This is a genomic window from Agromyces cerinus subsp. cerinus (assembly GCF_900142065.1).
Taxonomy (GTDB): domain Bacteria; phylum Actinomycetota; class Actinomycetes; order Actinomycetales; family Microbacteriaceae; genus Agromyces; species Agromyces cerinus.
Map to the genome: position 1 here is coordinate 1 of NZ_FSRJ01000006.1, position 114,601 is coordinate 114,601.

At 69.1% G+C, this 114,601-nt stretch carries 108 protein-coding genes and 3 pseudogenes (1 of these 111 cut by a window edge); 52 read left to right on the plus strand and 59 right to left on the minus strand.

The window, feature by feature from the left end:
* The 3 genes and pseudogenes from BUR99_RS18670 to BUR99_RS18680 all read left to right on the plus strand — a co-directional run.
* Positions 1-180: pseudogene (locus BUR99_RS18670) on the plus strand (hypothetical protein); the annotation flags it as partial.
* Positions 181-298: 118 nt separating this feature from the next.
* Positions 299-670 (plus strand): hypothetical protein, encoded by a 372-nt coding sequence (locus BUR99_RS18675; protein ID WP_074261921.1) that lies wholly within the window; start codon positions 299-301, stop codon positions 668-670.
* A 99-nt stretch (positions 671-769) separates the two neighbouring features.
* Entirely contained in the window at positions 770-1,627 is an 858-nt protein-coding gene (locus BUR99_RS18680) for a CPBP family intramembrane glutamic endopeptidase (RefSeq protein ID WP_074261922.1), read from the plus strand.
* A gap of 23 nt (positions 1,628-1,650) precedes the next feature.
* Here BUR99_RS18680 and BUR99_RS18685 read toward each other — a convergent pair whose 3' ends face one another.
* From BUR99_RS18685 to BUR99_RS18695, 3 genes are read right to left on the minus strand one after another with little or no spacing between them, the layout of a single operon-like run.
* Positions 1,651-2,448 (minus strand): SDR family NAD(P)-dependent oxidoreductase, encoded by a 798-nt coding sequence (locus BUR99_RS18685; protein WP_234980919.1) that lies wholly within the window; start codon positions 2,446-2,448, stop codon positions 1,651-1,653.
* The gene (locus tag BUR99_RS18690) at positions 2,445-2,879 is read right to left on the minus strand and encodes an SRPBCC family protein (protein ID WP_074261923.1); all 435 of its coding nucleotides are present in this window, start codon (positions 2,877-2,879) and stop codon (positions 2,445-2,447) included. Before BUR99_RS18690 ends, BUR99_RS18685 begins: the two co-directional genes overlap by 4 nt.
* Entirely contained in the window at positions 2,876-3,256 is a 381-nt protein-coding gene (locus BUR99_RS18695) for an ArsR/SmtB family transcription factor (protein ID WP_074261924.1), read from the minus strand. Before BUR99_RS18695 ends, BUR99_RS18690 begins: the two co-directional genes overlap by 4 nt.
* Positions 3,257-3,431: 175 nt before the next feature.
* On the opposite strand from BUR99_RS18695, the gene BUR99_RS18700 reads away from it, so the two are divergent.
* From BUR99_RS18700 to BUR99_RS18710, 3 genes are read left to right on the plus strand one after another with little or no spacing between them, the layout of a single operon-like run.
* Positions 3,432-4,100 carry a hypothetical protein gene (locus BUR99_RS18700; protein ID WP_074261925.1) on the plus strand — a complete coding sequence of 223 codons (669 nt, stop codon included), beginning with the start codon at positions 3,432-3,434 and terminating at the stop codon, positions 4,098-4,100.
* Positions 4,090-4,365 carry a helix-turn-helix domain-containing protein gene (locus BUR99_RS18705; RefSeq protein ID WP_394327851.1) on the plus strand — a complete coding sequence of 92 codons (276 nt, stop codon included), beginning with the start codon at positions 4,090-4,092 and terminating at the stop codon, positions 4,363-4,365. Before BUR99_RS18700 ends, BUR99_RS18705 begins: the two co-directional genes overlap by 11 nt.
* A 58-nt stretch (positions 4,366-4,423) precedes the next feature.
* Positions 4,424-4,999: a GNAT family N-acetyltransferase gene (locus BUR99_RS18710; protein WP_074261926.1), complete on the plus strand. Its 576-nt coding sequence runs from the start codon at positions 4,424-4,426 to the stop codon at positions 4,997-4,999.
* Here the strand turns inward: BUR99_RS18710 and BUR99_RS18715 are convergent.
* On the minus strand, positions 4,977-7,619 hold the full coding sequence (locus BUR99_RS18715) for an MMPL family transporter (protein ID WP_074261927.1): 2,643 nt from the start codon (positions 7,617-7,619) through the stop codon (positions 4,977-4,979). The two genes, BUR99_RS18710 and BUR99_RS18715, sit on opposite strands and share 23 nt — an antisense overlap.
* A gap of 119 nt (positions 7,620-7,738) precedes the next feature.
* Here BUR99_RS18715 and BUR99_RS18720 point away from each other — a divergent pair, with 119 nt between their 5' ends.
* The 7 genes from BUR99_RS18720 (at position 7,739) to BUR99_RS18745 (ending at position 13,721) form a co-directional block, all read left to right on the plus strand.
* Complete coding sequence (locus BUR99_RS18720) at positions 7,739-8,296, plus strand: TetR/AcrR family transcriptional regulator (RefSeq protein WP_074261928.1); 558 nt, start codon at positions 7,739-7,741, stop codon at positions 8,294-8,296.
* A 46-nt stretch (positions 8,297-8,342) separates the two neighbouring features.
* Positions 8,343-9,698, plus strand: a complete 1,356-nt coding sequence (locus BUR99_RS18725; protein WP_074261929.1) for an FAD-binding oxidoreductase — start codon at positions 8,343-8,345, stop codon at positions 9,696-9,698.
* Positions 9,699-9,732: 34 nt separating this feature from the next.
* Positions 9,733-10,830, plus strand: coding sequence for a DNA glycosylase AlkZ-like family protein (locus BUR99_RS18730; RefSeq protein WP_074261930.1), 1,098 nt, complete (start codon positions 9,733-9,735; stop codon positions 10,828-10,830).
* A gap of 72 nt (positions 10,831-10,902) precedes the next feature.
* Complete coding sequence (locus BUR99_RS18735; protein ID WP_074261931.1) at positions 10,903-11,199, plus strand: Dabb family protein; 297 nt, start codon at positions 10,903-10,905, stop codon at positions 11,197-11,199.
* Positions 11,200-11,285: 86 nt separating this feature from the next.
* Positions 11,286-12,242 carry a prenyltransferase/squalene oxidase repeat-containing protein gene (locus tag BUR99_RS18740; protein ID WP_074261932.1) on the plus strand — a complete coding sequence of 319 codons (957 nt, stop codon included), beginning with the start codon at positions 11,286-11,288 and terminating at the stop codon, positions 12,240-12,242.
* A 78-nt stretch (positions 12,243-12,320) separates the two neighbouring features.
* A complete protein-coding gene (locus BUR99_RS20335; protein ID WP_159441014.1) occupies positions 12,321-12,497 on the plus strand; it encodes a hypothetical protein in 177 nt (58 codons plus the stop codon).
* 30 nt (positions 12,498-12,527) lie between these two features.
* On the plus strand, positions 12,528-13,721 hold the full coding sequence (locus BUR99_RS18745; RefSeq protein WP_074261933.1) for a M23 family metallopeptidase: 1,194 nt from the start codon (positions 12,528-12,530) through the stop codon (positions 13,719-13,721).
* Positions 13,722-13,760: 39 nt separating this feature from the next.
* Here the strand turns inward: BUR99_RS18745 and BUR99_RS18750 are convergent, their stop codons facing one another.
* A complete protein-coding gene (locus BUR99_RS18750) occupies positions 13,761-14,027 on the minus strand; it encodes a hypothetical protein (RefSeq protein WP_143231722.1) in 267 nt (88 codons plus the stop codon).
* Between BUR99_RS18750 and BUR99_RS18755 the strand changes: the two genes are divergently transcribed.
* The 7 genes from BUR99_RS18755 (at position 14,020) to BUR99_RS18785 (ending at position 21,860) form a co-directional block, all read left to right on the plus strand.
* Complete coding sequence (locus BUR99_RS18755) at positions 14,020-15,276, plus strand: ABC transporter substrate-binding protein (protein ID WP_074261935.1); 1,257 nt, start codon at positions 14,020-14,022, stop codon at positions 15,274-15,276. The two genes, BUR99_RS18750 and BUR99_RS18755, sit on opposite strands and share 8 nt — an antisense overlap.
* A gap of 104 nt (positions 15,277-15,380) precedes the next feature.
* Entirely contained in the window at positions 15,381-16,328 is a 948-nt protein-coding gene (locus tag BUR99_RS18760; protein ID WP_074261936.1) for a carbohydrate ABC transporter permease, read from the plus strand.
* Positions 16,328-17,293 (plus strand): carbohydrate ABC transporter permease, encoded by a 966-nt coding sequence (locus BUR99_RS18765; RefSeq protein WP_084184156.1) that lies wholly within the window; start codon positions 16,328-16,330, stop codon positions 17,291-17,293. Before BUR99_RS18760 ends, BUR99_RS18765 begins: the two co-directional genes overlap by 1 nt.
* Positions 17,294-17,301: 8 nt before the next feature.
* Positions 17,302-19,266 (plus strand): DUF8034 domain-containing protein, encoded by a 1,965-nt coding sequence (locus BUR99_RS18770; RefSeq protein ID WP_234980920.1) that lies wholly within the window; start codon positions 17,302-17,304, stop codon positions 19,264-19,266.
* 22 nt (positions 19,267-19,288) lie between these two features.
* Entirely contained in the window at positions 19,289-20,080 is a 792-nt protein-coding gene (locus BUR99_RS18775) for an RraA family protein (RefSeq protein ID WP_074261938.1), read from the plus strand.
* Entirely contained in the window at positions 20,050-21,012 is a 963-nt protein-coding gene (locus tag BUR99_RS18780) for an aldo/keto reductase (RefSeq protein WP_074261939.1), read from the plus strand. The genes BUR99_RS18775 and BUR99_RS18780 overlap by 31 nt, the downstream gene beginning before the upstream one ends.
* Positions 21,009-21,860: an amidohydrolase family protein gene (locus BUR99_RS18785; RefSeq protein ID WP_074261940.1), complete on the plus strand. Its 852-nt coding sequence runs from the start codon at positions 21,009-21,011 to the stop codon at positions 21,858-21,860. Before BUR99_RS18780 ends, BUR99_RS18785 begins: the two co-directional genes overlap by 4 nt.
* Before the next feature lie 30 nt (positions 21,861-21,890).
* Here the strand turns inward: BUR99_RS18785 and BUR99_RS18790 are convergent, their stop codons facing one another.
* The 8 genes from BUR99_RS18790 to BUR99_RS18825 form a co-directional block, all read right to left on the minus strand.
* Positions 21,891-22,580 carry a GntR family transcriptional regulator gene (locus BUR99_RS18790; RefSeq protein ID WP_074261941.1) on the minus strand — a complete coding sequence of 230 codons (690 nt, stop codon included), beginning with the start codon at positions 22,578-22,580 and terminating at the stop codon, positions 21,891-21,893.
* Positions 22,577-23,203, minus strand: coding sequence for an SGNH/GDSL hydrolase family protein (locus BUR99_RS18795; protein ID WP_084184157.1), 627 nt, complete (start codon positions 23,201-23,203; stop codon positions 22,577-22,579). The genes BUR99_RS18790 and BUR99_RS18795 overlap by 4 nt, the downstream gene beginning before the upstream one ends.
* A complete protein-coding gene (locus BUR99_RS18800) occupies positions 23,200-24,486 on the minus strand; it encodes an alpha-L-fucosidase (RefSeq protein ID WP_074261943.1) in 1,287 nt (428 codons plus the stop codon). The genes BUR99_RS18795 and BUR99_RS18800 overlap by 4 nt, the downstream gene beginning before the upstream one ends.
* Entirely contained in the window at positions 24,483-28,859 is a 4,377-nt protein-coding gene (locus tag BUR99_RS18805; RefSeq protein ID WP_084184158.1) for an Ig-like domain-containing protein, read from the minus strand. Before BUR99_RS18805 ends, BUR99_RS18800 begins: the two co-directional genes overlap by 4 nt.
* A gap of 231 nt (positions 28,860-29,090) precedes the next feature.
* Positions 29,091-30,110, minus strand: a complete 1,020-nt coding sequence (locus tag BUR99_RS18810; RefSeq protein ID WP_234980921.1) for a CPBP family intramembrane glutamic endopeptidase — start codon at positions 30,108-30,110, stop codon at positions 29,091-29,093.
* 53 nt (positions 30,111-30,163) lie between these two features.
* On the minus strand, positions 30,164-31,870 hold the full coding sequence (locus BUR99_RS18815) for a 3-ketosteroid-delta-1-dehydrogenase (protein WP_200802775.1): 1,707 nt from the start codon (positions 31,868-31,870) through the stop codon (positions 30,164-30,166).
* 92 nt (positions 31,871-31,962) lie between these two features.
* Positions 31,963-32,451, minus strand: a complete 489-nt coding sequence (locus BUR99_RS18820; protein WP_074261946.1) for a GNAT family N-acetyltransferase — start codon at positions 32,449-32,451, stop codon at positions 31,963-31,965.
* Positions 32,452-32,505: 54 nt separating this feature from the next.
* Positions 32,506-33,009: a MarR family winged helix-turn-helix transcriptional regulator gene (locus BUR99_RS18825; protein ID WP_234980922.1), complete on the minus strand. Its 504-nt coding sequence runs from the start codon at positions 33,007-33,009 to the stop codon at positions 32,506-32,508.
* A 156-nt stretch (positions 33,010-33,165) separates the two neighbouring features.
* Between BUR99_RS18825 and BUR99_RS18830 the strand changes: the two genes are divergently transcribed.
* From BUR99_RS18830 to BUR99_RS18845, 4 genes are all read left to right on the plus strand, one after another.
* Positions 33,166-34,461, plus strand: a complete 1,296-nt coding sequence (locus BUR99_RS18830) for a SufS family cysteine desulfurase (RefSeq protein WP_074261948.1) — start codon at positions 33,166-33,168, stop codon at positions 34,459-34,461.
* Positions 34,458-34,916 carry a Fe-S cluster assembly sulfur transfer protein SufU gene (sufU, locus tag BUR99_RS18835; RefSeq protein ID WP_074261949.1) on the plus strand — a complete coding sequence of 153 codons (459 nt, stop codon included), beginning with the start codon at positions 34,458-34,460 and terminating at the stop codon, positions 34,914-34,916. The genes BUR99_RS18830 and sufU overlap by 4 nt, the downstream gene beginning before the upstream one ends.
* 300 nt (positions 34,917-35,216) lie before the next feature.
* On the plus strand, positions 35,217-36,680 hold the full coding sequence (locus tag BUR99_RS18840; protein WP_084184160.1) for a Gfo/Idh/MocA family protein: 1,464 nt from the start codon (positions 35,217-35,219) through the stop codon (positions 36,678-36,680).
* Between the two features lie 25 nt (positions 36,681-36,705).
* Positions 36,706-37,884 carry an NEW3 domain-containing protein gene (locus BUR99_RS18845; RefSeq protein WP_200802776.1) on the plus strand — a complete coding sequence of 393 codons (1,179 nt, stop codon included), beginning with the start codon at positions 36,706-36,708 and terminating at the stop codon, positions 37,882-37,884.
* A gap of 92 nt (positions 37,885-37,976) precedes the next feature.
* Here BUR99_RS18845 and BUR99_RS18850 read toward each other — a convergent pair whose 3' ends face one another.
* Both BUR99_RS18850 and BUR99_RS18855 read right to left on the minus strand, forming a co-directional pair.
* Positions 37,977-39,323 (minus strand): class I SAM-dependent methyltransferase, encoded by a 1,347-nt coding sequence (locus BUR99_RS18850; RefSeq protein ID WP_084184161.1) that lies wholly within the window; start codon positions 39,321-39,323, stop codon positions 37,977-37,979.
* Complete coding sequence (locus tag BUR99_RS18855) at positions 39,320-40,699, minus strand: FAD-binding oxidoreductase (protein WP_074261950.1); 1,380 nt, start codon at positions 40,697-40,699, stop codon at positions 39,320-39,322. Before BUR99_RS18855 ends, BUR99_RS18850 begins: the two co-directional genes overlap by 4 nt.
* A 101-nt stretch (positions 40,700-40,800) precedes the next feature.
* Here BUR99_RS18855 and BUR99_RS18860 point away from each other — a divergent pair, with 101 nt between their 5' ends.
* Positions 40,801-41,481, plus strand: coding sequence for a YdeI/OmpD-associated family protein (locus BUR99_RS18860; RefSeq protein WP_074261951.1), 681 nt, complete (start codon positions 40,801-40,803; stop codon positions 41,479-41,481).
* A gap of 10 nt (positions 41,482-41,491) precedes the next feature.
* On the opposite strand, the gene BUR99_RS18865 is transcribed toward BUR99_RS18860, so the two are convergent.
* Positions 41,492-42,286 (minus strand): alpha/beta fold hydrolase, encoded by a 795-nt coding sequence (locus BUR99_RS18865; RefSeq protein WP_074261952.1) that lies wholly within the window; start codon positions 42,284-42,286, stop codon positions 41,492-41,494.
* A 122-nt stretch (positions 42,287-42,408) separates the two neighbouring features.
* Between BUR99_RS18865 and BUR99_RS18870 the strand changes: the two genes are divergently transcribed.
* From BUR99_RS18870 to BUR99_RS18880, 3 genes are read left to right on the plus strand one after another with little or no spacing between them, the layout of a single operon-like run.
* Positions 42,409-43,116: a DUF2306 domain-containing protein gene (locus tag BUR99_RS18870; RefSeq protein WP_074261953.1), complete on the plus strand. Its 708-nt coding sequence runs from the start codon at positions 42,409-42,411 to the stop codon at positions 43,114-43,116.
* Between the two features lie 4 nt (positions 43,117-43,120).
* Positions 43,121-44,275: a sensor histidine kinase gene (locus BUR99_RS18875; protein ID WP_074262045.1), complete on the plus strand. Its 1,155-nt coding sequence runs from the start codon at positions 43,121-43,123 to the stop codon at positions 44,273-44,275.
* Positions 44,272-44,946, plus strand: coding sequence for a response regulator (locus tag BUR99_RS18880; RefSeq protein ID WP_074262046.1), 675 nt, complete (start codon positions 44,272-44,274; stop codon positions 44,944-44,946). The genes BUR99_RS18875 and BUR99_RS18880 overlap by 4 nt, the downstream gene beginning before the upstream one ends.
* Positions 44,947-44,969: 23 nt before the next feature.
* On the opposite strand, the gene BUR99_RS18885 is transcribed toward BUR99_RS18880, so the two are convergent.
* Complete coding sequence (locus BUR99_RS18885) at positions 44,970-45,419, minus strand: bifunctional nuclease family protein (protein WP_234980923.1); 450 nt, start codon at positions 45,417-45,419, stop codon at positions 44,970-44,972.
* A gap of 217 nt (positions 45,420-45,636) precedes the next feature.
* Here BUR99_RS18885 and BUR99_RS18890 point away from each other — a divergent pair, with 217 nt between their 5' ends.
* Positions 45,637-46,776, plus strand: coding sequence for an acyl-CoA dehydrogenase family protein (locus tag BUR99_RS18890; RefSeq protein WP_074261955.1), 1,140 nt, complete (start codon positions 45,637-45,639; stop codon positions 46,774-46,776).
* A gap of 59 nt (positions 46,777-46,835) precedes the next feature.
* On the opposite strand, the gene BUR99_RS18895 is transcribed toward BUR99_RS18890, so the two are convergent.
* The 4 genes from BUR99_RS18895 to BUR99_RS18910 are packed head-to-tail and all read right to left on the minus strand — an operon-like array spanning position 46,836 to position 50,782.
* Positions 46,836-47,426, minus strand: a complete 591-nt coding sequence (locus BUR99_RS18895; protein WP_074261956.1) for a TetR/AcrR family transcriptional regulator — start codon at positions 47,424-47,426, stop codon at positions 46,836-46,838.
* A gap of 1 nt (position 47,427) precedes the next feature.
* Positions 47,428-49,002: a cytochrome b/b6 domain-containing protein gene (locus BUR99_RS18900; protein ID WP_074261957.1), complete on the minus strand. Its 1,575-nt coding sequence runs from the start codon at positions 49,000-49,002 to the stop codon at positions 47,428-47,430.
* 6 nt (positions 49,003-49,008) lie between these two features.
* Complete coding sequence (locus tag BUR99_RS18905) at positions 49,009-49,995, minus strand: electron transfer flavoprotein subunit alpha/FixB family protein (protein WP_074261958.1); 987 nt, start codon at positions 49,993-49,995, stop codon at positions 49,009-49,011.
* 10 nt (positions 49,996-50,005) lie between these two features.
* Positions 50,006-50,782, minus strand: coding sequence for an electron transfer flavoprotein subunit beta/FixA family protein (locus BUR99_RS18910; RefSeq protein ID WP_074261959.1), 777 nt, complete (start codon positions 50,780-50,782; stop codon positions 50,006-50,008).
* Between the two features lie 164 nt (positions 50,783-50,946).
* On the opposite strand from BUR99_RS18910, the pseudogene BUR99_RS18915 reads away from it, so the two are divergent.
* Together BUR99_RS18915 and BUR99_RS20705 are read left to right on the plus strand one after the other, a co-directional pair.
* Positions 50,947-52,272, plus strand: a pseudogene (locus BUR99_RS18915) (acyl-CoA dehydrogenase family protein); the annotation flags it as partial.
* Positions 52,273-52,391: 119 nt separating this feature from the next.
* Complete coding sequence (locus BUR99_RS20705; protein WP_394327852.1) at positions 52,392-52,742, plus strand: acyl-CoA dehydrogenase C-terminal domain-containing protein; 351 nt, start codon at positions 52,392-52,394, stop codon at positions 52,740-52,742.
* A 168-nt stretch (positions 52,743-52,910) separates the two neighbouring features.
* Here the strand turns inward: BUR99_RS20705 and BUR99_RS18920 are convergent, their stop codons facing one another.
* The 6 genes from BUR99_RS18920 to BUR99_RS18945 form a co-directional block, all read right to left on the minus strand.
* The gene (locus BUR99_RS18920; protein WP_234980924.1) at positions 52,911-53,729 is read right to left on the minus strand and encodes a lytic transglycosylase domain-containing protein; all 819 of its coding nucleotides are present in this window, start codon (positions 53,727-53,729) and stop codon (positions 52,911-52,913) included.
* 232 nt (positions 53,730-53,961) lie between these two features.
* On the minus strand, positions 53,962-54,735 hold the full coding sequence (locus BUR99_RS18925) for a PspA/IM30 family protein (protein WP_074261960.1): 774 nt from the start codon (positions 54,733-54,735) through the stop codon (positions 53,962-53,964).
* Entirely contained in the window at positions 54,732-55,367 is a 636-nt protein-coding gene (locus BUR99_RS18930; RefSeq protein ID WP_143231723.1) for a hypothetical protein, read from the minus strand. Before BUR99_RS18930 ends, BUR99_RS18925 begins: the two co-directional genes overlap by 4 nt.
* 144 nt (positions 55,368-55,511) lie before the next feature.
* The gene (gene arr, locus BUR99_RS18935; RefSeq protein ID WP_074261962.1) at positions 55,512-55,922 is read right to left on the minus strand and encodes an NAD(+)--rifampin ADP-ribosyltransferase; all 411 of its coding nucleotides are present in this window, start codon (positions 55,920-55,922) and stop codon (positions 55,512-55,514) included.
* A gap of 110 nt (positions 55,923-56,032) precedes the next feature.
* A complete protein-coding gene (locus BUR99_RS18940; protein ID WP_074261963.1) occupies positions 56,033-58,777 on the minus strand; it encodes a glycoside hydrolase family 3 protein in 2,745 nt (914 codons plus the stop codon).
* A 3-nt stretch (positions 58,778-58,780) separates the two neighbouring features.
* Positions 58,781-61,210: a glycoside hydrolase family 3 C-terminal domain-containing protein gene (locus tag BUR99_RS18945; RefSeq protein WP_200802778.1), complete on the minus strand. Its 2,430-nt coding sequence runs from the start codon at positions 61,208-61,210 to the stop codon at positions 58,781-58,783.
* Between the two features lie 94 nt (positions 61,211-61,304).
* On the opposite strand from BUR99_RS18945, the gene BUR99_RS19750 reads away from it, so the two are divergent.
* Positions 61,305-61,916: a TetR/AcrR family transcriptional regulator gene (locus BUR99_RS19750; RefSeq protein WP_074261965.1), complete on the plus strand. Its 612-nt coding sequence runs from the start codon at positions 61,305-61,307 to the stop codon at positions 61,914-61,916.
* 24 nt (positions 61,917-61,940) lie between these two features.
* On the opposite strand, the gene BUR99_RS18955 is transcribed toward BUR99_RS19750, so the two are convergent.
* Positions 61,941-62,906: a LysR family transcriptional regulator gene (locus tag BUR99_RS18955; protein ID WP_074261966.1), complete on the minus strand. Its 966-nt coding sequence runs from the start codon at positions 62,904-62,906 to the stop codon at positions 61,941-61,943.
* A gap of 128 nt (positions 62,907-63,034) precedes the next feature.
* On the opposite strand from BUR99_RS18955, the gene BUR99_RS18960 reads away from it, so the two are divergent.
* The 4 genes from BUR99_RS18960 to BUR99_RS18975 all read left to right on the plus strand — a co-directional run bounded on the left by BUR99_RS18960 (position 63,035) and on the right by BUR99_RS18975 (position 66,807).
* Positions 63,035-63,484, plus strand: a complete 450-nt coding sequence (locus BUR99_RS18960; protein ID WP_084184164.1) for a winged helix-turn-helix transcriptional regulator — start codon at positions 63,035-63,037, stop codon at positions 63,482-63,484.
* Between the two features lie 69 nt (positions 63,485-63,553).
* A complete protein-coding gene (locus tag BUR99_RS18965; protein ID WP_143231725.1) occupies positions 63,554-65,323 on the plus strand; it encodes an L-aspartate oxidase in 1,770 nt (589 codons plus the stop codon).
* A gap of 124 nt (positions 65,324-65,447) precedes the next feature.
* The gene (locus BUR99_RS18970) at positions 65,448-66,005 is read left to right on the plus strand and encodes an HdeD family acid-resistance protein (protein WP_074261967.1); all 558 of its coding nucleotides are present in this window, start codon (positions 65,448-65,450) and stop codon (positions 66,003-66,005) included.
* Positions 65,998-66,807: a tyrosine-protein phosphatase gene (locus BUR99_RS18975; protein WP_084184165.1), complete on the plus strand. Its 810-nt coding sequence runs from the start codon at positions 65,998-66,000 to the stop codon at positions 66,805-66,807. Before BUR99_RS18970 ends, BUR99_RS18975 begins: the two co-directional genes overlap by 8 nt.
* Before the next feature lie 23 nt (positions 66,808-66,830).
* Here the strand turns inward: BUR99_RS18975 and BUR99_RS18980 are convergent, their stop codons facing one another.
* From BUR99_RS18980 to BUR99_RS19025, 10 genes are all read right to left on the minus strand, one after another.
* Complete coding sequence (locus BUR99_RS18980) at positions 66,831-68,804, minus strand: FUSC family protein (protein WP_159441015.1); 1,974 nt, start codon at positions 68,802-68,804, stop codon at positions 66,831-66,833.
* Positions 68,805-68,952: 148 nt separating this feature from the next.
* A complete protein-coding gene (locus tag BUR99_RS18985) occupies positions 68,953-69,870 on the minus strand; it encodes a DMT family protein (protein ID WP_074261969.1) in 918 nt (305 codons plus the stop codon).
* Between the two features lie 2 nt (positions 69,871-69,872).
* Positions 69,873-71,606 carry a cation:proton antiporter gene (locus tag BUR99_RS18990; RefSeq protein WP_074261970.1) on the minus strand — a complete coding sequence of 578 codons (1,734 nt, stop codon included), beginning with the start codon at positions 71,604-71,606 and terminating at the stop codon, positions 69,873-69,875.
* A 75-nt stretch (positions 71,607-71,681) separates the two neighbouring features.
* Positions 71,682-72,353 carry a GAP family protein gene (locus BUR99_RS20340; protein ID WP_074261971.1) on the minus strand — a complete coding sequence of 224 codons (672 nt, stop codon included), beginning with the start codon at positions 72,351-72,353 and terminating at the stop codon, positions 71,682-71,684.
* On the minus strand, positions 72,353-73,465 hold the full coding sequence (locus BUR99_RS20345) for a hypothetical protein (RefSeq protein WP_159441016.1): 1,113 nt from the start codon (positions 73,463-73,465) through the stop codon (positions 72,353-72,355). The genes BUR99_RS20340 and BUR99_RS20345 overlap by 1 nt, the downstream gene beginning before the upstream one ends.
* Before the next feature lie 42 nt (positions 73,466-73,507).
* On the minus strand, positions 73,508-74,218 hold the full coding sequence (locus BUR99_RS19005) for a hypothetical protein (protein ID WP_074262052.1): 711 nt from the start codon (positions 74,216-74,218) through the stop codon (positions 73,508-73,510).
* Between the two features lie 93 nt (positions 74,219-74,311).
* Positions 74,312-75,715: a glutamate decarboxylase gene (locus tag BUR99_RS19010; RefSeq protein ID WP_200802782.1), complete on the minus strand. Its 1,404-nt coding sequence runs from the start codon at positions 75,713-75,715 to the stop codon at positions 74,312-74,314.
* A 75-nt stretch (positions 75,716-75,790) separates the two neighbouring features.
* A complete protein-coding gene (locus BUR99_RS19015; protein WP_074261973.1) occupies positions 75,791-77,746 on the minus strand; it encodes a YhgE/Pip domain-containing protein in 1,956 nt (651 codons plus the stop codon).
* Positions 77,743-78,516: an ATP-binding cassette domain-containing protein gene (locus tag BUR99_RS19020; protein WP_074261974.1), complete on the minus strand. Its 774-nt coding sequence runs from the start codon at positions 78,514-78,516 to the stop codon at positions 77,743-77,745. Before BUR99_RS19020 ends, BUR99_RS19015 begins: the two co-directional genes overlap by 4 nt.
* Positions 78,517-78,580: 64 nt before the next feature.
* A complete protein-coding gene (locus BUR99_RS19025) occupies positions 78,581-79,834 on the minus strand; it encodes a metal-dependent hydrolase family protein (protein WP_200802779.1) in 1,254 nt (417 codons plus the stop codon).
* Positions 79,835-80,161: 327 nt separating this feature from the next.
* Between BUR99_RS19025 and BUR99_RS19030 the strand changes: the two genes are divergently transcribed.
* Genes BUR99_RS19030 through BUR99_RS19050 form a run of 5 tightly spaced genes read left to right on the plus strand, consistent with a single transcriptional unit; the run spans position 80,162 to position 85,425 of the window.
* A complete protein-coding gene (locus BUR99_RS19030) occupies positions 80,162-80,323 on the plus strand; it encodes a LapA family protein (protein WP_143231727.1) in 162 nt (53 codons plus the stop codon).
* A complete protein-coding gene (locus tag BUR99_RS19035) occupies positions 80,248-81,348 on the plus strand; it encodes a linear amide C-N hydrolase (protein WP_234980925.1) in 1,101 nt (366 codons plus the stop codon). Before BUR99_RS19030 ends, BUR99_RS19035 begins: the two co-directional genes overlap by 76 nt.
* A 49-nt stretch (positions 81,349-81,397) precedes the next feature.
* Positions 81,398-83,005 (plus strand): helix-turn-helix transcriptional regulator, encoded by a 1,608-nt coding sequence (locus BUR99_RS19040; RefSeq protein WP_074261978.1) that lies wholly within the window; start codon positions 81,398-81,400, stop codon positions 83,003-83,005.
* Positions 82,989-84,317 carry a threonine/serine exporter family protein gene (locus BUR99_RS19045; protein ID WP_074261979.1) on the plus strand — a complete coding sequence of 443 codons (1,329 nt, stop codon included), beginning with the start codon at positions 82,989-82,991 and terminating at the stop codon, positions 84,315-84,317. Before BUR99_RS19040 ends, BUR99_RS19045 begins: the two co-directional genes overlap by 17 nt.
* Complete coding sequence (locus BUR99_RS19050; RefSeq protein ID WP_234980926.1) at positions 84,310-85,425, plus strand: AI-2E family transporter; 1,116 nt, start codon at positions 84,310-84,312, stop codon at positions 85,423-85,425. Before BUR99_RS19045 ends, BUR99_RS19050 begins: the two co-directional genes overlap by 8 nt.
* 68 nt (positions 85,426-85,493) lie before the next feature.
* On the opposite strand, the gene BUR99_RS19055 is transcribed toward BUR99_RS19050, so the two are convergent.
* The 3 genes from BUR99_RS19055 to BUR99_RS19065 all read right to left on the minus strand — a co-directional run bounded on the left by BUR99_RS19055 (position 85,494) and on the right by BUR99_RS19065 (position 88,372).
* A complete protein-coding gene (locus BUR99_RS19055) occupies positions 85,494-86,360 on the minus strand; it encodes an AraC family transcriptional regulator (protein ID WP_074262053.1) in 867 nt (288 codons plus the stop codon).
* Between the two features lie 158 nt (positions 86,361-86,518).
* On the minus strand, positions 86,519-86,962 hold the full coding sequence (locus BUR99_RS19060; protein ID WP_074261981.1) for a peptidoglycan-binding domain-containing protein: 444 nt from the start codon (positions 86,960-86,962) through the stop codon (positions 86,519-86,521).
* Positions 86,963-87,139: 177 nt separating this feature from the next.
* Positions 87,140-88,372, minus strand: coding sequence for a glycosyltransferase (locus tag BUR99_RS19065; RefSeq protein ID WP_074261982.1), 1,233 nt, complete (start codon positions 88,370-88,372; stop codon positions 87,140-87,142).
* A gap of 149 nt (positions 88,373-88,521) precedes the next feature.
* On the opposite strand from BUR99_RS19065, the gene BUR99_RS19070 reads away from it, so the two are divergent.
* The 4 genes from BUR99_RS19070 (at position 88,522) to BUR99_RS19085 (ending at position 90,587) form a co-directional block, all read left to right on the plus strand.
* Entirely contained in the window at positions 88,522-88,908 is a 387-nt protein-coding gene (locus BUR99_RS19070; protein ID WP_084184169.1) for a PPOX class F420-dependent oxidoreductase, read from the plus strand.
* 83 nt (positions 88,909-88,991) lie between these two features.
* On the plus strand, positions 88,992-89,333 hold the full coding sequence (locus tag BUR99_RS19075; protein WP_074261984.1) for a RidA family protein: 342 nt from the start codon (positions 88,992-88,994) through the stop codon (positions 89,331-89,333).
* Positions 89,334-89,485: 152 nt separating this feature from the next.
* A complete protein-coding gene (locus BUR99_RS19080) occupies positions 89,486-89,893 on the plus strand; it encodes an ArsR/SmtB family transcription factor (protein WP_074261985.1) in 408 nt (135 codons plus the stop codon).
* Positions 89,894-89,909: 16 nt separating this feature from the next.
* Positions 89,910-90,587 (plus strand): SRPBCC domain-containing protein, encoded by a 678-nt coding sequence (locus BUR99_RS19085; protein ID WP_074261986.1) that lies wholly within the window; start codon positions 89,910-89,912, stop codon positions 90,585-90,587.
* Positions 90,588-90,655: 68 nt separating this feature from the next.
* Here BUR99_RS19085 and BUR99_RS19090 read toward each other — a convergent pair whose 3' ends face one another.
* Positions 90,656-91,522, minus strand: coding sequence for an AraC family transcriptional regulator (locus BUR99_RS19090; protein WP_074262054.1), 867 nt, complete (start codon positions 91,520-91,522; stop codon positions 90,656-90,658).
* A 476-nt stretch (positions 91,523-91,998) separates the two neighbouring features.
* On the opposite strand from BUR99_RS19090, the pseudogene BUR99_RS19100 reads away from it, so the two are divergent.
* Positions 91,999-92,292: pseudogene (locus BUR99_RS19100) on the plus strand (CPBP family intramembrane glutamic endopeptidase); the annotation flags it as partial.
* A gap of 5 nt (positions 92,293-92,297) precedes the next feature.
* A complete protein-coding gene (locus BUR99_RS19105) occupies positions 92,298-92,528 on the plus strand; it encodes a hypothetical protein (RefSeq protein WP_074261989.1) in 231 nt (76 codons plus the stop codon).
* A gap of 56 nt (positions 92,529-92,584) precedes the next feature.
* On the opposite strand, the gene BUR99_RS19110 is transcribed toward BUR99_RS19105, so the two are convergent.
* The 5 genes from BUR99_RS19110 to BUR99_RS19130 all read right to left on the minus strand — a co-directional run bounded on the left by BUR99_RS19110 (position 92,585) and on the right by BUR99_RS19130 (position 96,199).
* On the minus strand, positions 92,585-93,037 hold the full coding sequence (locus BUR99_RS19110; protein WP_074261990.1) for a hypothetical protein: 453 nt from the start codon (positions 93,035-93,037) through the stop codon (positions 92,585-92,587).
* A 43-nt stretch (positions 93,038-93,080) separates the two neighbouring features.
* Entirely contained in the window at positions 93,081-93,563 is a 483-nt protein-coding gene (locus BUR99_RS19115; RefSeq protein ID WP_074261991.1) for a hypothetical protein, read from the minus strand.
* Between the two features lie 129 nt (positions 93,564-93,692).
* Positions 93,693-94,436, minus strand: coding sequence for a formylglycine-generating enzyme family protein (locus tag BUR99_RS19120; RefSeq protein WP_200802780.1), 744 nt, complete (start codon positions 94,434-94,436; stop codon positions 93,693-93,695).
* A gap of 91 nt (positions 94,437-94,527) precedes the next feature.
* Entirely contained in the window at positions 94,528-95,664 is a 1,137-nt protein-coding gene (locus BUR99_RS19125) for a peptidoglycan-binding domain-containing protein (RefSeq protein WP_234980927.1), read from the minus strand.
* A gap of 76 nt (positions 95,665-95,740) precedes the next feature.
* Positions 95,741-96,199 carry a DNA alkylation repair protein gene (locus BUR99_RS19130; protein WP_234980928.1) on the minus strand — a complete coding sequence of 153 codons (459 nt, stop codon included), beginning with the start codon at positions 96,197-96,199 and terminating at the stop codon, positions 95,741-95,743.
* A 29-nt stretch (positions 96,200-96,228) separates the two neighbouring features.
* Between BUR99_RS19130 and BUR99_RS19135 the strand changes: the two genes are divergently transcribed.
* Positions 96,229-96,636, plus strand: a complete 408-nt coding sequence (locus BUR99_RS19135) for a VOC family protein (RefSeq protein ID WP_074261994.1) — start codon at positions 96,229-96,231, stop codon at positions 96,634-96,636.
* A gap of 56 nt (positions 96,637-96,692) precedes the next feature.
* Positions 96,693-97,058: a hypothetical protein gene (locus BUR99_RS19140; protein ID WP_074261995.1), complete on the plus strand. Its 366-nt coding sequence runs from the start codon at positions 96,693-96,695 to the stop codon at positions 97,056-97,058.
* A gap of 130 nt (positions 97,059-97,188) precedes the next feature.
* On the opposite strand, the gene BUR99_RS19145 is transcribed toward BUR99_RS19140, so the two are convergent.
* Positions 97,189-97,458 (minus strand): hypothetical protein, encoded by a 270-nt coding sequence (locus tag BUR99_RS19145; protein WP_074261996.1) that lies wholly within the window; start codon positions 97,456-97,458, stop codon positions 97,189-97,191.
* A 29-nt stretch (positions 97,459-97,487) separates the two neighbouring features.
* Between BUR99_RS19145 and BUR99_RS19150 the strand changes: the two genes are divergently transcribed.
* Positions 97,488-97,730 (plus strand): VOC family protein, encoded by a 243-nt coding sequence (locus BUR99_RS19150; protein WP_074261997.1) that lies wholly within the window; start codon positions 97,488-97,490, stop codon positions 97,728-97,730.
* Positions 97,731-97,749: 19 nt separating this feature from the next.
* Here the strand turns inward: BUR99_RS19150 and BUR99_RS19155 are convergent, their stop codons facing one another.
* The 8 genes from BUR99_RS19155 to BUR99_RS19195 form a co-directional block, all read right to left on the minus strand.
* Positions 97,750-99,552: a class I mannose-6-phosphate isomerase gene (locus BUR99_RS19155; protein WP_074261998.1), complete on the minus strand. Its 1,803-nt coding sequence runs from the start codon at positions 99,550-99,552 to the stop codon at positions 97,750-97,752.
* On the minus strand, positions 99,549-100,478 hold the full coding sequence (locus BUR99_RS19160) for an ROK family protein (RefSeq protein WP_074261999.1): 930 nt from the start codon (positions 100,476-100,478) through the stop codon (positions 99,549-99,551). The genes BUR99_RS19155 and BUR99_RS19160 overlap by 4 nt, the downstream gene beginning before the upstream one ends.
* An 86-nt stretch (positions 100,479-100,564) precedes the next feature.
* Positions 100,565-101,629 (minus strand): LacI family DNA-binding transcriptional regulator, encoded by a 1,065-nt coding sequence (locus tag BUR99_RS19165; protein ID WP_327077918.1) that lies wholly within the window; start codon positions 101,627-101,629, stop codon positions 100,565-100,567.
* Between the two features lie 62 nt (positions 101,630-101,691).
* Positions 101,692-102,714, minus strand: coding sequence for a class 1b ribonucleoside-diphosphate reductase subunit beta (nrdF, locus tag BUR99_RS19170; protein WP_074262001.1), 1,023 nt, complete (start codon positions 102,712-102,714; stop codon positions 101,692-101,694).
* 445 nt (positions 102,715-103,159) lie between these two features.
* On the minus strand, positions 103,160-105,265 hold the full coding sequence (nrdE, locus tag BUR99_RS19180) for a class 1b ribonucleoside-diphosphate reductase subunit alpha (protein WP_074262003.1): 2,106 nt from the start codon (positions 105,263-105,265) through the stop codon (positions 103,160-103,162).
* Positions 105,266-105,297: 32 nt separating this feature from the next.
* A complete protein-coding gene (gene nrdI, locus BUR99_RS19185) occupies positions 105,298-105,714 on the minus strand; it encodes a class Ib ribonucleoside-diphosphate reductase assembly flavoprotein NrdI (RefSeq protein WP_074262004.1) in 417 nt (138 codons plus the stop codon).
* A gap of 74 nt (positions 105,715-105,788) precedes the next feature.
* Positions 105,789-106,022: a glutaredoxin-like protein NrdH gene (nrdH, locus tag BUR99_RS19190; RefSeq protein ID WP_074262005.1), complete on the minus strand. Its 234-nt coding sequence runs from the start codon at positions 106,020-106,022 to the stop codon at positions 105,789-105,791.
* 552 nt (positions 106,023-106,574) lie between these two features.
* Positions 106,575-110,993 (minus strand): endo-alpha-N-acetylgalactosaminidase family protein, encoded by a 4,419-nt coding sequence (locus BUR99_RS19195; protein ID WP_234980929.1) that lies wholly within the window; start codon positions 110,991-110,993, stop codon positions 106,575-106,577.
* A 201-nt stretch (positions 110,994-111,194) separates the two neighbouring features.
* On the opposite strand from BUR99_RS19195, the gene BUR99_RS19200 reads away from it, so the two are divergent.
* A complete protein-coding gene (locus tag BUR99_RS19200) occupies positions 111,195-111,992 on the plus strand; it encodes an alpha/beta fold hydrolase (RefSeq protein WP_074262007.1) in 798 nt (265 codons plus the stop codon).
* A gap of 175 nt (positions 111,993-112,167) precedes the next feature.
* Here the strand turns inward: BUR99_RS19200 and BUR99_RS19205 are convergent, their stop codons facing one another.
* Positions 112,168-112,746 (minus strand): HhH-GPD-type base excision DNA repair protein, encoded by a 579-nt coding sequence (locus tag BUR99_RS19205; protein ID WP_074262008.1) that lies wholly within the window; start codon positions 112,744-112,746, stop codon positions 112,168-112,170.
* Positions 112,747-112,882: 136 nt separating this feature from the next.
* On the opposite strand from BUR99_RS19205, the gene BUR99_RS19210 reads away from it, so the two are divergent.
* The gene (locus BUR99_RS19210) at positions 112,883-113,266 is read left to right on the plus strand and encodes a glyoxalase superfamily protein (RefSeq protein ID WP_074262009.1); all 384 of its coding nucleotides are present in this window, start codon (positions 112,883-112,885) and stop codon (positions 113,264-113,266) included.
* 98 nt (positions 113,267-113,364) lie between these two features.
* On the opposite strand, the gene BUR99_RS19215 is transcribed toward BUR99_RS19210, so the two are convergent.
* Both BUR99_RS19215 and mmsB read right to left on the minus strand, forming a co-directional pair.
* Positions 113,365-114,486 (minus strand): substrate-binding domain-containing protein, encoded by a 1,122-nt coding sequence (locus tag BUR99_RS19215; RefSeq protein ID WP_074262010.1) that lies wholly within the window; start codon positions 114,484-114,486, stop codon positions 113,365-113,367.
* Positions 114,487-114,572: 86 nt separating this feature from the next.
* A protein-coding gene (gene mmsB / locus BUR99_RS19220) for a multiple monosaccharide ABC transporter permease (protein ID WP_074262011.1) crosses the window boundary here: on the minus strand, positions 114,573-114,601 show its 3' portion. The gene runs 1,330 nt beyond the window's last position; the window shows 29 of its 1,359 coding nt (coding positions 1,331-1,359); its start codon lies beyond the right edge, outside the window; it ends in the stop codon at positions 114,573-114,575.

A 114,601-nucleotide genomic window follows, 5' to 3' on the forward strand; every position in this document is an offset into this window, starting at 1 on the left:
GACACCGGCGCCGACAACGTCGGCCTCGTCGACCAGGAACTGCTCGCCATGGCCGACGACTCCGCCGAGATCGCCACCGAAGGATCATGGACCGCAACCGCGGACCTCTTCCTCCGCACCCCCGCCACCGTCGCCGCCGGCGACTACACCGCCCGCATGACCCTCTCCCTCTTCGAATAAGCGCCAGAGGCGGAGATCACGACGCCGGTCGTCGATCGGCGACAGCGCGACCAGGGCCCGGTGTTCCACGCACCGGGCCTCGGTCGTACCCGCACCCGTCACTCGATAGGCTCACGGCATGCTCGCCGCCGTCACACTCTGCGTGATCCTCGGCGTGCTCGCCGTCTTCCAGCTCGCGCTCACCCTCGGAGCGCCGATCGGGCGATTCGCGTGGGGCGGGCAGCATCGCGTGCTGCCCGCACGGCTGCGCATCGGCAGCGCCGTCGCGATCGTGATCTACGCCGTGATCGCGGTGATCGCACTCGATCGCGCGGGCGCCATCGACGTCGTCTCCGACGTGGTCTCGACCGTCGGCATGTGGGTCGTGTTCGGGTACTTCGTGCTCGGCATCCCGATGAACGCCGTCTCGCGAAGCAGGGCCGAGCGGTACACGATGACGCCGATCGTCGTGGTGCTCGCCGTGCTCAGCCTCCTCATCGCCCTCGGCTAGGCGATGCGCCGCGTCGACACGGCGCCCACTACGGCCCTCGGCCACACCGCGACGGTAGCGTTGACGAGCGCGCAGACGCCCCGTTCGAGAAGAGGCACCATGACCGACCACGCATCAGAATCCCGCTGGCAGGCCTTCTGGAACCGCGGCGGCTGGTGGAAGGCCTTCGGCCTCGCCGCCGTCTACCTGGCGCTCTACCTCGGCACCGGGTGGGTCGTCGACACGCTCGGCGCCGACGTGATCGACTTCGAGAACCTGTTCGGAGACCCGCTCAGCGTCTTCCTCGCGATCGGCATGCCGGTCATCGTCGGCTCGATCATCCTGCTCGTGTTCTCGTGGTCGCTCGGCTGGATCCCGAAGCCGCTCTTCACCAAGCAGCCGGTGCGCGGCAGCTGGTGGATGTGGATCGCGCCGGCACTCGTGCTCATCCCGGTGCTGCTCCGGCTCTTCGGCACCGATTACAGCCAGTACAGCGGCGGCGTCATCGCCGTCACCTTCTTCGTCGGCATCTTCGTCGGCGTCTCCGAGGAGCTCCTCACGCGCGGTCTCGCCGTGACCCTGCTGCGCAAGCACGGCTACAACGAGTGGGTGGTCGCGGTGCTCTCCTCGCTCATCTTCGCGATGCTGCACTCGAGCAACGTGCTCTCGGGCCAGCCGATCCTCACGGTGCTGGCGACCATGGGCTACACCTTCGTGTTCGGCATCATGATGTACCTGACGCTCCGCGTCACGGGCAACCTGATCTGGCCGATCCTCCTGCACGCGATCACCGACCCGACGACGTTCCTCGCCACCGGCGGAATCGACGTCGCCGCCGCCGGCGCCCAGAGCCCGCTCCTCGCCCTCGTGACCCCCGCGACGCTCCTGATGGCGGTCTTCGCCCTCATCGCGCTCATCTTCATCCGCGGTCGCGCGAAGCAGGACGTGCCGGGCCTCGAGACGGCACCGCTCGTCTGACGGCAGCCGCGCCGGGGGTCGGCTCAGTCGACGAGCGCCCCGGCCGTGAGGTTCGAGATCACGCCGGTCATCGAGCGCGCCCGGTCGGATGCCGCGAACGCGAGGTACTCCGCGACCTCCGCGAGTGACGGCAACCGGCCGAGCAGCGTCGTGCCCGCGAGACCGGCGAGCCACTCGTCGCGTCCGATGCCGCCCGCAGCGGCGATGCGGCCGAACATCTCGCCCGTGTACGAGGTGTCGTAGGCGTCGGCCATCGCGTGCGGCCGCACGCACACGACCCGCACTCCGCTCGGCCCGAGCTCGCCGGCGAGCGCCCGCGAGAAGCCCTCGAGCCCGGCGCTCTGCGCCGCGTTGCCGATGAGTCCGCTGCCGGTGAGCCGCGCCCCCGGCGTCGAGATCGTGAGGATCACGCCGCCGCCCTGCGCGAGCATCGGCCGGGAGACCGCCTTGGCCGTGACGAAGTTCGTCTGCAGGTAGCCGGTGACGGGGTGCAGGTAGTCGGCGAGCGAGGTCTCGGCGATCGGCAGGCCCTGCACGTGGTCGAAGCCCACGGCGTTCAGGGCGATGTCGATGCGGCCCGCGGCATCCGTCACCTCGTCGACGTGCCGGTCGACGGCCGCCTGGTCCATCGCGTCGACCACGGCGATGTCGACGGATGCCCCGAGCTCGCGCGCTGCGGAGGCCGCGGCCTCGAGTCGCGGCAGGCTGCGACCGGCGAGGAAGAGTCGCGCACCTTCGCGCGCGAACACGCGGGCGGCGGCGCCGCCGATCGATCCCCCGCCGCCGTGGATCACTGCCACCTTGTCTTCGAGGAGCATCATGCCCTTCCTTCCTCTGCGAGCGTTCTGGCGTACCGGTCGATGATCTCGGTCCAGCCTTCGGTGTGCCGCTGCACGGCCTCCGCGTCGGGCAGGAGCTCGTGGCGCACCTCGACGACGGTGGCGTCGCCGTCGGGACGGAACGTCACCCGCACCACCGAGTCGGTCTGGTGCGTGGCGGCCGAGCGCCACGTGAACTCGAGCGTGTGCGGCCGGTCGATGACGGTGTAGTTGCCCGCGTGCACGAACGAACCGTTCGGGTCGTGCATCGTGATCGCGAAGGCGCCCCCGACCCGTCGATCGGCCACCGCGCCCGACGGGGCGCTGCCGTCGCGGCGCATCCACACGGCGAGGCTCTTCGGGTCGAGCCACGCGTCGAAGAGACGCTCGGCGGATGCCGCGATGCGCCGGCTGACCGTCACGACCGCGGTCATCGCTCTGCTCCACTCGTGGTGCCGGCGACGGCATCGGTATCACCGTCGACGTCGGAGTCGGCGTCGGCGAGCACGAACGCCTCGAGCGCGGCGAGGCGCTGCTCCCAGAACTCGCGGTACTGCGTCATCCAGGCGACCGCCTCGCCGAGCGCCTCGGCGCGGAGCGAGAGCACGTGGTCGCGCCCGCGCACGTGCCGCTCCACGAGCTGGGCCCGCTCGAGCACTTTGATGTGCTTGCTCGTGGAGTTCAGCGAGATCGGGAACTCGCGCGCGAGTTCGGTGACCCGAGCGTCGGAGACGCGGAGGCGGTCGAGGATCGCGCGTCGCGTGGGATCGGCGACGGCGCTGAGCACGGTGTCGAGTTGATATTCACCCATGGGGGTGAATATATGCCCGAGTCGAGCCCGCGTCAAGGGTTCGACGACGGGTGGACCGATTCCGGTGCGCCGCTGCCGGCGTCTCGCGAGGCCGCAGAACGGCGACGCCTTGACTCGCGCCGATCCATGTGTTTATTGTTCTTCGATAAGATCGAAAAACGATAAGGAGTAGGTCATGACCGTGACCGAGGCATCCGCTGCCCGACCGAACGCACGCGCGCGCCGACGCGGCACCTCGATCGGCATCGGACTGATCTGGGTCATCGCGACCTTCGCGATGATCTTCGACGCGCTCGGGCTGTTCTCGATCACGACGGGACTGTTCCTCGTGAACGCACTGCAGGGCGATGTCGAGGCGCATCAGTCGCTCACCGCGCTCCCGCAGTTCACCCAGGCCGAGCTTCGCGAGGGTGCGAGCCCCGCCGACCTCACCGACGTCTCGATCTGGGTCCGCCTCCTCTGCGCGCTCCCCACGCTCGTGCACCTCGTGACGGTGCTCGTCTCGACGGTCCTCGTGACCCGCGCGATCCGGGTGATCGAATCGGGCCGCCCGTTCACCGGTGCGGGCGTTCGCGCGTGGGCGCTGCTCGGCATCGTGCTCATCGTCGGCGGCGGCATCCAGGGGCTCCTCGACACGGTCGCCATCGCGGTGGTCACCACCCTCGGCCGCACGATCGGCTACCCCGACGGCCCGTGGCCGCTCGGCGGCGACTACCAGGCCCTCGGCACGGACTTCCCCGACTGGCCATGGATCTTCTTCGTACTCGGCATCATCGCGGCCGCGGTCGCCGCCGCGTTCCGCGAGGGCTCGCGTCTGGAGGCGGAGGTCGAGGGTGTCGTCTGACCGCGGCGAACGGATCGAGCACGGCGCGCCGCGGACCTCCGACGACGGCGACCATCGCATCGTCGTGCACCTCGCCGAGGTGCTCGAGCGGCGCGGCATGACCCTCACCGAGCTCTCAGAGCGCATCGGCGTCACGCTCGCCAACCTGTCGATCCTGAAGACCGGCAAGGCCCGTGCCGTTCGCTTCACGACCCTCACCGCGATCTGCGAGGCGCTCGACACGACGCCCGCCGAACTCTTCAGCTACGAGCCCCGCGACGACTGATCCTCGAAGCCGCGGGACTTCCTTCCCGCGTGTCGGTCGGCGGTGCCATGCTGACGGCATGGCGATCGAGGTGCGCGCAGCGACCGAGTTCGACGACGTTGCGGCGGTCGTCGGCCCGAAGAACCCCGCGTCCAACGTGTGCTTCTGCCTGAGCTACCGGCTGCTCTCCTCGAAAGAGAACGTCGAGCTCCGCGGGCCCGCGCGCGCCGAGCGCGTGCGCGAGCTCTGCGCGCTCGACCCGCCGCCCGGCGTGCTCGCCTACGAGGGCGACGAGGCGGTCGGCTGGGCGGGGGTGCATCCGCGTGCCGACACGAGTTTCGCGAAGAACCGCAAGATCCCGCACATCGACGACCTCGACGTCTGGTCGGTGTGGTGCATCCGGGTGCGGCCCGGGCACCGCAAGGCCGGCATCAGTCACCACCTGCTCGCCGGCGCCGTCGACTTCGCCCGCGAGCACGGCGCACCGGCGATCGAGGGCTACCCCGTCGACAACCGGGGCGAGAAGGTCGACCTGACCATGGCCTACGTCGGCACCCGCTCGTTGTTCGAACGGGCCGGCTTCACGAAGGCGGCCGACACCGAGTCGGTCGTCGGCGGGTTCCCCCGCGTGCTCATGCGCCTCGATCTGCGCTGAGCCCGGTCGCTTCGGCCGCCGTCGACGTCGCATCCTCCGACTCGTCGGTCGAGGCATCCGCCGTCGCCCCGGCACCATCCGTCGTCGACTCGGCCCCCGCCGCTCCGTGCACCGGGTGGCTCCGCTCGAGCGCGGCGCCCTCGACATCGACATCGGGCAGCAGCCGGTCGAGCCACTTCGGCAGCCACCAGGCGGCCGGGCCGAGCAGGTGCATGATCGCGGGCGTCAGCAGCATGCGCACGATGAAGGCGTCGAAGAGCACGCCGATCGCGAGGCCGAAGCCGAGCGGCCGCACCATCGTGAGGTGCGAGAAGACGAAGCCGCCGAACACCGCCGCCATGATGATGGCCGCCGCGGTGACGACCGCACGTCCGCCGCGCAGGCCGGCGACCACCGCGAGGCGCGCCGGAGTGCCGTGCACGTAGGCCTCGCGCATGCCCGAGACGAGGAACAACTGGTAGTCCATCGCGAGGCCGAAGAGCACGCCCATCACGATGATCGGCGCGAAGTTCAGCACCGGCCCTGGGTTGTGCACGCCGAAGACCTCGCCGAACCACCCCCACTGGAAGATCGCCACCGTGGCGCCGAACGCCGCGAACAGCGAGAGCACGAACCCGGCCGTCGCGATGAGCGGCACCAGGATCGAGCGGAACACGAGGATCAGGATGATGAGCGAGAGCCCCACGACGACCGCGAGATAGAGCGGCAGCACCCCGGCGAGCTTGGCCGAGATGTCGATGTTGCCGCTCGCCCCGCCCGCGACGCCGAGCTCGACGCCGTCGAGGCCTTCAGCGGATGCCCCGTCGCCGTCGATCGGCGACTGGCCCCGCAACTCGTGCACGAGCGCCTCGGTCGTCTCGCTCGACGGCCCGTCGCTCGGCACGACCTGGAAGGCGAAGAAGTCGCGCTCGTCGGAGACGCCGACCGGCGCGACTGCGACGACGTCATCGACGCCCATGAGCCACTCGGCGAGATCGGCCTGCGTCGCGACGACCTCGTCTGCAGCGACCCCGTCGGGCAGCGTCGCGGTCACGAGCAGCGGCCCGTTCTGGCCGGCGCCGAAGGCATCGGAGACCGCGGTGTAGGCCTGGTAGGTCGTGGCCTCCGGCGATTCGGATGCCCCGTCGGGCAGGCCGAGCCGCATGGAGAGCGCCGGGATCGCGATGACGAGGAGCACCACGATCGACACGACCGCGGTGACGACGGCCCGCCAGGTCGGCATGGCGACGAGCTTGGGGGCGGCGTGCGACTCGTGGCCGATCTCGGCCCGGGCGCGCTTCGAGAGCACGCGCACGCCGATCAGTCCGAGGAGCGCCGGTGTGAGCGTGACCGCGATGAGCACGGCGACGAGCACGCAGACCGCGCCGACGGTGCCCATGATGCCGAGGAACGGGATGCCGGTGACGTTCAGCGCGAGCAGTGCCACGAGCACGGTCGAGCCGGCGAAGACGACGGCGTTGCCCGCGGTGCCGTTGGCGAGTGAGATCGACTCGTGCAGCTCCATGCCGGCGAGCACCTGGCGCCGATGCCGGTTGATGATGAAGAGCGCGTAGTCGATGCCCACCGCGAGGCCGAGCATGACGCCGAGCACCGGGGTCACCGACGACATGTCGACGACGCCCGAGAAAGCGAGCGACCCGGCGACCCCGATGCCGACGCCGATGAACGAGGAGATGATCGGCAGGGTCGCGGGCAGGAGCGCGCGGAACACGATGATGAGCACGAGAGCGGCGATCAGCACGCCGACGATCTCGCCGACGCCGATGAGCCCCTCGATCGACGCGGCGATCTCCGACGAGTAGTCGACGTTCACGCCCTCGATGTCAGCGCCGTCGAGCGCGTCGGCGACCTCGGCCTTCAGCTCGCTCGACAGCGAGAAGAGGTCGTCCTCGAACATGACGGCGCCGATCGCGGTGGTCTCGTCGGTGGAGACCGTGCGGATCTCGGCGGCGGCGTCCATGAGGCGCTCGCCGTCTTCGAGTTCAGCGGCCGAGGCGTCGAGCTCCGCTGCGCCGGCGTCGAGCTGTGCCTGCTGCGCATCGAGCTCCGCGGCACCTGCGTCGAGCTGGGCCTGCTGCGCCTCGAATTGGGCGGCCGACTGCTCGTACGCGCCCGCGGCCTTGGCCTGCGCGATCGCCGCGTCGAGCTGCGCCTGCCCCGCGTCGAGCTGGGCACGCGCGGCATCGAGCTGGGTCTGGCCCGCCTCGAGCTCGGTGCGGCCGGCTTCGATCTTCGCGGCACCGTCGGCGAGCTGCGCCGCCTGATCCTCACGAGCGGATGCCGCGGCGAACGGATCGACGACGCCAGAGACGCCGTCGATCTCGCCGATGTCGGCGAGGAGGGCGGAGATCTCCTCGCGCTGGGCGTCGCTCAGCGCCTCGCCGTCGTCGGTCTGGAAGACGACGGTGCCGGTGGCGCCGCCGAGCCCGTCGAGCCGGGCGTCGAGCTGCTCGGTGACGCGCTCGGTCTCGGTGCCGGGGATACTCATGCTCTGTGTCAGCGTGCCGCCGAAGGCGAGGAAGGCGCCGCCGGCGAGCGCGAGCACGCCGAGCCATCCGACGAGCACGAGCCATCCGCGGCGTACGGAGAATCGACCGATGCGGTACAGGAGTTCAGCCATGAGCCGAGGCGCCCTTCATGAGGTGACAGGTCGGCGCTTCATCGAGCCTTCTCGAGGATAACCGACATCTGTCGGAGATCTTGCCGCTTCGGGACATCCGGAGCTGGCAGAATCCCCCTATGGACGTCAGGGTGGAGCGAACGCGCCGGAGCCTGCAGGACGCCCTGCTGGAGCTCGCACGGGAGCGCCCCCTCGACGAGGTGACGATCGCGGAGATCGCGGCGCGCGCCGGCGTCAACCGCAGCAGCTTCTACCAGCACTACTCCGACAAGGAGACCCTGCTCGCCGATGCCCTCGATGCCGCGGCCGAGGCGGCCGCCGCGATGCTGCCCGATCGCTACGAGCCGCCGAGCGGTCCGCCCCAGGCGCTCGTCGTCTTCCTGCAGCACGTCGACGAGCACGCCGAGCTCTACCGCTCCGTGTTCGGGCCCTCGGGCTCGGCCACCGTGCTCGCCCGGCTCCGCGCACGCATCGACGCGATCGTGCGAGCCGGCTTCGTCTCAGCGGCCTCCAAGGCCTACGACGGGCTGCCCCTCGACATCATCGCCGCCGGCATCACCGGCTCGGCCCTCGGTGTCGTCGAGGCATGGCTCATGCGCGATCCGCGCCCGTCGGTCGACGTCGGCGCGGCCTGGGTCTGGCGCGCGCTGCTCGGACCGGGAGCCGACTGGGCGTGACGCCGTCGGTCGTCTCCGCTAGGTTGACCCCGACGAAAGGAATGCGATGACCTCCGCATCCGAACTCCTCGCGCTTCGCTCCGAACTCGGCGGTTCGCTCGTCCTTCCCGACGACGCCGACTACGAGACCGCGCGCCAGCCGTGGAACCTCAGCGTCGACCAACGTCCGGCGGCGATCGCCGAGCCGGCGGATGTCGCGGACCTGCAGGCGATCCTCCGCACGGCGGCGGCCACCGGTCTCGGCGTGACGGTGCAGCCCAACGGGCACGGCGCCTCGGGCGACCTGCACGACGTCGTGCTCGTGCGTCCCACGCGATTCGACACCCTCATCGTCGACGAACAGGCGCGAGTCCTGCGCGCCGGCGCCGGCGTCAACTGGGGCCGCGCGCTCGAACGGCTCGACGGCACCGGGCTCGTCGCCCTCGCGGGGTCGAACCCCGAGGTCAACGTCGTGGCCCTCGCGATCGCCGGCGGTCACTCGATGTTCAGCCGCCGCTACGGCATCACGGCCCGTTCGATCATCTCCGTCGAGTTCGTCGACGCGGCGGGCACGCTGCATCGGGTCACCGATGCCGACGACGCCGAGCTCATGTGGGCGCTGCGCGGCGGCGGCGGCCTGTTCGGCATCGTCACCGAGGTCGAGCTCGTGCTCTATCCCGGCGAGGCGATCTTCGGCGGCAGCCTGATGTTCCCGGCCGAGGCTGCCGAGGCCGTCGTCACCGCCGCTCTCGAGCTCGCTCGCGACGAGCCCGAACTCGGGCTCGACATCGGCATGATGCGCTTCCCCGAGGCCCCCCAGGCGCCGCCGCACCTGCGGGGCCGCACGGTGGCGAGCGTCGGCCTCGTGCACGTCGGCGACGAGGCGTCCGGCCGCGCCTTCGCCGATCGCATCGTCGCGGTCGCCGAGCCCATCGCCGACACGCTCACGAGCTTCACGATCGGGTCGCTCGCCGCCGTCGCGGCGGAGCCCGTCGATCCGATGCCGTCCGCCGACTTCGGCGCCGCGCTCGACGGCTTCGACGCCGCGTTCGCCCACGACTTCGTCGACGCGTTCCTCCGCGGTGCCGACCTGGGTCTCATGCGGTGCAGCGTACGCGCGATGGGCGGCGCGATCGCCGACGAGCTCGGCGCCGAGTTCGCCGCGGTCGGTGCGACCCAGGCCGATGGCCTCATGAGCTGCAGCGTGCTGCTCTTCGACCCGTCGCTCGATGCCGATGCCGCGTTCGGGCCGATGCGCGACCTCGCGGCGAAGTACCCAGGCGGCACGGTGCTGCCCACGTTCCTCAGCTCCGGGGCGACCCTCGCCGACGCCTACGATCAAGAGGTGCTCGACCGCCTCGCAGCAGTGAAGCAGCGCGTCGACCCGGGCGGGGTCATCCGCAGCAACCGGCCGCTCGACTGATGCGACCCGTCGTGCAGCGAGCACTGTGAGCGGCATGGAGCCGCATCGTCTCGATCGCGCCGAGGCGCGGCGCATCGCGATTCGCGCGCAGCTGCTCGACGGCGACCGGCCGACCGGGCTGCTCGACGTCGTGCGACAGCTCACCCTGCTGCAGGTCGACCCGACCGCGGCGATCGCGCCGAACGCCGACCTCGTCGCCTGGAGCCGACTCGGCGCGATATATCGGCCGAGCGACCTCTCGCACGCACTCGAACACGATCGCTCGCTCTACGAGATCGACGCGCTCATCCGCCCGATCGAAGACCTCCCGCTGCAGCGTGCCGACATGGCGGCATGGCCGACGTGGCAGCGGTCGCGAGACTGGCTCGACCAGAACGAGTCGTTCCGCCGTGACATCCTGAGCCGCCTCTCCGGATCCCCCGAACCGCTGCTCTCCCGACAGATCCCCGACACGAGCGTGGTGGCGTGGCAGTCCAGCGGGTGGACGCACAATCAGAACGTCGGCCGGATGCTCGAGCTCCTCACGCTGCGCGGCGAGGTTGCGATCGCCGCCAGACTGGGGCGCGAGCGGCTCTGGGCGCCTGCCGATCGGGTCTACCCTGCCGAGCTGCTCGCGGCCCCCGTCATCCCGGCCGACGAGGCGCTGCTGGCGCGCAACGAACGCCGACTCGCGGCGCTCGGCATCGCCCGTGAGAAGTCGACGAAGATGCCGCTCGAACCCGTCGACGTCGGCCTGGCGGGCGAACCCGCGGTCGTCGAGGGTGTGCCCGGCGTCTGGCGTGTCGACCCGGCCGCGCTCGGCCGGCCGTTCACCGGGCGAACCGCCCTGCTCTCCCCGTTCGACCGCCTCACCTACGACCGCGTGCGAGCACAGCAGCTCTTCGACTTCGAATACGTGCTCGAGATGTACAAGCCGGCCGCGAAACGTCGCTGGGGCTACTTCGCGCTGCCGATCCTGCACGGCGACCGGCTCGTCGGCAAGCTCGACGCGAAGGCCGACCGCAAGGCGGGCACGCTCACCGTGCACGCGGTGCACGAAGACGTGCCGTTCGACCGAGACCTCCGCCGCGCCGTCGACGACGAGGTCGCGAACCTCGCCGAGTGGCTGACGCTCGAGGTGGTCGCGGCCTGACCCGGATCAGCCGGCGACGACTGGGCGAGCCCACCTGCCGCGCGTCAGGATGCGTGGCCCTAGGGTGAGCACATGATCCGACACACCGTCGCCTTCCGCTTGCGGCATCCCTCCGGCTCCACGGCGGAGCGATCCTTCCTCACCGACGCCGAGTCGCTCGCCGCGATCCCCGGCGTCGAGCGCTTCGAGCAGCTCGACCAGGTCAGCTCGAAGAACCCCTACGCGTTCGGGTTCTCGATGGAGTTCGCCGACCAGGACGCATACGAGGCGTACAACGCGCACCCGGTCCACGTCGCGTTCGTGCGCGATCGATGGGTGCCCGAGGTCGAGGACTTCCTCGAGCTCGACTACGTGCCGCTCGCGGGCTGACTCCGAGGGCTCGCGCCGGTTCCGAGGGCGTCTGCGAATTCGGACCACCTCTGGTCACCGCGGTGGAAACCCGCGAACATGGGCGCATGGATGTCACAGAGTGGCTGCTCGACTCCGATCCGGCGATCCGCTGGCAGGTCATGCACGACCTGCTCGACGCGCCGCCGAGCGAGACGGCCGGCGAGCGCGCACACGTCGCCACGGAAGGCTGGGGAGCCCGGCTGCTCGCCCTGCAGCCCGACGACGGCCGCTGGGGCGGCGACGAATACGGCGTCGCCGGCGATCGCCGGAGCGTGACGTGGACCCTGCACCTGCTGCGGCGCCTCGGCATCGATCCGGATGCCCCGTCGACCCGCGCCGCGATCGCCCGGGTGCGCGACGGGGTCGTCTGGCGGGAGTGGGGCGACCTGCCCTACTTCCACGGCGAGGTCGAGGAGTGCGTGAACGGCGGCGTGCTCGCACTCGCGGCGTACTTCGGCGAACTCGGCGACGGCAGCGACCGGATCATCGAGCGCCTGCTGCAGGAACAGCTCGCCGACGGCGGTTGGAACTGCGACCCGATCGAGGAGTCCGTGCGTTCCTCGTTCGACTCGACGCTCTGCGTGATCGAGGGGCTGCTCGCCTACGAGCGAGCCGTGCCCGACGCACCGCCCGAGATCGCGGCATCCCGACGTCTGGGCGAGGAGTACCTGCTCGAACGCGCCCTGTTCCGCCGGCGCTCGACCGGCGAGATCGTGCTCCCCCGCTACGCCGATCTCAAATTCCCGCCGTACTGGACCTACGACGTGCTCCGGGCGCTCGACTACTTCCGCACGGCTCACGAGCGACCCGACCCGCGCGTCGCCGACGCGGTCGAGCTCGTGATCGCGCAGCGCGCCGACGACGGCCGCTGGCTCGCGGGTACGCCGTGGCGCGGCGAGGTGTTCTTCGCCGTCGATGCGCCGGCGGGCGAGCCGAGCCGGTGGAACACGCTGCGGGCGTTGCGCGTGCTGCGCTGGTTCGACGGCTCGGCGAACCGGGCGGCGAACACGAATCCGGCCTGAGCTGCGACCACGACACTGATCCGCCCGAGGCCGACCTGCTTACGCCGAAAATGCGATCCGATCCGCAAGGATTGGCACATGGACGTTCCAGAGGCGACTTCCAGCGGAGCATCCGATGCTGTCCCGCGCCGTTCATTCCTCACGGCGACGGTGGCCGGTGCGGTCTTGACGGGCTTCGCGCTCATCGAGGCGACGGATGCCGCGGAGGCGACGGAGTGGGTTCCGATCGCAGACCGACCGCCGTGCCTCGCCTGATCACAGCAACGAAGGACGAGGCCGGCGACCATGGCGGACATCTACAACAATTTCAGCTATCCGGTCATCCTCGACGACCAACGCGACCCTGACATCTCTTGGGCGAACCACGTCTCGCGCGGTTCGCTCGGCGGAGTGGACCTCGCGTACCCGTTCGGTCGCCCGGTGCTCGCCAACGCGGCAGGCACCGTCACGAACTTTCCCTGGAACGGCACGGGCGGGCACACCGCGAGACTGACGATGGATGACGGCCGCTACATCGAGTACATGCACCTCTCCGCCTTCTCGCTGAGCAACGGCGCTTCCGCGAGCATCGGCACGCAGCTCGGTCTGTCCGGGTCCTCGGGCAACGGGAACCCGAACTTCTACGCGCCGCACCTCCACGTGCACATGTACATCGGGTCGACCCGGGTCAACCTGTTCCACTACTTCAGTTCGCCGTCCGGAACGCTTCGGCAGGTCGCAGGGTTCCCGACCGGATGGCGGGACCTCAGCACCGGCCTGACCGTCCACCCCGACGTGATGTCCTCGCTGAACATGGGCGGAACGTGGCCGCAGACGATGCTGAGTCAGGGCGGCTTCCTGCATCAGGTCGCGGCTGATTCGAGCGGATGGCGCGTCACCTCGACGGAGGTGCCGCTCGCCGCTTCGTCGCTCTCCGCGGTCAGGCAGAACGCAACGCAGCCGACGGTGATGGCGATCGAAGCAGGCAAGCTGATCCAGATCGTCTGGGCAGCCGACCGCTGGCAGAAGCTGTGGACCGGGTTGTACCTGATCGGCAAGATCTCCGCGGTGTACATCTCCGGGAATTGGCCCGTGGTGATGCTCTCCCAGGGAGGCAAGCTGTACCACGTGTACGGCGACGCCACGGGGTGGCACGTCGCGAGCACCGGCATCGCCGCGGGGTCGGAGATCTCGGCGGTCCACATGGGCGGGGCCTTCCCGCAGGTCTTGTCCGCGGAGGGCGGACGCCTGTTCCAGATCTGGTGCGACGGCAGCAGGTGGTACAAGGCCGACACCGGTATCGCCGCGACGGGGAGGATCTCCGCGGTGAACATGGGCGGGGTGTGGCCGCAAGTGCTGATGAGCGAAGGCGACGCGCTCTTCCAGGTCTCGGGGACCCGCTCGGGCTGGAAGAAGATGGGTCTCGGCATTCGCGGCAGTTCCCGGATCTCCGCCGTGAACATGGGCGGGGTGTGGCCGCAGGTGCTGAAGGTCGGTTGAGACGGCGACCCCGCTCGCGAATCCCCCGTGCGACGGAGTTCAGCGCTCCGCGTCGACCGACCGGGCTGCCATCGCGTGACTCGCGACGATGTGCCCGTAGACGAGCCCCTGGCCGATCGTCGCACCGGCGCCGGGGTAGCTCTCGCCGAACACGTTGGCCGCGGACTCGATCGATCGCGACCGTGGAGCGCGATCCTCGGCGTGCCCGATTCGTCGGAAATAGGTGCACAACCGATTATCGATTAGTGTATGGTTCCAGATGCCCCAACCATGGTCGTGCACCACGAGAGGATCGATGATGATCAAGAAACGTACTTTGGGCACCGTGACCGCAGCAGCGGCATCCGTGCTCGCACTGGCCGCATGCTCGTCTCCCGGCGCCGATGGCGGCGACGGGAAGACCGAGCTCAGCGTGCTCGTCAACGTCACCCCCAACCTCACCGAGGAGTGGTGGAACGAGCTGGTCGCCCCGTTCGAGGAGGCGAACCCCGACGTCGACGTGAAGATCCAGAACCCCGGCGCCGAGGGCGTCGCCGCCGCGGTGCCGCGCCTACTCGCCGCGGGTGATGCGCCCGATATCGTGCAATCGCTCCCGCCGTCGCTCGAGTTGGCCCCCGAACTCGTCGACCTGTCGGAGTACGAGTGGGCCACCGATGGCCCGCTCGCCGACCAGTACTCGATCGACGGCACGACCTACATGGCCGGTATCGGCGTGCAGCTGCAGAGCCTGTGGTTCTACAACGTGCAGGCCTTCGCCGACGCCGGCATCACCGAACCGCCCACGACGGTCGAGGAGCTCGACGCCGACCTCGCCGACCTCAAGGCGGCCGGCTGGACCCCGATCCAGACGGGCGGCGACTGGATGTCGAGCCACGCACTGCAGACGCTCGGCCTGCCCTCCATCATCGGCGAGCACCCCGACTGGTTCACCGAGATGGGCGATGGCGAGCTGACGTTCAGCAAGACGTATGGCGACACGGTCGAGCGCTACTCCGACTGGATCGCGAAGGAATACCTCAATGGCGACGCGCTCGGCGTCAAGTACCCCGACGCGGAGCAGAACTTCCTCGCCGGCAACACCGCGCTGTACCCGATGGGCAGCTGGTTCGCCGGCACCGAGGCCAAAACCGATGACGCACCCGAGATCGGCGTGTTCCGCGGGCCGGCCGTCGAGGGCGTCGACAACCCGGCGATGGGCGCCAACATCGCGAGCCCCTACGTCATCATGAAGTCCTCGGAGCACCAGGACGCCGCGGCGAAGCTGCTCGAGTACCTCGTCACCGACGAAGACGCGGTCGTGAACCAGTTGCAGGTCGACGGCAACTTCCGCGACGGCTACGAGTACGAGGTCAACGAGCTCGGAAAGCAGCTCTTCGACATCGTGGCAGCGACGCCCGCGAGCGACTACACCCCCACCGGCCAGGGCTACGGCGAGCGCGTGCTCCCCGTCGGCTACTCCGATGAGCTCAATGTGCAGACGCAGGCGCTGCTCACCGGTGTCGACCCCGCCGAGGTGCTGACGGCCATGGACGCCTGGTTCGACAGCGCCCGCTGATCCGCGCGATCCCGGCGGTTCACCGCAGAATCCCGGGCACGGCACCCGCCATTCCGTGCCGTGCCCGGCCCACCCACTCGATCACCGACGGAGGTTCACCCACGATGGCTGACACCGTGACCACCGCGCCCGGCGCTGCACTGCGTGCGTCGAGTGCGCCACGCTCGAAGTCGAGCCTCGCCTGGCGAGCGCGGCTGCCCGGCCTCATCATGGGCGCTCCGGCTGTGCTCGTCTTCCTGGCGATGTTCATCGTGCCGATGATCCTCGCCTTCGTGCTGAGCTTCACGGATTGGAACGGCTACAGCCTGAACCTGAACTTCATCGGGTTCGAGAACTACCTGCACGCGTTCACCAACCCGCGCACCGTCGATGCTGCGATCTTCACCGTGGTGCTCGCGTTCTTCGGCACGATCTTCTGCAACCTCGTCGGCCTCGCCCTCGCCGTGCTCATCTCCGGCCCGGGGCGGTCGAACACGGTCATGCGCACGGTGTTCTTCTACCCGTACATCATCAGCGCGCTCATCATCGGCTTTCTCTGGTCGGCCATGCTCGCGCCGAACGGCGTGGTGAACAGCCTGCTCGGACAGGTCGGCGTCCCTGTGCTGCCCTTCCTCACCGATGTGACGTTCGCCAAGGCCAGCGTGATCCTCACGATCGTCTGGTCGCACTTCGGGTTCAACATGGTTCTCTTCCTGGCGGGCATCAAGTCCGTGCCCGCGGAGTACTACGAGGCGGCCACCGTCGACGGAGCCACCCCATGGCAGCAGTTCCGCAACGTCACGTTCCCGCTCATCGCCCCGGTGCTCACGGTGAACCTCGTGCTCACCCTCGTCGGATTGCTGAAGGCATACGACGTCGTGCTCGCGCTCACCGACGGCGGCCCGGCCGGGTCGACGCAGACGATCGTCTACCAGGTGCTGAAGAGTTCGTTCGCGAACGCCGATCTCGGCTTCGGCGCAGCGCAATCCGTGATCCTGCTCATCGCGACGGCCGTGCTCGGTCTCACGGTGACGCTCGCCCGACGCGGCGCTGAGAAGAAGGTGACCGACTGATGTCCCTGACCACGCAGACCACGGTGAACCCCGCAGCCGAGCTGCTGCTGGCCGACCCTACTGCCCTCGGCGGGCGACGCCGGTTCGGGCGACGCCGCACCCCGCGGCCGCCGGCATCGACGAAGATCCGCAGCTCGGTCGCCGGCCGCATCGTGAAGTGGGTCGTGCTGAGCGCTGTCGCGATCGTCATGCTCGTGCCTTTCTACATCATGGTGATCAGCGCGTTCAAGCCGCAGGAGGAGATCATCCGGCATCCGCTGTCGATCTCCCCCGACACGTTCACGCTCGAGTACCTGCTCGACGCGATCACGAGCGAGAAGTTCAACGTCATCGGCGCGTACGGCATCACGCTGCTCTTCGTGGCACTCGTGAACCTCTTCTGCATCGCCCTCTCGGCACCGGTCGCCCACGTCATCGCACGCGGCCGTTCGAAGTGGCACCTCGGCCTGCTGCTGCTCTTCGTCTCAGGCCTCTTCATCCCCGGTCAGGTCACCCTGATCCCCGTGGTGTTCGTGCTGCGACTGCTCGGACTCATCAACACGATCCCCGGCTTCATCCTGTTCGAGACGGCCGCGACACTGCCCGTCACGATCTTCCTGTTCGCCGCGTACCTGCGCACCGTGCCGCGCGACATCGACGAAGCGGCGTCGCTCGACGGGGCAGGGCGCATCCGCGCATTCTGGTCGTGCATCTTCCCGATCATGCGCCCCGTCGTGGCGACCGTCGTAGTACTCAATTCGATCGGCGTCTGGAACGACTTCGTGAGCCCGCAGATCATCCTCGGGCCGAGTTCGGGCATCTACACCGTGACGACGGGGGTCTACGCCGCCGTCGGCGAGTTCTCGACCGACTACACGACGGTCTTCCCGACGCTGCTGCTCGCGATCGCGCCTGCGATCGTCTTCTTCATCATCATGCAGCGCCACATCATCGGCGGTCTCGTGGCGGGGGCGACCAAGGGATGAGCGAGCGGATGACCCCATCGCCGACCGCGACGGCGGCCGAAGCAACGAAGACCCCAGAGGTCCTGACAACGCCGATGCGCGAGATCCCCGCGTGGGCGGTGCTCGAGCGGCGACTGTTCGACGAGATCGAGACCGCCTGGCGGCGATTCGCCGAGCTCTACTGCGAACCCGACGGGCGCATCCGGTACACCGGCGGATTCGAGGACCGCGACGGGGTCGACGACTTCTATGAGCCGTTCTTCAACTGGCCGGCCTTCTACGCCCTCGGCGGCAGCGACGAGATCCTCGAGGCAGCGAAGCACCATTGGCGCGGCGTCACGGCACAGCTGACCGAGGCGGGCATGCTCACCGACGAGTACGAGAACGGCTACGACTGGTTCCATCAGGGCGAATCCCTCATCTTCTTCTATGCCCTCTGCGCCGCCGACCCCGCCGACGAGGCGTTCGCCGATCGGGCTCGCCGGTTCGCCGAGCTCTACACCGACCCGGCCCACGGCAACTACGACCCGGCCGGCAACATCATCACCGCCCCGCACACCGGCGCGCTCGGCCCGCGCGAGGGGATCGACCCCGAGTGGCGGCCGTACTCGTCCTCGCGTCGCGAAATGCGTGCATACGGACTGCCGCTCGAATACCTCCCCGGCATCGAGGCCTGGGACGATCTGGAGGATCCAGGCAATGCCGAGGCGATGGGCCGGGCCATGCAGGACCTCGCCCGCGGCGACGTCGCGGTCAACCTCGCCGCCACGAGCCTCGTCACGAACCGATGGCTCTACGACGACGACGAGGCCTCCCGCGAGTGGGTCGTGCGCTACGTCCGCGGTTGGCTCGACCGTGCAGCCCAGAACGACGGGCTCATCCCCGACAACGTTGGGCCCGACGGCACGGTCGGCGGGCTGCACGACGGCCGTTGGCACGGCGGACACTACGGCTGGACGTGGCCGCACGGACTGCCGTCAGTCGGCATGGGGGCGCTGATCGGCGCGCTCAACCTCGCACTCGTGAGCGGCGACGAGTCGGCGCTCGATCTCGCCAGGGTGGCGCTCGACACCGTGCTCGAGCACTCGATCACGGCATCGGTCGAGCAGACGCCGATGAGCCTGCGCAACGGGTGGCTGAGCCGCCTCGGCGCGGATGCCGCGAACCCAGCGCTGCTCGTGCCGCACCGCTTCGGCCGCCACGGCTGGTTCGACTTCGGCCCCATGCCGCTCGAACTGCCGACCTGGCTGTGGTGGTGGTCGCGCGACCCCGACGACTGGCAGCGGCTCCGCCGCGTGATGAGCGGCTACCCCGAGGCGTCCGACGTCGTGAAGCCCTTCCGCGACAAGGCCGAGGCGGGGCATGAGTTGCCGTGGCTCGCCTTCCTCGCCGGCGAGAACCACCACTACCCGACGCGCGCGCTCTCGATGGCACTCGGTCAGCTCGCGCGGCGCGCGGCGCTCATGGAGACCGAGCATCCCGACCCGGCCACCGTGCACATCCACTTCTGGCAGCGCGTGAACCCCGTCGTCACCGAGGTGCTCGGCCAGCTCATCACCGGCACGCCGCAGGTGCTCTACAACGGCGGCCTGCCGTTCGCGGCAGTTGCCTACGACGACCCCGATCGCGGCCGACCGGGCCTGGCGCCGGATGTCGCGGCCCTCGTCACGCGACTCGAGGGCGACGAGATCGAGCTCACCCTCGTGAATCTCTCTCCGACCGAGGCTCGACGGGTGCTCGTGCGGCCGTCGCGGTTCGGCGAGCAGCGCATCGTCTCGGTGAGATCGCTCGGCGAGATCGACGGCGTGCACCCCGACTCATCCGTCGCGTACACCTCCCGTCCGGGGCGACCCGTCGTCGTCACCGAAGCCGTCGACGCTCCGCAGCTGCTCGTCGAACTGCCGCCGGCGCATCGCGCCGACCTCGTGCTCACGACGGCCCCCGACTCCGAGCCGCCGCGACATCACCGCGCGCCACCCCGCGCCGACGCCTGAAGCCACAGAAAGAGGAACCACCATGTCGAATCCCGTCACCCAGTTGTCCCAGCCGTCGATCAGCCTGCCCGTGCGTGGCGGTGAGTTCACCCGACCGGGCGCCGAGGAGCTCGAGCGGCTGCAGCGCGTCTCGTCGGCGACCGCGTGCGCCAAACTCCACGGGCTCGGCATCACCCACTCCTTCGTCGAGGGTCCGCGACCATTGACGCCGGGCCAGCGCGTCGTCGGGTCGGCGCTCACGCTGCAGTTCATGCCGCAGCGCGAAGACCTTGCCTCCGGCCTCGGCCAGGAGTACGTCGAACGCCACACCGCGCTCTGGGCCGTGCTCGAGACCGTGCAGCCGGGCGACGTGCTCGTGATCCAGGCCTATGGCAGCCGGTTCTCGGGATGCATCGGCGATATCCTCGCCCGGTACTTCAAGCGCAAGGGGGGTGCCGGCATCGTCGTCGACGGGCGCATCCGCGACGCCGACCGCATCCGCGACCTCGGCATCCCCGTGTGGTCGACGGGCACCACCCCGCACTACGCCTCGCAGTCGGAGCTGTTCCCGTGGGCCTACGATGTGCCCGTCGCCGTGGGCGGCGCGCTCTGCCTGCCCGGCGACATCGTGGTGGCCGACGACGACGGCCCGGTCGTCGTGCCGCAGGGCATGGCCGACGACGTCATCACCGCCGCGCAGGACCACGAGGAGTGGGAGGTCTTCAGCCGCGAACGCCTCGACCAGGGTGCGCGGCTCAGCGACTACTACCCCCTGACCCCCGACACGCGAGAGGAGTACGAGGCGTGGCGTTCCACCCGAGTCGCCGGCCTCTGACGCCCCAGGCGGGCTCGCTCACGTCCGTCGGGCTCGGCTGCGCGCCGATCGGCAACCTCTACACGCCAGTGCACGAGGCCGACGCCGACGCCACGGTCGATGCAGCGCTCGATCGAGGCATCCGCTTCTTCGACACCGCACCGCACTACGGTGCCGGCGTCAGCGAGCTGCGCCTCGGGCGGGCGATCGCGGGTGTCGATCGCGACCGGCTCGTCATCGCGACGAAGGTCGGCCGGCAGATCGTCGATGCCGACGGCGTCGCCGTCGGCTCGGGCGGCACCGGGGCGGACACCATCGGCGACCTGAGCCGCGACGGAGTGCTCAGGAGCCTTGAGGGCAGTCTCGCCAGACTCGGCACCGATCGCATCGACCTGCTCTACCTGCACGATCCGGTCGACGTCGACGAGGCGCTCCGCGGTGCCTGGCCGGCTCTCGAAGAGCTGCGAGCGGCCGGCGTGGTGCGCTCGATCGGAGTGGGCATGGTGCGCAATGCACCGCTCACCCGCTTCGTGCTCGAGGCCTCCCCCGACGTCGTCATGGTCGCCGGCAGGCTGACGTTGCTCGATCGCACCGCCGAGCAGGAATTGCTGCCCGCCGCCCGCGAGCAGGGCGTCGACATCATCGCGGCCGGCGTCTACAACTCGGGCATCCTCGCGAATCCCATGGCCGCCCCGTACTTCGACTATCACGCGGCGTCGCCCGAGCTCATCGCACGGGCGACGGCGATCGAGGCCGTCTGCGACTCGTTCGGGGTCGCGCTCCCCCACGTGGCCGCCCGCTTCCCGCTTCGTCGGCACGCGGTCGAGGCCGTCGTCGTCGGCGCTCGAACGTCGGCGGAGGTGCATGATCTCGTCGCCGGCGCCGCCGCCGTCATCCCTGATGAGCTGTGGTCCGCGATCGACGCCATCGACACGGTAGACACGGTCGAATGACCGCGATGCGCATGGTCGACGCGCACGTGCACCTCTGGGACGTCGAGCGTGTGCACCTGTCATGGTTCCACGCCGCTCTCGGACTCGAAGCACAGGCCACAGCCACACGCTTCGAGCACGGTGCGGCGGAGCTCGTCGCCGACGACGTCGAGCTCCGAGCGGCGATCGCGGTGCAGGCGGGCGACACGGTAGGCGAGGCGGAGTGGCTCGTGCAGCACGCGGCCGCGAGCGGAGCGGTGCCGGCCGTCGTGCTCCAGTACGAACCGGGCGAGCCATGGGCCGGTGCGGTGCAGCCCGTGATCGACGCCGGTCCCGCCGCACCGGCGCCGCACGTCGCGGGGATCCGTGTGGCGACGCCGCAGGGCGCCGCGGACTTCTCCGATGTGACGGGGCTCGACCGCCTCGCCGAGGGTCTCGCGGCGTCCGACCGGGTGCTCGAGCTCCTGATCCGCCCGGAGCAGCTCGGCTCGGTGCGATCGCTCGCCGCGCGGCATCCGGGGCTCGTGATCGTGGTCTGCCATCTCGGGCTCGGCGGCGGCGAGCCCGATGGCGCATGGCGGGAGGCGCTCCGGTCGCTCACCCCCCACGACTCGGTCCTGGCCAAGGTCTCGGGCATCCACCGCGGCGACGCGGCTCCCGACCTGGCGCGAACGCGAATGATCGCATCGACCGCGCTCGACGCGCTCGGCGCCGAGCGACTCATGTTCGGCAGCGACTGGCCGATGTCGGCGAGGGTGGCGCCCTATCGGGAGATCGTCGCGCGAACGGCATCGGCGCTGCCGCCGCTCGACTCCGGGGCCGCCGATGCCTTCTGGAGCGGAACGGCGTCGCGCGCGTACGCGCTCTGAACGATCGCCTGCCTGCGTGCCGTGTGCCGGTCAGGGGGCGGCAACTGCGGCGATGCCCTCGCCGTCTTCGCCCAGCAGCAACCCGGCGGCGTGCGCACTGAAGAGCTCGGCCGCGTGCTCGGGGTCGTCGCCCTCGAGCGCGTCGAGGAGGCTCCGGTGCCAGTCGGCGACGATGTGCCAATCGCCGGCGAACTGCGGGTCCCCCAGCACGTGCATCGACCGTAGGCTCGGCTCCACGATGTCCCACATGCGCGGGAGGTAGGTGTTGCCGCTCGCCTCGATCACCGATCGGTGGAAGGCGAAGTCGAGCTCGCGGAACTCGGTCAGATTGCGATCGTCGGCCGCGCGGTGCATCGCCTCGATCGTCGCCGACAGGCGAGCGGATGCCTCGGCGTCGAGCCGCCCGCAGGCGAGACGCCCGGCCAGCCCCTCGAGGGCGGTGCGGGCGACCTTGGCCTGCTCGGCGTCTTCATCGGTGTACTCGGCGACGAAATTGCCCTGGTGCCGCACATGGGTGACGAGGCCCTCGTGCGCCAGCCGCTTGAGCGCGTCGCGCACGGGAGCCTGGCTGACCTGGAGCTTGCGCGCAAGCTGCGACTCGACGAGTTGCTCCCCCGGGGCGAGGGCCGCGTCCTTGATCATCGTCTTGATGAGGTCGTAGATCTGGTCGGACAGGAGGCCTCTGTCGAGTCCCTTGATCGTGCTCAGCGCATCCGTCACAGTGCCAGCGTACTCGACAATCGACTATCGAGAGCGGAGAGCCACGCGTCGGCGATCAGTCGGTGCCCGGCCATCGTGGGATGCACGCCGTCGGGCACGATCTCCCCCGACGCCGCGGCGGACGCCGCGTCCGTCATGAGCTCGTGCAACGGCACGACATCGGCACCGAACTCGCTGCCGAGCCGCGCGACGACCTCGCGCTTGGGCCCGAGGTCGTCGAGCCACGCCCGCTGATCGCCGCGCACCGGCACGAAGAACGGATCCATCAGCAAGAGGCGTGGATTCGACGCTGAGACCGCGTCGGCGAGGATGGTTCGGTAGCTGCGCTCAAAGGCCTCGGCGCTCGTCGGGTCGTCGGCGTCGAACCGCCGCCACATGTCGTTCACGCCGACGAAGACCGTGAGCACGTCGGGTCTCGAGGGAGTGACCTCCGCGCCCCATCGCCGCTCGAGGTCGACCGCGCGATCGCCGGAGATGCCGAGATTCACGACCGCGCTCGACCCGGACCGCGCGAGCAGCTCGGCTGCGAGCAGGCTCACGTAGCCGTCGCCGAGCGACGACGGGTCGTCGCGAACGCGGCCGCAGTCGGTGATGGAATCGCCGATGAAGACGTATCGGCTCATCGGGTCGCCTCCTTCGGAACGGAGAGGATGACGGGGCATTCGGCAACGGTGTCGATCACGACCGACAGGGTAGCGCCGTTCGGTAGCCGGATGTCGTGAGCGCCGGGATCGCCGACGAACACGATGACGGCCTCGGCTGTGTTCCAGAAGCGCAGCCACGGACCGCCGCCCGGTCCGAACGCATCGGCGGGATCCGCCCACGCGATGACCTCGGCAGGCGCATCGCCGAGCGCCGCACGCCACGCACCGAACCCCTCGAGCGCCTCCCGCTGCTCATCGGGGATCCGGCCAGAGGCGGTCGGGCCGACGTTGATGAGCAACCGGCCGCCTCTGGCCACGACATCTACCCAGTGCCGCGCCAACCCGCCGGCCGAGAGCATGCTCGCCGGATCCTCCGCCCGGTTATGCCCGAAGGACAGGCCGAGCCCGCGCGTGTGCTCCCACGGCTTGCCGGCCGTCTCGCGGTCCCGGAGCGATTCGTACTCACTCGTGAGGAAATCGGCATGCCGCACGCCCCAGCGATCGTTCACGACGCCGTCGGGAACCTGCTCGTAATAGTGCCGGAACAGCCCGTCGACCCCGTCGGGCCCCGGCGTCTTCCCGGCATCGGGCCAGTCGATGTCGTTCCAGAGGACATCGGGACGGAACCGCCGGATCAGGTCCCGGACGTGTGCGGTCGCGTAGCGGTGGTAGGCCGCGTCCATCGGGCGCGACGCGTACAGCTCGGGGTGCGTCAGGATCGGCCGCGGCGGCAGCACGTGCCAGTCGATGCCGCCGGAGTAGTAGACGCCGAAGCGCATGCCCGCATGCCGGACCGCACCGGCGAGATCGCCGACGAGGTCGCGCTGGGGGCCCCGCGCGACGGTGTTGCGCCCTCCCGTGCCCGGTGCGTTCCACAGGGTGATCCCGTCATGGTGCTTTGCCGTCGGGATCACGTAGTCGGCACCGGCACGCGCGAACAGCGCGGCCCATTCCTCCGGATCGAACTCCTCGGCACGCCATGCGTCGAGAAAGTCGTCGTAGGGCGCCCCGCCGTGCTCCTTCCGGTGCCACTCGGCGGCGGGGCTGCCCTCGATGCTCATCGTGTTCCAGTACCACTCGGCGTAGGGGTTGTGCGGAAAGTAGGCTTCATCGGACACGGTGCCGTTCTCGACGACCGATTCCGCCCACGCCGGCACGGAGTAGGCGCCCCAGTGGATGAAGACGCCGAGCTTCGCCCTGGCGAACCACTCCGGCAACTCCCGAACGAACTCGCCCGCGGTCTCTGCGACAGAGGCGCTCACCCGGCCACCCTCACCTTCACGGGCGCCGACACGGTCTCGCCGTTCGGATTCGTGAATACGGCGACGAGGACGTGGTCGCCGGGCGTGACGTTGGAGAGGGACGCCTTCGCCCGCTGGGCGGCGGGAGTCTTCGCCGAGAGCTCGCCCGAGGCGACGACGACTCCGTCGAGCTCGAGGCGGTACGCCGTCGCATTCGTGCCCCACCACAGGTCGGCCGTCGCCGTGAATACCCCGTCGACGTCCCAGTTGTCGTGGCTCACCACCGGCGCACCGGGCGCAGCATGCACGACGGTGACGGTCGTCGACGACGTCTCGGTTTCGCCCGTCGCGTTGGTGAGCACCCCGGTGTAGACATACGTTCCGTTCGGCTTGCCCGCGAATCCCGCCCGTGTCGTCTGACCCACGTCTCTCGTCGCCGTGGGCTTCGCGATGCTCACGAGCCTGCCGTTCTCGTAGAGCCGGAACGAAGTGCCGGGGGTACCGGACCACAGGTTCATCACGACCTCGTAGTTGCCGTCGTGCAGGCCGTAGGCCCACCCGCTGGTGTTCGACAGCGTCGCGCGGCCCGGCGCCTCGGTCGAGCCGTCGTCGCCCCCGACGGGTCGCAGTGCCAGGACGTTGGCCTCACCGTAGTGGTAGACGTTGAGGTATCCCGCGTCGGCGATCGGGTTCTCGGCTCGGGTGTCGAGGCCACTCCACACCGTGACTCCGTCGACTCGCAGCACCAGGCGCGTGCCGCCCTCGACGGCGACGGCGCCGAACTCGATCTCGTGCTCGGTGTTCGGCTCGATCGCCGTGTTCGGAATGACGTCCATCATCGTCTGCGCGGGCGTCCAACTCTGGAACTCGATCTGGTCCTCCTTGATGACGACGAGATAGCCCTTGTTGCCGTTCACCCAGGCGGGGTCGCCCGGCCGGTCGGAACGCGCCGAGAATCCGTACCAACCGCCCTCGAACTCGCCGAACGTCGCCTGGAACCGCAGGAGTCCGTCGCCGAAGGTCTCGCCGTCGTAGCCGTAGACGCCCTCGCCCGAGATGCGGATGCTGCCCTCGTCGAAGTCGACGGCCTCGCTCGCGGGCCAGTGAGCGGCATCCGCGAGCTGGTCGCCGAGGTCGATGACCGGATGCACCGTCTCCTGCACCTCGACCGCGACTGTCGCCGTGATGCCGGGGTGCGCTCGAGACGTCGCCGTGATCGTTGCAGTGCCGGATGCGACCGCGCGGATCTTGCCGGACTCGTCGACGGTGGCGACGTCGGCCGCGTCGGAGCTCCAGTCGAGTTGCGCGTTCGTGGCATCCGACGGGGTCACCGTGACGCCGAGCTGCCGGCTCTCACCGGGCTCGAGCGTGAGTTCGTTCGAGTCGAGGGCGATGTCGGTGACCGGCACGGCGACGATCGAGAACTTCACGTCGTCGAAGTCGAGGCTCGCGAACTTCTCGACGTAGAACCCGACCTTGCCCGATGCGCTCGGGTTGGGGTTGGCTCCCTCGATCATGAGCTCGCCATCGACGAAGACCTGGATCGAGGTGCTCTGCACCGCCATGCGCACGTCGTAGCTCGTGCCGGGTGCGAGGCCGGCGCCGGCGGGCAACGTGATCTCCTTCACGGTGCCCCAGTGCGCGTTGTAGATGGTCCAGTTCGAGCCGGCCTCCGAGTGCCGGTACCGCACGTAGCCGCCGGGGTTCGCACCGGTGCGGTCGTACACGAGCATGACGGCGCCCTCGGGCACGACCGCCGGGGTCGTCACCTCGTACTCCAGCACGTAGTCCGAGAACTCACGCGACAGTTGCGAGTTCGCACCGTTCACGATGCGGTAGACGCGGTCGCCCGAGGCATCCTCGACGATGCTGCGGTTCGGGTCGGTGAGCCAGCCGTTGCCGCCCGACTCGAAGTCGGTGAAGTGCATGACGCCGTCGCCGTCGGCGACGACGACGAGCGCTTCGTCGGTGATCGCCGGGTTCTCGGCCGAGACGACCGTGACCGTGGTCTCCCCCGGCGCGAGGGCGGTGATCAGGCCGGCCGCGTCGATGGTGGCGACCGCCGGGTCGCTGCTCGCGTAGCTCACCTCGCGGTTCGTCGCGTTCCACGGCACTGCTGCTGCGACGAACGACGCGGTCTTGCCGAGGTCGATCGTGAACTGCTCGCCCGGCAGGTGCAGCGCCTCGAGGGCGATCGAATCGGGTGAGACGGGGTGGCCGACCTTGCCCTGCGTGCCGATCTCCTCGAACGGGATCGCCGTGAAGCCGGGGATGTGGTCGAACACGGCGGCGTCCTCGGTCAGTCGGAAGTCGCCGGCCGCCCAGTCCACGAAGCCGGGGTCCTCGGTCGTCACCCAGTTGTCGGCGTAGTTCATGAGGTTTTTCACGTCACGGGCACCGTGCTCGTTCACCTGCGACGACCGTGCGATCGTGGGGTTCCAGCTGAGGTTCTGCTCGAAGACGTTGTTCGCCGGGAAGTAGTGGTTCTCTTCGAAGAAGGTCAGCAGCTCGGGGTACTTCTCGCCGTAGGGGGTGTCGACGAAGCCGTTGTTCGCCTCGAACAGATCCAGCCAACCGGGCATGTACGCCGTGTCGACCTTGTTGCCGGGCTCGTCGCCCATCCACATCTCGTAGTTGTCGTACGGCACGTGCGCGTCGACGAAGATGTTGTTGCGCGCGGTGATGTGGTCGCCCGAACCGCTCTTGATGGCGGCGTTGCCCATGCGCACGAAGATGTTGTCTTCGATCGTCAGCCCCATCGTGAGGTTGTCGGGGTAGATGCCCTCGACACCGAGCCTGCCGACGCCCGTGTCGTGGAAGTAGTTGCCGCGGATCACCGTGCCGCGTTGCTGCGGCGTCGCGCCGGCGTTCATGTAGATGGCACCGAGGTCCTGGAACGTCTTGCAGATGTCGTAGATCTCGTTGCCCTCGATGAGATGGTCGTTGCCGTGCACGATGATGCCCGGGTGCGGTGCATCGTGGATCTCATTGCCCCGCGCCACGTTGCCGACGCCGTCGAACATCACACCCGGGTTGTAGGCCTTGTGGTAGTACGCGAAGTCGTGGATGTGGGAGTTCTCGACGCGGTTGCGACCGGGTGCGAGAGTCGTCTTGTCGCCGCCCTGCAGCACGACGGGCACGCCGCCGATGTGGCGCAGGTGCGAGTCGAGCACTGCATGGTCGACGCCGCCGCGGTTCACGGGGATGCCGTCGTAGGTGTAGCGCCCGGGCGAGTTGATGAGCACGCCGCCGTCGGCGAAGTTCTGGACGTCGGAGTTCGCGACGGTCACGTTGCTGCCGCCGAGGATCACGGCGGCGTTGGCCCGGCCGTACTCCATCACCAGCTCGTCGAACGTGATGTGCGAGGCATCCGTCGTGCGGATCATCGGCTCCTTCAGCATCGTCGCCGTCACGTCGGCGTCGGTCGTCGCGAAGGCGGCGTTCGGCATGAAGTAGAGCACGCCGGTCGCGCGGTCGATGTAGTACTCGCCGGGTGCGTCGAGCTCTTCGAGGAGGTTCTGCGCGAAGTGGAAGTCCTCGAACCAGGTCTTCATGAGGCCCGACATCTCGCCGTATCGCAGGGTGATCGTCTTCGCCTCGGTGTCGATCGACTCGATCTTGTTGTACGACCACTCCCAGCTGTACCCGAAGATGCCGTCGAGCCAGACATCGTCGGCAGCGCCCCAGTACTGCGGCCGGTCGTAGGTGTAGCTGAACGTGCCGCCGCGTTCCTGCAGATCGGGATCCTTCTCGGTGGGGCCGACGTCGAGGATCTCGTCCATGCGCACTGTTCCAGCGTTGGGCCACCGCGCAAGGGTCATGCCCTCGCCGGCGACGTAGAGCTCCATCGGCGGCACGGTGCTGACGTCGTTGGCCTTCCAATATCCGTGGCGGCTCAGCTCGCCGAAGTCGGTGATGCCCTGCGCCTCGAGGTCGAACTGCAGCACCTTGCCGCGCGCTGATTCATCGACGATGCGGCCGAGTACGGCGTCGTCGGTCACGGGTGCGAAGCCATCGCGGTCGAGTTCGAGGCCACCGCTGAGTCGCGCCGTCTCGCCCGGGTACGAGCGGTAGGTGATCGGCGCCTCGGCGGAGCCGGAGTCCTGCTCCCCCAGTTCGAACGAGGCGGTGCGGGCATAGGTGCCCTCGCGGAGGAGCACGCTCACCCCGCCGGACGGCAGACCCTCCTGCTCCTTCAGTTCGCGGATCGCGTCGCGCGCACCCTCGAGGGTGGCGAGCGGATGAGCCTCGGTGCCATCGTTCGCATCGTCGCCGTCGGGAGCGATGAACACGGTGGCGCCCGGCTCCTCGGCGGTCGGTGCCGCATGCGCCGCGGTCTGCACGCCCATCGCGAGCAGGCACACCAGCACGACTGTTGACAGAAATCGCTTCATTGCGAGTGCTCCGGTCCTTGTTTGGCGGCCGCGAGGAGCGGCGCTCGATCGTCGTCGATCCATCGGACACGGCGTCGCGATGGCGGGAACGTTCGCGACGTTACACTAATCGATAATCGGTGACAACCAATCGATAGGAGATTAATCTGAAGCGTCCCGCCGCCGCACGACGTCGGGCGCGGAAGGTCGCCGCAACCCAGCGGGAGGCGGTCGAGGGCGGATCGAGTCCCGTCAGCCCAGGCGGGCGTCGAGGCGGTCGCGGCGGAACTGCCCGGCCGCGACGAGCACCGCGATGGTCACCGCGAAGATCGCGCACGTGACGAGGCCGAGCGGGCCTGCGACCCACGCCGGCGGCACCGTGGAGTCCGCCGCCACGACCAGCGCGCCGAGGCCTGCCGCCGCATTGAAGGCGCCGTGCCCGAACACCGCCGGCCACACCGATCCGGTGCGGAGCCGGGTCCAGCCGAGCAGCACGCCGAGCACCATGCAGGCGAGGATCATGAGCAGTACCCCGGTGATGTCGGTGAGCCCGAAGTTGTAGCCGAGCAGGATCAGCGGCGAGTGCCAGAATCCCCAGAACGCTCCGGAGACGAGGAGCGCCGGCCAGGTGCCGAGCGGCCGCAGCGCGGGCAGCAGCCAGCCGCGCCATCCGATCTCCTCGCCGAAAGCGAACGGCGCGTTGATGATCGCCCCGACCGGGATCATCACGAGCTGCATGGTGACGAGCAGCACGATCGGCGGGGCCGGCGTGCCGGGAGGCAGCAGGGTCTCGAGCTGCTCGGCGAAGCCCGAGAAGCCGACGAGGTCGAAGCGAGCGAGGCCGAGCAGGCCCACGACGACGAGCCCCGCCGCGATCAGCAGCGGCAGCACGACGATCGCGGCCGCCGACATGCCGACCGTTCGACCGACCGGCCGGAGCGGCCACATGCCGAGATCGCGCAGGATGCCGCGTGCACCGCGCCGTCCGCGCCGGCGCCGCTCCACGAGGAGCGCGGCGATCGTGGCGATCGCCGGGGTCAGCATCATGGCCGCGGCGATCACGGGCAGCAGCGGGTCGGCCATGCCGAGGCCGCGCACCCAGAGCGGCGAGGCGATGAGCCATGCGAGCCCGCACGAGACGATCGCGAAGACGGCGACCGCCGCCCACGGCACGGACGCCTCGAAGGACACCGCTTCGGGCACAGCGCCCGCCGTGGACACCGCGGGCTCGGGTGTCGTCGAGACGATCAGGTCGGCACGTTCATCGCTCACCTCATCGACGCTACCGACGGCGACCCGCTCGCGAATCCCCCGTGCGACGGAGTTCAGCGCTCCGCGTCGACCTCCCGGGCTGCCATTGCGTGACTCGCGACGATGTGCCCGTAGACGAGCCCCTGGCCGATCGTCGCGCCGGCGCCGGGGTAGCTCTCGCCGAACACGTTGGCCGCGGAGTTGCCGATCACGTAGAGGCCGCGGATCGGCGTGCCGTCTTCGGCGAGCGCGCGGCCCTCCGCGTCGGCGGTGATGCCGCCGCAGGTGCCGAGATCGGAGAGCACGACGCGGACGGCGTACAGCCCCGCGGGGTTCAGCGGGCGGAGGTTCGGGTTCGGCGCGATCGTCGGGTCGCCGTAGTAGCGGTCGTAGGCGCTGTCGCCCCGGCCGAAGTCGTCGTCGGCTCCCGCCGCGGCGAGCTCGTTGAACCGGTGGGCGGTCTCCCCCAGCGCGGCGGCCGGCACCCCCATCTGCTCGGCCAGTTCGGCCCATGACGAGCCGCGCACGGCGATGCCGTGCTCGTACCAGGCCTTCGGCAGTGCCATGCGCGGGAACACCTGCCCGCCGAGCAGGTAGCTGTTGCGGTACTCCTGGTCGAAGACGAGCCACATGGCGCCGACCGGCCGGCCCTCGCGCTCCCGCTCGAGCACATCGTGGCCGAACGACATGTAGTCCTCCGCCTCGTTGAGGAATCGCGAGCCCGAGGAGTCGACGATGAAGGAGCCGGGCAGCGAACGCTCGGCGAGCATCACGATCGGCCGCTCGCCGGGCAGCGGCGAGATCGCGGGGAACCACCACGCCTGGTCCATCAGGGCGACGCCGGCGCCGAGCTCCTGCGCGGCGCGGATCGCGTCGCCGGTGTTGCCGTCGGCGCCGAGGCTCCAGTCCTCGAGGGAGGCCGACTGCACGCTGCGTCGCAGCGCGAGGTCGTGGTCGAACCCGCCGGCGGCGAGCACCACGCCGCGCCGCGCGGTGATCGTGATCTCCCGGCCGTCGCGAGTGACGACCGCACCGATCACGGCGCCGTCGGCATCGGTCACGAGTCGCTCGAGACCCGCCCCCGTCCACACCGGGATGCCGGCTCGCACGACGCCGTCGAAGAGGCCCGCGGCGAGCGCACGGCCTCCGGCCGCGTACTCGCGACCGATGAGCTTGCCGCCGACGCCCTGGATCGCGCGCTTGATCGCAACGCCGAAGCCGCGCACCGGCGACTTCGACATGAGGTTCAGCCATTTGTAGTCGGCGCCCGTCACGGGCATCGGCAACGGCGCCTCCATCACCGCCGGCCGCAGTCGCGCGCGTTCCTTGCCGAGCCGGGCGACATCGAACGGGCGGCACTCGCAGCTGCGACCGGCAGGCGAGCCGCCGGGCAGCTCGGGGTGGTAGTCGGAGTACCCCTCGGCCCAGGTGAACCGCATGCGCGTCATGCGCTCGAGCATGCGCACCGTGTCGGGCCCGTGCTCGAGGAAGCTCTCCCAGCGCGGCTCGGGACTCGTTCCGTCGACCACCGCGCTCAGGTAGGTGCGGGCCTTCTCGGGCGAATCGTTCGCGCCGAACTCGTCGAGCACCGGGTTCGCGGGAATCCAGAACGCCCCGCCGGAGCGTGCCGTCGAGCCGCCGACGAAGTCGGTCTTCTCGATCACGAGCACCGCGGCGCCCTGCTCATGCGCGGAGAGGGCGGCGGCGAGCCCGGTTCCAGATCCGACCACGAGCAGGTCGATCGTCATGTTCTCGGTCATCTTCGGCGCGCTCCGTTGCATCGGCGGACAGTGGAGCCATCCTCGCCGATGTGCACGTCATGCACAATAGGCACGTCGTGCCATTCGGTCGCCGCAGTCGATCGAGCCGCCGGTCAGAGGAAGAGCTTGAACCCCACGTGGGATGCCGCGAAGCCGAGCCGCTCGTAGAAGCGGTGGGCATCGGCGCGACGCGCGTCCGACGTCAGCTGCACGAGTGCCGCCCCCTGGTCGCGCGCGTGGCCGATCGCCCACGCGATCATCGCCGAGCCGAGTCCGAGGCCCCGCAGTTCCTCCGAGACGCGCACGGCCTCGATCTGCATGCGCGTCGCGCCGCGTCGGGCGAGCCCCGGGATCAACGTGAGCTGCATCGTGCCGACCACCCGGCCATCGACAGTCTCGAGCACGGTCAGCGTCTGGGCGGCATCGGCGTCGATCGCCGTGAAGGCGCGCTCGTACGGTTCGAGCCCTTCGGCCGTAGGGGTCTCCTCGACGGCGCGGAGCGAGTCCGCGGCGATCAGCGCGACGAGCGCCGCGAGGTCACCGCGCTGCGCACGCCGCAGCGTGAAGTTGGAATCGCCGGCTTCGAGGGTCGCGAACTGCATGCACTCAACCTCTCACAGCGACGGGCAGCCGGATGCCGCGGCATCCGCTCGCCCCTACTCGGCGTCCTGGCCGAGCCGGCGCAGCAGGGCTGCGAGCGTCGCCTGCTCCTCGCGGCTGAGGCCGCGGAGCTCCTCGGCCTCGCGCTCGGCGAGGGTGCGCATCGCCGCGTCGACGCGGGTCGCACCCTCTGCGGTGAGCCGCACGAGCACACTGCGGCCGTCGCGCGGGTTCGGCCGGCGCTCGACGAGGCCGCGGCGGGTGAGGTTGTCGAGCCGGTTCGTCATGGCGGCGCTGCCGATCATGGTCGCCTCGATGAGCTGCGCCGGGCTGAACTCGTGCGGCGGCTCCTCGCGGCGGAGCGCGGCCAGCACGTCGAACTCCCAGACCGCGAGCCCCGCTCCGCTGAACGCACTCGCGCGCAGCCGGCCGAGGCGATTCGCCACCCGCCGCAGCCGCGACATGACGTCGAGCGGAGTCAGGTCGACACCGGGCAGGCGATGCGACCAGGCGTCGATCAGCAGGTCGACCTCGTCATCGCGGTCACCGCGCTCACTCACGCTCCGGGGCATACCAAACGGTATCCCGTCGAGGCCCGTCGAACACATTTCCGGTGCCCGAGATGACGGATGACCCGCACTCGGCGATCACCGATCGAAACTGCGTCAGACTGGAAGGGTGCCGATTCGCACCTGCGCCGGCCGCTGGGAGGAACAGTGACCCTCGATCGAACGACGACCGTCGACGGCCTGCTGCCGTCGGGGCTCCGTCGCGACTTCCCGTACCTCGATCAGGAGTTGAACGGGCATCCGCTCGCCTACCTCGACTCCGGCGCGACCGCGCAGCGGCCGCTCGCCGTGCTCGACGCCGAGCGCGCCTACCTCGAGCACTCGAACGCTGCCGTGCACCGGGGCGCTTCGACCCTCGTCGGCACCTCGACGACCGCGTTCGAAGACGCGCGAGAGACCGTCGCGCGTTTCGTTGGCGCGGGCAGCCGCGAGATCGTGTGGGCCTCGAACGCGACCGACGCGATCAACATGGTCGCGCTCGGCATGGCGGATGCCTCGGCCGGCCTCGGCGGCCCCGAGGCCGAGATCTTCCGGCTCGGGCCCGGCGACGAGATCGTCGTCACCGAGGCCGAGCACCACGCCGACCTGATCCCGTGGCAGCGCCTCGCGGCGAAGACCGGGGCGACGCTGCGCTGGATCGCCGTGAACGACGACGGAACGTGGACGATCGACGACGCGGCATCCGTCATCGGTCCTCGCACCCGGCTCGTCGCCTTCGGGCACGTCTCGAACGTCACCGGGTTCCTCGCCCCCGCTGCCGAGGTCGTCGAGCTCGCCCACCGTCACGGCGCGCTCGTCATGCTCGACGCCTGCCAGTCGGTGCCGCACCGCCCCACCGACTTCGCCGAACTCGGCGTCGACTTCGCCGCCTTCTCGGCGCACAAGATGCTCGGTCCGACCGGCATCGGCGTGCTCTACGGCCGCGAGCACCTGCTCGACGCGCTGCCGCCGGCACGCACCGGCGGATCCACGATCACGACCGTGACCATGGAGTCGGCGGCGTTCCTGCCGGCGCCGCAGCGCTTCGAGGCCGGCACCCAGCCGGTCTCCCAGGCCGTCGCCCTCGCCGAGGCCGTGCGCTACCTCGACGCGCTCGGAATGCACAACGTGCACGCCCATGAGACGGCGCTCGCAGAGCTCCTCGTCGAAGAGACCTCCCGAGTCACTGGCGTGCGCCTCGTCGGCCCTCCCCCGGGCAACCCGCGCGCCGCCCTCGCGAGCGTCGACGTGCCCGGCGTGCACGCCCACGACGTCGGCCAGTTCCTCGACTCGCAGGGCATCGCCGTGCGCGTCGGCCACCACTGCGCCCAGCCGCTGCACCGCCGACTCGGGCTCCGCGCCACCACCCGCGCGAGCGCCTACGTCTACACGACGGCCGACGAGGTGCGCCGGTTCGCGGCGGCGCTCGCCGAGGTGCGCGGATTCTTCGGGGTCGACGCATGAGCGATCTGTCGGGGCTCTATCAGGAGCTCATCCTCGACCACTCGCGCCGCCGACTCGGCGACGGCGAGCTCGCCGAGCCGCACGCGACGCACCACGAGCTGAACCCCACGTGCGGCGACGAGATCACGATGGGCATCCGCCTCGATGCATCCGGAACCGTGCTCGAGGCGATCGGCTGGACCGGTGACGGCTGCAGCATCTCGATGGCCTCCGCCTCGGCGCTCACCGAACTCGCCGCCGGTGCCGACCTCGACCGGGTGCGCGAGCTCATCGACGGGTTCCGCTCGATGATGCGTTCGCAGGGTGCCGGCGAGGCCGACGAGGAGCTGCTCGGCGACGCGATCGCCTTCCACGGCGTCTCGAAGTACGTCATGCGCGTGAAGTGCGCGATGCTCGCGTGGGTCGCGCTCGAGGCGTGCATCGCTGCGGCGAGCACGGACGCCGCGCGCTCCTGAGCGGGCCGATTCGGCCGAGCACGTCGCGGGGCATCTGAGCAGGCTCCGCTCAACGCCGCGCCTCGGCGACCGACGAGGGGTCGGTCGGAGATCTCCCTGATCCTGAGCATTTTCTGAACCCCTCACCCGCCGCCGTGCCACCCGGAGGCGGCGAGGTTCCGCTGCCCGCGCGCAGTCCGAGTGATCGTTTATGATCAATACGGGCAATAATCAATCAACTCTTGACACCTATCGATCAGGCCAGCAGGGTATGGGATACCGAGCATCACCGAGCATTCCCTAACCCACCTGGAGAGTGTCATGACGCGTTTTCTCACCGTTCCCCGCCCGACCGAGGAGCCGATCACCGCTGATCGGGACTCGGGGGCATTCGGCTTCAGCCGGCGAAACCTCCTCGGCGGAATCCTCGCCGGCGTCGCCGTCACCGCCGTCGTTCCATCGGTCGCCGACGCGGCGATCATCCCCGCCCGGAAGGGCGGCGCCACGTCGATGGCGAACGAGCCGTTCGAAGCCGTCGACGTCGTCAAGATCGGCCTCATCGGCCTCGGCAACCGGGGCATGGGCATGCTGAACGGATGGGTCGACGTGCCCGGCACCGCCGTCACGGCGGTGTGCGACATCCGTGCCGATCGGGCGACGAGGGCGGCCGACCGGGTCGCCGGCAAGGGCAAGCCACGGCCCCGCGAATACGGCGGCAGTGATGAGTCGTTCCAGAAGATGCTCGACACCGAAGAGCTCGATCTGGTGTACATCGCGACGCCGTGGGAGTTCCACTACGCGCAGGGCAAGGCCGCCCTGCTCGCGGGAGCGCACGCGGGAATCGAGCTGCCGATCGCGACCGAGCTCGACGAGCTCTGGGATCTCGTCGACACCTCCGAGCGCACACGCAAGCACCTGTTCCTCGCCGAGAACTGCTCGTACGGGCGCAACGAGCTCGCGATGCTGAAGATGGCGCACGAAGGCGTCTTCGGCGACGTGACGAGCGGCCACGGCGGCTACCTGCACGACCTCCGTTCACTGCTGTTCGCCGACGGCTACTACACCGACGACTGGCGCCGGCTCTGGCACACCCGCAGCACCGCGAGCTTCTACCCGATGCACGGTCTCGCACCGATCGCCGCCGCCATGGACATCAACCGGGGCGATCGCCTCGACACGTTGACGGCGACGGCGACGGCTGCACGCGGCCTCGCCGACTATCGCGAACGCTTCGTGCCCCGCGACCACCGCTCGTGGAAGGAGGAGTACATCAACGGCGACCTCGTCACGTGCATGATCACGACGGCGAACGGCCGCACGATCCGCGCCGAGCACAACGTCAGCCAGCCTCGCCCGTACAGCCGCATCAACACGCTCGAAGGCAGCAGGGGCATCTTCGAGGACTACGTCGGCGGTGACTCGACGGGTGCCCGCATCTACGCGGAGCCGTACCACGGCGGTGACACCTGGCGCGGCGCGAGCGCGATGCGCACGGAGTTCGACCACTGGCTCTGGAAGGACCTCGAGGGTCCGGCCGCCGGCGGCGGTCACGGCGGCATGGATTACATCCTGCAGTGGCGGATCGTGCAGCAGATGCGCGCCGGACTCGTGCCCGACATCGACGTCTACGACTCCGCCGCCTGGTGCGCGCCTGTCCCGCTCAGCGTGAAGTCGCTCGAGAAGGGCGGCAAGCCCGTCGAGGTGCCCGACTTCACCCGCGGCGAGTGGAAGAAGCTGCGCCTCGGCCTCGACTCCACCCACTCCGCCATGCCCGCCGTCGTCTGATCGATCAGCTGAGAGAGGATTCACCATGTCGATGAAGTTCCTTCGCCGCGCCGCGATCGCCGGCGTGTTCGTGCTCGCCGCGTCCACCTGGTCGACGTCGGCCGTGGCCGGCGCCTTCGCCGAGGAGTCGCCCGCCGCGACCGCGCCGCCCGCCGCCTCCGACGCATCGGAGACCGCAGCACCCGAGACCGAGGCCCCCGAGTCAGCGGCGCCCGAGACCGAGGCGCCCGAATCGGAGGCACCCGCCGAGGCGCCGGCCGCCGAGTCGTCGACGTCGTCGGATGCCGCAGAACCCGAGGCGCTCGAAGCGGCAGAGCCCGCGCCCGAGATCGTGGTGTCGATCCCCGAGGTCGATCTCGACGGCCCGGCGATCGCCGAGGTCGAGGTCACCGTGTCGAACGACTCGTCCGAGAAGATGAGCTCGGTCGTCGTCTCCTTCGCGGGTCCCGTCGGCTGGCAGGTCGTGCCGTCGAGCCAGAAGGTCGACGCGATCAAGCCGGGCCGCGACCAGACCGCGACCTTCCAGATGCGCGTCCCCGAGAAGCGCCCCGGCTTCGCACTGCGCGTCTTCACCTCGACGGTCACCTACAAGGGCGGTGACGGCGCAGGCAGCGCGACCGGCATCCGTGCGATGCCGACAACGCCGCCGACCGATTCGCTCGCCGCGCTCTTCAACAACGTCGCCATCACGGCTCTGTCGCAGACCACCGCCGGCAACTTCGACGGCGAGGGCAACACGTTCTCGGCGGAGCAGCTCGCCGCGGTGGGCGCCGCACCGGGCGCCCAGCTCGAGGCGCTCGGAGCCACGCTCACGATGCCGTCGTCGCAGCCGGGCACCGCCGACAACGTCACGGCCGCCGGGCAGGCGCTCCGCATCGGCGCGCAGGGCCAGCGTCTCGTCTTCCTCGGCTCCGGTTCCAGCCTCAACGCAACCGGGACCGCCACCGTGTTCTACACCGACGGCACGACCAGCTCGGGCGCGATCGGCTTCCCGAACTGGTCGTTCCACGACGAGAATGCGCACGGGGCGGAACTCGCGGTCTCGACGAACGGCCGGAACCGACCGAACGGATACGGAGACGCCGCCTATCAGTACCGCATGTTCGCGCATTCGGTGCCGCTGACGGCGGGCAAGACGGTCGACTTCGTCGTGCTGCCGACGAACAGCTCGATGCACATCTTCTCGATCGCGGTCGCTCCCTGATCCGCTCGCGCTGATCGATTCGCGCCCGGCCGATGATCATCGGCCGGGCGCGAACGCGTTGGCACGGGCGATCGCGAGCGAGCGCGAGCGGATCAGGGCGTCCACCACGGCCGCAGCGGCAGGTCGCCCGTGCCGCCGCGCTCGTCGGGTCGCACGGCGAGCACCTGGTGCAACTGGATGCCGCCCGTCTCGAAGGCGAGCCGTGAGCCCGCCATGTAGAGGCCCCACACCTTCGCCGTCGGCAGTCCGACCTCGGCGACCGCCTCGTCCCAGTGCTCGACGAGGTTCGCACACCAGTCGCGCAGCGTGAGCGCGTAGTGCAAGCGCAGGTTCTCCTCGTGCATGACCTCGAGTCCGACGTCTTGCGCCTCGGTGATGATGCGACCCGAACCGGTCAGCTCCCCGTCGGGGAAGACGTAGCGGTCGATGAACCCCTTCGCCGCAGGCTCCGAGCGGTTGTCGGGACGCGTGATGCAGTGGTTCAGCAGCAGCCCGCCCGTGCGCAGTCGCGACTGCAGGAAGGTGAAGTACGACGCGTAGTTCCTCACGCCGATGTGCTCGAGCAGGCCGATCGACGAGACCGCGTCGAAGCCCGACTCGGTGATGTCGCGGTAGTCGCCGTATCGCACCTCGGCGAGGTCGCCCAGCCCCTCGGCGACGATGGCCTGCTGCGCCCACGCCGTCTGCTCGGCCGACAGCGTCACCCCGAGCGCCCTGACACCGCGGCGGGCGGCGTAGCGAACCATGCCGCCCCATCCGCAGCCGACGTCGAGCAACCGGTCTCCCGGCTGCAGCCGCAGCTTCTCGAAGACGAGCCGGTACTTGTTCTCCTGCGCCTCGTCGAGCGAGGCGTCGGCATCGGGGTAGCACGCGCACGTGTAGGTCATCGACGGCCCGAGCACCCACTCGTAGAAGGTGTTCGAGACGTCGTAGTGGTGGTGGATCGCCTCGGCGTCGCGGCTCCTGCTGTGGCGGAGCCCCTCGGCGACGCGGCGCCAGCGCGGCGGCGCCTCCTGCGGGGGCGGCGCGATCGGGCGCAGGTGCTCGAGCCCGATCGACCGGATGACGTGGGCCATCGTGCGCGGCGGCGGCAGCTTGAACACGAGCTCGTCGGCGAGCGCCTTCAGCAGTTCGTACGGATCGCCGGGGTGCACGCCGTGGATGTCGATGTCGCCGGCGATGTACGCACGGGCCAGGCCGAGGTCGCCGCGCCCGGTGGCGAGGTAGGTCGTGCCCCGCGAGCTCTTCAGCTCGATGCCGAGCGGCGCGTCGGGCGGCCCGGCCGAGCTGCCGTCATAGGCGGTGAAGCGCAGTGGCAGCCGCCCGCCGGCGAAGATCTCGAGGATCTCGGCGAGGGTGAGCTTGCCCGAGGCATCCGGTGCCTCGTGGTGCTCGGGTGTCTCCGCCGTCTCCGCCGCCGTGCCCTTGGTCGTGGTCATCGTCGTTGCACCGCCTTCGCATAGAGGTCGAGGAGTCGGGAATCGGGGTCGTAACGGGCCTTGGCAGCCCGGTAGGCGTCGCCGCCGTAGAGCGCGTCGAACTCCGCTCGGGAGTAGAAGGCGTCGGAGTAGAGCGACTTGTGGCCGTCGAGCGCGCTGACCTCGCGCTCGATGCTGCGATTCGTCTCACCCTCGCTCGCGCCGACCGGCACGGTCGACCAGAAGCCGACGTTGACGTAGCTGCGGTGCGGTTCGAGCGGGTAGAGCGGCCAGGCGTCGTCGCCCCGGAGCTGCAGCGGGCACAGCCAGATCGGCTCGATCGGCACGTTCGCGAGGAACCAGTCGACGAACTCGGCGCACCGCTCGATCGGCACCTCGACGTCCTGGATGACGCGTTCGCGCGGCGGCAGCCCCTTGGCAGCCTCGATGCGGTTGCCGAGGTCGTAGCGTCGTTCGAGGCGCATGAGCGTCGCATACGACCTGCTGCGCCGCAGCCGGCGCGGCCAGAGCCTGCGAACGAGCGGATGCTGCGCGCCGAACGCCTCCGAGCACCAGAACCAGTCGGTGTCCCAGCGCCACAGGTAGTCGTGCGTGGTGAGGCGGTCGTGCGCTGCCCGCCCGTCGTGCTGGAGGGAGCGGTAGAAGATCCGCTGCCCGGTGTAGTCGCTGACGGGGCCGGATGCCGCGGTGCGCCTGCCGATGCAGAGGTACGACTCCTCGGCGCTGAACACGACGCCATCGAGGTAGTCGACGACGACGCCGTCGAGTCGGCCGGTCCGGGCGATGTCCGCCATCGCGTCGACGAGGTCGGGGATGGCGTGGAATCTCAGGTGCGTGAGCGCGACGAACGGCAGCACGGGCTCGAGCTCGATGCGCAGGCGCACCGCGTACCCGAGCGTGCCGTACGAGTTCGGGAAGGCGCGGAAGAGGTCGGCGTGCTCGGCCGGCGATGCCGTGACCAGCTCCCCCGCACCGGTGAGGATGTCCATCTCGAGCACCGACTCGTGCGGCAGACCGCTCCGGAACGACGTGGACTCGATGCCGAGACCCGTGACCGCCCCGCCGAGGGTGATGGTCTTCAGCTGCGGCACGACGAGCGGCGCGAGTCCGAACGGCAGTGTCGCCGCCACGAGGTCTTCATAGGTGCACACGCCCGCCACGTCGGCGGTGCGCGCCTCGACGTCGATCGAGATGACGTTCGTCAGTCCGGAGGTGTCGAGGCCCGGGGCATCCGTCGCGGCCCTCGACCTGAAGAGGTTCGAGGTGCGCTTCGCGAGCCGAACCGGCGAGCCCGGCGGCACTGCCCGATAGCTCGCGAGCAGGCGCTCGACGCCGGCGGCGTGAGTGGTGCGTGCATCGGTCGCGACTGCGGACACGCCTCCAAACTAGTCCGCGGTGCGGTCGGGCGCATCAGCTCCCGCGCATGAGAGGGTCGCGCCGGCACCGACGCGTCGGCGGGTGCTGGCAGACTCGGGGCATGACGACGGAGATCGGCACTCCCGGCGGCACCCCCGAGCGCCCGGCGCGTTTCTTCGCCACGCCCGAGGAGTTCCGTGCGTGGCTCGAGGCCAACCACGACACGGCCACCGAACTCTGGATGGGGCTCTACAAGAAGCACGTGCCCGATCGCGGGCTGACCTGGGAGCAGGCGGTGCCCGAGGCCCTCTGCTTCGGCTGGATCGACTCGGTCTCCCAGCGCATCGACGACGATGCGCGCCGCCAGCGGTGGACCCCGCGCAAGGCCACGAGCACCTGGTCGAGCGTCAATATCGCGCTCGTCGAGCAGCTCACGGCTGCGGGGCGCATGCACGATGCCGGCATCGCGGCGTTCGAGCGACGCCGTGAGGATCGATCGGGCATCTACTCCCACGAGAACCCCGATCAAGAGCTTCCTGCCGAGGCCGCGGCCCGGCTCGCCGCCAGCCCGGCCGCCTCCGCGTTCTGGCAGGCCGCGACCCAGACGTACCGCCGCCAGGTCACGCACTGGGTGCTCTCCGCGAAGCAGGAGGCCACGCGCGAGCGGCGGCTCGCCCAGCTCATCGACGACAGCGCGGCCGGTCAGCTCGTGCCCTTCCAGCGCTACGGCGAGACACCGAAGTGGGCAGAGCGGGCCGCCGAGGCGGCGCGTGCCGCGGCATCCGCGACGACGACGGACTGACCGCGCGCGATCAGGCGCCGAAGAACCCGACCGCCGCTTCGCGGAACACCCGCGAGCCGGGCGCGTTGAAGTGGTGCCGCGACGGCAGTTCGACGAAGGTACCGTTCGGCGTCGCGCGAGCGAGCAGCTTCGACTGCGCGAGGATCGCGTCTTCGCTGCCGGTGGCGAACAGGATCGGCTGCAGCGGCGGGTGCGCGACGTCGGGATCGGCGTCGCCGAGCCGCATGCCCTCGGCGAGCGCGACGAGCGCACGCAGGTCGTTGCCGGCCACCCGCTCGGCGAGGGTCACGTAGTTGCGGGTCACCGGATCGGTGACGGGGGTGCCGTGCTCGGCGAACGCCCGTGCCTCCGCGATCTGCAGCCGAGCGAGCGGCCGCCCGTCGGGGATGCCGCCGAGCACGGCACGCTCGACGTGGTCGGGCACCTGTACCGCGACCTGCCAGCCCACGCGCGCGCCGAGCGAGTAGCCGGCGTACAGCACGGAGTCGAGCAGGTAGGTGTCGAGCACGGTGGTGATGTCGTCGACGAAGGCGTCCATGCCGTAGGCGGATGCCTCGTGGGGCTTGTCACTGGCACCGTGGCCGCGCTGGTCGATGCCGAGCACGCGGTATCCCGCGCGAGTGAGGTCGCGCACCCACCCCGTGCTCACCCAGTTGTCGCGGCAGCTCGACGCGAAGCCGTGCACGCAGAGCACCGTCGGCGCGTCCTCTTCGCCCCAGAGGTAGGTCGCGATGCGGATGCCGTCGCCCGACATCACGTACTGCGGCGAGGGCATCTCGGTGAGGGCGGGGAGCGCGGCATCCATGTCTGCCATTCTCTCGTCCTGCGAGCGGATGTCACGGAGCGGAGCCGCCTCGGCCGAAGGTACGAGCCGGGTCGGGCCGATCGCCCGATGTCGCACCGGCCCATTCCCACGAGCATCGGGGCATGACCGAAGCATCCGCTCGCCCAACCGTGTCGCGCACGGCACCCAGCCGCCGGGAGTGGCTCGCACCCGTCGGCCTCATCCTCCTGAGCCTCGTGCCGGTCTTCGCCGGCAGCATGCGGCTCACCGAACTCGCGAGCGACCCGGCCGTGACGGCCGACAACGCGCGGTTCGTCGTCTTCCCGGCACCGGTCGTCGTGCACATCGTCGGCGCGACCGTCTTCGCGCTGCTCGGCGCCCTGCAGTTCGCACCGTCGCTGCGTCGTCATCGCTGGCACCGCATCTCGGGGCGCATCGTCGCCCCCGCCGGTCTTCTCGCCGCCCTCTCGGGCCTGTGGCTGACGGCCTTCTCCGAGCTGCCCGCCTCCGATGGGCAGGCCCTCGCCGTCATCCGACTCGTGTTCGGCACCGCCATGGCCGCGAGCATCGTCGTCGCGTTCGCGGCCGTGCGGCGCGGCGACATCCGCAGGCACAGCGCCTGGATGACGCGGGGCTACGCGATCGGCCTGGCCGCAGGCACGCAGGTGTTCACGATGCTCCCGTGGTTCCTGCTGTTCGGCGTGCCCGACGTGAACGTGCGCGCCGCGCTCATGGCCGCCGGCTGGCTGATCAACCTCGCCGTCGCCGAGCTCGTCATCCGGCGCCGCGACGCCCGCGGCATGTTCCGTCCTTCCGGCCGATCCGCCCGTGCCGCTGCCGTCCTACGATGAGGGCATGACGAGCCCCGTCCGCTCGCTGTGGGACGCGCCGGCCGCGTCGCCGCCGCCGCCCCGCCGCGTCTGGCGCGATTGGGTGCTGGTGGCGGTCATCCCGCCGCTCGTGCTGCTCGAGGCGTCGCTGCGCGCCGACGTGGCCTGGCGCTGGCTCTGGGCCGTCGTGCTCATCGCCCTCGTGCCGACCCTGCTCTGGCGGCGCACCCGTCCGCTGCTCATGCTCGCCATCGCCTTCGGCACGGGTGCGGTCGTCGCCGTGGCGACGGGCGGCGACCCGCAGCTCGCCGCGACCGCCTACATGCTCGTGCTCGTCTACGCCGCGTTCCGATGGGGCGACGGCCGGGCGCGCATCGTCGGCGCAGTCCTCCTCGTCGCCTCGACGACGCTCTCCCTCGCGTTCGGACCGATGACGCTCACCGACCTCGTCGGCGGCACCGCCGTGCTCGTCGCCACCATCTCGCTCGGCGCGGCCTTCCGTTGGCGGGCCGGCTCCCGCGCCCGTGAGCTCGACCGGGTGAAGGTCGACGAGCGCGAGCAGCTCGCACGCGACCTGCACGACACCGTGGCGCACCACGTCTCGGCGATCGCGATCCAGGCGCAGGCGGGCACGGCGCTCGCGGCCACCGACCCCGATGCCGCCATCGCGGTGCTGCGCACCATCGAGGGAGAGGCCTCGCGCACACTCGCCGAGATGCGCTCGATCGTGCGGGTGCTGCGCCGAGCGGATGCCGCCGAGCTCGCGCCCGGGCCGGGCCTCGGCGATCTCGGCGGACTCGCATCGACGGGCGCCTCCGCGGCCGGTGCCGCTGCGACCGACGCGCCGCTCGTCGTGGTGCAGGTCACCGGCGATGCCGAGTCCGTGCCGCCCACGATCGGCGCGGCCGTCTACCGCATGGCCCAGGAGTCGGTCACGAACGCCCGGCGCCATGCGCGCAGGGCCACTCGCGTCGAGGTGCTCGTGCGGGTCGATGCCGCCGGCATCCGGCTCGACGTGCACGACGACGGCGGCCCCGTGGCATCCGCCGCCGCCGGCTTCGGCATCATCGGCATGGTCGAGCGCGCGACGCTGCTCGGCGGCACCTGCTCGGCCGGCCCCGCGCCCGAGAGCGGCTGGACCGTGACCGCGGCACTCCCCCGCAGCGGGTGGTCGACATGACCGTGCGCGTGCTGATCGCCGACGACCAGGAGCTCGTGCGGGCGGGGCTCCGGGTGCTCCTCGACACGCAGCCCGACATCGAGGTGATCGCCGAGGCCGCCGACGGCGCCGAGGCGATCGCCCTCGCACGGCGGCTGCGGCCCGACGTGTGCCTCCTCGACATCCGCATGCCGGGCACCGACGGCCTCGAGGCGACTCGGGCGATCGCCGGTCCGGATGTCGCGGAGCCGATCCCGGTCGTCGTGATCACGACCTTCGACCTCGACGAGTACGTCTACGCGGCGCTGCGGGCCGGAGCTCGAGGGTTCCTCCTGAAGGACGCCGGCCCGGCGATGCTCGCCGAGGCCGTGCACGCCGCCGCTCGCGGCGACGCCCTCATCGCGCCCAACGTGACCGTGCGGCTGCTCGAGGCGTTCGCCGGGTCGGAGCCCGCCGACCCGCGGGTCGCCGCGCGTTCCGTCGCTCCCGTCGAGCCGCTCACCGGCCGCGAGCACGAGGTGCTCGCAGCCGTCGCCCGCGGCCTCGGCAACACCGAGATCGCCGGCGAGCTGCACATCTCGCTCAGCACCGTGAAGACGCACATCGCGAGCCTCATGACGAAGCTCGGCGCGCGCAACCGCGTCGAGCTCGCGATCTGGGCACTCGGCGAAGGCCGCAGTCGTCGCGATTGAGGCCTTCGGGCAGGGGTGCGGGGTCAGCCCTGGAAGTCCTCGGGATCCACGTCCTCGAGGAATCGCTTGAACTCGTCGAGCCGCTCCTCGTCACCCGTCTCGGTGCCGAAGTCGACCAGCTCCGCCGGGACGCCGGCCACCTCCAGCACGTCCTCGGCGACCCAGATCGTCGCGTCCGCGCGCAGGGCGAGCGCGATGGCATCCGACGGCCGGGAATCGATGGTCTGCGGTCCCGAAGGGGTGGTGAGCGAGATCTCTGCGAAGAACGTGCCCTCGTCGATGCGGGTCAGGTCCACCCGTTGGAGCTCGGCCCCGACGGCGGCGAACAGCGTGACGATGAGGTCGTGCGACAGCGGCCGGGGCGCCTGCCGCCCCTCGAGGGCGATGAGGATCGACGTGGCCTCCTGCGAGCCGATCCAGACCGGCAGCACGAGCCCGGTTCCCGTCTCCTCGTGCAGGGGTTTCAGCAGCACGAGACTGCGTTGCAGGGAATCGAGCGCGATTCCGAGGACCCGGACCTGGACCACTTGCCTCCCCCTGACGATCGGGCGTGACCCTGCCATCGTACGTCCGGCGCCGCCCGGCCGCCCCGGTGACCGGGCGGCGACACTGAGCGGGCCGTCCACCCGAATCGCGGCATGCCCGACTAGGCTCGGCCTCGGCGGCAGCGAGGAAGAGCCGAGGGGAGCCATGGCGAACGCACTCACCGAAGACCAGATCGCGATCGTCGACGCGGTACGCGAATTCACGGCAGCCGAGCTCGCCCCGTTCGCGAACGAGCGCGACCAGCTGAAGCAGTTCCCGATCGAGGCGCTCGAGCACGCCGGCCGGCTCGGCCTCGGCGGCATCTACGTGCGAGACGACGTCGGCGGTTCCGAGCTCGGCCGGTTCACGGCCGCGCTGGTCTTCGAGGAGCTCGCTCGGGGCGACACCACGATCGCGGCCTACCTGTCGATCCACAACATGGTCGCATGGATGATCGACCGCTACGGCGACGACGCGCAGCGCGAGCAGTGGCTGCCCTCGCTCACGACGCTCGTGGACCGAGGCAGCTACTGCCTCACCGAGCCGTCGGCGGGGTCGGATGCCGCGGCGATCACGACGACCGCCAGGCGCGACGGCGACGAGTACGTGCTGAACGGCGTGAAGCAGTTCATCTCGGGCGCCGGGTCGTCCGCGGTGTACCTCGTCTTCGCACGCACCGGGGAGCCCGGGTCTCGCGGCATCAGTGCGATCATCGTGCCCGCCGCGGCACCCGGTCTCTCATTCGGACCCGACGAGAAGAAGATGGGCTGGAATGCGCAGCCGACGCGCCAGGTCGTGCTCGAGGACGTGCGGGTGCCCGTCGGCAACCGCCTCGGCGCAGAGGGCGACGGCTTCGCGATCGCGATGTCGGGGCTCGACGGCGGGCGGGTGAACATCGCTGCCTGCTCGATCGGCGGCGCGCAATGGGCGCTCGACCAGACCCTCCGCTACGTGAAGGAACGCGAGACCTTCGGGCATCCGCTCAGCGACCACCAATCGGTCGTCTTCACCCTCGCCGACATGGCCACCGACCTCCATGCCGCCCGGCTGCTCGTGCACGATGCCGCCGAGGCGATCGATGCCAAGAGCCCCGATGCCACCTCGAGGTGCGCGATGGCGAAGCGGTTCGCGACCGACGCCGCGTTCACGGCCGCGAACAGCGCCCTGCAGCTGCACGGCGGCTACGGCTACCTCTCGGAGTACGGCATCGAGCGGGTCGTGCGCGACCTGCGCGTGCACCAGATCCTCGAGGGCACGAACGAGATCATGCGCATGATCGTCGGCCGGCGACTGCTCGGCCGCTGACGCGAGCCCCGGGCTCCTGCGCACCCGCGCACCCGCGCACCCGCGCGGCGCGCCGTACCTCAGCCCTCGACCGTGAGCATCCCGTGGTGCAGCAGGTCGAGGTAGTTCTCGCTGATGCTCGCCGCCGTGTGGCTGCCGCCGGGGCGGAACCAGAACACCGTCGACCACACCGCGTCACGGATGAACCGGAACGCGAGGCGGGGATCGATCGTGTCGCGGAACACGCCGGTGGCCTGCCCCTCCATGATCTGCTCGAGCCAGAGCTCCTCGATGCGCACCGCCCCGTCGGCGAGGAACTCGAACCCGGGCTGGGTCATGAGGAACCCGGTCTCGTTCTGATAGATGCGCACGTCGTCGGGCCGCTGCTCGATCGTGAGGAAGGCGTGCTCGATCAGCTGGTCGAGGCGCGCTCGTGCACTGCCCCCGCTCGCGGCGATGCGCTCGAACGCCGAGAGCGTGTCGTGCTGGAACCCGTGCAGGATCTCCTGCAGCACCGCCTCCTTCGAGGCGAAGTGGTGGTAGAGGCTGCCCGAGAGGATGCCGGCTTCGTCGGCGATGTCGCGCACCGTCGTCGCCGAGTACCCGCGGGCGGCGATGAGCCGTCTCGCGATGACGATGATCTGGTCGCGCCGTTCGGAACCGTCGCCCACGTCAGCGCCCGCTGACCTTGCCGAAGAGGCGGGCGATCGGCGCCAGCACGAGCGGGCGCGCGGCGACCCAGACCGCCGCGATCACCACGAGCGAGGCGACGAAGATCCAGAACCCGGTCCAGTTCACGACGTCCTGGCTCGCGTACATGTGGTTGAGGTTCCGCAGCGCACCGGTCGCGAACACGAGCCCCACGTGCACGATGATGAACGCCACGAAGTAGAGCATCACCGGGAAGTGCACGGCCCGCGCCCACTCCACCGGGTAGATGCGGTTCAGCGTCTTCGCGTTCTTCGGCCAGAGGCCCGACATGCGCACGCCCGTGATCGCCGCGAGCGGAGCCGCGATGAAGACGGTGAGGAAGTAGGCGATCTGCTGCAGGCTGTTGTAGTTCACCCAGCCGTTCTCGGTCGGCCAGTCGAGCGAGAGGTACTGCAGCAGCGCCGACAGCGCGTTCGGGAAGACCTCCCAGCTGGTCGGCACGATGCGCATCCACTGGCCGGTCGCGAAGAGGAGCACGACGAACACCGCGCCGTTCACGAGCCACAGGATGTCGAGCGACTGGTGGAACCACAACGAGAGGCTGATCTTGCGCTGCGGGTTCCAGCGCGGCGACCAGAACGCGGTCGGCCGCTTCTGCGTGCGCACCTGCAGGCCAGAGCGCATGATCAGCACGATCAGGAACACGTTGAAGAAGTGCTGCCAGCCGATCCACGCGGGGATGCCGATGGGCGCGGACTCGGGCAGGTGGTACTCGCCCGGGTAGGCCGCGATGAAGTCCTGCATCGGTCCCAGGCCGAGCAGCCAGTTCACCACGACCACGACGCCGGTGGCGGCGAGCAGCAGCCCGAACCCGCCGATGAACAGCGCGCCCGCCCACTCCGCACGCGAGTACGGACCGTACAGCTTCGGCCACGGCTCGGCGGCAGGGCGAGCGGATGCCGCGGCGACCGCGACCGGGCGGCGCGGCGGCTGCATCGGGGTGCGCGCCGGCGCCGGCGCCGCCACGGGTGCGGCAACTGCTGCGGCGACCGGTTCGAGGATCGGCTCGGGAGCGACCTCGACGGGGGCCGCGACGACGCGCTCGGGCCTCGCGGGCGCCGAACCGGCGGGCGGCCAGGGCTCACCGTCGGGCGTGCGCGGCAGTCCGCGGCGGAGCGCTGCGCCGCCACCGGCGACCGGCGCGCCGGCGGTGGCACCCGCCGCCGGCGCGAGGTGCGGTTCGGCACGGCCGACGGCCGCTGCGACATCCGATGGCGGGGTCGCCGGCGCCGCGGCCACCGCCGCGGCCGCTGCGACCGGAGCTGCGGATGCCGGCGGCCAGGGCTCGCCGCCGGGCACGCGCGGCAGCCCGCGTCGCACCCTGTGCGCGGTCGAGGCGACTGCGACGGCAGCAGCGGCGGCAGGTGCGACGGCGGATGCCGCGGCATCCGCGGTCACCGCGGGAGCGCTCGCCTCGACGACCGGGGCCGGCGCCGCAGCAGCGGCCGCGACCGCGCTCTCGAACACGGGGGGCCAGGGTTCACCGCCGGCGACGCGGGGCAGGCCCTGCCGCGTCGTGCGCCCGTACGTCGCCATCGCGCGCTACGCCTTCCGCGACTCGAGCGCGGCGATCAGCTGCGGCACGACGGTGAACAGGTCGCCGACGATGCCGTAGTCGGCGATCTCGAAGATCGGGGCATCGCCGTCCTTGTTGATCGCGACGATCGTCTTCGCGGTCTGCATGCCGGCGCGATGCTGGATCGCGCCCGAGATGCCGAGCGCGATGTAGAGCTGCGGCGACACCGAGACACCGGTCTGGCCGACCTGGTGCGACTGCGGGATGTAGCCCGCGTCGACCGCCGCGCGCGACGCGCCGACGGCGGCGCCGAGCACGTCGGCGAGCTGCTCGACGAGTGCGAACTGGTCTTCGGAGCCGAGCCCGCGACCGCCCGAGACGACCTTCGCCGCACCGCGCAGCTCGGGGCGCGACGACGCGACGGCCTCTTCTTCGAGCGCGCCGATCTCGGCGGCCTTTCGACCGGATGCCGCGACCGCGAGCCGCTCGATGGAGGCGGGCTGCGCCTCGGCACGGGCATCGATCGAGCCCTCGCGCACGGTGATGACGGGCGCACCCCAGGTGACGGCGGAGTCGACGTTGTAGGCGCCGCCGTACACGGAGTGCTTCGCCACGACACCCTCGGCATCACGGGCGACGCCGACGGCGTCGACCGCGAGGCCCGAGCGGGAGCGAGCGGCGAAACGGGCGGCGATCTCGCGTCCCTCGATCGAGTTCGAGACGAGGATCGCGTCGGGCCGCACGAGTTCGGCGGCCGCGGCGAGCGCGTCGGCGCCCGGCACGGTGAGGCCCGAACCGGCGGCGGGGTGCTCGGCGACGAGCACGTGCGTCGCGCCGAGCGCGGCGGCATCCGTTGCTGCCTGCTCGCCCTCACCGTCGGCGACGACGAGCAGCGCGACGGGGGTGCCGACCCCGGCTGCGGCGCCGAGCAGGCCGGCGGCGCTCTTGGAGAGGGCCCCCGACGGCGTGACGTCGAGGAGCACGAGGATCGAGTCTGCGGAGTAGTCAGTCATCGTGGTCCCTTTACGCGAGCCGGTTCTGGACGAGGTACTCGGCGAGGCGCTCGCCGGCATCACCCTCGTCGACGATCTTGGTGCCCGCCGAGCGGGGCGGCTTCTCGCCGAGGGAGATCACGATCGAGCGCGACGCCTCGGTGGTCTCGGCGTCGACGCCGAGGTCGGTGAGCGAGAGCGTCTCGAACGGCTTCTTCTTGGCGGCCATGATGCCCTTGAAGTTCGGGAACCGGGCATCGGGCAGGGCCTCGGTGATCGAGATCACGGCGGGCAGCGACGCCGTGACCTGCATCGTGCCGTGGTCGGTCGCGCGCTCGCCGCGCAGTTCGGCGCCGTCGATCTCGACCGAGTTCAGGCTCGTCGCGTTCGGCACGTCGAGGAGCTCCGCGATCATGGCCGGCAGCACGCCGCCGGAACCGTCGGTCGACTGGTTGCCCGCGATCACGAGGTCGAAGCCGATGCGCTGCAATGCGGCCGCGAGCACCTCCGCGGTGAGGCCGAGGTCGGCGCCGAGGAGCGCCTCGTCGACGACCTGCACGGCACCCGCCGCGCCCATCGCCAGGCCCTTGCGCACGGTCGCCGCAGCCGACTCGGGCGACATCGACAGCACGACGACCTCGGTGTCGGCGTGGGAGTCGGCGTACGCGAGGGCGACCTCGAGCGCTCGCTCGCTGATCTCGTCGAGCACCGTCTCGCTCGCAGCGCGGTCGGCGAGGCCCGTCTGCAGGTTGAGCTTGCGATCCCCGTACGTGTCGGGGACTTCCTTGACCAGGACGACGATCTTCATTCCGCTCCTTCGACGAGTTGCTTCATCCTAACCAAGCACTTGCTTGCCCGAAAAGGGGCCTGTTTTGTGGGATGCCGCCAAACCCGCCAGCGCATCACCCGGCCGGACTCGTGGAACCCGCACAGTTCATGCCCACTCGAGAGACGCCGGGTTACGCTGCGGACATGAGTGGATTCCGACCCCCTGTTGCAGATATCGCCTTCGCCCTCGAGCATGTCGTGGACTACGACGCCGTCGCACAGCTGCCCGGCTTCGAGCACGCCGACCTCGAGACCGTCACCGAGATCCTCGACGAGGCCGGCAACTTCATGGCCGAAGTCGTCGCCCCCACCAACCGAGCCGGCGACCTCGAGGGTTCGAAGCTGAACTCCGACGGCTCCGTCACCACGGCAACCGGCTTCAAGGAGGCCTACTCGGCCTACGTCGACGCGGGCTGGGGTTCGGTGCCGCTGCCCGAGGCGTTCGGTGGCGGCGGTTTCCCCCGCACCATCGGCCTCGCGCTCCAGGAGCTCATGGCCACCGCGAACATGGCCTTCGCCCTCGCGCCGCTGCTCACGCAGGGCGCGATCGAGGCGCTGCTGCACTACGGCAGCGACGAGCAGAAGCAGCAGTGGCTGCCGAAGATGGTCACCGGCGAGTGGGCCGGCACCATGAACCTCACCGAGCCGCACGCCGGCACCGACGTCGGCGCGCTCACGACGAAGGCCGTCAAGCGCGACGACGGCACCTACGCCATCTCGGGCCAGAAGATCTTCATCACCTTCGGCGACCACGACCTCAGCGAGCAGATCGTGCACCTCGTGCTCGCTCGCACCCCCGACGCGCCGGCCGGCACGAAGGGCATCTCGATCTTCATCGTGCCGAAGTTCCTCATGAACGACGACGGCTCGGTCGGCGAGCGCAACGGCGTGCACACCGTCGGCGTCGAGCACAAGATGGGCATCCACGGTTCGCCCACGTGCGTGCTCTCCTACGAAGACGCGACCGGGTACCTCGTCGGTGAAGAGAACATCGGCATGCGGATCATGTTCGTCATGATGAACAGCGCCCGCCTCTCGGTCGGCATGCAGGGCCTCGCCGTATCGGAGCGCGCCTACCAGCAGTCGCTCGACTACGCGCGGGAGCGCATCCAGGGCCGGGCGATCGGCGCCACCCAGGACTCCCCCATCATCGACTTCCCCGATGTGCGCCGCATGCTCATGACGCAGAAGGCGTACATCGCCGCGATGCGCCGCATGATGCTGCTGACCGCGACCTACACCGACGTGTCGACGCACCACCCCGATGCCGCAGTACGCGCCCGGGCGAACGAGATCGTCGGCCTGCTCACGCCCATCAACAAGTCGTTCGGCACCGACCTCGGCAACGAGCTCACCTCGCTCGCGCTGCAGATCCACGGCGGCATGGGCTTCATCGAGGAGACCGGTGCGGCGCAGCACTACCGTGACGTGCGCATCGCCGCGATCTACGAGGGCACGAACGGGGTGCAGGCCGCCGACCTCGTCGGCCGCAAGCTCCCCGTGCGCGACGGGGCATCCGCGCTCGAGTTCATCGCGTCGATGCGCGAGCTCGACGCGAGCTCGCCGCTGCCGGTGAGGAATTCGCCTCGATCCGCACGCAGCTCAGCGCTCAGCTCGACGCCCTCGAGCAGACCACGGTGTGGATGCTCCGCACCGGCGCCACCGACCCGAACGCCGTGCTCTCGGGCTCCACGCCGTACCAGCGCATCTGGGGTCTCGTGGTCGGCGGATGGCTCATGGCGAAGTCTGCGCTCGCCGCTCGCGGCCTCGACGACGACGGGACCGCCGAGACGCAGCTGCCGCTCGCCCGGTTCTACGCCGAGCAGCTGCTGCCGCAGGCCGCAGGCCTCGTCGGCGCAGCCACCGCCGGGTCGCGCGACCTCTTCGCCCTCAGCGGCGAGGCGCTCGGCAATGCAGCAGCCCGCGGAGTGCGCGTCTGATCCGACCGCTCAGCACGACCGATGCGCCCGCCCCTTCGAGGGCGGGCGCTTCGTCGTCCGGCGGACGGACGCATCGTCGGGCAGCGGATGCCGCGGCATCCGCTCGGCTCGGTGCAGATCGGCCAGGTGCAGATCGGCCAGGTGCCGGTCGACTCGGCGGAGGTCGACTCAGTCGATCGAGTCGGCGAACTCGAGCGCGACGGTCGCGATCTTGTCGACGTAGTCGTTGTCGTGGTTGTACGAGAAGACCGCAGCACGCCAGCCTTCGGAGTTCGTCATCTCGCCCGACTCGCAGAGATACCGAGCCGTCGACAGGGCGGCATCGTCGATCTGGTTCGGGTCGGCGACACCGTCGCCGTCTCCGTCGCTGCCCCATTTCTGCCACGTCGAGGGGATGAACTGCATCGGGCCGACCGCGCGGTCCCACTTCGTGTCACCGTCGAACTCGCCGTCATCGGTGTCGTCGATCTTCGCGACGTCGGCGCCGCCGTCGAGCGCCGGGCCGATGATCGGCGGCTGGGCGTTGCCGTTGGAGTCGAGCTTCGAATCGCCGTGGCGCCCGTGATCGGACTCGACGGCGCCGATCGCGGCGATCGTCGCCCAGTCGAGACCGCACTCGGCGTCCTCCTCGGCGATCATGACGTGGGCCAGCGCATAGGCGGACAGTGCTCGCTTGGGAATGCCGGTGGCGTCGGAGACGCTCGCGAGCCACTCGGGGTCGACCGACGGCATCGGCGCCAGCTTCGAGCCCGAGAGCCCGGTCGGCTCCTCGGCCGGGTCGGTGTCACCGGTCGCGAGCTGCTCGCCGGGGTCTGCCGTGGGCGGGGTGGTCATCTGCGGCATCGCGACACCGGGGCCGTAGGCGTCGGGCGCGGCGAAGCCGCCGGGGTTGGTCGCGATGCCGATGACGTTCACGGCGAAGACCGCACCGACGACGAGCGCGACGGCTCCGACCACGACGCCGACGATTGCGGCAACGCGTCGCACCGGCCGCCACTTCGACCCAGGCGCTCGGCTCTGGCGACGCTCTGCAAACTCGTCGTCGTCGAAATCGTCATGCCAGGACATCGGTGGCTCGCTCCGTTCAGGCGTGGGTGCAGGGTTCCCACCGGGCCGCTCATCGGTGGCTCATGCGAGCCCACCGGTCACGACCGTTGTTTCACACTACCCGCGCATCGCGGCTGCCGCATCAGTCGCCGCAGAGGCTCGGGCCGCACTGTCAGCCGGCTCGCCCGATGCTCAACCACCCGTCGGGTCCCGGCCGCTCCGTTGCACCGCGAGCCTGGCCTGAGGAGCCCTTCATCGCCTGCAGCTGGCGTTCGATCTCCGCCTGCGCCGAGACCGCGGCGAGCTGACGCTCGATGTCGGCGTCGGGCGCGGCCGTGAGATCCGTCAGTACGCCGCTGGCGAGCAGCTCGTCGGTCGCGGCCGCGCGGGCCTGCATCTGCGCGACCCGATCGCGAGCGCGATCGAGGCTCGATCCGACATCCGTGATGGTGTTGCTGATGCCCGACACCGCCTCGTTGGCGCGCACCTGCGCCTCGGACGCCGTGTACGTCGCCTTGATCGTCTCCTTCTCGATGCGGAACGCCGCCACCTGGTCGGTGAGCCGTCGCTCCCTGTCTTGCAGCTGCGCCGTCTGGCGATCGAGCGCGGTGAACTGCTGCTGCAGCTGCGCGACCTGCCCCTCGAGCATGGCCCGGCGTTCGAGCGCCGCCCGCGCCAGGTCTTCACGCCCCTGCGCCAGCGCCTCGGCCGCCTGGGCGCCCAAGCGCTGATAGCGCGCACCCATCTCCTCGCCCTGCAGCTCGATGCGCTTCTTCGCGGTCGCGACGTCTGCGACCGCGAGGCGCACCTGCTGGAGCAGTTTCACCTGCTGGTCGTAACTGTCGTCGAGGGTCTCGCGCGGGTCCTCCATGCGGTCGAGCGTCTTCGAGGTCTTGCTCCGGAAGATCGTCCGCATCCGCGCCGAGTTGCTGTTGCTGGTACTCATGGTCGGTTCTCCTCATGTCGAACGGTGGAAGTCGTGGGTGGTCGCGGCGACCCGACGCGACCGTCGCGGCGGTTCAGCGCCTGGAGTTCCTCGATGCCCGATGCGAGCGCCGCGACCTCGCGGTCGACGTCCGAGCCGAGCGCCGACAGCGCGTCGTCGGTCGTGCCCGAGAGGCCGAATGCCACGGCATCGCGCACCCGTCGCACGAGCGCCTCGACCTGCTCGACGCGGCGACGAGCCGCGGGGATCTCGTCGGCGAGCACGGCGGCGCTCGTCTCGGACTCCATCAACCGCAGCTGCAGGTCGAGCACGCCGCCCTCCTCGCTGATGCGTCGGAACAGGCGCGGCAGTTCGCCGCGGGAGCCTCCCGATCCGCCGGACTCGCCTGCGAGATCGACGGCGGCCTGCCCGCTGTGCAGGGCGTCGTCGAGCCGCACCCGGAGGGCGAGCACGGTGCGTTGCGGCCCGTGGCTCACCCGGGCCCTGGCCCGCAGCGCCGTGGCGCCGACGGCGCGACTGCGCCGCACACGTCGCACGAGCGCCCGCACGACGAGCACGAACGTCACCATGACGGCGAACGAGAGCAGCACGATCGCGCCGAGCCCGATCAGGATCGCTTCGATGCCGGTCACATGCACCACCCCGCTCAATTCCGACCGCACTGCCGAGAACGCGATATAACGCGTGTCGCACAAGATACTCCGGAATCGCCGGAACCGTGAGTCCCGGCGACCGATTCGCAGGCAGCACGCAGGGGCGGCGGCGACGCCGCCCGATCAGTTGATGATCTCGCCGCGCTCGTCGGCGCGGAGCGCTGCCAGCCGTTCTCTCCACTCGTGGAGCGCTTCAGGGGTCTGTCGCGTCCAATCGTCGACTTCGCCGGTCACCCTGAGTGGGGCGGTGCTGCGGTACGACCGGGTGGGGTTGCCGGGGAACTTCTTGTCGGTCACGTTCGGATCGTCCTCGAACGGTCCGGTCGGCTCGACGACGTAGACGCGCGGGGCACCGTCGCCGGCCGCGAGTTCGGCGGCGAGTCCGGCGCCATCGGGAAGGGCCGTGAAGTAGATGTGATTCATCACGACGTCGGGACGATAGTTCGAGCGGAAGCCCGCCGTCAGGAGATCGCCCTCGTGGAGATCGGCTTTCGTGCCGTGGAAGAACGGCCCCTCGTCCAGCACGTCACTCACGGCGACAGTCTACGGCGGACGACGGTCTGGGGCAGTGCAAATGAAGGGTGGATGCCGCGCGGCATCCACCCTTCATTCGTTCGCGTTCATCGCCGCGGCGCGGACTCAGCTCACTGGAAGAGCTCGGTCTGCAGCAGCGCGTAGCTCACGGCGTGCACCCGATCGCGCAGGCCGTTGCCGACCCCGACCGGGTCCTCGTCGTAGGCCTGCTTCACCGAGCTGATGACCGAGCTCGACAGCGGGGCGAGCATGAGGTCGTTGCCATGGCGCACGGCGAGCGCCGGGTCCATGAAGCCGCCGAGCACGGCATCCGTCGAGACGACGCCGTCGAAGCCCCACTCGCCGCGGAGCACCTCCTGGAGGAGCTGCTCGTTGCCGCCCGCCCAGCTTCCGCCGATGTTGATGAACGAGGACATCGCGCCCATCGCGCCGCCCTCCTTCACGCTGATCTCGAAGGGCTTGAGGTAGAGCTCGCGCAGCGCCTGCTCGTCGACGAACACGTTGACGCCGGGGGCCCGCGCGTTGATCTCCTGGTCGTTCAGCACGAAGTGCTTCATGAAGGTGAGCACGTGCTTGCTCTGGGCGCCCGAGATCATGCCGGCGGCCATCTTGCCCGAGAGCAGCGGGTCCTCCGAGAAGTACTCGAAGTCGCGGCCGCCCATCGCGGTGCGGTGCAGGTTCATGCCCGGGGCGTACCAGCCCTCGATGCCGTAGGCGTTGGCCTCTGCGCCGACCGATTCGCCGAGCTCGTAGGCGAGCTCGTCGTTCCAGGTCGACGCGACCACGATCTCGGTCGGGTACGCGGCGGCCGTGATGTCGCCGAAGAAGAAGCTCAGGCCCGACGGGCTGTCGAGCAGCACGGCCGAGGGCACGCCGAGTCGTTCGACGGCAGCGGTCTCGTACGCACCCTTGGCGAAGAGCTCGATCTGCTCGTCGCGGGTGAACTGGTCGAGGAAGAGCTCCCACTTCGGGTCGTCGTAGTCGAGTCCCGCGAGGTCCTCCAACTCGAGGCCGTTGTCGGCTCCGTAGGTGGGCACGTCGCCGTCGGCCGGCGCGATCTCGGGGTCCATCAGTTCGAGCGTCTGCTCGGATGCCTCGTGGTCGATGTCGTCGGCGCTCGGGTAGGTGCCCTCCCAGTCGGCGCGCGAGAGGTACTCCACCTCGCCCTCGGCGTAGCCGAAGCGGTTCTCGAGCTCCACGCCCGTGGTCTCATCGGTGCCGTAGATCGTCGTTGCGGCGACCGCGATCGGGAAGGTGACGACGGGCGTGTGCACGTCGGTCGCCACAGAGAGGTCGTAGTTGCCGGCGTCGAGCACGTAGGCGCCCTCGGTCGTGTTCCAGGACGCGAGGTCGCGCAGAGCGAACTCGACCGTGACGGTCTCCGAGGCGCCGGGCTCGAGCGAGGAGGTCTTCGCGTAGCCGGCGAGCGTGATCGCCGACTTCTCAGTGCCGCCCTGCGTGTACGGAGCCGAGGCGTACACCTCGACGACGTCCTTGCCCGCGGTGTCGCCCGTGTTGGCGACCGTCACGTCGACGCTCACCCGGCCGTCGGCGACGACGGGCTCGCCCGCCGTCCAGTCGAAGCTCGTGTAGCTCAGGCCGTAGCCGAACGGGTACTGCACGGCGGCCTGGTAGCCGGCCTCGTCGTCGACGTAGCGGGTCTCGTAGTAGCGGTAGCCGACGTAGATGCCCTCGGCGTAGTCGAGGAAGCCGCGCTCGGCGTTGTCGTACCGGAAGTCGCCGTAGTTCACGGTCGAGGGCGCGCTCGTCACGTCGTAGGCGTAGGTGTCGGTCAGGCGGCCCGACGGGTTGACCTCGCCGGTCAGCACCTTCGCGAGCGAGACCGCGCCGCGCGGACCGGGGGTGCCGATCCAGACGGCGCCCGTGATCTGCGGGTACTCGTCGAGGAAGCCGAGCTCCATCTGGTTGCCCGAGTTGACGATCACGACGACCTGGTCGAACGTCGCCGTCACGGTGTCGAACAGTTCGCGCTGCTCGTCGGTGAGCGCGAGCTCCTCGGCCGTCATGTCGGCGCTCTCGACGCCGTCGTTGCCGATGACGACGAGTGCGGTGTCCGAGAAGTCCTTCGCCTGCGCCATGACGTCGTCGGTCAGGTAGTCGGGTGCGGGTTCCTTGCCCTTGCCGCCGCCCGACACCATCTTGGCGATCGCGATGAGGCCGTTGGCCGCATCCTCCTCCGTCTTCGCGCCGGCATCCTGCATCGTGCCGTAGAGCTCGGAGTTGACCTCGACCCCTTGCTGCTCGAGCGCGTCGTAGAGCGTGACGGCGCTCGACTGGTCGGAGCCGCCCGAACCGTTGCCGCCGTACCGCAGGTTGAACGAGGCGAAGCTGAAGACGTTGACCTTCTGCTCGGGGAACGGAAGGGCGCCGTCGTTCTTCAGCAGCACGATGCCCTCGTCGGAGATCTGCTCGGCCACCTCGGCGCCGTGCTCGCGCGCAGCGACACCCGCGGCCGTCGACGAGTCGACCTTGATCGACAGCAGCCGGTTGATGTCGGAGACGACGGGCGCGGCCAACACGGCGAGGATCGCGACGACGGCGACCACGGCAGTCCAGCCGATCGCGCGCTGCGGTCGGTGCTTGACCTTGCGGTACACCCGCTCGCTGCGCGAGTCGAGACGGCGCTCGGCGCGCGTCATCGTGGCTCGCCGAGCGGCGCGCTCCGCCTTGGCGGCCTGCTTGGCCGCGCGTGCCTCGGCCTTGTGGGCCGCCTTCGCGGCCGCGCGCTCGTCGCGCGGCATGGCCTTCAGCTCGGCCCGCCACTGCTTCGCGGCTTCGCGCTCCGCGCTGACGCGGGCCACGGCCTCCTGCTTGATCTCCTTGCGTGTCGCCACGTCTCAGTCCTCTCGCCGCGTCCGCGCGGTTCGTCGTTGGGTGCGCCATGCGGCCACGAAACGGGTCGCACCGCGCCAGAAGCGGCCGTTGACCGCGATGAGCAGCGCGTCGACCATCTCGTCGCTGACCGATCCGCCCGACAGGCGGGCGATCGATCGGAACGGGAGGTCGAGCGCGAAGCGGATGTTGTTCGCCGCGAGCGGGCGGCCGAGCCGCATGACGAGTCGGCTCGCGCCGTCGATCACGCCGTACATCACGCTGGCGAATCCGCCGCGTCCGCGTGTCTGGGCGACGATGTCGTCTCGGGTGAGCGGCTGGTCGGCGGGCCACATCGAGTCGGGCAGCTCACGGCCGAGCAGCGCCGCGTACTCGGCATCGCCCACCAGCTCGACCCGGCCGGTCGTGTAGTGCTGCAGAGCGGATGCCTCGGGCCGCGGCATCGGCGCACCGGCGACCTCGAGCTCGGCGCTGAGGCGGAGGTCGCGCGACGATGCGCCGGCCATCACGAGGTAGGTCCCACCGGTCGTGACCCAGGCGTCGGCCTCGGCGTCGAAGACGTCGAACGCGTGCTCGGCATACGGGATCTCGACCGTCGCCGATTCGCCGGGCGCGAGCTCGACCTTGGCGAAGCCGCGCAGCTCGCGCGGCGCCCGGACGGTCCCCGCCGCGGCATCGGGAGCCTCGACGTAGAGCTGCACCGTCTCGGTGCCCGCCCGGTCGCCGGTGTTCGTGACGGTGACGTGCGCGGCCGTCGGCCCGGCCGTCAGGTCGGAGTAGGCGAACGTGGTGTAGCCGAGACCGTGCCCGAAGGGGTAGCGCACGGCAGCGCCGATCTTGTCGAAGTACCGGTACCCGACGTAGACGTGTTCGCGGTGCTCCGAGGTGGCCTCGGTGCGTCCGAACGTGGCCGACGACGCGACATCCTCGTAGCGAAGGGGGTAGGTCTCGGCGAGGCGGCCGCCGGGGTTCACCGTGCCGGTCAGCACCTCGGCGACCGCGCGTCCGCCGCCCTGGCCTGCGAGATAGGTGTGCACGACCGCGTCGACGTCATCGGCGAACGGCAGTTCGACGGGAGCGCCGCCCGCGAGCACGACGACGACGGGAACGTCGAGTGCCGTGAGCTCGCGCACGAGGGCGAGCTGGTTCTCGGCGAGGCGCATGTGCGACCGGTCGACGCCCTCGGCTTCGGCGGACTCGTCGAGACCGAGGAAGAGCAGCACCACGTCGGCCCGCTTCGCCAGCCGGACGGCACGGCGACGGCGGCCGCTCGATCGCCGGTCCATGCGCGCGAAGCCCGGCTCGTAGCCGATCACGTCGAGCTCCGATTCGCGAAGGGCGTCGAGTGCCGCATCGATCCTCGTCGGGTTGACGAGCGAGCTGCCGGCACCCTGGTAGCGCGGACGTGCCGCGAAGTCGCCGATGACGGCGACCCTGCCGGCGTCGGCGCCGAGCGGGAGGATCGAGCGGCGGTTCTCGAGCAGCACGATCGAGCGGCGTGCGGCTTCGACGGCCAGCTCGTGGTGCGCGTCGTAGTCGACGACGGATGGCTCGCCCAGTCGCGTCCGCTCGATGACTGCGAGCAGTTCGGCGACGCGGGCGTCGAGCACCGACTCGTCGAGCGAGCCGTTCTCGACCGCTCGAACGACCTCGCGGTCGGTCACGCCGTTCGTCGACGGCATCTCGAGCGCGTTGCCCACGAGGAGCCCGCTGACGCGATCGTTGTTGCCGCCCCAGTCGGTCACGACGAGTCCGTCGAAGCCCCATGTCTTCCGGAGGATCTCGTCGAGCAGGTGGCGGTTCTCGTTCGCGTAGGTGCCGTTGACCCTGTTGTACGCGCTCATCACGGTCCATACGTCACCCTCGGTGATCGCGATGCGGAAGCCCTCGAGGTAGATCTCGTGCAGCGCGCGCACGTCGACGATCTCGTCGATGCTCATGCGATGCGTCTCCTGGCTGTTGACCGCGAAGTGCTTGACGCTCGCCGCGACGCCGCGGGACTGGATGCCGCGCACCTTCGACGCCGCCAGGACGCCGGAGAGCAGCGGGTCCTCGGAGAAGTACTCGAAGTTCCGGCCCGCGAGCGGGTTGCGCTTGATGTTGAGCCCGGGGCCGAGCAGCACGCTCACGCGCTCGGCCGACGCCTCGTCTCCGAGCGCCTCGCCCACCCGACCCACGAGGTCGCGATCCCAGCTGTTGGCCAGGGTGGCGGCGGGAGGGAAGCAGGTCGCGGGGATGCTCGCGTTGAGCCCGAGGTGGTCGGCGGCACCGCCCTGCTTGCGCAGGCCATGCGGGCCGTCGGTGAGCATGAGCGAGGGCACGCCGAGCCGCGCGACGGGCTTCGTATTCCAGAAGTTCGCGCCCGAAGTGAGCGATGCCTTCTCGGCCAGCGTCATGCGCTCGATCAGTCTGGCGTCATTGCGAGGGGTGGACACGATTGACTACACTAACTCAAGTTCCACCAAGTGGTGGAACTTGAACCGGCCGCACCCGAGACACGGCCCCCGCCGTTGCCGAAGGAGCCGATCGTTGCCGAAGCCGCCCACACCGTCACTCACGAGCGGATACGCGACGGGCAACGCCACGAAACGGCTGATCGTCGCCCGCGCTGCAGAGGCCTTCGCCCAGAAGGGCTTCTACGGCACCTCATTGCGAGCGATCGCCCGCGAGGCCGGCGTCGATCACTCCACACTGCTGCACCACTTCGGCAACAAGGTCGCCCTGCTGCTGGCCGTCATCGAATGGCACGACCTGCAGAGCACCCCGATGGAGTGGCCCGAGAACATCGCGCCCGAGACACTCGTCGACGGATTCGTCGCCGTCGCGCGGCAGAACGAGTCGGCGCCGGGCCTCGTGAACCTGCTCTCGACACTGTCGGCCGAGGCCGGCGCATCCACCCATCCGGCTCGTCCGGCCCTGCAGCAGCGCCACCGCGTGCTCACGTCGATCATCGCTTCGACGATCCGAGGCCGGCGCGAGTGCGGGGCCGTCGGCGACGACGGCCTCAGCCCCGAGCACTGCGCCGCCGTCGTGGTGGCGACGTGGGAGGGCCTGCAGGTCTACAGCGCCCTCCATCCGGGCGAGCTCGACGTGCCGGCACAGCTCGAGCAGACGTTGAAACGGGCGTTCGGGCTCAGCTGACCCGAGGGAACTCCCGACAGGAGCTCACGCGGAGGCGCTCGCCACCCGCATGGTCTCCCCCGCCCTGGCCGCGAACGCCGTGGCGCTCGCGGTGATCGTGTGCCGCATGACCTCGACCGCCGCCGTCGGCGCGACATCCGCTGGGCGGGCGACGCTGATCGTGCGCTCGAGCGCGGGCCGGTCGAGCGCGGGCCGGTCGCGGGTCGGCGCTCCGAGCCGCACCGAGCGCAGGCCCGGCCGATCGATGAGCACCATCGCGGGCACGATCGCGACGCCGAGCCCGCGTTCGACGAACCGCAGCACCGCATCCATCTCGGCCCCCTCGAGCACCACCTCGGGCGTGAGCTCCGCCGCGCGGAACGCCGCGTCGGTGGCGCTGCGCAGGTCGTAGCTCGAGCTGAAGACGATCTGCGGCAACGCCGCGACATCCGACAGCTCGATCGTGTCGCGCGTCGTGACCGGCGGCGCACCGGCCGACGAGATCACCACGAGCTCCTCGACGAGCAACGGCGTCACCATGAAGCGTTCGGCGGTCGCGGCATCCGAGGTGGTGATGAGCGCGAGGTCGAGCTCGCCGCCGGCGAGTTCGTCGAGGAGTCGGCGCGAGCCCTGCTCGGAGAGGTGCAGTTCGATGCCCGGATGCTCGGCGTGGAACGCGCTGAGCACCTCGGCGACGAGGCTGATGCAGAGCGTGGGGGTGGCGCCGAGCCGCACCCGGCCGCGCTCGAGGCCGGCGAGCTCGGCGAGCTCGCGCCGCACCGATTCGGCGTCGGCGAGCATGCGCCGGGCGAGCGGCAGCAGCGACTCCCCCGCGGTCGTCAGGGTGCTGCCACCGCGGGCGCGGTGGAACAGCTCGGCGCCGAGATCGTGCTCGAGCGCAGCGATCTGGCGGCTCAGCGAGGGCTGGGCGAGGTAGAGCTCTTCAGCGGCCCTGGTGAAGTTGCCGTACCGGGCCACCTCGACGAAGCCGCGCAGTTGCTCGAGGTTCATATCGATACCGTACGCGCATGATGTCCGAGGCATCCATGCGGACGGCGATATGCCTGAGGTCGGTTACTCAGGGGACGTGACGCACGGGCTGATAGCGTCCGGGGAGGATCCGGCATTTGGAGGCCAGCATGACGAACGACCCCATCCGAGTGCTCTCGACCCGGCCCCTCGACGGGGTGCCGGGCCACGAGGGCAGCGAGGCGTGCAGCGTCGACAACCCGGCGAGCCGCGTGATCCGTGAACTGCTCGCGCGCGTCGGCGACAAGTGGAGCATGCTCGTCATCGGCGTGCTGCACGACGGCCCCCTGCGCTTCACCGAGTTGCAGCGCAAGATCGACGGCATCTCGCACCGTATGCTCACCCAGACCCTGCGCAGTCTCGAGCGCGACGGCCTGGTCACGCGCACGAGCTACCCCGAGATCCCGCCCCGGGTCGAGTATGCGGCGACGGCGCTCGGCCGCTCGCTCTCCGAGCCGGTCATCGAGCTCGCGCGCTGGGCGTCCGCCCACCACTCCGAGATCCTCGACGCCCGCGAGGCGTTCGACGACCAGCACGAGGCATCCGCAACGCTTCGATAGCCAGAGCGTATCGTCGCGAGGTTATATATGCATTGGAGTAATCCAATGCGCGAACCTAGCGTTGTCGCCATGAGCACCACGAGCGCCCCCAACACCTCAGACAGCACCCCTGCAGAGCGGCAGATCTCCACGACCGTCCTCGTGATCGGCACCGGCGGGTCGGGTCTGCGCACCGCCATCGAGCTCGCCGAGGCGGGCGTCGACGTGCTCGCCCTCGGCAAGCGCCCCAAGTCCGACGCCCACACCTCCCTCGCGGCTGGCGGCATCAACGCCGCCCTCGCCACGATGGACGCCGACGACAGCTGGCAGCAGCACGCCGCCGACACGCTCAAGGAGAGCTATCTGCTCGCCGACCCGCGCACGGTCGTCACGGTCACGGAGGGCGCAGCGCGCGGCATCGACGACCTCGAGCGCTACGGCATGCCCTTCGCCCGCGAAGACGACGGGCGCATCTCGCAGCGCTTCTTCGGCGCGCACACCTACCGCCGCACGGCCTTCGCAGGCGACTACACGGGCCTCGAGATCCAGCGCACCCTGATCAACCGGGCCGCACAGCTGAACGTGCCGATCCTCGACACGGTCTACGTCACGCGCATCCTCGTGAACGACGACGGCGCGGTCTTCGGCGCCTACGGCTTCGACCTCGACGACGGCACCCGCTACCTCATCCACGCCGACGCGGTCATCCTCGCAGCCGGCGGCCACAACCGCATCTGGCGCCGCACCTCCTCGCGCCGCGACGAGAACACGGGCGACTCGTTCCGCCTCGCCGTCGAGGCCGGCGGGCGCCTGCGCGACCCCGAGCTCGTGCAGTTCCACCCCTCGGGCATCATCGAGCCCGAGAACGCGGCCGGCACCCTCATCAGCGAGGCGGCCCGCGGCGAAGGCGGCATCCTCACCAACGGCCTCGGCGAGCGCTTCATGCACAAGTACGACCCCGAGCGGCTCGAGCTCTCGACCCGCGACCGCGTCGCCCTCGCCTGCTACACCGAGATCAAGGAGGGTCGCGGAACCCCCAACGGCGGTGTCTGGCTGGATGTCTCGCACCTGCCCCGCGAGACGATCATGACGCGCCTCCCCCGCGTCTACCAGACCATGCTCGAGCTGCAGATGCTCGACGTCACGAAACAGCCGATCGAGATCGCGCCCACCGCGCACTACTCGATGGGCGGCGTGTGGGTGCGCCCCGACGACCACGGCACGGACGTCCCCGGGCTCTACGCCATCGGCGAGGCATCCTCCGGCCTGCACGGCGCGAACCGCTTGGGCGGCAACTCGCTCATCGAACTGCTCGTCTTCGGACGCATCGTGGGGCGGGCCGCTGCCGCCTACTCTGCGTCGCTCGACGCGCAGACGCGGTCGGCGGCCGCGGTGCAGACCGCGCGCGACGAGATCGCGGGGCTGCTCGCCTCCGACGGCACCGAGAACGTGCGCGCCCTGCAGCGCGCCATCCGCGACACCATGACCGAGCACGCCGGAGTGGTGCGCGACGAAGCGGGCCTCCTCGCCGGACTCGCCGAGCTCGACGCGATCGAGGCGCGCATCGCCGACATCGGCGTGCACCCCGACATCGCGGGCTACCAGGACCTCGCGCACGCCTTCGACCTCAAGTCGGCCGCCCTCGCCGCGCGCGCCACCCTGGCGGCGGCGCTCGAGCGCCGCGAGACTCGCGGCTGTCACAACCGCAGCGACTACCCCGAGACGGATGCCGCGCTGCAGGTGAACCTCGTGTGGTCGCCGTCGACCGGCGTGACGCGCGAGTCGATCCCGCCGATCCCGGAGGAGATCGCGGCGCTCATGCGCGACGAGGTCTCGGTGGCGGGCAAGCTCGTCGAGTGATGACGCGTCGGGTGATGCGCCGGGTGAAATTCGGATCGGTCGGGCCTGTCGCCGTGCCTCGCTCGACAAACTGGCGTCACACGCCGTATGCGTGACCGATCCGCCGCACCCGGAGGGACCCAGAATGACGACGACAACCGACACCGGCAAGGCCGCGAACGCGGTCCGAACCGCCCTGGGGATCGCCGGGGTGCTCGCACTCATCGTCGGCGTCCTGATCCTCGTCTGGCCCGGGAAGACCGCGATCGTCGTCACGGCGATCATCGCCATCTACGCCATCGCCGCCGGTCTGGTCTACGCGGGCCTCGGCATCTTCGTCCAGGGCAAGAGCGGCTGGTCCCGAGTCGGCAACATCGTGCTCGGCATCGTGTTCGTTCTCGCAGGCGTGATCGCGTTCATGAACCTCGCACAGACCAAGGCCTGGCTCGCCGTGTTCCTCGGCATCCTCGTCGGCATCATGTGGATCGTCGAGGGCATCGTCGCGCTGTCGTCGCTCCGCGATTCCTCGTCGAAGGGCTGGTCGGTCTTCTTCGCGATCATCAGCATCGCCGCTGGCATCATGCTGTTGTTCTCGCCGATGTGGGGTGCCGCCGTGCTGTGGTGGCTGCTCGGCATCTCCCTCATCGTGCTCGGTGTCATCAACGTCGTGCGCGCATTCTCGTTCGGCAAGCAGCGTGGCTGAGGCGGCGATGAGCATGCAGGTCGAAGGGCTCTACAACTTCCGCGACATCGCAGGGATGCCGCTCGCGTCTGGCGGCACGACCCGCGCCGGCGTGCTCTTCCGATCCGAAGCGCTCGGCACGCTGACGCAGGTCGGCGTCGACGACCTCGCGGCCACGGACATCGGGACGATCGTCGACTTCCGCACACCGACGGAGCGCCAGGCAGCGCCCGACCGCGTTCCGACATCACGACCATTCACGGTCGTCGACCTTCCGATGCTCGAGGGCGCCATGGCCGACATGACCGGGCGATTCGTCGCAGGCGGCCCGTCGACGCCGCCGCCATCGGAGATCGCCGACGCGATGGCTTCGTTGCCGACCCTGGGCGAGCTGTACCTGGAGATGCTGCAGCACGGCGCCCCGCAGTTCGCCGAAGTCGCTCGGCTCATCGCGGCATCGACAGATGATTCGCCCTCCGCCGTGCTCGTGCACTGCACCGCCGGCAAGGACCGGACCGGAGTGGCGACGGCGCTCATGCTCGACGCTGCGGGCGTGGAGCGTGCCGCTGTCGTGGCCGACTACGCCGTCTCGCAGCACAACCTCGCCGGGCCGTGGGCCGACGGAATGCTCCACTCGATCGCATCGTTCGGTCTGCCCGTGTCTCCCGAGCTGCGAACCCTCGTGACCGGCACTCCGCCCGAGGCGATCGAGCAGGCGCTCTCGTGGACGGACGATGAGCACGGAGGTGCCGCCGAGTACCTGCTCTCCGGCGGTCTGCAGCCCGCCGAGCTCGACGGGCTCCGCGCGCGAATGGCCGGCTGACCTTCCGGGCGGGTGTCGCCCCGTCACCGGCCCGGGTCGGTATCACGAGCTCTCGTGCGGCTTCTTCGTACCCGGCTGCCTGACCGCTCGACCGCGGCGCGCCCTCGGCGCGCGCTCGGCGCGCGCTCGCGGACCCGCGACGAGAGCGCCGCACGTGCCGCCGAGAGTTCGTCACCGAGCGCCGCGAGAGGGCCCTCACCCGGCACCGGCACGGCACTCGGCGGCCTGCCCTCGTCGATGGCCTCCGCCAGGTCGATGAGCACGTCGCGAGCACGGGCGAGCTCGCGGGGGTCGATCGCGACTCCCGATGCCGCCGTCGTGGTCGCGATGGCGGTGACGGTGTCGGCCACGCCCTCGAGTGCGTCGATCTCCGGTATCCACGATGCGGCAGGCGCGCTGATCGCCGGCGGCTCGGGGAGCGACTTCGCCACCCGGGTCCGCAGATCGGACAGGCTGCGATACGTCGCGCGGCGAGCGGTGACCCGTGCACGATCCGCGTCGGACTCCGTCGGCGACACGGCATCGCTTTCGCCCGTCGCGCCGGTGCCGGACTCGGAGTCGCGCCGGGCACCGAGTGCGATGTCGAAGTACTCGACCATCGACCGGACCACGTCGGCGACCCCCGATGCAAGGTGTCTCGGCGCGTGCCACGTCGACGGCCACGGCAGGTAGCCGAACACGAGCACGATCGCGCACCCGACAAGCGTGTCGAGCAGACGTGCTCCGACGATCTGCGCGCTCGCACCGGCGTGCACTTCGACGAGGATGACGGCAAGGGGGGTCGTCACGATCGCGTACAGCCCGTAGTTGCGCGGCATCATGATCGGAAGGGCGCCGGCGAGAGCCGCGATCACGAGCACCTGCCCGCCGCCGCTCGGCACCGCGACGACGACGAGCGAGCCGATGACGACGCCGGCCACCGTGCCGAACCCGCGCTGCACGGCGCGAGCGAAGACGGATCCGAAGTCGGGTTTCATCACCTGGGCGACCGTGAGCATGACGAGGTACGGACGATCGAGATGCAGCATCAGGCAGATGCCCTGCGCGATCGCCATGCAGAGCACGAGCCTGAGGATCGCCGACCAGGTCTCGCTCCCGGCGACGAGCGTCCGCTCAGCTCCGCGCAGGCGGTCGACGACTGACGGCTTCGCCGGGAGCGGAACCTCGCGATCCCGTCGATGTCGACGGGGATCCGCCGCGGCGATCCGTGCGGCGATTCGCGCGACGCGATCCACCGACGACTCCAGCACTGCACGATCGGCCGGAGATGTAGCGGACTCGGGCGGCGCAGGCAGGGGTCGCGACGGGTCGCCGACCCAGCGAGCGATGCCGCGGAGGTAGTCGATCGTCGCTGCGTCGGCGGGAGTCCCGCCGCGCGTCACCGCGATCGTCGCGTCGACGACGGGCGCCGACGCGTTCAACATCGTCGCGAGGGACTGCCAGCGCAGGTCGCGTTCGGCGATCGCGGTCTCGGCCGCGACCATCACGTCGTACGCCTCGTCGAGGGCCGTGGTCACGGCGGTCGCCGCCGCTCTCCGCCGGCCCGAACCGGTTGCCGCGAGTTGATCGGCGATCGCGGTGTACACGGCGGCGACGGCACGCCGCTCGGGTGAGAGGGTCGTGCCGACCGCACCCGCCACCGCGATGGTCAGCAGCAGGCGCCACATCGCCCCCGCCAGGAAGATTGCCGGGGCCGCCCAGGGCGAGCCGAGCCCGAACTCCACATTCGCCGCGGTGACCGCGTACAGGAGGAAGAACTGGCCGGCCCTCGACGCCGTCGCGCTGACCGCACCCGAGAGACCCGAGACGAATGCGGCGCCGACCACCGCGATGAATGTCGCAACCGGGTCGCCGAAGACGAGCGTGCCGAGAGCGAAGCCCGACGCGGCCAGGAGCGAGGTCAGCGCCATCCGGTGCACCCGCTCGATGCCGACCGAGCCGACGTCCATCACGGAAGCGACGAGGGCACCCATGGACGCCACGGAACCTGCCACCACCACGGAAGTGTCATGCGGTGCGACCAGGACCGCGAGACCCACCGGCGCGGTGATGCCGACGGAGGTGAGCACGACCCGGCCCCAGGGGATGGGGGCACGATTCGTGCGAGCGAGGGCGCGGATCCAGGCCCCCCACCCCCAGCTGCCGTCAGCCGGCGAGGACGACATCACGCGACTCGGCTCGAGACAGGGCGAAGACCCCTCCGATCGACACCGCACCGGCGACGACGAACGCGACGATCGCCCACGCCGGCGCAGCGCTGGCCTCGCCGAGGATCGTGATGCCGAGTACGACAGCGACCGCCGGGTCGACGACGGTGAGTCCGGCGACGACGACCTCGGGGCGATTGGAGGCGTGCGCGCGCTGCACGAAGTAGATCGAGAGCGCCCCTGCGACGCCGATGCCGATGATGCAGCCGATCGTGAGCAGGTTCGTCACCTCGAACGAGAACTCCCGCGACGCGAGTGCCGTCTGCACCCGCAGGATCACCGTCTTGCCGAGCGTCGCGACGAACGCCGAGTACACCCCGCCGAGCAGCACCCAGAAGACGGGGGGCGTCGGCCGGTTCCGACCGACGACGAGCACGAGCGCCGTCGCCAGCAGCACGCTGACGAGCACCACGAGCACCGCGATGAGCTGCACATCCGTGATGGGGTGCTGGGTGCTCACGAGTGCCGCGACGGTGACGAAGGCCGCGACCCCCAGCACGCAGGTCGCGATCGCACGCACGATCCGGGCCGACGGTGCCCGCTTCATCACGATCGCCGTCAGCAGTGCCGTGAAGACGAGAGCAGCGACGCCGATCGGCTGCACGATCATGAGCGGTGCGAAGGTGAGGCTGCCCATCTGCAGCAGGATCGCCACGATCAGCATGAGCGCGCCGAGCAGCCACGCGCGGTTGCGCACGAGATCGATCGCCTTCGATCCGTCGACCCCTCGAGCCGCGTCCGCCTCCATCACGCGCACGCCGCGCGCCTGCAACAGGTTGCCGATCGAGAGCGCCGCCGCCGACACGACCGCGAGTCCGATCCCGATGCCGATGAGCGGGGACGAGTCCGGTTCCATGATCACTTCTCGCTTTCGAGGTGGAGTTTCACACTGATCTCGTAGGCATCGAGCTCGTCCAGCACGTAGCGGAGCGCACTCGTGCTGTGCCGCCCGGATCGGCCGAGCTCGTGGAGTCGGGCGCGCATCACCCGGACCAGCGCGAGCTCGAACTCGAGGGCGTCCGGCCCGCCCTGCGCGTCCGTGGGATCGAGCGGTGCGACGAATCGGGATCGCGGCAGCGAGTAGAGCTCGTGCGCGAACCTGGTCCGATCGGGGCGCAGCAGCGTTCCTCCGGCGATCGCGCCCTCTGCGGCGGCTCGCAGCTCGCTGTCGATCACGCGGATCTCAGCGCGAGGCAGCCCTCCCTCCCCCGCCGAGCGCAGGCGCAGCAGGCGCGCGAGCGCGGGCAGCGTCAGGCCCTGCAGCAGCAGGCTCCCCGCGGCGACGAGGAAGGCGATGAAGACGAGGAGGTCCCGGTTCGGAGCGTCGTCCGGCAGCGTCTGGGCGGCGGCCAGGGTGACCGCGCCGCGCATTCCCGCCCAGATGATGATCGTGTTGTGCTTCCACGTGAGCGGCGAGGCGTCGAAGTAGTCGATATCGGCGCGCATCCGCCCGATCCGCTTCGGGCTCCGCTTCCGCTCGGCCGCCGCAGCGGCCCCGGGCAGCGATGACAGGCGACGGTGCCGATTCGCCGCAGCATCCGCTGGCTTCGTGATGCTCGTGGCGCTCGCATCGAGCTGGCTCCGCACCGAGCGTTTCACGCGCGCGGAATGTGCGCTGAGCATCGGGATGACGTACGCGGCCCGTACGACCACGAGGATGACGAAGGCGAGCGCGGCGATCCAGATGCCGCGGAGGAGTCCCTCGTCTGCGGCGAGGTTGTTCTGCACGATACCGTAGAGCTGGAGCCCCATCACGAGGAAGACCGCGCCCTCGAGGAGGAACGCGATGGTGCGCCAGTTGAGCTTGTCGGAGATGCGTTGCTCGGGGGTGAGCCACCTCACCGCCCCCTGGCCGCAGACCACGCCCGCAGCGACCGCAGCGACGAGGCCCGAACCGCCGACGGCCTCGGTGGGCAGGAATGCCAGGTACGGAACGGTGAGACCCAGCGCCGTGTTGGCCGTCGCACTCGTGGTCCAGGCCCGCAGCCGCAGGGCGACGAGTCCGGCGAGCGTTCCGATCACGATCGCCGAGACGACGGCCCACGCGAGGGAGCCGAGGGTGGTCAGCAGCGAGAATCCGGATGCCGCGGCGACGATCGCCGTGCGAAGCAGCACGAGCGCCGTGGCGTCGTTCAGGAGGCTCTCCCCCTCCAGCACCGTCACGACGCGACGGGGCACGCCGAGCTTGCGCACGATCGAAGTGGCGACCGCGTCCGTCGGGCTCAGGATCGCTCCGAGCGCCACTGCGAGCGGAAAGCCGATCTCGGGAATCGCCCAGAAGAAGAAGCACCCGAGCACGAGCGAACTGATGATGACGAGCAGCACGGAGAGGCCGCTGATCGCGCTGAAGTCGCGGCGGAACTCGATGGCGGGCGCCGACACCGCCGCGGAGAAGAGCAGCGGCGGCAGCACTCCCGTCAGGATCAGAGCCGGTGCGATCGAGACCGCCGAAACCGCCGGGATCAGGCTGACCGCCACGCCCACTGCCAGGAGGATGAGCGGACCGGCGACCCCGGTTCGCTTCGAGAGCGAGTTCGCGAAGACGACCACGAAGACGCCCGCGATGACGACGACCAGCAGTTCTACCGGCATCCGGTCTCTCCCCTCTGTCTCGATCTCCACAGCGCGGGATGCCTCGACCGCGCGCCGCTCGGCATGGCGCGCGTCTCAGCCTGCGAGATCGGCCACGCCCGAGCCGATCAGCTTGAAACCGAGGACGACGAACAACACGGTCATGATCACGGCATGGTTCGAGACGAGCCAGGTGCGGGGGCCCGTGAGCCGTGCCTCCACGGTGCTAGGCGAGATGACGCTGAACAGCCATGGGATCGCGACGGCGGCGACCCCGATGACGCCGAAGATGAGGATGACGCCGACGACCTCCTCGATGGGGAGGGCCGCCTGCGAGATCCGTCCGCCGGCCGCGGCGAGCAGGGGCAAGTCCTTCGGCGAGAGCGGACCCGAGATCAGGATGCCGACGAAGAACGCCTTCCACAGCGTCAACCCGTCGAGGCTGTCCATCCACTTGGGCGTGCCGGGCTCCGATCGATGGCGCCATTGCATGAGCGCGAGCACGAGCAGGCCCGCGCCGAGGATGATCTCGATGACGTCGATCGTGATGTGCGGTCCGCTGTCGGGCTCGTCCGTGCCGGTGGCACGCCCGATGATCACGAGAATGCCGATGAACACGATGGCGAAGGTGTAGCAACCGAGGATGAATGCGGTGCCGTTCGTGCGGCCCTTCCCGGCGGTCGCCATCAGGATGACGGCGACGATCGCGAGCGGGCTGATCGCGATCGCGATTCCGAGCGTGAGCAGGTCTGCGAGTACGGGGAGCATCAGTGCGACTCCTCGAGCTGGGCGTTCGTCTGGACGTTGCGCAGGAAGAGGATGATCCAGCTGAAGATCAGGAGCGACGACACGAGCTCGACGGCGGTGAGGTTGTAGACGCCGGCTGCGAAGAGCACCGCAAGCACGATGACCACCCCGACGTAGACGAAACCGAGCACGACGAAGGCCTTCGGCATGGTCGGGACGAGCCAGGGCAGGCCGATGACCAAGGCGGCGAAGGCGACGGTCATTCCGGTGGCGACCGTGTTGTGCAGGAGGAAGAACCGATCGACGGGGAAGATGCCGACGCAGGCCAGGAGCACGCCGAGGAGCACGAACAGCACCCGGACCGCGGTCCGTCGTCGACGCTGAGCCGTGGTGTACGACGGCAGCGTCGCCGTGCCGAGCCGGGCGATCGTCGTGATGATGACACCCGACACGATCAGCGTGAGATTGAACGTGAGCGACGAGATGTCGTGCGTGATGCCGAGTGCAGAGAGGTTCATCTGCCACCACAGCGGGTCGGTGGAGCTCAGCATCGCCGTGGTCATGCCGACGACGAGGAACACCGCCAGCACGAGCGAGAGCTGGCGTGGCGAGAGGTTCACTCCGCTGAGCACGGCGAGGTAGGCGGACAGTGCCGTCGCCGCCGAAGCGATCACGATCGCGGGCGAGGCGTAGACGGTCGCACCGATGAAGCTGTGCTCCATGACGGTCGCGATGCCGATCCATCCGAGCAGGGCGACGGCACCGTGCGCGAGGGAGAGCGCCACGAGGTCGAACCAGTGGTAGCGCTCTCGGCGGGCGCTCGGCACCGGTGGCCGGTTGCGATGACGCGGTACCGATCGAGCGACGGCGAACGCGATCGAGGCGGCGATGGCGCTCGCGATCGCCGTGAAGTCGCCCAACGACCCTCGCCCGTCGATGGGGAGTTCGCGCCCCCAGAACACGAACCCCGCGACCACCGCCGTCACCGCGAAGACGACCGCACCCACGGTCAGCGCGAAGGACTCGTCGTCCATGCCCCGCAGCCGCCGGGCGGTTCGAGGCGCCGTGGCGGCGAGCACCGGACCTCCGTGCACGTCAGTACCCGCCGGGTACAGGATCTGGTCGTTCGACATGGCATCTCCCCCTTTTCCGCCGGCACACGAGCGAGCTTCGATTCATTGGATGACGGGCGAGAACCCTCCGCCTGCCCGAGCGTGCCGGTCCTTCGAGCGGTTCCACTGCGGCAGCACGACGAGGGACGCGAGCAGGAAGCAGATCGCCCCGATGAACGTGCCGCTGTTCGCGAGCGACCCGCTGATGGCGCTTCCACTCGGCAGGATGTAGGCGCCGACGGCTGAGACGCCGAAGGCGACGCATCCGATGAAGTTGATGAGCACCGACCACCACGCCGCACGCCCGATGTCCCAGAGTCGCGCGACGCGCGCGTAGGCGATGAAGGCGAGCACGCCGCTCACGAGGAACGCGACCGAGCCGCCGGCGTCGGGGTTCCAGACGAAGTGCTCCTGGGCGGAGATCGACTTCGCGTACAGCGCCGCGGTGGTGCTCACGTTGAACATGAGCGTGCCGAACGACTGCGTCGCGGCCGCGAGCCATTCGGCGCGCACCATTCGCCCCGGCGCGTACGACACCGGGACCGCGATCGCTCCGCTGAGGAACAGCTGGATCAGGCCGGCCGTGGTGAAGAACCACGCGCCGACGAAGAACAGCAGGTTGGCGCCCGCGGTGCCGAGGGAATCGCTCAAGCCCGGGGCGGATCCGAGTGCGAAGAAGGCGGAGCCGATCATGAAGCCCCAGCACTGCTTCGTCACCGTGGGGATGAGGAAGGACTTCCGGTGGTGTTCGATGTTCGTGGCTGCCGCACTCATGGCCGCGTGCTCCACCTCTCTCATGCAGGGTCGATCCCGGCGGACCGCACCGGGGAGGACGTCGCAGCGACGCCTCCCCGCAACGGATGCCGATCAGTGATGGAAGTGGGATCCGCTGCTCGCCTCGCGGGGAAGCGGGGACTGCAGCGATTCGAGGAACGCCACCTCGCCCTTGATGTCCGACAGGAGCGCGGACGCCAGGTCGCGGCTGAGCCCGACCTTGACGACGATCCGCTGCAGCACGACGTCCGACATGTCGTCCGCCATGGGATACGCAGGCACGAGCCAGCCCTTCATCCGCAGGCGGTCGGCGAGGTCGTAGAGGCTCCACGTGTCGGTGTAGCCGTCCTTCAGCACCCAGGCGAACACCGGAATGGTGTCGCCCTTGCTCACGAGCTCGAAGGGACCCATCTTTGCGATCTCAGAAGAGAGGTACGTCGCGACGTCGATCGAGTTCTGCTGCACCGCCCTGTAGCCCTCGCGCCCCAGACGCAGGAACTGGTAGTACTGCAGCAGCACCTGCGCGCCCGGCCGGGAGAAGTTCAGTGCCAGCGTCGGCATGTCGCCCCCGAGATAGCTGACGTGGAAGATCATGCTCTCGGGCAGCACGGCGGTGTTGCGCCAGATGACCCATCCGACACCGGGATAGACGAGTCCGTACTTGTGACCCGACGTGCTGATCGAGTTCACGCGGTCGATCTGGAAGTCCCACTTCAGGTCGGGCTGGCAGAACGGCGCGACCATGGCGCCGGATGCCCCGTCTACATGGATCTTGACGTCGAGACCCGTGTTCGCCTGGATCTCGTCGAGCTTCGCGGCGATGGCCTCGACAGGCTCGTAGGCGCCCGTGAAGGTCTGGCCGAGGATGGCGACGACGCCGATCGTGTTCTCGTCCACGTACTTCTCCAGCTCGAACCCGTCGAGCACCATGTGCTCGGGGGTGACGGGGACGTACCGGGGCTCGATGTCCCAGTAGTTGCAGAACTTCTCCCAGACGACCTGCACGGCCGCCGACATGATCAGGTTGGGCTTCTCGGTCGACTTGCCCTCAGCCTTGCGCTTCTGCTGCCACAGGCGCTTGAGCGCCAGGCCGCCGAGCATGCACGCCTCCGACGACCCGATCGTCGAGGTTCCGATCGTGTCGCTCGTGTCGGGCACGTGCCAGAGGTCGGCGAGCATCCGCCAGCATCGATCCTCGATCGCCGCGGTGGCGGGGTACTCGTCCTTGTCGATCATGTTCTTGTCGGCGGCTTCGGCATAGAGCTTCTTGGCCTCATCGTCCATCCACGTCGAGACGAACGTCGCCAGGTTCAACCGTGAGTTCCCGTCGAGGATCGCCTCGTCGTGGACGATCTGGTAGGCGGTCTCAGGCAGGCTGGGCTGCTCGGGCATCACGAACTTGTCGAACTCGGTCGCCTCACCGGGGCGGACGAAGACCGGGTTCACACTGATCGTGGGGTCGACGTTCGTGGTCTGGCGTGCCTTGCTGGTGTTGATAGTCACTTTCGCTCCTGATCTTGCGTGTGCAACGTGTGGTGATGTGCGGCTGAACTGCTCGTGCTGATGGCCCTCCTAGACCTCGACCGGTGGATAGAGGCGGTCCATGTTGTACTGACGGTTCCGGCGGGCTGCCCACGTCGAGACGGCGAGGAAGGCGACAGTGAGCACCACGATCACGACGACCGACGTCCACAGCCTGGAGTCGACCCCGCCGACGATCAGCTGCCGAAGTCCCGTCACGGTGAAGGTCATCGGGTCGATCCAGTGCAGGTACTGGAACGGCACCGAGGTGACCGGAACGGGGTAGATTCCCCCGGCCGACGTCAGCATGATCATGAGGAACACGAGCGTCGCCACCCTGCCGACGGCGGGACCGAACAATGCGTTGAACATCTGTATCAGCGCCAGGAACATCGCGACCATCAGGAACATGAACGCGAGCGTTCCTCCTGCATGGACGGGATGCAGCCCGAGGCCGAAGTACAGGACCAGGAAGAGGATGAGCGCCTGCAGGATGCCGACGAACAGCGTCGGCGCGTAGGAGGCGAGCACCACGCGGAACGACCCGAGGCCCTGCGCCAGCGGTCGCGCCTGCAGCGGTGTGAAGAGCATCCACGCGATGAGCGAACCGACGAACAGGCCGAGGCCCATGAAGAACGGTGCGAAGCCGTACGCGAAGGTCTTGGCCTCGTTGTTGGTCACCTCCTCGAGCGCGACGGGATCGGCGAGCGCCTTGATGAAGTTGCCCTGCTCCTCGTTGTCCCAGGACGGGATGAACTGCAGGCCCTGCTCGACCGCACCGGCCAGTTGGTCGGTGCCCGCCGCCAGGATCGGAGTACCCGCCGCGAGCCGGCTCGCGCCGTCGCTGAGCTTCACGAGGCCGGAGGACAATTCGTCAGCGCCCGAGCGCAGCTGCCCCGCGGCGGCCCGCACCTCGCCGAGGTCCCGCTGGACTCCCCCGTTCTCGACCGAGCGCAGGATGACGCTCACACGACTGTCGGGGTTGTCCAGTTCGGCGGCGATGATGTCGACATCCTCCTGAATGGCGGCGAACGTCAGTGCCAGGTCTTGGGAGACCCAGTTGTCGAGGATGAAGTCGCGCACCTCCGTGAGGCGGTCCGCGAAGTCCTGCTGGACCTCGTCGTCGCCGGCGGCGAGTTCGGCGATGATCGTATCCAGCCGGTCGATGGCCTCGTCCCTGCCCGAGACGACCCTGTCGAGTGCCGCGGCGGCCTGATCGGTGTCGGCGGTCACGCGCTGCACCACTTGGCGCAGCTCCGTGCCCGACATGCCCGAGCTGTCGACGATCGACTCGGCGCGGGTCACGGCGTCATCCACGGCGTCGTCCAGCTCATCGAGCGCACCGGCCAGCGTCGCCGAGCCGTCCTTCGCGGTGACGAGGTTGTCGGCGAGCTCCTGCGCGCCCGAGTTCGCCTGCTGCATGCCGGCGTTGAGCTCGTCGACCTGGGCTGCCGCCTCCCGCAGCTTCGGGATCGTGTCCTCCGCGAGACCCAGCACGGTCTGGAAGACCTGCTCGCCGACTTGAGCGCTGACCTGGTTGATCGCCTCCTCCGCGGCATCCTGACCGATGACGGTCGCGAGGTAGTTGTTCGCGTCGTTGTAGGTGAAGATCAGCTTCGCCTGATGCGCGTTGTCGGATGCCGCCGACGTCACCGATTCGCTGAAGTCCTCAGGGATCGTGATGGTGAAGTAGAAGCGCCCGTGGGCCAGTCCGTCGACGCCCTCCTGCTCGTCGACCTCGTGGAGATCGAGCTGCTTCGACTCGATGAGCCCCGTGACGACGTCGGCTCCCGCATCGGTCCGTTCCCCGTCGACGGTCACCCCCTCGTCGAGGTTGATGATCGCGACCGGCAGCTTGTTCACTTCGCCGAACGGGTTCCAGAACGCCCACAGATAGAGCGCGCAGTACATCAGCGGCATGAGGATGATCACGATGAGGGCGAGCCGCGGCATGCGGCCTCGGTAGTAGCGCTTGAAATCGCTCCCGGGTGAGAATGCGGCAATCATCGGCTGAGCGCCTCCTGCTCGAGAACGGCGAACTCTCGGTCCGTCAGGTTCGGGACCTCGATGTACTCGCGTGCGCCGCTGCCGGGGAATGCGCCGTTCACATCGGCAGTGATGATGGTCTGCTCGCGGCCGAGGGCGACGAGTCGCTCGAGCAGCATGTGCGCGTTGCGAATGCTGTGGAGCGTGTCGATGCCGCCGACGACGAGGATCTGTGGCTTGCGGATGTTCGCGACCGCGATGCGGAAGAGCGCGGCGGTGAGCTCCGGCAGCTCTTCGACCATCGCGTCCATGGTCGGCAGGGTGTAGTCGCCGAACACGGGGCGGCAGATGCGTTCCAGGTCGGCGTCGGTCGACTGGGGCACCCACCCGTACCAGGGCGCCGCCCAGCGGACCTGTTCGGTCACGATGTCGTGAACGCGAATGGTCTGCGTGATGCCGTCCACCTCGTCGATGTTGGCGATATTGGCGTGATCGAAGAGATGGTGGGCCTCGTTCACTCGACCGAATGCCGTCAAGGTTCCCGCCGACGGCTTCATCCGCCCGGCGAGCGTGAGCATGAGCGAGGTCCTGCCGCGCCCGCCCGCGCCGACCAGCACCGTCACGCCCCCCGCGCGAACGGTCAGGTCAACGGGACCGTAGATGTGCCCCCAAGAGGCATCGACCCCCATCTCGGATGCCTCGAGCAGCACGTCACCGGCTGCGACCCCCGGCTCGGTGGTGCGTTTCGAGCCGTTCGCCGCGACCGGCTCTTCCCCGTTTGACGATGTCATTCACTCTCCCCCTTCGAACCGTGGCCACCGACGCCGGCGCCCGCGATCGGCGGGCGCCCCGGCGTCACAGCGTGTTCTTGACGATCTGCCCGCCCTTGACGATGAGCTTGAAGTTGCTGTCGGGGTCGCCGATGAGCGAGATGTCGTCGGTGGGGTCGCCGTCGACGAGGATCATGTCCGCCCAGGCGCCCTCGGCGATGACGCCGAGTCGCCCGCCGCGATAGGTGTTGCGCTCACCGGCGAGCTCGAAGAGCGAGGCGTTGCCCGAGGTGAGCATCTTGAGCGCCTCGACGTTGCTGTAGAACTCTCCGAGTCGAGCGGCCATCTCGCTCTGTCTCGGCGCCGATTGCGGCTCGAGCAGGAGGTCGGTGCCCCAGGCGGTCTTGACGCCGTACTTCTTCGCCCACTCGTAGACCTGTTCGGTGCCGTGGCAGATCTCGGTGTTCTTGCCGGCTCGCACGGGGTCGGGGTAGTGGTGGTCGTCCTCCGCGAACGGCTGCATCGAGAGCCAGATCTGCGCGTCCGCGATTCGCTTGATCGTCTCCTCATCGGCGAGGTGACCGTGCTCGATCGAGGTCACGCCGGCATCGATCGCCCGCGCGATGCCGGCAGGCGTGTACACGTGGGTCGCGACATAGGTGCCGTAGTCGCCGGCCGCCTGCACCGCGGCACGGATCTCATCGGGGGTGTACTGCAGGGTGTTCAGCGGGTCGTACATCGAAGCCGCGCCTCCGCCGAGTGTGAGCTTGATCTGCGTGGCGCCCTGACGCAGCTGCTCGCGCACCGCAGCGAGCACTCGCGGGACGCCGTCGGCGATGCGCGTGAAGTGGATGTCCTCGGTGCGACTGGGCTTGCCGCCGAACTCCTCGGGCACGTCGTAGACGAATGAGAAGTCCGCGTGGCCCGATGTCTGCGAGATCATCGCCTGGCTCGGGAAGATCCGGGGGCCCTCGAAACTGCCCCGGTCGATGAGCGCCTTGACGGGGGCTGTGTCGCCGCCCATGTCGCGAACGGTCGTGAAGCCGCGGAGCAGCATCCGCTTCGCCTCGGCGATCGTGTTGCCGTAGAGCACGCCGGTGGGACCCTGCAGGAAGTCCATCATGCTGTTGGCGTTGCCCATCAGGTGAACGTGGGCGTCGCTGAGACCCGGCATGAGGAACTTTCCGTTGCCTTGGATCTCGACGACGCCGTCCGACACATCGCCGGCCACCGGCGACGTGGAGACCGCAAGGATGTGCGCGCCCTCGACGAGCACATCCACGTTGTCGAGCGTGCGATCGCTGATCCCGTCGAAGACGCGGACGTTGCGAACGATCATTCTCTGAGATGCATGCGTTCCTGTGGTCATGGCGGCGACACTATGCCGAGGAGAAGGGGGCTTCGACGAATCGCAATCGAAATCCCCCGAGCCGTCATCCAGCGCATCACCCGGCCTTCACCCCCCTCTCACCCGCGGAAAATCGGGCTGGACGACGGGTTGCGCGGCGTTGATAGACTGCGGCGAAGGGGCTGGATATACGCTCGGCGTTACATCAGCAGCAGCTATTTCGGGGGAAATATGAACGGCAAGGAACCTGACAAACCAAGGGCAGGCGCAGGGGGTGCCTCGTCCAACGGCAAGGTGATCATCGCGATCATCATTGCCGTGGCCGCGCTCACGTTCGTCTTCTCGAACGTCGCACCGGCGACCCTGAGCTTCCTCTTCCTGCAGTTCACGATGCCCGCGTGGGGATGGTTTCTCGCCGTCCTCCTCGCCGGCGTGGTGATCGGCTCGCTCTTCCCCTGGTTCAGGGCGCGGAAGGGATAGCCATGTGCACCAGAGTGGTGTGGCCGGATGCCGCTGGGTCGGTCCTCGTCGGTAGAAACATGGATTACCACCGTGACCTCGACACCAACCTGTGGAAGCTGCCACGGGGCATCCGTCGTAACGACGGGGTGACCGGCCAACTGTCGTGGCAGGCACGGTACGGCAGCGTGGTCGCGACGGCGTTCGACATGATCTCCGTCGACGGGATCAACGAGGTCGGTCTGGCGGGGCATGTCCTGTGGCTCTCCGAATCGGTGTACGGCGCCGTCGACGAGTCTCGTCCGGCGCTCAGCCAAGCGGTCTGGCTGCAGTACTTCCTCGACAACTTCGAGACGGTCGCCGAGTCCGTCTCGTGGATGGAGAGCACGGCGGTGCAGGTCGTGCAGCTCGCCGATCCGGCAAGCGGCGAGGTTCCCGCGATCCACCTCGCGCTCGATGACGCGCACGGCGATTCGGCGGTCATCGAGTACATCGACGGTGCGGTCGAGATCCATCACGGTCCCGAGTATCGGGTGCTGACCAATTCTCCGAAGTACGACGAGCAGCTCGCGCTGCTCGAGCAGATCGACGCATGGGGAGGCGACAAGCCGCTGCCCGGCACCACCGCCGCCCCGGATCGATTCGCACGGGCGGCGTACTACGTCGATCGCCTGCCCCCGCCCGTCACGCAGCTGGAGGCCATCGCCTCCATGCTCAGCGTCATCCGCAATGCCGCGCAACCCTTCCGCATTCCCGACCCCGGCAAGCCCGACGCCTCCCAGACGATCTGGCAGGTCGTCGCCGATCTCACGACGAAGCGCTACGTGTTCGAGTCGACCACGCGTCCGAACATCGTCTGGGTCGACCTTGAAGACTTCGATTTCAGTGCCGGGTCGCCAGAGCTGGTGCTGGACCTCGGGAGCAAGCTCGCCGTCGAAGGCGGAATCGCTGGAAACGTGAGCGCGCGTTTCGAGGAAGGGCGCTCACTGCGCTTCCTGACCTTGGCCGATGTCACCGAGCACGCCGCGGGAGTCGAGCGAAGCTGAGTCGGCCGTCGAGCAATCGCGCGATGGGTTGTGTGAATGGGGGACGCACATGAATCTGAACGACGAGGTCAAGGCACTGGAGGAGCTGGAACGAGCGATCGCCTCCGGCAACCAGGAGACGATCGCCAAGGTCGCGGTGGCGAACATCCTGCCGCTGTACCACGAGCACTACGAGCTGCTGACCTCGACGGTCGACCGGCTCCCCAGCAAGCTGATCGAACGCTTCCCGATCCTCCGGTTCGGACACCGCATGACGCCGGTGCTCGCCCGGACGTCACGCCCGTTCAAGCCGCTCATCGATCCCGACGCAGCCAGGACCATGAGCGCAGACGAACTCGATGTGTTCACGCTCGTGCAGATGATCTCGTTCCGATTCAGCGGCGACGTGTCCGCGGCCCTCGTCTACGCCCGACGGCTCGAAGACCGAATCCTCGACGTCCGTGTGGAGTCGCGTGAGCGGGTCGACGGACCACTGTGGTTCTACCACTACGAGATCGGCTCCACCCTGCTCGCCGCAGGCGATTCCTCCCGTGCACTGCTGGAGTTCAGCACCGCACGACAGCTGGGCAGGCTCTCGCGCCAGCGCGACGCCGAACGGCTCGCGCTCTGTCGAGCTGCGCTCGCGCACGCACTCCGAGGTTCACTCGACGAAGCGGAATCCGCCCTTGCCGAGGCTGCACTGCACCCGCCCCCCACTGCGTCGCATGTCGCAGCGAGCCGAACCACCGAAGCCTCGGCGGCCGCGCTCATCGCCGTCGAGCGCATGACCGATGACGTCGATGAGCGGCTCGCGGAGCTCGACGCATACGACAGCGTGCAGCTGACCTGGCCGTTCGCGCTGCTTGCTCGAGCCCGGTTGCTCCTCGCGAGGCAACGGCCCGGCGAAGCACTCGAGGCGATCCGACTGGCCAAGGATGCCCACCCGGTGCAGCATGGCTCCGTCGCATCCGATGTCATCGCGGCGACGCTCATCGACGCACTGTGCGCGCTCGGTGACTCGGCGACCGCATGGGAGATCGCAGGGTCGAGTGCGAGCGTCGGCAACATGACGAGATTCGCCATCATCCGACTGGCGTTGCACGACTCGCGCTTCGACGTCGCGGCTGCCGAAATCCGTCGACTCGCGGGCGACAGCACGCTGAGCCCGAACCAGCGAGCCAAGGGGATCCTGTTCTGGGCGTGGCTCGAAGTCGCGGAGGGAGCCGATCTCGACGCGAGCACCGCCACTCAGATCCACCGCCTCGCCGTCACGGGGAGCATCCGGCGGCTCCTCGCGACCGTGCCTCGGCAACTCGTCGATCGCGTTCGGGCGCACCTCTCTGGCGAGGAACTCGCGGAGTTCGACGCGGCAACGAACGACCTCACGCACTTCGCGATGAAGATGCGCCCGATTCTGACGCCCAGCGAACTCCGGGTGCTGAGCGCGCTGCCCACGCAACCGACGACCGCGGCGATCGCATCGGCATTCCACGTCTCCCCCAACACCATCAAGTCACAGCTCAAGGCCCTGTACCGGAAGCTCGGGTGCTCAACGCGACACGAGGCGATCAAGATCGCGACCCGGCACCGCCTGCTCGTCCACGACGGTGAGGTGGACACCATCGATCGACTCGCAGTCGGCCCGCAGAACAAGAGGCTCGATGTCGGGGTTCACTGATCGCATCCGTGCGGCCGCAACCGCATTCCATCGGGCACCGACGATCGAGGCATCCGACGACGAGGTGATCGGCGTGCCCGAGATGCTCGGTGCGATCGGGGGGGCCCTGCTCGACTCGTCGCAGGCGACCAGTGATGTCGAGGAGATCTTGAAGCGCATCGCGGATCGCTATGCACGCCCCGAACTCCGCGTCTTCGTGCTCCCCACACTCATCCTCGTCGAAGACCCCGGCACGACACCGTCCCAGACGTCGATCTTCCCCGCGAATCAGAGCGCGCTGCGACTCGATCAGGCCGATGCAGTCGAGCGACTCGTGCGGCACTCGGTGAGAGACCGCGCAACACCCGAATCAGTCGTCTCAGCGATCGCGCAGATCAGGAAGGACGACTCCCGCTTCGGCCCCGTGCTGACCGTCGTCGGCTACACCCTGCTCACCATCGGCTTCGGGCTGATGCTCAATCCGACCGTGAGCGCATTGCCGATCTACGTCATGCTCGGCGTCGTCGTCGGCACGATAGTGCAGGTCGGCAACCGAGTCTCGACCCTGTCGTTGATCCTTCCGGCATTCACGGCGTTCGCCGTCACGCTGGTCATCTCGCTCCTGATCAGCCCGCTGGTGCACGACGACGTGATCCGGCTCGTCGCGCCCTCGCTCGTCTCGTTCCTGCCGGGGCTGACGCTCACAGTCGCCGCCGTCGAACTCACCTCGGGTCAGATGATGGCGGGTGCGAGCCGGCTGGTGTTCGGCATCGCGCGTCTCGGGCTCCTCGTCTTCGGCGTCTTCGCGGGCATGTCTGTGGCCGCCGCACCGGCATCGAGCGGCGAAGCCCCGGTACAGCTCGGCGCGTGGGCGCCGTGGGTCGGCATCGCCTTCGTCGCCCTGGGCTATTACTTCTTCTCTGCAGCGCCGCGTCGGTCGCTGGTCTGGATCCTGTACGCCCTCGTCGTCGCCTATTCCGCCCAGCTGCTCGGCAACCTCGTGCTCGGACCCGAGCTCTCGGGGCTCGTCGGCGCACTCCTCGTGATTCCCGCCGTCAACCTAGCCGGCCGACTGAAAGGGGCGCCGTCGAAAGGCATCATGCTGACGTGCGCATACTGGCTGCTGGTTCCCGGTTCCATGGGCTTCATCGGCCTCAGCGAAGCGGCGTCGGGCACGGCAGGCGCCACGAGCACCATTCTGCAGACGTTCGGCTCCCTGATCGCGATCGCGATCGGGATGGTGCTGGGCGCCGGGTTGAGCCGTGATGCCACCGCCTTCGCCCGAGGTTGGCACTCGCTCGCGAAACAGGATGAGGAGCTCGGCCGTGACTGACCAGGACACCGACACCATCACGCCAGAGAACGTGCAGGAGGCGCCCCGAACTACCTCCACGACGCTCAAACGGCCCTTCGCGTCCGGCTTCATCCTCACCCTCGGCGGTCTGGTCGCCATCGCGGCCGGAACAGCGTTCTCGCACCTGTCGACCGTGCTCATCTCGGTGGCGTTCGCCCTGTTCGCCGCCCTCGGACTCGATCCCGTCGTACGTTGGCTCGAGCAGCGAGACGTGCGACGTCCATGGGGAATCGTCATCGTCTACGTCTCCTTCGCAATGATCGTGGTCGGCGTGCTGCTGCTCATCGTGCCCACGGTCGTCAGCCAGGTCTCGCAGATCATCGCCGACCTCCCGAAGCTCGTCCAGGCCTTCGAGAAATCCGAGGTGTACGCGTGGCTCGACGACGTGTTCGGTGCCGAGGCGAGTTCGCTCATGCATCAGGTCACCTCGTTCCTCACGCAGCCGACCCATATCGCGACGATCGGCCAGGGCGTGTTCCGGGTCGGCATGACGATCGTGTCGACGCTCTCGGGAGTGATCATCGTGCTCGTGCTGAGCCTCTACTTCCTCGCCTCCTTGCCGGCGATCAAGGTCGGGTTCAACCGCCTCGCCCCCGCACACAGCCGAGCGCGTCTCGCGTCGATGACCGAGCAGATCACCGACTCGGTCGGCGGGTACCTCATGGGGATGGTGGCACTCGCCTTCTGCAATGCGGTCGTCGCGTTGGTGCTCCACCTCGCGCTCCAACTTCCATTCCCGATGCTGATGGCGGTCGTGGCGTTCTGCGTCACGCTGATTCCGCTCGTGGGATCGGTGATCTACTGCGGCCTGGCGACAGCCCTCGCACTCTTCTCCGGCTGGTTGCCGGCGCTGGTGTTCGCGGCGATCTACCTCGCATACATGCAGGTGGAGGCCTACGTGCTCACGCCGAAGGTCATGAATCGCGCGATCTCGGTGCCCGGCGCCTTGGTCGTCATCGGGGCGCTCGTCGGCGGCACTCTCCTCGGTCTTCTCGGTGCCCTGATCGCGATTCCGGTCACCGCCTCGATCCTCCTGATCGTCAAGCAGGTCGTGGTTCCGAAACAGGACGCCAAGCTCACAGCCTGAAGACAGGGCGCGAAGGCCGGACTGGCGAGCGCGTGGCCGGGCCCCTCACCAGTCCGGTCGCGCACGCGTCAGGCGCGTTCCACCGGCAGCCACAGCTCGGTGGTCGCCGTGCTGAAGTCAGCGGCGCGGTCGAGGATGGCCACGATCGACGGGCCGGGCCTCAGCTGCCAGGGGTTGGAGGGGAACCACTCCGACGCCGTCGCCGCCCACGTCGATTGGAGGGCCGCCGGGTAGGGGCCCGCCGTGCGGAACACCGCCCAGGTGCCGGCCGGCACCTCGATCGCGTCGAGATCGTCGGGCACGGGTGCGGCTTCGCCGACGGCGACGCCGTGCAGGTAGGTCAACTCGCTGCCCTCGGTGCTGTCGGGGTCGACGTCGGCACTGACCTGCAGCAGCCCCGCCGGTTCGGTATCGCTCAGGGCCTTGAGGCGAGCGTGCTCCGCTTCGGGTATCGAGGCGATGTGGGCTTGGATGTGCGGGTTGGGGCCTTGGTGAATGAGCGGCACGCGAGCGGCATGGCCGGCGAGCCGGAAGGCCGGTCGATCTGCGATGCGAGTCTCCATCGTGGTGTTCCCTTCTACGGTCAGGCGGAACCTGAGCTGTGGTTGTGTACGAAGGGGGCCACCGTCTCGCCGGGCATCGCCCGGGCTGATGCCGTGCACGGCCCGGAACGCGCGGTTGAACGCCTCCGTGGAGCCGTACCCGAAGCGCACCGCGGTTCCCAGCAGATCGCGGCCTCCGAGAACATCGGCCGCGGCGACCGTCATGCGCCGTCGCCGGATGTACTCCGACAACGGCATGCCGGCCAGTGACGAGAACATCCGCCGAACGTGATATTCGGTGGTGCCGAGCTCGGCCGTCAGACCGGCGACGTCGATCTCCTCGGTGAGGTGCTCCTCGACGAGATCGACCACTCGGTTCAGCACTGCGATCACGATCGCCTCCTTCGACATCAAGCCTGCTGATCGGCCTCGGCTCACACCCGACTATCGCAGTTCGATTCGATCGGGCCCGTATTCACCTGCCTCTCCCGACACGGCGGCGCGACGATGGAGGGCCGGATGCCCCACGGCATCCGGCCCTCCATCCACGATCAGTACTTCGAGATCGTGACGTAGCCAGGGGACCCCGACGCCGGCTTCTCGACGTAGCATCCGGCGTCGTACGCGGCCTGCCATGCCGTGCGCTTCACCGCGCTCGAACTCGCGTAGGCGAAGTTGACCTGGCCGGCGTACGAGCAGAGCGTGTTCCACGTGTTGCGGCCGACGATGCCGTCGGAGGTGATGTGCACCCAGCTCTGGAACTTGCGCACCTGCGACTCGGTGGCGGGACCGAACGAGTTGTCGGCGGCGAGGGCGCTGCCGAGGCTGTACGCCGACTGCACGCCGTTCAGCATCCGCTGGATCTGCCCGACGCACGTGGCGTATCCGCCGCGCGAGTACTGGTAGGCCGTGCAGCCCTTGCCGGACGTTCCGCTGTACGCGGTCGCCGCGGTCGCCGGCGCGATGGCGCAGAGCCCTGCGATCGCGAGCGCCACTGCGCCTCCGGCAATTCCTCTTCTGAGCTTCTTCATATGCGTACTTCCCCAATCTCGGGCACCGGAACGGCGCCGGCGTCTGCTGCGCCCCTTGCGCGCACGCCGATCACACCACGCGGGGTGGGGCCGGGAGAATGGGCAGCACTCCCCATCGCCCGTTCGAGTCGGGCGCCGTGCTCACCCCTTCAGGGCGACGGCGCGCTCGATCAGGCGGGCCGAGGCGGCCGCCCCGTCGGCGCCGCGATACGCCTCGCGCACGTCGTCGGCCGCGGCCCGGATCTCCGGGTCGTCGAGCACCCGACGCACCGCGTCGAGGAACTCGGGCCGGCGAACGTGCTTCGGGGAGACGGCGATCGCGTTGCCCCGCCGTTCGCAACTGCGCACGTGCCACGTCTGCTCGGGTTGGAGGCCCATGCCGACGAACGGCACGCCCGTGGCGCAGGCGGTCTGCACGGTGCCCTGGCCGCCGTGCAGCACCGCGGCGTCGACCAGCCCGCCCAGGCGGTGCGCCGGCAGGAGGTCGGTGACGTGCACGTTCGCCGGCACCTCGTCACCGGGTTCGAGGTAGTGCCGGATCGGGGCGACGACGTTGATCGGCAGTGTTCCGAGGGACCGCGCGGCATCGAGCGCCAGCCGCCGGTCGGCAGAGGAACCGAGGCCGAGGTAGACGAGCGGCTCGGGTGCGGCGGCGAGCTCGGCGACGACCGCGGGCATCGGCGACTCGAGCCGGGCGAAGATCGGCCCGACGAGCTCGAAACCGTCGGGGAGCTCGAACCCGTCCATCTCCCAGGGCATCTCGGTGATGAGGTTGCGATCGGCGAGGAGCAGGGCGGAGACCGTGCGCAGCGGAGGCACGCCGTTCGCCTTCGCGACGCTCGTGAATGCGCGCGGCGCGAGCGGGGCGGAGTTGTAGATCCACCGGAAGACCGAGGTCGCGACGCGGTCTGCTGCGCGTGCGATCCATCCGCGGCCGCCGACGAGTCCGAGGTGCTTCGCCTGCGCGACCTGCGGACGCGTCAGGGGGAACGGCACCGGGTAGAACAGCGGCACACCCTCGGCGCGGGCCGAGATGAACGAGGTGAGGTTCGATCCAGTGACGACGGCGGCCGCACCGAACTCGCGGATCATCCGGCGTTCGACCTCGACTCGCGCGCCGACCATCGCCGACGTGAACGGGCTGCGGAACGAGCGCCCTTGGTCGAACGCGATCGCCTGGTCGCGTTCCGCACGGGTCCAGGCCGGTTCGCACGCGCGATAGTCGAACCCGGCGTCACGGATCAGATCGACGAAGTCGGTCTCGTATCCCATGAAAACCACGCGGTGCGACGAGTCGAGGGCCTGGGCCACCTGGATCATGCGCGTCGTCTCAGCGAGATTGAACGTCACCGGACAGAACACGACGGTGGCCATACGAGAACGTTAGCGCGGAGCTCGCAGCTCCACCGGGCGACGTTCCGGCGTGACGAAGGGCGGATGCATCGCGGCATCCGCTGTTTCGTAGACTCGATGAGCGGGCCTGATCTCGGCGCGCCGCCACAGCTCTGCACGAAAGGCGCGAAGTGCTGACCGACACCGCCCGGGAGTTCCTCTCGGAGTACCACCTCGCCACGCTCTCGACCCTCGATCGTCACGGACGCATCCACTCGGTGCCGGTCGGCATCACGTACCTCGACGGAGTCGTGCGCATCATCGGCGGCAGCGGCTCGCAGAAGTTCGTCAACGCCGAGCGCAGCGGTCGCGCCAGCGTCAACACGGTCGACGGCGGGCGCTGGATCAGCTTCGAAGGGCCGGCCCGCGTTCACCACGATCCCGAAGCGGTCGCCCTCGCGGTCTCGCTCTACGCCGCACGCTACCGGCAGCCGCGACCGAACCCGCAGCGGGTCGTGCTCGAACTCACCGTCGAACGAGTGCTGGGCTCGGCGGGGATGCGCGCGAGCGACGGCTGAGACCGGCCGCCGTCCTCTCCTGCCGGCCGGCACGGCATGACTCGATAGCCTGTTCGTCCACCCCTCGAACACAAGGAGATGCTGTGAGCATTCAGCGCATCGAACCCGGTCCCCGCATGAGCCAGGCGGTCGTGCACGGCGATACGGTCTACCTCGCCGGCCAGGTCGCCGAGGGCGCCTCCGTCGAAGCGCAGAGCGCCGCTGCCCTGCAGCGCATCGACGAGCTGCTCGCCGGCGTGGGCAGCGACAAGTCGAAACTGCTCAGTGTCACCATCTACCTCGCCGACATCGCGACCTTCGCCGAGATGAACTCGGTGTGGGACACCTGGGTCGACGGCGCCAACCCTCCCGCGCGTGCCACGGTCGAGGCGAAGCTCGCCACCCCCGACTACTTCGTCGAGTTCTCGGTGATCGCCGCGATCTGATCGGATCCACCGAACTGCCGATCGCTCTGGAGAGGCCGGATGCAACGAGGCATCCGGCCCCTTCTGTCTGGTCGTGCTCGGCTGGCGGCACGCCGCGGTCCGCCATATTAATAATGCGTGACTTATATAAGTCACGGTGCAATCATGGTCGCATGCACGCGCTCGATGTTCTCGGAGATCCGGTGCGGCGACGCATCCTCGAGCTGATCGCCGATGGAGAGGCGCCGGCCGGCGACGTCGGCCGGGTCATCCAGGCTGAGTTCGGCATCTCCCAGCCCGCGGTCTCGCAGCACCTGCGGGTGCTGCGCGAGTCGGGCTTCGTCACCGTGCGGCCCGACGGAGCGCGACGGCTCTACGCCGTCGACCCCGCACCGCTGGCCCAGGCCGACGCCTGGTTCGACACCTTCCGAAGCTTCTGGCAGCCGAAGCTCGACGCCCTCGGCACCGAGTTGGCGCGGGGTCGGCTGGCGCAGCGGAAGGCGACCGACGCCGAGCGCGAGCAGAATGATCCATCCCCGAACGGCGGCCCGACGGCACCCGTCGACCCGCCGCGACCGTGACCGAAGGAGCACCGAAATGGTTGACGTGAACGCCCAGATCGACGCCGTCGCGCGCAGCATCGAGACGAAGCAGGTCGACGGCGCGCTCGCCCATGTGCAGACGCTCGCCCAGACCTACCTCTCCCCCATCGACGACGTGTGGAACGCCGTGACCTCCGCCGAGCGCATCCCGCGCTGGTTCCTGCCGATCAGCGGCGACCTGCGGCTCGGCGGCAGCTACCAGTTCGAAGGCAACGCAGGCGGCAAGATCCGGCGCTGCGATCCGCCGAACGACGGCGTGGCCGGCTACACCGTCACCTGGGGCATGGGCATGGGCGAGCCCGCGATCGTGAACGTCCGACTCATCGCGGTTGATGCCTCGTCCACTCGTCTGGAACTCGAGAACATCGCCAGCGAGGCGAGCATCCCCGAGGGCTTCTGGGAGCAGTTCGGGCCATCCGCGACCGGCATCGGCTGGGACCAGGGCCTGCTCGGCCTCGCGCTGCACTTCGCCGGCGGCGCCGAAGGTATCGCCCCTGAAGAGGCGGCGGCATGGGTGATGACCGACGAGGGCAAGTCGTTCATGCGACGTTCCGCCGACGCGTGGGCGGCGGCGCAGCAGCACGACGGCACCGCAGCGGATGCCGCGAAGGCCGCCGCCGACCGCACCTACGGCATGTACACCGGCGAGCTGCCGCCGCCCGAGATGGGCTGACGGCGCGACGCGGCCGACGGACTGGTGAACATGGCCGGGTCATGCTCACCAGTCCGTTCCCGCACTCGTCAGGCGCGTTCCACCGGCAGCCACAGCTCGGTGGTCGCCGTGCTGAAGTCTGCGGCTCGGTCGTGGATGGCCACGACCGACGGGCCGGGCCTCAGCTGCCAGGGGTTGGACGGGAACCACTCCGAAGCTGTCGCCGCCCACGTGGATTGGAGAGCAGCCGGGTAGGGTCCAGTCGTGCGGAACACCGCCCAGGTGCCGGCCGGCACCTCGATCGCGTCGAGATCATCGGGCACCGGTGTGGCTTCGCTGACGGCGACGCCGTGCAGGTAGGTCAATTCGCTGCCCTCGGTGGCATCGGGGTCGACGTCGGCGCTGACCTGCAGCAGTCCCGCGGGTTCGGTGTTGCTCAGCGCCTTCAGGCGCGGGTGCTCCGCGTCGGGAAGCGAGGCGATATGAGCTTGGATGTGCGGGTTCGGGCCGTGGTGAATGAGCGGCACACGAGCGGCATGGCCGACAAGTCGGAAAGCCGGTCGATCTGCGATGCGAGTCTCCATCGTGGAGTTCCCTTCTATGGTCAGGCGAAACCTGAGCTGTGGTTGCGTGTGAAGGGGGCCACCGTCTCGCCGTGCCTCGCCTGGGCTGATACCGTGCACAGCCCGAAAGGCGCGACTGAATGCCTCGGTGGAGCCGTATCCGAAGCGCACCGCTGTTCCCAACAGGTCGCGGTCTCCGAGCACGTCGGCCGCGGCCACGGTCATACGCCGTCTCCGGATGTACTCCGACAACGGCATGCCCGCCAGTGACGAGAACATCCGGCGGACGTGATATTCAGTGGTGCCGAGGCCGGTGGTCAAGCCGGCGACGTCGATCTCCTCGGTGAGGTGCTCCTCGATGAAATCGACCACTCGGTTCAGCACTGCGATCACGATTGCCTCCTTCGACACCAAGCCTGTTCATCGGCCCGAACCCACACCCAACTATTGCGGTTCGATTCGATCGGCCCCGCTCCGCCGACGCGTGGGCAGCAGCACAGCAGCACGACGGCACCGCAGCGGATGTCGCGAAGGCCGCCGCCGTCGCGATCGACGTGGTGCCGGAGAGGTGCGCCATGCGCCGGGGTTCGGGTACGGTCATCGACGTAGACACATCAGCGCCGCCCGCCCCGGCTCTCGCCCTCGTGATCCCATCGGCTCATCGGTGGGGTCTTCTTCATGCCCTCGTCGGCGTCGGCATCTTCGTGGCCTGCATCATGGGGCCGTCGATCATTCCGATCGAGTTGATGACGTACCCGGTCTGGCTGGCAGTGAGCATCGCCATGCCGGTGCTCGTGGTCGGCTGGATCGTCTTCGTCTCGCGAAGGTGGGGCACCGGCAGCCTCATCCGCGACTAGGTCGTCTTCCGCGGGATGCTGCAGCCGTCGCTCAAGCGCTGGTTCGACGGATATGCGCCGGACCAGGATCGCAGCTTCCGGGCGACGAACGCCGCCGTGCTCGTCACCTCGGTGATCTTCGCCTCACTCCACCTCCCGCAGGTGCTCGGCGGCGTCAACGGCGTCGCCCTGGCCGCGGGCACCCTGTTCTCGGGCATCGTCTACGGCGCCCTGGCGATGGCGACCCGACGCACGGCGCCGTCGATCTTCGTGCACTCGGCGATGAACCTCTTCGCGACCGCCAGCGCCTACGGGCTGGTCGGTTGACCCTCGTGACGCTGACCGTGTTGCTCATCGCAGGGATCATCCAGGTCTGCATTGCGCCCGCCGTGATCCTGGCACGACGCCCGATCGCCGAATGGCTCGCAGACAACATCCCTCCGTTGGATGTGACCTGGTTTCATGTGCGAGGCGGGCTCTATATGGCACTCGGAGGCGTCGCCGGCGCCATCTCCGGCGCACTCTTCATCGTCATGGCGGCCTCCGCTCTCGCCCAGACGTAAACCGGCCAGCCAGACGGCGTGCGACCGGCAAGCTCGCCAGGCAATGAGGGATACGGCTAGATGCAGATCCAGCAGTAGAGCCCGGCCTGGTCGGAGCGCGCCGTCAGCGCGATCGACCTGATCGCGATGAGGAACTCTGCGAGGTCGGCGGGGTCGGCTCTGCCGTCGAACTCCTCGGACTGCGCCCACGGCACGGCGACCTCGCGCAGTCGCGTTTCGTCGGCATCGGCGATGGCATCGGAGACGACCGCGTCGACCTCGACCACGAAGATGCTGCCGTCACCGTCGTCGGCGATCGGGCCCGACTTCGCCGTGTCCGCGAGGATCTCGTCGAAGGTGCGGCCCGTCAACAGGGCGGCCGCGGTGCCGAGCCCCACCGTCGGGTCGATGCCCTTCGTGCTCACCGTCGGAAAGACCGGTTCGGCGCCCGGCCCGAGCGGCCCGTGCTCGAGAACCGAGGCCGCTCCGGCATCATCGGGGGCGGTGAAGTAGTCGAAGAGGATTCCCATGTGGCGAGCGTAGTGGCGCGCACCGACGTCGCATCGCCCTCCCTCAGTGCACGAGCGAGCTCAACCAGACGACCGCGAGTCCCAGAACCATCGTGATCACCGCGCTGAGCAGCCGGAGATACCAGGCGCCGCGATTGCGCTCGGAATTGACCCAGCCGATGACGGCGAGACTGACGATCCCGATCCAGAGCGCGATGTAGTACGCGACATACTCGTCGACCCACCCCAGCGTCGCGAGCGCAAGCGCCAGTGCCGGCAGCAGCATGGCCAGCAGCATCCCGACCGATCGCGAGGCGGTGCGAGCAACAGCCCGGCCGATCGGAACCGCACGTCCCTCTGCGGTGCGCCGGCTCGCCACGACGCCGGCGTAGAGGTGCGTCAGCCAGAACACGCCGACCGTACCGACGATGAAGAGCAGCACTTCGAGATCGGTGTCGAACTTCCACCCGACGGTGATGAGTGCCGTGACGAGCACCAACCCGTAGACGGCGTGCTCGGTGTTGTAGGCGTCGAGGACGAACCTCACGGGGCGTGCTGCCGCCTCCGCAACGGTACGACGAGAATGCGCAGCCTCTTCGCCCATGCACACAGATTCCCACGCAAGGGGGCCTTCTGGCGAGCACGCGGCGAAATTCGTCGGCTCCCGAACTCGACGTCAGCCGCGGGGCGTCCACCCCGACGGCAGCGGCCCGTCGATCGCCGCCCGTTCCAGGTCCGCCGACGCAGACCAGCCCTGCGCGGCATCCGTCGTCTCGAAGCCGCCGCGCGCGACCCGGAACCCGACGTCTTCGTGGTGCATGCGCGGGGCGCCGCCCCGGCGCACGGACGCCCGCACGCTCCACGCGTCGTCGGCGAATCCGCCGCCGCGGAACACGCGGTACGCGTCGTAGCGAGCCGGATCGAGCAGGTCCCAGCACCACTCCCACACGTTGCCGAGCGTGTCGAAGAGCCCGTTGAGGTTCGGATGCTTCCCGCCGACGTCCTGCGGCGCGGTCACGCCGTCGGCGCTCGTCCAGGCGACCTCGTCGAGCGGACCGTAGTGCGGGCGCGTCGACCCGGCACGGCAGGCGAACTCCCACTCGGCCTCGGTCGGCAGGCGGAACCCGTCGGAGTCGACGTGCCAGGTGACGTCTTCACCGTCGTACGTATACGCGGGTTCGAGCCCCTCCCATTCGGATGCCGCGTTGCAGAAGCGGATCGCCCGCAGCCAGCTCACGTCGGTCGCCGGGCGTCGCGGATGCCGCGCCGTCTCGCCGAGCAGCTCGGCGAGCTGCTCCTGCGTCACCGGGTACACCCCGATCTCGAACGGCTCGAGGTCGACGCTCCAGCGCACCTTGCGGCGCGCGTCGTGGAGGCCGACGGTGCCCCCGTCGATGCTCGCCATCTCGATGTCCGTCACCGAGGCAGTCTCGCACGCCGGCGCACGTGTGACGTCGATCGGGCGGCCGCATGACGAACGCGATGCGTCGGCAGCCGCCCGATGGCGCGTCTCAGCCGGCCGGCGGGCTCGTCGGCGTCGCCGACGGACTCGGCTCGGCATCCGGCGCGGTGAGCTCGGCGATCGCCCGCTCGAAGGCGGCGATCGTCGCGGCATCGACCGCACCCGTCGGCTCGACGCCGAGTTCGGTCTGGAACGCCTGCAGCGCTGCGGTGAGCTCGTCCGACCACACCCCGTCGACCGGTCCGTCCCAGAACCCGACGAGCTTCAGCGTCTGCTGCACGGCTGCCGTCGACGCGAGCGACTCCTGGGCGGCGGCACCACCGAGCGCCACGAGTTCAGCCTGGAGCGCCGCGGCCGTCGCCTTGTCGACCGTGCCGGTGACCGGAAGTCCGTTCGCCTCCTGCAGGTCTTCGATCGCCTGCACGGTCAGCGGCCCCGACACCCCGTCGACGGTGCCCGTGTAGTACCCGGCCGTGGCGAGGTCCTGTTGCAGCGCGAACGTGTACGCACCGACCGCCGTCACGGCCTGCACCTGCTGGTCGTCCGTGAGGCAACCGGCATCGGCGAAGAGCGTGAGCCACGCCATCTCGAGCGCGACGACCGCACTGTTGAACTGCTCGGATGCATCCGCCAGCGGCGTCTGCTCGGTGATGCCACCTTGCGCGTCCTCGAATTCGGCTTCGGCCTGCTTCACCCGGTCGACCGAGGCGGTCGGCGCCAGCGGCGTGCTGGTCGGGGCGGGCGGAACGACGGATGGCGTGCCGGTCGGCCCTGCCTCCGCCGCGGCAAGGGCGGTCTGCGCCTCGACGAGTTCCTGTTGGGCGACCGCGAGGGCCTGCTGCGCGTCGACCGCGGCTTCGGCGCCGTCGAACGCGTCGTCGCGGGGATCCGCGAGATCGGCGCCCGCGACCTGAACGTCACCGACCGTGGGCGCGGTGTCGTTCAACACGTCGCCGTACCGATCGAGTGCACTGATGTAGTCGCTGCTCGCGCCGCAGAACTCCTCGGATGCGGCGTCGAACTCGGCCTGGGCGCTCGCCACGGCCTTCTCCTTCGCGGTGACCTGCGCCTTGGCCCGGTCGACGCTGTCGGCGCCCTCCGTGCATCCGGCGAGCGCCACCACGACGAACACCGACACCATGGCAGTAGCGAGCAGCCCCGACATCCTCGCGCGATCTCTGTTCACGCATATCCCCCGATCATGTGGTGAAACTTGCTCACATCATGGCACCGGGGCGGGTCGTGACGCGGGACATTCGCATTCACGATTGCGGCAGCAGGCCTTCGCTCGCCCACCGCTCGACGATGCGCCGAGCCCGCGCGGCGTCAGCGCCCTCCAACCGCTCGAGCAGCGGACGCACGACGTCGGCGACGAGCGGGTCGACGAGCTCTCCCACCCCCGCCGATCGAAGCAACTGCTCGAGGCGGGTGAAGTCGCTCACGAGCAGCGTCGACACCTGTCCCTGCAGCAGCACGACTGCGGCGAGCCGGCGCTCGTACACCGGCTCGGCCCACAGCTCCGAAGCGAGTGCGGTCACGTCGTCATGCGTCAGTTCCGGATGCCGCCGGCGCGCGTCTCTCACCGTGCCCCGCACCGCACCGACTGAAGCTCCGTAGAACCGCAGCCCGCCGGCGATTCGCGCGGCATCCGCGCTCGCGCGCTCGTCCGATCCCTCGGCGCGGAGGGTGCGGTCGATGAATGCTGCAGCGGACGTTGTCACCCTGAAATGCTCCCTCATAGGATGGCCGGATGCGCCTGTTCGACCATCTCGGAATCTCCGTTGAAGATCTGCCCCGCTCCATCGAACAATTCGATCCGGTGATGGTGGCGCTCGGTTGCACGCGGCAGGATGCCGACAACGGAGTCTCCTGGTACAAGGGCGAGGACGAGCTCATCCTCTTCCCCACTCGCGAATCGGGAAGCGGGCCGCACCGGCACGGCAAGGTCGGATGGCAGCACCTCGCCTTCCCCGTCGACTCCCGCGAAGAGGTCGACCGCCTGCACGCGATCGCCGTCCGCGCGGGCTGGACCTCCGTGCGCGACCCGAAGGTGTTCACGCGGTTCAGCGACCGCTACTACGCGTCGTTCGTCGAAGACGACAACGGCATCCGCTTCGAGTTCATGTTCAACCCGCCGAAAGACGCCGTCGCAGACTGACCCGTCGGCGGCGACCGCAGCGAACGTCAACCCAGCTCCACGGAAGGCAACCCGACATGGCCGTATTCGATGAGTCAGCAAACGACAGCACGAGCTACCCGCCCTGTGTTCTGCACGATGCCCGCGGCGAGAGCGGACAGGTCTTCCTGGCCTTCAGCGAGACCGCCTACACAACGCTCGGTGCGCTCGGATACCCCACCGACGGTCACGCGATGCGCAGCTTCGTCATCGCCGCCCGAGAACACGCAGGTCTCGACGGCGAACCCGACAACATCGTGTACGAAGCCGAGTTCGACCAGTGCTTCCTCATCATCGACGACCTCGCCGCTGCAGACACCACTGCCAGCGTGATCAGCCGAGCATTCGACGACCCCAGCACCCTCGAGCGAATCGCGAGTGCCGCAACCGAGCACAGCCGCTAGCCTCCCGACGCCGCCGAGCTTCGCGGCGAACGACATCTGCCTCGTTCCGTCACCCAGATCGATCCAGTACCGGTAGCGCTCGGCTGCACGCGTCTCGTCGTCGCCGTCGGCTCAAGCGAAGCCGGTCGACCTACCAGACGGTGCCGCCCCCGACCGAGATGCCGCCCCATGTGAGCGCGATGAAGATCGCGGCGAACACGACGGGCGCGATGCCCTTGCCGCTGCGCGCGAGCCCCTTGAGGAGGGCGATCACGGCGAGGATCGCGGCGATGATCGAGAGGACGCCGCCGAGGATCAGCCCGATGAACAGCGGGATGGGCATGAGCACGAGGCCCGCCAGCGCGAACCAGAACGCGGCCCAGGCAGTTGGATTGGATTGGCGTTCGACGGAGGAGGACATGCTTCAGTATCCCGTGTCGGCACCCCGCAGTGCATGGGACCCGCGCTGCGAGCAGCGAGACCCACCGGCACGGCAAGGTCGGATGGCAGCACCTCGCCTCCCCCGCCGGGTCACGCGAGGAGGTCGACCGCCTGCACGCGATCGCCGTGCGCGATCCGAAGGTGTACACGCGGTTCAGCGACCACTACTACGCGTCGTTCGTCGAAGACGACAACGGCATCCGCTTCGAGTTCATGTTCAACCCGCCGAAGGAGCTCGGCGACCAGCTCTGAACACCGTCCGGGCGCCGCTTCAGACGTCGCTGTCCAGCGTCCCCCTGACGTACGCCTTGACGGTCGCGAAACGTTCGCTTCGCGAGTTCGGCGTGCGCCGGATGAGGTATTTCCCGACGGCGGCCGGCACGATGACGGTTTCGGCGTAGTGCACGCGGTACGGAGCGAACGCACCCGACGGGCTCACGATCTCCACCTCGTCGCCCTCCACGAGGTTCAGCACATTGACCGTGCCCTCGGTGTCATGCGCGGCCTCCTGCTCGAACCAATGGCGGCGCACCTCGATGAACTCGAGCTCGTGCAGCCCGGTGCGCTCCTCCACGAGGCCGGGCTCACGGCGGATCTCCTGCACCTGGCCGACGAGGTTCTGTTCGACCCACTGGTCGTCGCGCTCCCACTGCACGTTCCGCTCACCGTGATCGAGGTGGACCGGCCGCGGGACACCGTCCAGACCGACCCGGTCCCAGTCCCAGAGCTTGAAGGTGAAGATGAACGGGGTCGCCGAGATCTCGAGCACCATCGAGTTCGCCCCAGAGCAGTGGATCGTCCCCGCGGGGATGGCGAAGTGGTCGTGCTTCTTGGCAGGGTACGTGTTCACGTACCGCTCCGCGTCGAACGGATGCTTCCCATCGGTCGCTGCCCGCAGTGCCGTGAACATCTCCCCGGGGTCGACGTCCGGCTTGACGCCGAGGTAGACCACGGCGTCGTCGGCGGCGTCGAGCATGTAGTAGCTCTCGTCCTGCGTGTACGACATGCCGAACGTGTCGCGGATGTAGTCGGTCAGGGGGTGCACCTGCAGCGACAGGTTGCCGCCGCCCATGGTGTCGAGGAAGTCGAAGCGGATCGGGAACTCCGCGCCGAAGCGCGAGAAGGTGCGCTCGCCGAGCAGCTCACGAGGCCGGCTGAGCACCAGGTCGATGGCGGGGATCTCGACGACTTTCCCGCCGGCTTCCAGCAACAGCGAGTTCTCCTCCGGCACGCAGTCGAAGCACCAGGCGAAGTTGTCCGCCGCCGGGTCGAGGTCGAGCTTGTCCTTCATCCACTGACCACCCCAGACTCCGGGGTCGAAGAAGGGCACGACCCGGAACGGCCGGCTGGTCGCGCCGAGGAGCGCCGCTCGGAACGCGTCGCCGCTCACGGCGCCGGCATCCGCGCCGGCGGCGTTGCCGTCGACGAGCAGGTCGATACGGTCGAACAGGGTGCGCTTGTGCCGATCAGCGGTGCGCCACTCGACGAAGAACCCGCGCTTGTACTTCCGAAGCGCATCCTCGTCGTGGTTGGTCGCGCGCCAGTTCGCGGCACCGCCGCGCAGCCGCTGCTGGATCTCCCAGCGCGCCATGTCGACCAGCACGAGCGCGTCGGCTCCCCGGCAGGCCGCAAGGTCGGCGCCCCAGCCGACGAGCACGACCGCGGATCGACGATCGGCGACTCGTGCGCGAAGCTCCCCGAGCTTGTCGGCGTCGTAGAACTCGTCCACCGTGAAGTGGCTCATGACCCCGAAGACACGATCGTCGGTGAGATTCCGCCCGATCAGCGCGTCGATGACCTCCGGCGCTGCGGCCGCGGCCGCTTCGACGTCGATGACCTCCGCGTGAGGCAGCGCCGCCGCGATGCCGGCCGCGATCGCCGCGACGTCAGCGCCGGGGTACACGTCCACGGCGATCAGCGGCGCCGCCGCGGCGCGTTCTTCCGCGATGCGAAGTGCCTCGAGCCAGGCCTCACCACCCGACAGCACCTCGGTGCCGTCGGGCAGCGGGATGGTGGGCAGCTTGACGTAGCCCGCCGTCGCGGCGGGAGTTGCGGGGAGTCGATCGGTGGTCATACGTGTCCTTCGTTGTTGCGAGAAGCGAGTGCGGCGACTCCCCTGAGCACTGAAGTCGCAGGGTCTTCGGGGGTGACGAGCGGCGGCCGGAATGACGACGACCAGAGACGGTCGTGCACCCGGCGTCTGAGTTCGGGGAGGATCAGGTCTGCCGATCGCATCACACCGCCGGTCACGACGACGACGTCGGGGTCGAACGAATGGCATTGGGTCACGAGGACCGCCGCCCAAACTCCGTAGAAGCGCTCGAGCAGCGAGGCCGAAGCGGGTTCGTGTCGGGTTTCGACGATGTCCCTGACGCCGATCGCGCCGTGCCTGACGAGCCGGTCGGCGAGAGCCGGGCCGGGCTCGAGCTCACCGGCGGAGACGGCCTGCCGGAGCGCCCAGGTGCTGGCGAGCGTCTCGGCGCAGCCGATGTTGCCGCACGGGCACCGGTGGCCATCGATCGCGACCGTGACGTGACCATTCAGGACGCCGGCGTGGCCGTGCCGCCCCCTCACGAGCCGGCCGTCGATCATCGCGGCGGTGCCGACGCCGGTACCGAGCGCCAGGAGCACGACGTCGCTCGCGCCTGCGGCGACCCCGTCGGCGACTTCGCCCATGAGCGCGGCACGCGCATCGTTCTCCACCACGGCCGGGCTGCCGAAGACGGTCTGCGACCATTCGGACAGGTTCACCCGGTGAAGCGCGGAGTACTTGCCGTGTGCCGCGACGAGGTGGGTGCCTCCGGCATCGACGATGCCGGGCACGGCGATTCCGACCGAATCCACGCTCGCACCATCGAGCTGGTCGCGCACCACGGCCTCGACCTGATCGAGGTGGAACTCCGACGTGAGCGGAACCTCCAGGTGTGAGACGAGCGCCCGGTCCTCGACGACGCCCAGCTTGAGTGTCGTGCCGCCCAAGTCGATCGCGACTGTTCGCATGATGACCGGCCTTCCGTTCGCTGTCGTTTGGTAACGTTACCAGACGACGCGGACGCTTGCCGCCGACGAACAGCAGCGAGCGATGCCTAGTTCGCCGCCACGATTCGCACCGGCATCTCGATGGTCTTGCCGTGCCCCGCCGCGCGATCGACGTCGAGCCGAGCAAGGAGCAGACGGGCCGCCTGCCGACCGAGCTCCTGAGGGTCATGGTCGATGATCGTCACCGGCACCGGCATCAGTTCGGCGAGCTCGAACGCGTCGAAGCCGGCCAGGGCCGGCATCGCGTCCACGGACTCGCCGGCCCGGAGCCGGCGCCCCATCTCGCGCAAGGCACCGATGGTGTTCCGGTTGTTCGCACTGAAGATCGCCGTCGGCGGATGCTCCAGATCGAGCAGTCGACGTGTCGCGACCTCCGCCGAGGCGACATCCTGCTGACCGCGTTCGACGAGTTCGTCTCGGGGCGAGAGTCCGCGCTCGGCGAGCGCTCGAACATACCCCTCGAACCGTCGCTCGCCCGTGAACACCGATCGGGCGTTGCCCAGGAACGCGATGCGGGTATGGCCCGCGTCCAGCAGCACCCGGGTGCCGTCCGCGGCGCCCCCGACATCGTCGAGGAGCACGGAGTCGACGTCGAGTCCCTCGAGGCTTCGAGACGCCAGCACGAGTGGAACGCCGCCCAGACGGTCGGCGCTCAGATGGTCGACGCTCTCGCCGGACGGCACGAGCACCAGGCCTTCGACCTGGCGTCCGATGAAGTCCGACACCAGTTGCCGCTCGCGCAGCGGGTCCTCCCCGGTGCTGCCGATGATGATGCGTCGGCCGTGCTGGGCCGCCACTTCCTCGACGCCGAGCGCGAAGTTCCCGTAGTACGGGTTGCCGAGGTTCGTGATCGCCACCCCGATGAGTCCGCTGCGGTGCCCCGGGCGGAGGCTTCGAGCGTTCTCGTTCCGGTGGTAGCCGAGCTCACGCACGGCCCGAAGCACCTTCTCCTGCACATCCGGCCGCACGGACTCGCCCCCGGACAGGGTGCGCGAGACCGTCATCGGGCTCACACCAGCTCGCAGAGCGACTTCGCGGATCGTCGGCTGCTTGTTCGAACCCGTACGCTCCGGCACTCGCACCTCACTCAGTTCGGCCGGCCGGGGTGACACCGTGTAGGCATGCCATCACGACCGGCGACGTCGCCTCACCGCTCGCGACGTCTTGCAGAGATCTAGAAGTCCCAGTCCTCGTCCTCGGTGACCACGGCCTTGCCGATGACGTACGACGAGCCCGAACCCGAGAAGAAGTCGTGGTTCTCGTCGGCGTTGGGCGAGAGCGCCGAGAGGATCGCCGGGTTCACGTCGGTGACGGTCTTCGGGAACATCGGCTCGTAACCGAGGTTCATGAGGGCCTTGTTGGCGTTGTAGTGCAGGAACTTCTTGACGTCTTCGGTCAGGCCGACACCGTCGTAGAGGTCCTGCGTGTACTGCACCTCGTTGTCGTAGAGCTCGTAGAGCAGCGAGAACGTGTAGTCCTTCAGGTCGTCGCGCTCGGCCTGCGAGAGCCCCTCGAGACCCTTCTGGAACTTGTAGCCGATGTAGTACCCGTGCACGGCCTCGTCGCGGATGATGAGGCGGATCATGTCAGCGGTGTTGGTGAGCTTCGCCCGCGACGACCAGTACATCGGCAGGTAGAAGCCCGAGTAGAAGAGGAACGACTCGAGCAGCGTCGAGGCGACCTTGCGCTTCAGCGGGGAGTCGCCCTGGTAGTACTCCATGACGATCGCGGCCTTCTTCTGAAGGTTCTCGTTCTCGACCGACCAGCGGAAGGCGTCGTCGATGTCCTTCGTCGAGCACAGCGTCGAGAAGATCGACGAATAGCTCTTCGCGTGCACCGACTCCATGAACGCGATGTTCGTGTAGACGGCCTCTTCGTGCGGCGTGATCGCGTCGGGGATGAGCGAGACCGCGCCGACCGTGCCCTGGATCGTGTCGAGCAGCGTGAGCCCGGTGAACACGCGCATCGTCAGCGTCTGCTCTTCGGGCGTCAGCGTGTTCCACGACTGGATGTCGTTCGACAGCGGCACCTTCTCGGGCAGCCAGAAGTTGTTGACCAGACGGTTCCAGACCTCGAGGTCCTTCTCGTCCTGGATCTTGTTCCAGTTGATCGCGTTGACGTGGCTGACCAGCTTCAGCTTGCCGCCCGTGTGCGCGGGGTCGTTCTGAGCGGAATTCACCGGGTCTGTGAGCGTCATGTCAGTACCTTCGATCTCTCTGGTTGCGGAGCCTCGGCCGTGGGGCAGGCTCTGCCTGCCCCACAACCCCTAGACGCGCTGTGAAACAGTGCGCCTCGTGTTCTGTGCAGCTTCTTCAGGACTGACGAACCTGCCAGACCCAGCATCACGGCGAACGACACGCGAGTTCCCGGTCCCTGTACCGACCTGTTCGTGGATCGTGTACTGAGGCCAGCGTGCGGCGGTCGCGTTCGAAACGAAACGACCGGTGTTTGAACTGCGGTTGACTGAAGCCATGTTGGCTCCTCTCTCCGGCATCTGCCGGCGTCGTCCGCGGTATGAGCGCCCAACTGTTGCTGAGCTACAACTCATGTAGGCTGATTAGACGGTTTTCGAAATCGTCAGCAGCCTCCGCGGTTTGTTGATGGGGCCAAGTTGTTAGCGCAGCTTGGCCCCAAATTTGTTTCTACAGCGCGCAGCTGACGCACATCTCCAGCTCGGTGCCCTCAAGGGCCATCTGACGCAAGCGGATGTAGTAGATCGTCTTGATCCCCTTCTTCCATGCGTAGATCTGCGCCTTGTTGATGTCGCGCGTCGTCGCCGTGTCCTTGAAGAACAGGGTGAGCGAGAGGCCCTGGTCGACGTGCTGCGTCGCCGCGGCGTAGGTGTCGATGACCTTCTCGTAGCCGATCTCGTAGGCGTCCTGGTAGTACTCGAGGTTGTCGTTCGTCATGAACGCAGCCGGGTAGTAGACGCGACCGAGCTTGCCCTCTTTACGGATCTCGATCTTCGACGCGATCGGGTGGATCGAGGCCGTCGAGTTGTTGATGTACGAGATCGACCCGGTCGGCGGCACGGCCTGCAGGTTCTGGTTGTAGATGCCGTGCTCCTGGATGGAGGCCTTCAGCGCCTTCCAGTCCTCCTGCGTCGGGATGTGCACGTTGGAGTCGGCGAAGAGCTGCGTGACCTTGGCGGTCGCGGGCACCCACGCGGCATCCGTGTACTTGTCGAAGAACTCGCCCGAGGCGTACTTCGAGTCCTCGAAGCCGACGAAGGTCTCGCCGCGCTCCTTCGCGATGGCGTTCGACGCGCGCAGCGCGTGGAACAGCACCGTGTAGAAGTAGATGTTCGTGAAGTCGATGCCCTCTTCGCTGCCGTAGAAGATGCGCTCACGAGCGAGGTAGCCGTGCAGGTTCATCTGGCCGAGGCCGATGGCGTGCGACTTGTCGTTGCCGTCTTCGATCGAACGCACCGAGGTGATGTGGCTCATGTTCGACACGGCGGTGAGGCCGCGGATGGCGGTGTCGACGGTCTTGCCGAAGTCGGGCGAGTCCATCGTCAGCGCGATGTTCAGCGAGCCGAGGTTGCACGAGATGTCCTTGCCGATCTCGTTGTACGACAGGTCTTCGTTGTACGTCGTCGGCGTGTTGACCTGCAGGATCTCGGAGCACAGGTTCGACATGTTGATGCGGCCCTTGATGGGGTTCGCCTTGTTCACCGTGTCTTCGAACACGATGTAGGGGTAGCCGCTCTCGAACTGGATCTCGGCGATCGTCTGGAAGAACTCGCGCGCGTTGATCTTGGTCTTCTTGATGCGCGGGTTGTCGACCATCTCGCGGTACTTCTCGGTGACCGAGATGTCGCCGAACGGCTTGCCGTAGACCTTCTCGACGTCGTACGGCGAGAAGAGGTACATGTCTTCGCCGTTCTTGGCGAGCTCGAACGTGATGTCGGGCACGACGACGCCGAGCGACAGCGTCTTGATGCGGATCTTCTCGTCGGCGTTCTCGCGCTTGGTGTCGAGGAACCGCATGATGTCGGGGTGGTGCGCGTTCAGGTACACCGCGCCGGCGCCCTGGCGGGCACCGAGCTGGTTGGCGTAGCTGAAGGAGTCTTCGAGGAGCTTCATCACGGGGATGATGCCGCTCGACTGGTTCTCGATCTGCTTGATCGGGGCGCCGGCCTCGCGGATGTTCGAGAGCGAGAGGGCCACGCCGCCGCCGCGCTTCGAGAGCTGCAGGGCGGAGTTGATGCCGCGCGAGATCGACTCCATGTTGTCTTCGATGCGGAGCAGGAAGCACGAGACGAGCTCGCCGCGCTGGGCCTTGCCCGTGTTGAGGAAGGTCGGGGTGGCCGGCTGGAAGCGGCCGCCGATGATCTCTTCGACGAGGTTGACGGCGAGCTTCTCGTCGCCCTGCGCGAGGCCGAGGGCCGTCATGACGACGCGGTCTTCGAAGCGCTCGAGGTAGCGCTTGCCGTCGAACGTCTTCAGCGTGTAGCTCGTGTAGTACTTGAACGCGCCGAGGAAGGTCTCGAAGCGGAACTTCTTCGAGTACGCCAGGTCGTTGAGCTTGGTGATGAACTCGAACGAGTACTGGTCGAGCACGGCCTGCTCGTAGTACTCCTTCTCGACGAGGTAGTCGAGGCGCTCCTTCAGCGAGTGGAAGAAGACGGTGTTCTGGTTGACGTGCTGCAGGAAGTACTCGCGCGCCGCTTCACGGTCTTTGTCGAACTGGATCTCGCCGTTCGGGCCGTAGAGGTTCAGCATCGCGTTGAGCGAGTGGTAGTCCATGCCGCTCGCCGAACGAGGTGCGTCGATGAGCGCTACGCCGTCAGTTGTCGCTGTGTTTGCCAAAATGCGTCCAATCCATCGTCGACGGCGCGAACGTCGTCTGGTGTTCCGAATACTTCGAAGCGGTAGAGGTGCGGCACTCCCGTCTTGGCGGCGATGATGTCGCCGGCCAGACAGAAGGCCGTACCGAAGTTGGTGTTGCCCGCGCTGATGACGCCGCGGATGTTCGAGCGGTTGTCGGGATCGTTCAGGAAGCGGATGACCTGCTTCGGAACGGCACCCTTGCCGTCGCCGCCGCCATAGGTCGGCACGACGAGCACGTAGGGCTCGTCGACGTGCAGTGCTTCCTCACGCGCGTGCAGCGGGATGCGGGCCGCAGGGCGGCCGAGCTTCTCGATGAAGCGCTTCGTGTTGCCCGAGACGCTCGAGAAGTAGACCAGATTCGTCATGGTGCGTCCTTCGCGACTGCGTTCTCCACCGGTTCACTCCCCCGAGCTCACCGGCCGCTGCTATGCCAAGGCAATCAGCTCAGGCGGGAGGCGAGTTCGTCGATCTTGTCGGGACGGAATCCCGACCAGTGGCCTTCGTCGGTGATGACGACCGGGGCCTGCAGGTAGCCCAGCTCTTTGACCTGCGCAAGGGCGCTCTCGTCGACAGAGAGGTCGAGCACTTCGTACTCGATGCCCTTACTGTCGAGGGCGCGATATGTCGCGTTGCACTGGACGCAAGAAGGCTTGGTGTAGACCGTGACCGTCATTGTTTTCCCCTCGTTCTCAGGCTCTGGAGGAGCCTGTCCCCCGGTGTTGCATTTCGTACTTCAATACTACATCTAGTGTTTGCGGAACACGACTGCCACAACATGCTGTAGTTACATTCGTGTAGTTATCCACCGGGTTATCCACGGGTTATGAACAGCGGATGCCTCGGTGACCGGCGGATTCTCGCGGCTTCGACCGGGGTTATCCACACCCGCCGAGTTCGAAATCTCTTGCCCTGTGGACGAATTCCGGGCGTGTCGCGAATCGGAAGACTTGGGGGTGCTCGACCCACCTGACCCCTACATGTGGTGTTGTGCCTCCCACACTGCCACCACCCACCGACATCGCCGCGGCGCGACGCGCCCCTCTGCCGGTTGAGCTCTGCCCTTCTGTTGGTTGAGCTTGTCGAAACCTTCTCGCGGGTGGGTTTCGACCAGCTCAACCCGCAGAAGGGCGCACGGAGAAGTGGCCGGTGAGGCATCCATGCTGCTCACCGGCCACTCGCGGACCCCCCGATCCGCCCGTCGTCACCCGAAGACTTGCCTACACGATCACGACGCGCACACGAGCGTCGCGTTCCCCCAATCGGCGTGATCGTCGCCCGCGTCGTCGGCATTGCGATCGACGACGAGCTCGAGCTGCTCGACGCCCGTGACGTCGACGTTCAGCGCCTGCCCCGGGTCGGACCAGGTGATGACGCCCGTGCGGGCGAGTTCGACGCCGTCGCCCTTCACGATGAAGATCACGTCGCCGTTCTTCTTCGCGTCGTGCGAGTCGTCGAGGCCGACGGTCGCGGTGAACGCCGAGCACACGCCGCCGGCCAGCACCTTCACACTCGAATCGGCGTGCGTGCCGAGCCCCTTGGCGAACGTCACTCCGCCGATCTTCAACGGGAACCCGTCGCCCGCGGCATCCTCTCCGTTGGAGAGGTCGCGTTCGACCGGACCCCACCCGTTCGTCGACGACACGAAGGGCAGGTCGCTCACGAACACGGTGCCGACCGGTGCGGTCGGGCCGCCGGGCTCGGTCGCCTGGTCGGAGCAGTCGAACTTCGCGTCGGCCCAGTCGGCGTGGTCGTTGCCGTTGCCGTCGGGCGTGGTGCCGACGATCAGGTCGACGTACTGCGCCCCGGCGATGTCGGCGTTGATCGGCACGGTCGCCGAAGTGGCGCCGAGCACCGGCGTGGTCACGACCGTGCGACCGTCGGCGACCACGGAGAACTGCACCGAGCCGCGCGTCTTCTGCACGTCGTCGACGCCGACCTGCGCGGTGAACGCCGTGCAGTAGCCGCCGAGGTAGTAGCGAACGCTGCTCGGCGCGTGCGTGCCGAGCCCCTTCTCGTAGACGACGCCGGCCAGCGTGATCGGCGTGCCGTCGCCCTCGCCCTGCTCGCCGTTCGACCGGTCGCGCTCGACCGGGCCCCACCCGTTCGTCGCGCTCACCCACGGGTGGTCGCTCGCGAACACGTCGGCCTGCGGCGGGCCCGGGAGGGTCCGCACGGTGGTCTCCGTCGAGATGGTGCGCTCGCCGATCGGCTCGACGGTGGTCGAGTACGAGGCGTTCGCGGTGAAGGTGTAGCTGCCGTCGGCACTCGCCGGTGCGACGACGTTCCAGTGGGTGACGAGCGAGTCGCCCGATGCGAGGGTGGCGGCCGCAGCGGCATCCGTCGCCTCTGCCGTCCAGCCCTCGGGCACCTCGAGGGTGACCGCGACGTCGGCGATGTCGGCTGCCTCGTCGGAGGTGAACGTCGTCACGAACTCCGAAGCGACGCCCTGCTCGATCACGTCGGGCGTGAGCCCGGCCGTGAGCTGGGCGCAGGCGGGCACGGCGCTCGACGCACCGAGGTCTTCGACGAGCAGGTCGTCGAGCATCAGCTCGGCGCCGTCGGCCGAGCCGGTGCGCGAGAGCCCCACGAAGGTGTCGCCGCAGAAGCCGGCGTCGATCGTCTGGCTGAACCGGGTCGTGTCGGTCGCCTCGCCGAAGGTCGTCGAGGCGGTCACCGCGGGGCCGGCCGCACGGTCGTAGCCCGAGACCCAGGCGTACTCCCCCGCCTTCGAGCTCTGGTAGTCGAACGACACCCGGTAGCTGTGACCGGGCTCGAACGGGATCGTGTACTCCGAGGTGCGGTAGACCATGCCGGGGCCGCCGCCGGGGCCACGGTTCTCCTCATGCGCCATGAGCGACCAGTCGCCGTTCAGCACCATGTCGACCGGTCGGTCGTTCCAGCCCTGCTGGGTGAACGGCTCGTTGCGGCCGGCGATGTGCGTGCGCGGGTCGGTCGATCCACCGGCGTCGCCCTTGATGAACGGGCCCCAGCCGAAGTCGACGTCCTCGAAGTCCTCGGCGTAGACCTCGCCCTCGCCGAGGTCTGCGCGGCTGGTCTCGACGACGCGCACGTCATCGATCGTGACGGATGCCTCGCCAGCCTCGGCCGCGATGGTGAGCGTGGGCCTCACCCCGCCCTTCGGCACGTCGATCAGCACCCGCAGTCGCTGCAGGTTCGTGCCGGTCTTGTCATCGGCGGCGACGTAGTTCGTCGCCCCCGAGGAGTCGACCGTGACGGACTGCGACTCGCCCTTCGGCACGTCGACCGAGAGGGTCGTCGAGCGGGTCTCACCCGGCTCGACCTCGACCCAGGCACCCACCGAGTAGGTGCCCGCGGGCAGCTTGTCGAGCTTCTGGCTGATCGAGGAGGCCTCGGTGCCGAGGGTCGCGAAGCGCCGCCCGAGCTCGTCGCGCAGCGGCGCGGCGCCGCCGGTGGGGTTCCAGGCGTCGAGCGTGCCGGCGTTGAACCCGGGGTCGGCCACGACGGTGCCGTCGCCGAACTCGGTCTTCTTCGGCAGCTCGCTCGCAGCGGTCGACGTGCTGCCGCCCGTGAGCACGTAGGCCTGCGCGGCATCCGCTTCGATCGTGACCTGGCCGTCGACGACGGCGACATCCGCCACCTTCTCGCGACCGGTGTCGGTGAGCTTGAAGAGCTGCAGCGAGCGGTTGCCCGCGAACTCGTCGGTGAGGGTCCAGGTGGTCGCGCCGCCCGCCGGGTTGTAGTGGTAGAGCTTGTCGTGCTCGTCGTTCTCCTCCGACGACCACGGCAGCAGGTAGGTGCCGCCCTGCAGCACGCTCGCGCCGTCGACGGTGATGTTGCGCTCGGCCGCCGTGGCGCCGGTCACGCTCACGTCACCGGTGAGCTCGATGCGCTCGGGCGTCCACTTGGTGATCTCCTCGTGCTGGAGGAACTTCGCCGGCAGGTTCGCGGTCCACACGTTCGTGAGGAACCCGTCGAAGTCGTTCTGGCCGGTCCAGCCCTCGAACTCGATGATGTGCGTGGCGCCGAGCTTGGGGTCGGGGTTCCAGACGTCGGACTGCGAGTTGTTCACGAACCGCAGGATCTGGGAGTTCACGCCCTTGTTGTCGGTGCCGCCGTACTTCTCGTCGTTCGCCCAGTGCGACCACGTGTTGTTCTCGCTGAGCTTGTCGGCCCACTCCGAGCCGACGCGGAAGTCGTGGTCGACGAGCGAGTCCTGGATCTTCTGCGCGAGCCAGCCGAACTGGTAGTACACGTCGACGTAGACGAAGTCGAGGTTGTCGTCGGTCGCGTCGGCGAGTTCGCCGATGCGCTCGTCGAGCGTGCCCGAGACGATGTCCTCGCGCTGGTCCATGTAATAGGACTGGTCGAGCCAGTTCCATCCCTTGGCGTTCTCGTCGGCGAGCTCGTCGCTGAACGACTTCGCCTCGGGGTAGATCTCGGTGGCGTTCACGTGCACGCCGAACGAGGCGTTCCACTTCTCGCCGCGCTTCAGCAGGGTGTTGAGGTCGTCGAGGCCGCCGGCCCGCTCGTTGAAGTTGTCGCCGTAGTCGGTGTTCGCCGAGTCGTGGCCCTCGCTCGTGTAGCCCTTCAGCATCGCGACCTGGCCGAGGCCGTCGGTCGCGAGCGAGACGCGCTTCACGTCGTCGAGGGTGCGCAGGAACGGGTGCGTCGCCTGCGAGGCGAAGTTGAACGGGATGTGGGTCACGACGTTGTCGGGCGTCTCGTCGCCCTTGAACGGGGCCACGCGGATATCGCGCATCGCGATCGCGCCGTCCTGCCAGTCGACGGTGCCGTCGGCGTTGGCGTCGGGCGTGATGGCGACCTTCACCCAGGGCAGCTCTTCGGTCGTGGTGGAGCGGTCGGCCCGGATGAGCCACTGCCCGCTCGAGACGCCGACCTCGACGCCGCCGGCGCCGTCGCTCACGGCCTGACGCCAGAAGTTGCCGGAGTCCTTGTTGCCCGGGCCCGACGAGGTGTCGTAGAGCGAGTTCGTCGCGAACGCCGCAGCGAGCTGCCCCGTGTTCACGATGATCGCGTTCGACGACTTCGCGCTCGCGTCGAGCGGCGTCGCGGGCGTCACCGGGATGAACGTGTCGCCCGAGACGTTGCGGTTGACCGAGAGGTTCGCCGCGGCGACGGACGCCCCGGCATCGGCCGACGACACGGTCACGAGATTCTGGCCGGGGATCTGCAGGGTGCGCACGACCGCGTCGGGGTCGGTGATGCCGGTCACGGCGAACGTGACGACGTTGCGCTTCAGGCTCAGCCGCGCCTCGATCACGACGCCGCCGAGGTTCGTCGGGGTGAGCGTGTAGTCGACGGTGTGCCCGTCGACCTGCTCGGACGAGACGGTCACCGGCTCCGCCGCGCCGTTCACCACGAGGCTCGTGAGCACGTCGGGGTTGCCGGCGATCGAGGCATCCGTCGCCCGGTGGGTGTAGCCCACGACCTGTGGGAACGCCGCCGAGACCGCGACCTCGAGCTGCTTCGAGGTGAGCGTCAGCAGCCCCTCGGATGTCGCGGCCGCGCGTGCGCCGGAGGCGGCCACGCCGAACGGGGCGGCCGAGGCCGACGCCGCCGTGATCGGGATCAGCGCGCCGGCCGCGAGCACACCCGCGAGGCCGATCCTGCCGAGTCGGTCGATGAAACGTGGTGAAGGCATCCTTGGCTCCAAGTGTCGATCGCAATTGTTAGCGGTATCAACGGTCATCCTGATGGAGTTTTGACGCCAGTGCAAGACTTTTCTCGGGTGAGTCGTCGCGAGACGACCTGTTCGGCAGGCCAGCGTAGTTATCGGTAACAGTCGTTGTCCCGACGCGAGCGACGGCGTAGCCTGACCTCGAGCGAGACGAAGGGGCATCCGATGACCGAGTTCGCGACCTCCGCAGACGGCACGCGCATCGCCTACGACCGGCAGGGCTCCGGGCCGCCGGTGATCCTCGTCGACGGCGCGATGCAGTTCCGCGCGTTCGACCCGGCGACCGTCGAGATGGCGGGCGAACTCGCCCGGCACGGGTTCACCGTGTACCACTACGACCGGCGCGGGCGAGGCGAGAGCCCGGCGGCGGCGCCGATCACGCTCGGTCAGACCCTCGACGACCTGCGCGCCCTCATCGACGTGGCCACCGAGGGCGCCGACGACGCCGTCGCCCTCTTCGGCAGCTCCTCGGGCGGGGCGATCGCGCTCGCGGCCGCGGCATCCGGTCTCGCGGTCTCGAAGCTCGTGCTGTGGGAGGTGCCGCTGAACGCCGAGCTCGGCACCGACGGCGCGGAGTGCCTCGGCGGGCTGCGCGAGCGCATCGAGGCCGGCGACGGCGATGCCACCATCGAGTACTTCATGAAGGACATGCCGCCCGAGTGGCTCGCGGGCGCGAAGGCGAGCCCGGGCTGGCCGATCATGACCGCGATGGGCCCGAGCCTCGAGCCCGACTCCGAGGCGCTCGCCTGGACGCAGAGCGCGGCGCGGCCGGCGCTCTGGGCCGGCATCACGCAGCCGACGCTCGTGCTCGTCGGCGAGCAGACCCTCGACCTCATGACACCCGCGGCCGACTCGCTCGTCACGAGCCTGCCGCACGCGTTCCGCGGCACCGTGCCCGCGGCCGATCACGCCTGGGAGCCGAAGGCGATGGCGCTCGCGATCGCGGGGTTCCTCGTCGACTAGACGACACTCCACGCCTGACGCACCCGCGCGACACGCTGCGCCCACTCAGCCGTTCACGCTCGCCGAGCCAGGACTCCTCGCCGACGCCTTGGCGCACCACATCCGAGAGCCCGGCACTTCGGCACTTCGGTACTTCGGTACCGGCTTCGCCGACGAGCACCCTCGTGCGGCGCCGCTAGCTCGTCTTCGCGGCCTTCGCCGCGGCCTTGGCCGCCTGCTTCGTCGCCCGCACCTTGGCGAGCGACTCGGGGTCGACGATGTCGGCGACCGAGCGGAACGCGCCCTCGTCGCCGTACGACCCGGCCGCTTCGCGCCAGCCCGGCGCGGTGAGCCCGCACTGCTTGCCGAGCAGCGCGAGGAAGATCTTCGCCTTCTGGTCGCCGAAGCCCGGCAGGGCCTTCAGCCGCGCGAGCACCTCGGCACCGCTCGGCTCGCCCTGGGTCCAGAGAGCGGATGCCTCGCCGCCCCAGTCGTCGACGATCGCCGACGCGAGCGCCTGCACGCGACCGGCCATCGAGCCCGGGAAGCGGTGCACCGCCGGCGTCTGCTTGAACACCTCGACGAAGGCCTCGGGATCGTAACCCGCGATGGTCTCGGGGTCGATCGAGCCGATGCGGGTGCGGACCTTCTCGGGTCCGGCGAACGCCGACTCCATGGTCACCTGCTGGTCGAGGAGCATTCCCGTGAGCAGCGCGAACGCGTCGTCGCTGAGCAGCGCGTCGGCGGCCTGCTCCCCCGTGATGTGCAATGCCATGCGTCCATCCTTCCACTCGAGGGCCGCGGCATCCGCTGCTCTTCGAATGCGGACGGAAACTGACCGCTTCGTTGCCTACCGTGGAAGTAGGCGATTCGATGGGACGGATCGCACCACACCCCTACGAGGAGTCACCATGGACTGGAAGATCGAGCTCATCTACGTGCCCGTCACCGATGTCGATCGGGCGAAGGCGTTCTACGTCGACAAGCTCGGCTTCAACGCCGATCACGACCACCGGGTCAGCGAGAGCCTGCGCTTCGTGCAGTTGACCCCGCCCGGGTCGGCCTGCTCGATCGCGTTCGGCGAGGGAATGGGCGGCAGCCTGCAGCCCGGGCAGCAGGACTCGATCCAGGTCGTCATCCCCGACGCCGACGCCGTGCTCGCCGAGCTCCGCGCCAAGGGCGTCGAGGCCGAGGGCGTCGACGAGCAGGCCTGGGGCCGCTTCGTCACGCTGAAGGACCCCGACGGCAACCGCTGGACCCTGCAGGAGCTGCCCGACTACAGCCAGCAGGCGTAGCCGAGACGGGTGGGCGGATGCCGCGGCATCCCCTCACCCGCCGCACACGACGATGGCCCTCGCTCCCGAAGGAGCGAGGGCCATCGTGCTGCAGGTGACTAGCCGGCCGCGTTCACGATGTCGAGGAGGTTCGGGTTGTTGGCGTACGCCTCAGCCGCGTTCTCCTTCGTCACGATGACCGGGTCCAGCAGGTACGAGGGAACGATCTTCACGCCGTTGTCGTACTGCTCGGTGTCGTTGACGTCGACCTCTTCGCCCTTCTGGAGCTGCTGGATCATCTTGATCGTCTGCTCCACGAGGAGGTTGGTGTCCTTGTTGATGGTCGAGTACTGCTCGCCCGCCATGATCGACTTGACCGACTCGACCTCGGAGTCCTGACCGGTGACGGTCACCTTCGAGATGTCCTTGCCGGCCTGCTTGGTCGAGGTGATGATCGCCCGAGCGAGGTTGTCGTTCGGCGAGAGCACGCCGTCGACGTTCTTGTCGCCGTAGTTCGCGGCGAGCAGCGAGTCCATGCGGCTCTGAGCGTTCTCGGCCTCCCAGCCCTGGGTCGCGGTCTGGGCGATGTCGGTCTGACCCGAGACGACGACGAGCGTGCCGTCGTCGATCTTCGGCTGCAGCACCTTCATGGCGCCGTCGAAGAACACGGCCGAGTTGGCGTCGTCGGGCGAGCCCGAGAAGAGCTCGACGTTCCACGGAGCCTCGTGGCCCGAGCGCGCGGCGAGACCGTCGAGCAGGGCCTGGCCCTGGAGCTCGCCGACCTTGAAGTTGTCGAACGCGACGTAGTAGTCGACGTTCTCCGTGTTCTCGATCAGGCGGTCGTAGGCGATGATCGTGACGCCGGCGTCGGCGGCCTGCTGCAGCTGCGTGCCGAGCTGCTTGCCGTCCTTCGCGCCGATGACGATGACCTTCGCGCCGTTGGTGACCATGGCCGAGATCTGGTTCTGCTGCTCCGCGACGGTGTTCGAGGCGGGTGCGTACTGCACGTCGCCCTTGAACCCGGCGTCGGCGAGGCCGTCTTCGAAGAGACCGCCGGCCAGCACCCAGTTCTCCGACGTCTTGTCGGGAAGGGCGATGCCGATCGTCGAGTCGGCGGCGAAGCCGGCGGAGCCGGAGGCGCCGTCGGTCGATTCTCCACCACCGCGGTCGGACGAGCAGCCGGCGAGCGCCAAGGCTGCGACTGCGGCGATCGCTGTGGCCGCAAGAGTGATTTTCTTCATTGATCTTTCACTTTCTCGATGGGAATTGCAGGACTACTCGGAGGTGACGATGTGGATGAGTTCGAGCGGATGCCGCTGCGGGCGACTCAGCGCCGGGTGAGGTCCTCGGGCAGCG

Coding starts and splice junctions, on each gene's coding strand:
- BUR99_RS18675 (WP_074261921.1), top strand. CDS start 299: ATGCTCGCCGCCGTCACACTCTGCGTGATCCTCGGCGTGCTCGCCGTC.
- BUR99_RS18680 (WP_074261922.1), top strand. CDS start 770: ATGACCGACCACGCATCAGAATCCCGCTGGCAGGCCTTCTGGAACCGC.
- BUR99_RS18685 (WP_234980919.1), bottom strand. CDS start 2,448: ATGATGCTCCTCGAAGACAAGGTGGCAGTGATCCACGGCGGCGGGGGA.
- BUR99_RS18690 (WP_074261923.1), bottom strand. CDS start 2,879: ATGACCGCGGTCGTGACGGTCAGCCGGCGCATCGCGGCATCCGCCGAG.
- BUR99_RS18695 (WP_074261924.1), bottom strand. CDS start 3,256: ATGGGTGAATATCAACTCGACACCGTGCTCAGCGCCGTCGCCGATCCC.
- BUR99_RS18700 (WP_074261925.1), top strand. CDS start 3,432: ATGACCGTGACCGAGGCATCCGCTGCCCGACCGAACGCACGCGCGCGC.
- BUR99_RS18710 (WP_074261926.1), top strand. CDS start 4,424: ATGGCGATCGAGGTGCGCGCAGCGACCGAGTTCGACGACGTTGCGGCG.
- BUR99_RS18715 (WP_074261927.1), bottom strand. CDS start 7,619: ATGGCTGAACTCCTGTACCGCATCGGTCGATTCTCCGTACGCCGCGGA.
- BUR99_RS18720 (WP_074261928.1), top strand. CDS start 7,739: ATGGACGTCAGGGTGGAGCGAACGCGCCGGAGCCTGCAGGACGCCCTG.
- BUR99_RS18725 (WP_074261929.1), top strand. CDS start 8,343: ATGACCTCCGCATCCGAACTCCTCGCGCTTCGCTCCGAACTCGGCGGT.
- BUR99_RS18730 (WP_074261930.1), top strand. CDS start 9,733: ATGGAGCCGCATCGTCTCGATCGCGCCGAGGCGCGGCGCATCGCGATT.
- BUR99_RS18735 (WP_074261931.1), top strand. CDS start 10,903: ATGATCCGACACACCGTCGCCTTCCGCTTGCGGCATCCCTCCGGCTCC.
- BUR99_RS18740 (WP_074261932.1), top strand. CDS start 11,286: ATGGATGTCACAGAGTGGCTGCTCGACTCCGATCCGGCGATCCGCTGG.
- BUR99_RS20335 (WP_159441014.1), top strand. CDS start 12,321: ATGGACGTTCCAGAGGCGACTTCCAGCGGAGCATCCGATGCTGTCCCG.
- BUR99_RS18745 (WP_074261933.1), top strand. CDS start 12,528: ATGGCGGACATCTACAACAATTTCAGCTATCCGGTCATCCTCGACGAC.
- BUR99_RS18755 (WP_074261935.1), top strand. CDS start 14,020: ATGATCAAGAAACGTACTTTGGGCACCGTGACCGCAGCAGCGGCATCC.
- BUR99_RS18760 (WP_074261936.1), top strand. CDS start 15,381: ATGGCTGACACCGTGACCACCGCGCCCGGCGCTGCACTGCGTGCGTCG.
- BUR99_RS18765 (WP_084184156.1), top strand. CDS start 16,328: ATGTCCCTGACCACGCAGACCACGGTGAACCCCGCAGCCGAGCTGCTG.
- BUR99_RS18770 (WP_234980920.1), top strand. CDS start 17,302: ATGACCCCATCGCCGACCGCGACGGCGGCCGAAGCAACGAAGACCCCA.
- BUR99_RS18775 (WP_074261938.1), top strand. CDS start 19,289: ATGTCGAATCCCGTCACCCAGTTGTCCCAGCCGTCGATCAGCCTGCCC.
- BUR99_RS18785 (WP_074261940.1), top strand. CDS start 21,009: ATGACCGCGATGCGCATGGTCGACGCGCACGTGCACCTCTGGGACGTC.
- BUR99_RS18795 (WP_084184157.1), bottom strand. CDS start 23,203: ATGAGCCGATACGTCTTCATCGGCGATTCCATCACCGACTGCGGCCGC.
- BUR99_RS18805 (WP_084184158.1), bottom strand. CDS start 28,859: ATGAAGCGATTTCTGTCAACAGTCGTGCTGGTGTGCCTGCTCGCGATG.
- BUR99_RS18815 (WP_200802775.1), bottom strand. CDS start 31,870: ATGCAACGGAGCGCGCCGAAGATGACCGAGAACATGACGATCGACCTG.
- BUR99_RS18820 (WP_074261946.1), bottom strand. CDS start 32,451: ATGCAGTTCGCGACCCTCGAAGCCGGCGATTCCAACTTCACGCTGCGG.
- sufU (WP_074261949.1), top strand. CDS start 34,458: ATGAGCGATCTGTCGGGGCTCTATCAGGAGCTCATCCTCGACCACTCG.
- BUR99_RS18840 (WP_084184160.1), top strand. CDS start 35,217: ATGACGCGTTTTCTCACCGTTCCCCGCCCGACCGAGGAGCCGATCACC.
- BUR99_RS18845 (WP_200802776.1), top strand. CDS start 36,706: ATGTCGATGAAGTTCCTTCGCCGCGCCGCGATCGCCGGCGTGTTCGTG.
- BUR99_RS18850 (WP_084184161.1), bottom strand. CDS start 39,323: ATGACCACGACCAAGGGCACGGCGGCGGAGACGGCGGAGACACCCGAG.
- BUR99_RS18860 (WP_074261951.1), top strand. CDS start 40,801: ATGACGACGGAGATCGGCACTCCCGGCGGCACCCCCGAGCGCCCGGCG.
- BUR99_RS18865 (WP_074261952.1), bottom strand. CDS start 42,286: ATGGATGCCGCGCTCCCCGCCCTCACCGAGATGCCCTCGCCGCAGTAC.
- BUR99_RS18870 (WP_074261953.1), top strand. CDS start 42,409: ATGACCGAAGCATCCGCTCGCCCAACCGTGTCGCGCACGGCACCCAGC.
- BUR99_RS18875 (WP_074262045.1), top strand. CDS start 43,121: ATGACGAGCCCCGTCCGCTCGCTGTGGGACGCGCCGGCCGCGTCGCCG.
- BUR99_RS18880 (WP_074262046.1), top strand. CDS start 44,272: ATGACCGTGCGCGTGCTGATCGCCGACGACCAGGAGCTCGTGCGGGCG.
- BUR99_RS18890 (WP_074261955.1), top strand. CDS start 45,637: ATGGCGAACGCACTCACCGAAGACCAGATCGCGATCGTCGACGCGGTA.
- BUR99_RS18900 (WP_074261957.1), bottom strand. CDS start 49,002: ATGGCGACGTACGGGCGCACGACGCGGCAGGGCCTGCCCCGCGTCGCC.
- BUR99_RS18905 (WP_074261958.1), bottom strand. CDS start 49,995: ATGACTGACTACTCCGCAGACTCGATCCTCGTGCTCCTCGACGTCACG.
- BUR99_RS18910 (WP_074261959.1), bottom strand. CDS start 50,782: ATGAAGATCGTCGTCCTGGTCAAGGAAGTCCCCGACACGTACGGGGAT.
- BUR99_RS18925 (WP_074261960.1), bottom strand. CDS start 54,735: ATGAGTACCAGCAACAGCAACTCGGCGCGGATGCGGACGATCTTCCGG.
- BUR99_RS18955 (WP_074261966.1), bottom strand. CDS start 62,906: ATGAACCTCGAGCAACTGCGCGGCTTCGTCGAGGTGGCCCGGTACGGC.
- BUR99_RS18960 (WP_084184164.1), top strand. CDS start 63,035: ATGACGAACGACCCCATCCGAGTGCTCTCGACCCGGCCCCTCGACGGG.
- BUR99_RS18965 (WP_143231725.1), top strand. CDS start 63,554: ATGAGCACCACGAGCGCCCCCAACACCTCAGACAGCACCCCTGCAGAG.
- BUR99_RS18970 (WP_074261967.1), top strand. CDS start 65,448: ATGACGACGACAACCGACACCGGCAAGGCCGCGAACGCGGTCCGAACC.
- BUR99_RS18985 (WP_074261969.1), bottom strand. CDS start 69,870: ATGGAACCGGACTCGTCCCCGCTCATCGGCATCGGGATCGGACTCGCG.
- BUR99_RS18990 (WP_074261970.1), bottom strand. CDS start 71,606: ATGCCGGTAGAACTGCTGGTCGTCGTCATCGCGGGCGTCTTCGTGGTC.
- BUR99_RS20340 (WP_074261971.1), bottom strand. CDS start 72,353: ATGCTCCCCGTACTCGCAGACCTGCTCACGCTCGGAATCGCGATCGCG.
- BUR99_RS20345 (WP_159441016.1), bottom strand. CDS start 73,465: ATGTCGAACGACCAGATCCTGTACCCGGCGGGTACTGACGTGCACGGA.
- BUR99_RS19005 (WP_074262052.1), bottom strand. CDS start 74,218: ATGAGTGCGGCAGCCACGAACATCGAACACCACCGGAAGTCCTTCCTC.
- BUR99_RS19015 (WP_074261973.1), bottom strand. CDS start 77,746: ATGATTGCCGCATTCTCACCCGGGAGCGATTTCAAGCGCTACTACCGA.
- BUR99_RS19020 (WP_074261974.1), bottom strand. CDS start 78,516: ATGACATCGTCAAACGGGGAAGAGCCGGTCGCGGCGAACGGCTCGAAA.
- BUR99_RS19025 (WP_200802779.1), bottom strand. CDS start 79,834: ATGATCGTTCGCAACGTCCGCGTCTTCGACGGGATCAGCGATCGCACG.
- BUR99_RS19035 (WP_234980925.1), top strand. CDS start 80,248: ATGGTTTCTCGCCGTCCTCCTCGCCGGCGTGGTGATCGGCTCGCTCTT.
- BUR99_RS19040 (WP_074261978.1), top strand. CDS start 81,398: ATGAATCTGAACGACGAGGTCAAGGCACTGGAGGAGCTGGAACGAGCG.
- BUR99_RS19045 (WP_074261979.1), top strand. CDS start 82,989: ATGTCGGGGTTCACTGATCGCATCCGTGCGGCCGCAACCGCATTCCAT.
- BUR99_RS19065 (WP_074261982.1), bottom strand. CDS start 88,372: ATGGCCACCGTCGTGTTCTGTCCGGTGACGTTCAATCTCGCTGAGACG.
- BUR99_RS19080 (WP_074261985.1), top strand. CDS start 89,486: ATGCACGCGCTCGATGTTCTCGGAGATCCGGTGCGGCGACGCATCCTC.
- BUR99_RS19085 (WP_074261986.1), top strand. CDS start 89,910: ATGGTTGACGTGAACGCCCAGATCGACGCCGTCGCGCGCAGCATCGAG.
- BUR99_RS19110 (WP_074261990.1), bottom strand. CDS start 93,037: ATGGGAATCCTCTTCGACTACTTCACCGCCCCCGATGATGCCGGAGCG.
- BUR99_RS19135 (WP_074261994.1), top strand. CDS start 96,229: ATGCGCCTGTTCGACCATCTCGGAATCTCCGTTGAAGATCTGCCCCGC.
- BUR99_RS19140 (WP_074261995.1), top strand. CDS start 96,693: ATGGCCGTATTCGATGAGTCAGCAAACGACAGCACGAGCTACCCGCCC.
- BUR99_RS19145 (WP_074261996.1), bottom strand. CDS start 97,458: ATGTCCTCCTCCGTCGAACGCCAATCCAATCCAACTGCCTGGGCCGCG.
- BUR99_RS19155 (WP_074261998.1), bottom strand. CDS start 99,552: ATGACCACCGATCGACTCCCCGCAACTCCCGCCGCGACGGCGGGCTAC.
- BUR99_RS19160 (WP_074261999.1), bottom strand. CDS start 100,478: ATGCGAACAGTCGCGATCGACTTGGGCGGCACGACACTCAAGCTGGGC.
- nrdF (WP_074262001.1), bottom strand. CDS start 102,714: ATGACGCTCACAGACCCGGTGAATTCCGCTCAGAACGACCCCGCGCAC.
- nrdE (WP_074262003.1), bottom strand. CDS start 105,265: ATGGACTACCACTCGCTCAACGCGATGCTGAACCTCTACGGCCCGAAC.
- nrdI (WP_074262004.1), bottom strand. CDS start 105,714: ATGACGAATCTGGTCTACTTCTCGAGCGTCTCGGGCAACACGAAGCGC.
- nrdH (WP_074262005.1), bottom strand. CDS start 106,022: ATGACGGTCACGGTCTACACCAAGCCTTCTTGCGTCCAGTGCAACGCG.
- BUR99_RS19195 (WP_234980929.1), bottom strand. CDS start 110,993: ATGCCTTCACCACGTTTCATCGACCGACTCGGCAGGATCGGCCTCGCG.
- BUR99_RS19200 (WP_074262007.1), top strand. CDS start 111,195: ATGACCGAGTTCGCGACCTCCGCAGACGGCACGCGCATCGCCTACGAC.
- BUR99_RS19205 (WP_074262008.1), bottom strand. CDS start 112,746: ATGGCATTGCACATCACGGGGGAGCAGGCCGCCGACGCGCTGCTCAGC.
- BUR99_RS19210 (WP_074262009.1), top strand. CDS start 112,883: ATGGACTGGAAGATCGAGCTCATCTACGTGCCCGTCACCGATGTCGAT.
- BUR99_RS19215 (WP_074262010.1), bottom strand. CDS start 114,486: ATGAAGAAAATCACTCTTGCGGCCACAGCGATCGCCGCAGTCGCAGCC.